Here is a 112,540-nt window from a genome sequence, read left to right as displayed (position 1 = left end):
GGCGAGCGGGCCACCATGCAGGGCATGGAGATGCTGCTGTACGGCACGGGGAACGGGACGTCCGACCCGTTGTACGACAGCGGCAGCAAGAAGTGGATCACGGGCGGCCAGGGGTTCACGGACTCACTGAAGTTCATCGAGAGCGTCTACAAGGAGAAGCTCGGGCCCGACGTCTCCGACGCCCTCGACCCGAACTACGCCACCACCGTCGCGGGCGAACTGCTCCCCGAGGGCAAGCTGGGCATCGACCTCGACGGCTCCTGGCTGCCGCAGAACTGGCTGCCGGGCAGCGGCCGTGACTGGCCGGACTGGTCCCGGCAGCTCGGCCTCGCGTACATGCCGACGCAAGCCGGGCAGGCACCGGGCAAGGTGAGCATGTCCGGCGGCTGGACGTGGGCCGTCCCGGCCAAGGCGGCCCACCCCGACCTCGCCTTCGACTTCGTCAAGACGATGCAGACGGAGGCCAACGCCAGGAAGTGGTACATCGCCAACTCCGGTATCGCGCTGCGCAAGGACGTCGCCGCCGACCCCGCGTACGCCACCGCCCAGCCCGGCATCAAGTTCTTCACCGACCTCGTGTCCAGCACGCACTACCGGCCCGCGTATCCGGCGTATCCGAAGGTGTCCACGGCGATCCAGGAGGCGATGGAGAGCGTGACCACCGGTGACGCGTCGGCCGAGAAGGCGGTGAGCACGTACGACTCGACGCTGAAGGACGTCACCGGCGGGCAAGTGGTCCACAAGTGAGGCGCCGTCCCGGCCGGGCCCGTCCCGGCCAGGCCCGCCGCCGGTTCACGCGGGCGCTCCCGCTCACCCCCGCCGTCGTCCTCATCCTGCTCTTCCTCGCCGGGCCGATCGCCTACTGCGTCTACATCGCCTTCACCGACCTGCAGTTGACGGGGCAGGCGCACGCGTCGTTCGTCGGGTTCGACAACTTCCGCCGGGCCTTCCAGGACAGCGAGTTCCTGAACGCCGTATGGCTGACGCTGGTGTTCACCGTGCTGTCCTCGCTCGTCGGGCAGAACACCCTGGGGCTCGCGCTGGCCGCGCTGATGAAGCGGGCGAGCAAGCCGGTCCGGACCCTCACCGGCGGGGTGGTGGTCACGGCCTGGGTGCTGCCGGAGGTCGTCGCCGGGTTCCTGCTGTACGCCTTCTTCCGGCGGGAGGGGACGCTCGACGCCATCCTGGAGTGGCTTCATCTGCCGCGTCAGAACTGGCTGTTCACCCTGCCCGTCCTCGCCGTGTCCTTCGCCAACGTCTGGCGCGGGACGGCGTTCTCGATGCTCGTCTACTCGGCCGCGCTGGACGAGATCCCCGCCGAGATCACGGAGGCCGCGGAGGTCGACGGGGCCGGCGGCTGGCGCCGGATGTGGCACATCACGCTGCCGATGATTCGCCGGTCCATGGCCACCAACCTCATGCTCAACACCCTCCAGACGCTCTCCGTCTTCGGGCTGATCTGGGTGATGACCCGGGGCGGCCCCGGCAACAAGAGCCAGACCCTGCCGCTGTTCATGTACGAACAGGCCTTCCAGAACAGCATGATCGGGTACGGCACCGCGGTCGCCCTGCTCCTGCTGCTCGTCGGTTCCCTGTTCTCCGTCGTGTACCTGCGTCTGCTGCGAACGGAGGTGTGACCGGCCGTGCCCCGCAAGCGCGCCTCCCGCCGGCTCACCGCGGACGCCGCCCTGCTGCTGGTGGCGGCCGCCTTCGCGCTGCCCCTCGCCTGGGTGGTGCTGTCCGCCGTGGACCCGCACGCCGACCTGAGGGTCCGCGTCCCGGGCGGCTTCACGCTCGCCAACTTCCGGGCCGTCCTCACCCCCGACATCACCTACACCCCGCTGCTCAACAGCCTGATCCTGTGCGGCTGCGCGACCGCGCTGACGGTCGTCTGCGCCGCCCTCGCCGCGTACCCGCTCTCCCGCTTCCGCTCCCGTCTGAACCGGCCGTTCCTGCTGACGGTCCTGTTCGCGACGAGCCTGCCGATCACCGCGATCATGGTGCCGGTGTACGCGCTGTTCGTCCGCGTGAACCTGATCGACACCATGCAGGGCACGATCCTGTTCTTCGCCGCCTCCCAACTCCCCTTCGCCATCTGGCTGATGAAGAACTTCATGGACGGCGTGCCGAGGGAGCTGGAGGAGGCGGCCTGGACGGACGGCGCCTCCGGGCTCCAGTCGCTGCTGCGCATCGTGCTGCCGCTGATGGGCCCCGGCGTCGCCGTCGTCACGGTGTTCTCGTTCGTGACGATGTGGGGCAACTTCTTCGTCCCGTTCATGCTGCTGCTCACCCCGGACCAGATGCCGGCCTCGGTCAGCATCAACGACTTCTTCGGCAACCGCGGCATGGTGGCGTACGGCCAGCTCGCCGCGTTCTCCGTGCTCTACTCGACGCCGGTGATCCTGCTGTACGTCCTGGTGGCGCGCAGACTGGGCGGCGGGTTCGCGCTGGGCGGGGCGGTCAAGGGGTAGCCGGGAGAGGTGTTCCGTCCGTTACATTCCTTGCATACCGAACAGTCGGAACTGTACGTTCACACAATCCGTGTTCCTGGCCGAACAGACCGTAGCCATCCCCGCACCGACCCCCTTAGTTTGTGCGAGGTGCGCCAACCGTCAGCTCCTCCGTTCAACGCCCAGGCCGCCCGCAGACTGCGCGCGGCGCTCGGCATGGGCCCCGAGCATGTCGCCTACGGCATGCGGGTCTCGTACGGCATGCCCTATGTCACGCCCGATCTCGTCATCGCCTGGGAGCGGGGTACGGCGGTGCCGTCGAGCCCCGAAGTCACCGCTCTCGCCGGGGTGTTGTGGTGCTCCCCCGGCGAGCTGATCGGACGGCCCCGCACCCTGCGGGAGCACCGCGTCGCGCGCGGCCTCGCCGGTGAGGACGTCGCCCGTGTCACCGGCCTGGAGCACCGCGCCTATCTGCGGATGGAGGAGAGCGACGACTGGCGCGGCAGCGAACCCCAGTCCGCCGCGCTCGCCGAGATCCTCCAGCTGTCCCTGCCGGACTTCGTCGCCGTGACGAAGCGGGAGGGGAAGCTCACCGAGCTGCTGCGCAGCGCGGTCACCACACGCTGGCAGGCCTACGTACGGCCGGTCGCCAGGCTGGTACCCCTGGACCGGAAGCTGCTGGAGAGCGCTCTCCAGCGGCTGCACACGGACTACCAGGGGCAGATGGTGGCCAGCCTCAACTGGGGCGGGAACAGCGCGGCCGACGCCGCCGGCGACGCGGGCCGCGAGTTCCTCGACGGGATAGTCGAACGCTTCTGGGCGCTCGCCGTTCCCTAGGGTCACTCGTGCCTAGAAGACCGACTCCGCCTCGTCCATCCGGTCCTTCGGCACCGTCTTCAGTTCGGTGACCGCCTCGGCGAGCGGCACCATCTGGATGTCGGTGCCGCGCAGCGCGGTCATCCTGCCGAACTCGCCGCGGTGGGCGGCCTCGACGGCGTGCCAGCCGAAGCGGGTGGCGAGGACGCGGTCGTAGGCGGTGGGGACGCCGCCGCGCTGGACGTGGCCGAGGATGACCGGCTTGGCCTCCTTGCCGAGGCGCCGCTCCAGCTCGTAAGCCAGGGCGGTGCCGATGCCCTGGAAGCGCTCGTGGCCGTACTGGTCGATCTCGCCCTTGCCGTAGTCCATGCTGCCCTCGGCGGGGTGGGCGCCCTCGGCGACGCAGATGACGGCGAACTTCTTGCCGCGGGCGAAGCGCTCCTCGACCATCTTGACCAGGTCGACCGGGTCGAAGGGCCGCTCGGGCAGGCAGATGCCGTGGGCGCCGGCGGCCATGCCGGACTCCAGGGCGATCCAGCCGGCGTGCCGGCCCATGACCTCGACGACCATCACGCGCTGGTGGGACTCGGCGGTGGTCTTGAGCCGGTCCATCGCCTCGGTCGCGACACCCACGGCCGTGTCGAAGCCGAAGGTGCGGTCGGTGGAGGAGATGTCGTTGTCGATGGTCTTCGGGACGCCCACGACGGGCAGGCCGGCGTCGGAGAGCATGCGGGCCGCGGTCAGCGTGCCCTCGCCGCCGATCGGGATCAGCGCGTCGATGCCGAACTCCTCGACCATGTCGGTCGCCTTGTCGCAGGCCTCGCGCAGCCGGTCGCGCTCCAGCCGGGAGGAGCCGAGGATCGTGCCGCCGCGGGCCAGGATGCCGCTGACGGCGTCCAGGTCGAGGGAGCGGTAGTGGCGGTCGAGCAGACCGCGGTAGCCGTCCTCGAAGCCGATGACCTCGTCGCCGTACTGCGTCACGGCCCGGTGCACGACCGACCGGATCACGGCGTTCAGGCCGGGGCAGTCGCCGCCTGCGGTGAGAACTCCGATGCGCATCGTGCTGTGTCTCCTGCTCGCTGTCGGTGCGGGTGAGCCAGTGCCGATTGTTCCACGTCCGCCGGAGCACTGACCTACTTGACGGGCGCTTTATCCGGAGCCGGAGGTATTGTCAAGAGGGTTCCGCTCACCTTGGTGGGCGATTTTTATGCCGGTGATGCGACATACGAGACTTTGCGACATACAAGACATGAGGAACGGAGTGGACGCGTGACGCGCAGCGTGTACGTGACCGGGATCGACCGCGGTGACGGCCGCCAGGTCGTGGAGCTGGGAGTCATGGAGCTCCTGACCCGCCAGGTCGACCGGGTGGGGGTCTTCCGTCCGCTCGTCCACGACCGGCCCGATCGGATGTTCGAACTGCTCCGGTCGCGCTACCGGCTCTCCCAGGACCCGGCGACCGTCTACGGCATGGACTACCACGAGGCCTCCGCGCTCCAGGCCGAGCGGGGCACCGACGAACTGGTCTCCACGCTGGTCGACCGCTTCCACCTGGTGGCCCGGGACTACGACGTCGTCCTCGTCCTCGGCACCGACTTCGCCGACACCCAGCTGCCCGACGAGCTGTCCCTGAACGCCCGCCTGGCCAACGAGTTCGGCGCCTCCGTGATCCCGGTGGTCGGCGGCCGCAAGCAGCCGGCCGAGTCCGTGCTCGCCGAGACCCGCAACGCCTTCCGCGCCTACGACGGCCTCGGCTGCGACGTGCTCGCCATGGTCACCAACCGGGTGGCCCGCGAGGACCGCGACGAGATCGCCGAGCGGCTGCGCGACCGGCTGCCCGTGCCCTGCTACGTCGTCCCCGACGAGCCCGCACTGTCCGCGCCGACCGTCTCCCAGATCGTCCACACCCTCGACGCGAAGGTCCTGCTCGGCGACGACTCGGGGCTGGCCCGGGACGCGCTGGACTTCGTCTTCGGCGGCGCGATGCTGCCGAACCTGCTCGGCGCCCTGACGCCGGGCTGCCTGGTCGTCACCCCGGGCGACCGCGCCGACCTGGTCATCGGCTCGCTGGCCGCGCACAGCGCCGGCACCCCGCCGATAGCCGGGGTGCTGCTGACCCTGAACGAGGTGCCGCGCGAGGAGATCCTCACCCTCGCCGCCCGCCTCGCCCCGGGCACCCCGGTGCTGTCCGTGACCGGCAACAGCTTCCCCACCGCCGAGCAGCTGTTCTCGCTGGAGGGCAAGCTGAACGCGGCGACCCCGCGCAAGGCGGAGACCGCGCTCGGCCTGTTCGAGCGCTACGCCGACACCGCCGAGCTGGCCGCGCGGGTGAGCGCGCCCAGCACCGACCGGGTCACCCCGATGATGTTCGAGCACAAGCTGCTGGAACAGGCCCGCTCCGACAAGCGCCGGGTCGTGCTCCCCGAGGGCACCGAGGCGCGCGTGCTGCACGCGGCCGGGGTGCTGCTGCGCCGGGGCGTGTGCGACCTGACCCTGCTGGGCCCCGAGGACCAGATCCGCAAGAAGGCCGCCGACCTCGGCATCGACCTCGGCGACACCCAGCTGATCGACCCGGCCACCAGCGAGCTGCGCGACGCCTTCGCCGAGCAGTACGCCCTGCTCCGGGCGCACAAGGGCGTCACCGTCGAGCTGGCCCACGACGTCGTGTCGGACGTCAACTACTTCGGCACCCTGATGGTCCAGGAGGGCCTGGCCGACGGCATGGTCTCGGGCTCCGTGCACTCCACGGCCGCCACCATCCGGCCCGCCTTCGAGATCATCAAGACCACGCCGGACTCCTCGATCGTCTCGTCCGTCTTCTTCATGTGCCTCGCCGACAAGGTGCTGGTCTACGGCGACTGCGCGGTCAACCCGGACCCGGACGCGCAGGCGCTCGCGGACATCGCCATCCAGTCGGCGGCGACGGCCGCGCGGTTCGGCGTGGAGCCGAGGATCGCGATGCTGTCGTACTCCACCGGCACGTCCGGCTCGGGCGCCGACGTCGACAAGGTGCGCGAGGCGACCGAGCTGGCGCGCTCGCGCCGCCCCGACCTGAAGATCGAGGGGCCGATCCAGTACGACGCGGCCGTCGAGCCCACGGTCGCCGCGACCAAGCTGCCGGACTCCGACGTCGCCGGGCAGGCGACGGTCCTGATCTTCCCGGACCTCAACACCGGCAACAACACGTACAAGGCCGTGCAGCGCTCGGCCGGCGCGATCGCCGTCGGCCCGGTCCTCCAGGGTCTGCGCAAACCGGTCAACGACCTGTCCCGGGGCGCGCTCGTCCAGGACATCGTCAACACCGTCGCCATCACGGCCATCCAGGCCCAGACGCCCGCCAACTGACCTCCCCGTACAGAGAGTTCTCGAACACCGTGGCTGCAACCCGCGTCCTCGTCCTCAACTCCGGCTCCTCGTCGCTGAAGTACCAGCTGCTCGACATGCGCGACGCCGCCCGGCTGGCCGCCGGTCTGGTGGAGCGCATCGGCGAGCAGACCTCCCGGCTCCGGCACACCTGCCTCACCAGCGCCGAGACCCGTGAGCACACCGGGCCCATCGCCGACCACGACGCCGCGCTCAAGGCGGTCGCCGCCGAGCTGGGCCGGGACGGCCTCGGCCTGGACTCGCCCGAACTGGCCGCGATCGGCCACCGCGTGGTGCACGGCGGGCTGTTCTTCACCGAGCCGACCGTCATCGACGACGCGGTGATCGCCGAGATCGAGCGGCTGGTACCGGTCGCCCCGCTGCACAACCCGGCCAACCTCACCGGCATCCGCACCGCCCGGGCGCTGCGCCCGGACCTGCCCCAGGTCGCCGTCTTCGACACCGCGTTCCACACGACGATGCCGGAGTCCGCGGCCCGCTACGCGATCGACCCGAAGATCGCCGACCGCCACCGCATCCGCCGCTACGGCTTCCACGGCACCTCGCACGCGTACGTCTCCCGCGAGACGGCGCGACTGCTGGGCAAGGACCCGTCCGAGGTCAACGTGATCGTGCTGCACCTGGGCAACGGCGCCTCGGCCTCGGCGGTCGAGAAGGGCCGGTGCGTGGACACCTCGATGGGGATGACCCCGCTGGAGGGGCTCGTGATGGGCACCCGCTCCGGTGATCTGGATCCGGCCGTCATCTTCCATTTGGCCCGGGTTGGCGGAATGTCCATGGACGAGATCGACACTCTTCTCAACAAGAGGAGCGGCCTGTTCGGCCTGTGCGGGGACAACGACATGCGGGAGATCCGCCGCCGGATCGACGAGGGCGACGAAGAAGCCGCACTCGCCTTCGACATTTACATTCACCGGCTCAAGAAGTACATCGGCGCTTATTTCGCCGTACTGGGCACGGTGGACGCGATCGCGTTCACGGCCGGGGTCGGCGAGAACGCCGTGCCGGTGCGCGAGGCCGCGCTCACGGGCCTCGACGGGCTGGGCCTCGCGGTCGACCCGGAGCTGAACGCGATGCGGGCGGACGAGGCCAGACTGATCTCTCCGAAGGACGCGCGTGTCGCGGTCGCCGTGGTGCCGACGGATGAGGAACTGGAGATCGCGACCCAGACCTACGCACTGGTCGGAAAGAACAACTGAATAGCACCTGAGCGGTGCGGCACTCATTTGTATCTTCCGCCAGACGGAATATTCCGTAGCGAAACAAACCGATAGGATCGCCCCATGCGCCGTTCCAAAATCGTCTGTACGCTCGGCCCCGCGGTCGACTCCCACGAGATGCTCGTCGCCATGATCGAGGCGGGCATGAATGTGGCCCGTTTCAACTTCAGCCACGGCACCCACGCCGAGCACCAGACGCGGTACGACCGCGTCCGGGCCGCGGCCAAGGAGACCGGCCGGGCCATCGGTGTCCTCGCCGACCTCCAGGGGCCGAAGATCCGCCTGGAGACCTTCGCCGAGGGTCCGGTCGAGCTCGAACGCGGTGACGAGTTCGTCATCACGACCGAGGACGTCCCGGGCGACAAGTCCATCTGCGGTACGACGTACAAGGGGCTGCCGGGCGACGTCTCGCGCGGCGACCAGGTCCTGATCAACGACGGCAACGTCGAGCTGAAGGTCCTGGACGTCGAGGGCCCCCGGGTCAGGACGATCGTCATCGAGGGCGGTGTCGTCTCCGACCACAAGGGCATCAACCTGCCCGGCGCGGCGGTCAACGTGCCCGCGCTGAGCGAGAAGGACATCGAGGACCTGCGTTTCGCCCTCCGCATGGGCTGCGACATGGTCGCGCTGTCCTTCGTCCGGGACGCCAAGGACGTCCAGGACGTCCACCGCGTCATGGACGAGGAGGGCCGCCGGGTCCCCGTCATCGCCAAGGTCGAGAAGCCGCAGGCGGTGCAGAACATGGAGGACGTCGTCGCGGCGTTCGACGCCGTGATGGTCGCCCGCGGTGACCTCGCCGTCGAGTACCCGCTCGAAAAGGTCCCCATGGTGCAGAAGCGCCTGATCGAGCTGTGCCGGCGCAACGCCAAGCCGGTGATCGTGGCGACCCAGATGATGGAGTCGATGATCACCAACTCCCGCCCGACCCGCGCCGAGGCCTCCGACGTGGCCAACGCGATCCTGGACGGCGCGGACGCGGTCATGCTGTCCGCCGAGTCCAGCGTGGGCGCCTACCCGGTCGAGACGGTCAAGACGATGTCGAAGATCGTCCAGGCGGCCGAGGAGGAGCTGCTGAGCAAGGGCCTCCAGCCGCTCGTGCCCGGCAAGAAGCCGCGCACGCAGGGCGGTTCGGTCGCGCGTGCCGCGTGCGAGATCGCGGACTTCCTCGGCAGCAAGGGCCTGATCGCCTTCACCCAGTCCGGTGACACCGCGCGCCGGCTGTCCCGCTACCGCGCGGTCCAGCCGATCGTCGCCTTCACCACGGACGAGGGCACCCGCAACCAGCTCACCCTCAGCTGGGGCGTGGAGTCGCACATCGTGCCGTTCGTCAACACCACCGACGAGATGGTCGACCTGGTGGACCAGGAGGTCGCCAAGCTGGGCCGCTTCGACGCGGGCGACATCGTGATCATCACGGCCGGCTCGCCCCCCGGCGTCCCCGGCACCACCAACATGCTCCGCGTCCACCACCTGGGCACGCAGGGCGGCTGAGCGACCGGCCGTACGGGGCCCGTGCGGGCCCTGTACGGCGCCGAGGGCGCCTCCTGGGGATCCAGGGGGCGCCCTCGGCTTTTGTGCGGCTCCCGAACGGGCTTGTGCGACCGGTCAGTTGTCGGTCGTGTAGACGTGCATCCCGGGCACGTGGAGGTTGCCGCCGAACTGGGCGGCCTGGACGGCCTTCACGTTGGTGAAGTAGATCAGCGGGATGTTGAGCGGCGGCGGGCTGTCCGGGCTGAAGGTGATCGGGATCAGACCGAACAGATTGCCCGAGATGCTCTCCGTGTACATCGTCGTGGAGCCGCCGGTGATGGTGGACGTCGACCCCTTGGACGCCTGCACGTGGTAGACCTTGCCGGACAGCTTGTCGTTCACCGTCTGGTGCAGGTCACCGATGTCCGTGCCGCCGGAGATGACGTACTTCAGCACCTTCTTGGTGGTGCCGGACGCCGTCTTCACCTCGACGATGCCCTGGTAGTCGGCGCTCTTGAGCAGCAGCGAGCTGGCGTTGAGGTACCAGGGGTCGTCCGCTACCGGCACCTGGTTGTCGACGCCGCTCTGGTCGGTCGTGGCCGCCGGGCAGTCTCCCGCCGGGGTGCCGGCGCTCGCCGACGGACTCGGGGTGGCCGACGCGGCCGCGTCCTTCGCCGCCTTGGTCGTGTCGGCGACCGTCTTGGACACCGTGCCGGTGGCGTTCTTCACCGTGTCCGTGACGGTCGTGCCCGCCTTGGAGGCGGTGTCCTTGACCGTGTCGGCGAGCTTGGAGCCGGTGGACCCCGAGGAACTCGCCGACGCGCCCGAGGCCTTCGGGGACGCGCTGGCCGACGGGGTCGCCGACGGCGAGGAGCTCGCGGACGAGCCGGAGTCCGTGCCGCCGCCGAGCAGGCCGCCGAGCGTGTCGCCGATGGTGCCCAGCAGACCGCCGCCGCTCTTGGACGCGGACGGCGACGGCGAAGCCGAGTCGCTGCCCGAACCCGAGCCGCCGGAGCCGGAGGTCGCGCTCGGCGTCGGGGTGGCCTTGCCGCCGGAACCCGAACCCGATGAAGACGACGAACCCGATGGAGACGACGAAGGCGACGACGAGGACGTGTCCGAGCCCTTGGTGCCGGCGCTCGCCGAGGGGGACGGCGTGGCCGAGTCGGACGCGCTGGCGGAGGCGGACGGCGTCGGCGAGGCCGAGCTGTCCTTGCCGGCCAGTTGCTTGACGCAGTTCTTGTACTCGTCCGCCGTCAGGCTCTTCGAGGTCGTCGACGGGGACGGGCTGCCGCCGCTGTCGGCGAGCGCCAGCGTGGACGTGAAGCCCATGCCCATCAGCACCGCGGTCGGCATCGCCACCGAGGCTATCGCCTTGCCGGCGGGCATGTGGAACCTGGTGAACAGCGGCTTTCTGGGTGCCGCGTGGCGGGGCCCGGTTCTCTCACGGGACCCGTCCACCTCGGTCTCGCGGGTCGCCTCGTCAGCCGGCACTGTGCCTCCCGTTCGCCCCGTTGGCCGGGCTCGTTCCTGACAGGTCGTTCTCGCCCACGCCGTCCGTGGCCATGCCCTTGTCGAAGCCGTAGGGGGCCTCGCCCGGCGTCTCACCCCCGGCCGGGGGGACATCCTGCCCCGGCTGCGGCTGCGGAGGAACGCCCGGCGCCCAGGACACGGCCATCGCTCCGCCGATCAGGGCGAGCAGGAAGCCCATGACGAAGCCGCCGAAGTTGGACACGGGAAGGGACACCAGCGCCAGCAGGATCGCGGCGACTCCCGCGAAGGTCCGTACGTGCTTCTGGAACCAGAGGCTGATGCCCAGGACGACGAGCAGCACACCGATGATCAGGGATCCGGCACCGGCGGTGGTCGCCATCGCCAGCGTGAGATGGCCGATCTGGAGATGCGCGTACGGGAAGTACATGATCGGAAAGCCGCCGAGCAGGACGAACAGACCGGCCCAGAACGGACGCGCACCACGCCAGGCGCGGAACTGCTGCCTCCGGTAGGTGAACTGGCCGGGGTGGGCGGCAGGGGTCTCGGCGCTCATGGAAAACAGCTCCCTGTTGCGGTGTTGCTGTGGCGGTGATGTGCCCCGGGCGCGAAGGACGCCCGAGGAGTGGACGGGCGGGGGCGCCACCTGCCCCCCGCCCGTCATCGAGTGCTCAGTAGCACTCGTGCGTTCCCGTGGACACCGACATGTGCAGACCGCTGAGCTTGAAGGTTCCGGCGGTGGTCGCCCACGCCGTCTGCTTCACGTTCGTCAGCGTGGCCGAGTCGGCCTGCTGGGCGAACCCGTAGGGGTTGGACTGCTCGCTGCCGCCCTTCATGCCCGGACCCTTGCCGGCGTCCTTGGCGGCCACACCGATGTCGATGTTGTTGAACGTCGCGTCGGCGCTCAGGTCATCGAGGTCGATGTAGAGGTTCGACGCCTCGACCGGAGTGGACGCGCCGGCCTTCAGCGTGAGGCTGACCGAGCCGAACACCGGGATGTTCGGCGTCACGACGGACTGGCACATGTTCGTGATCTTCGCGGACTTGAACGCCGAGACGGCGACGGGGTGAGCCGTCTTCTGGCCGTCGAGCGTGTAGCCCGAGTCGATCGCTCCGTACTGTTCGAAGCCCGTGCCGTCGAGCCGGTCCGCCGTCACCTTGAACGACTGGCCGGAGACACTGAACGACGCGGCGAGAGCGCCCTGCGCGAGGGCGACACCTATGCACGCCGTGGCGGCGACGCTGGGCACCATGACCACAGCGAACCGCTTCCATCTGGTCCCGCCACGCACCTGGGACTCCATATTTCCTCCTTCTCGGACGTACATCTCCTGGTCCGGAAACCGCGGTGGACGGCTCGGCCGGACAGGGATGGGAGAAGTGCTACGTCCTCGGAAGGGGAGCGCCTGCGCCCGGTGGCGCGAAATGCGCCACGATCACCGGCGATCACCCCCGAGCGACAACCACTGGTCGCGCCTGACACGCATCACGCACAACCTTGCTGGACAGGCTTCGCCGGCCGGCGAAGACCCCCCTGCCCAAGAGCCGGCGCCACTGCCGCCGGCTCTGCTCGGTGGGGACCCAGAGTCCCCGTGACCCGACCGGTTGCCGGGGTACGGGAATGGACCGAGCGTCGCCGATCGTGGTGCATTCTCGCCCGTGACACAAGGGGCTTCGTTACTCGGTAGTAACGGCGGGATAACCGTAGGACGACCCGCCGATCTCGGAGTGCGACACACGGTTGCAACTCTGGGCAGAGCAAAGCCGTTGATCCCTGGATAAAACCAGACAGACCAACGGCTTCGATTTACTCCGAGTAACAGCGGCCGCAATTACCAAGATTTGGTAAAGCGGGGCCGCCCTGACGTCTCGTCGGCAAATCTTTCACCCCGGCATCACAAGCCGTGGCGTTTAGTGACTGGTCAGAACAACGCCCGGGCCAGCGCCCTGCGCGCCCCGACCACCCGCGGGTCCTCCTGGCCCACGACGTCGAACAGCTCCAGCAGCCGCAGCCGCACCTTGTCGCGGTCGTCGCCCGCGGTGCGGCTCACGGTGTCGATCAGGCGCCCGAAGGCGTCCTCGACATGCCCGCCCACCAGATCCAGGTCGGCCGCGGCGATCTGCGCGTCGGCGTCCTTCGGCCGCTCGGCCGCCTCCTGGCGCACCTTCTGCGGGTCGAAGCCCTGCACCCGCTGGAGCAGTTCGGCCTGCGCCAGGCCGAGCTTGGCCTCCGGGTGCCCCGGGTCGTCGGCCAGCACGTTCTGGTACGCCCGGACGGCACCGGCCAGGTCGCCCGCGTCCAGGGCGTCGGCCGCCGCGTTCAGCGCCGCGTCGTACGGCCCCGCCTGCTCCTGCGCGGGCGCCTCGCCCGGCTCGGCGTCCGGGTCGACGGTCAGGCCGGTCAGCCCGAAGCGCTGCTCGGCGACCTGCACCAGCTGGTCCAGCGTCTCCCGGATCTGCTGCTCGCCGGCCGCACCCTGGAAGAGCGGCAGTGCCTGGCCCGCGACGACGGCGAACACCGCCGGGATGCCCTGCACCCCGAACTGCTGCATCAGCATCTGGTTGGCGTCGACGTCGATCTTGGCGAGGAGGAAGCGCCCGTTGTACTCGACGGCGAGCCGCTCCAGGACCGGGCTCAGCTGCTTGCAGGGCTGACACCACTCGGCCCAGAAGTCGATGACGACCGGGACCTCGGCGGAGCGCTGGAGGACATCGCGCTCGAAGCCCGCCTCATCGACGTCGATGACGAGATCGGCCGGGGCGACGGCCCCCGTGCCGCCCTGCCGGGCGGCCTCGGCGCGCGTCTGCTCGGCCTTGGCCTTGGCCTCCTGGGCCGCCTTCACCGCGGCGAGGTCGACGACGCCGCTCATGGACATGTTCCGTGGCTGCATGCGTCTATCCTCCCCCGTCACCGCGCCGGAATGAAAAAGTCGTGCGCCCGGGGCGCCGGGTCCCCACCCCACGCCTCATGATCGCGCCCGCGTACGTCCGTCACGGGCTGCTCTCACGCGCTTTCGCTACGACTCGTAGCGTAATGCCATGGGGACCCCGCGCGACACCACCCCCCGGTGATCTCCCTCACGACACCACAGGACCCGCCCGTTATGGTCAAGGGATGCAGAGCCGCACCCCCGCCAGCCGTACCGGGCGCCCGCGCGACCCCGCCGCGGACGCCGCGATCCTGGCCGCGACCAGGGCGGCGCTGGTGGAGCTGGGCTGGTCCAAGCTGACCCTGGGAGACGTGGCGACGCGGGCCGGGGTTGCGAAGACGACCCTCTACCGCCGCTGGGCCGGCAAGAACGAACTGGTGGTCGACGCGGTCGCCGAACTCTTCGACGAACTGGAGCTGCCCGACCGCGGCAGCCTGGCCGACGACATCGAGGGCGTCGTGCTCCAGTTCGCGGCGATCCTCGCCCGCCCGGAGGCCAAGAGCGGCCTGATGGCGGTGGTCGCCGAGGCCACCCGCGACGACGCCCTGCGCGAGCGCATCCGCTCCTCCATCGTGGAGCGCCAGATGCGCCTCGTCCTCCAGGGCCGCGCGCGGGCACAGAAACGGGGCGAACTCCCGCCGGAACCCGATCCGCGGGAGGCCGCCCGCACGGTGGACCTCATCTTCGACGTGGTGGCGGGTGCGGTGGTGCACCGCACCCTGGTCAGCGGCAAGGCGGCGGACGAGGAGTGGGTGCGCAGCTTCACGCGCGTCCTGATCGGCGGACTGGCCTCGTCCGCCTGACCCCTCCGCCCACCGGCCGCTCGCCCGCCGCTCGCCCTCAGAAGCCCGCCGGCTCCGTGTACACCCCCCACTCGTCCCGCAGCACCCCGCAGATCTCGCCCAGCGTCGCCTCGGCGCGTACGGCGTCCAGCATCGGCTCGATCATGTTCGAGCCGTCGCGGGCCGCGGCCAGCATGGCGTCCAGGGCGGTCCGCACGGCGCTCTCGTCCCGGGCGGCCTTGCGCGCGGCGAGCACCCGCACCTGCTCGCGCTCCACCTCGTGGCTCACCCGCAGGATCTCCAGGTCCCCGGTGACGGACCCGGTGTGGACGTTCACGCCCACGACCCGCTTGTCGCCCTTCTCCAGCGACTGCTGGTAGCGGAAGGCGGACTCGGCGATCTCGCCGGTGAACCAGCCGTCCTCGATCCCGCGCAGGATCCCGGAGGTGATCGGCCCGATCGGGTGCTGCCCGTCGGGGTGCGCCCGCAGGCCCCGCTCCTTGATCTGCTCGAAGATCTTCTCCGCGTCCGCCTCGATCCGGTCCGTCAGTTGCTCGACGAACCACGAACCGCCCAGCGGATCGGCCACGTTGGCGACCCCGGTCTCCTCCATCAGCACCTGCTGGGTGCGCAGCGCGATCTCGGCCGCCTGCTCGCTCGGCAGCGCGAGGGTCTCGTCCAGGGCGTTGGTGTGCAGCGAGTTGGTCCCGCCGAGCACCGCCGCCAGCGCCTCCACGGCCGTACGCACCACGTTGTTGTACGGCTGCTGCGCGGTCAGCGAGACGCCGGCGGTCTGCGTGTGGAAGCGCAGCCACTGCGCCTTGTCGCTCTGCGCGCCGTACACGTCGCGCATCCAGCGGGCCCAGATGCGGCGTGCGGCGCGGAACTTGGCGATCTCCTCGAAGAAGTCCAGGTGCGCATCGAAGAAGAAGGAGAGGCCGGGCGCGAAGACGTCGACGTCCAGGCCGCGGCTGAGGCCGAGTTCGACGTACCCGAAGCCGTCCGCGAGCGTGTACGCCAGCTCCTGAGCGGCCGTCGAGCCGGCCTCGCGGATGTGGTAGCCGGAGACGGACAGCGGCTTGTAGGCGGGGATGCCGGCCGCGCAGTGCTCCATCAGGTCGCCGATCAGGCGCAGATGCGGCTCGGGCTGGAAGAGCCACTCCTTCTGCGCGATGTACTCCTTGAAGATGTCGGTCTGGAGCGTGCCGTTGAGGACCGACGGGTCCACGCCCTGGCGCTCGGCGGCGACCAGGTACATGCAGAAGACGGGCACGGCGGGCCCGCTGATGGTCATGGAAGTGGTGACGTCGCCGAGCGGGATGTCCTTGAACAGGACCTCCATGTCGGCGGCCGAGTCGATGGCGACGCCGCAGTGCCCGACCTCGCCGAGCGAGCGCGGGTCGTCGGAGTCGCGGCCCATCAGCGTCGGCATGTCGAAGGCCACGGACAGACCGCCGCCGCCCGCGGCCAGGATCATCTTGTAGCGCTCGTTGGTCTGCTCGGCGTTGCCGAACCCGGCGAACTGCCGGATCGTCCAGGTGCGGCCGCGGTATCCGGTCGGATGGAGCCCGCGCGTGAAGGGGTACTCCCCGGGCCAGCCGATCCGCTCGAATCCCTCGTACGTGTCTCCCGGCCGGGGACCGTACACCGGCTCCACGGGATCACCGGAGAGCGTGGTGAAGTCAGCGTCGCGCTTGCGCGCGGCGTCATAGCGGGCCTGCCAGCGCCGGCGGCCTTCCTCGATGGCGTGAGCGTCCATACCCTCGAATTTACTTGGACGTCCTAGTAAATGTCGATGGCTGACCGCCGCACGGCACGCGAGGGGCGCTCGTACGGCGGTGGAGTCGCGCGGTGTCTCAGGCCTTCGCGGCGACCGGGGCCCGGTCGGTGACCTTGGCCTCCAGCTCGCGGGTGAGCCGCCGCTCGACGAAGAAGGCGGCGGTGGGAATCGTGCCCGCGAGCAGCACCCACAGCTGGCGGCCGACCGGCATCTTGGCCTTGGAGCCCAGGTCGAAGGCGACGACGAGGTAGACGACGTACAGCCAGCCGTGGGCGATGGCGACGACGCGCGTGACGTCGGCGGCACCGCTGATGTCCAGCCCGTACTTCGCGATCATGCTCAGGCACAGGAGTACCAGCAGGACACCCGTGGTGTAGGCCATGACGCGGTAGCGGGTCAGCACACTTTTTTTCATGGAGTCGAGCGTAACCACCCGTTCCGGCAGATCTTGGCCGGGGTCGGCCGTCGCCTCGGTCCTCGTCTCAGTCCTCGTCGAAGTCGTGCGCCGCGACCCGCAGCGGACGGAACATCGCGAAGATCTCCGCGCACTCCTCCGCGTCGTACACGCCGAGCCCGAAGTCCATCGCCATCAGGTCGCGGGTGGCCGCGTCGACCACCTCACGGCCCTTGTCGGTGATCACGGCGAGGGTGCCGCGGCCGTCGTTGGGGTTGGGCCGCCGGGCCACCAGACCGGACTTCACCAGCCGGTCCACGGTGTTCGTCACCGAGGTGGGATGCACCATGAGCCGCTCACCGATCTTGGACATCGGCAGCTCGCCGGCCTTGGAGAAGGTGAGCAGCACCAGGGCCTCGTAGCGCGCGAAGGTCAGCCCGTACGGCTTGACCACCGCGTCCACCTCGGCGAGCAGGATCTGCTGGGCCCGCATGATCGAGGTGATCGCGGCCATGGACGGCACGTTTCCCCAGCGCTGCTTCCAGAGCTCGTCGGCACGGGCGATGGGGTCGAAGGGGAGGCTGAGAGGCTTGGGCACGTCATCAGACCCTACCGGCCGGTCATATCCCGGGCAGCCCCGTCTCGGTCCTCGGTCGCCCGGACCGCCAGGGCCAGCCCGCAGCAGCACAGCACACCGAGCGAGCCGGCCCCCGTCACCGCCGCCCGCACCCCCACCGCCTGCGCCGCCACCCCGGCCAGCGCCATGCCCACGCCCTGGACGGTCATCAGCCCGGCGCTGAGCACGGTCATGGCCCGCCCGCGCCGCTCGTCGGGCACGGCCCGCACGAACCACTGGTCGAGGCCCAGGGTGTACGCCGAGCCGGCCCCGGAGACCAGCAGGAGCAGCAGGGACACGACGAGCCCGGGGCGCAGGGCGAAGCCCAGGTAGGGCAGCAGGGTCAGGCACAGCAGGGGGAGCGCGACGCGTTCCCGGTGCGCGGGCGTGAGGCGCGCACCGGCGAACAGTTCGCCGGCCACCGTGCCGACGGGCAGCGCGCACATCAGCAGCCCGAGCCCGGCGGAGCCGCTGCCGAGCGCGTCGGCGTACGGCGCGGCCAGCGCCTCGGGGACGACGGAGAACGCCGCCGGGAGCCAGAAGACGAGCAGCAGCACCCGGATCCGGCGGTCCGTCGCGAGGCCGCGCAGACCTGCCGGCGCATCCGCACGGTCCCGGGTGCGGGCGGGCCGGCGCCGGGTGCCGCAGCGCAGCAGGGTGGCGGAGCCGAGGAAGCCGGCGACGGTGATCAGCAGGGCGTGGCGGGGCGTGAGGACCGTGAGGAGGAGCCCGCCGAGGCCGTAGCCGACGAGCAGCGCGCTCTGGGCGACGATCCGCAGCAGGGAGCGGCCGAGCACGAACAGGTCGCCGCCGCCGAGGACGTCGGCGAGGGTGGCCATGCGGGTGCCGGCGAACACCGGGGAGACGACGGCGAGCGCGCAGCGCAGCGCGAGCAGGACACCGGTCCCGGTGCCCGGCACCGTCATCAGGGCCACGCAGCCCGCGCACACCAGGTCGCAGACGACCAGCACCCGGCGGGCCGGAAAGCGGTCGGCGACGGGCGCGAGCAGGGTGCCGCCGACGGCGTACGGCAGGAAGCCCAGGGCGAAGGTGAGCGCGCTCAGCAGGGGCGAGCGGGTGAGGTCGTAGACGAGGACGGAGAGCGCGATCTCGCTGACGATGACGCCGAGCATGGACAGCACGTGCGCGGCGAAGACGGCCCGGAACTCGGGCACGGCGAGGACACGGCCGTATCCGGCGGGCGCCGGGGCCGTCTGCGGTGGTGCGGACATGCGGGGAGCGTGGCGGAGGGCGGACCGGAGGCCCTAGATTTTCGGCTCCAGCCGAATCTTCGCCCGCGTCTTCGCGCTCTTCCGGAAGGTGGCCCGTGCCCTCGCATCTGCATTTCGGCGACGCCGACTTCCTGCGCTGCCGGTTCGCGATCTCGCCGATGTGGGAGACGCAGGAGGCCGTGCGCACCCTGAAGCGCCCGGACCGGCACGGCTATCACGCACCCTGGCTGCGCCGGATCCGCGCGGCCGCGGCCGGGCTCGACCTCGCCCCGCTGTGGCTGCTGATGCCCCGCCGGGGCCACTCCCCCGACTGGCTGGGGCCGCCGCCGATCGGCCCGGCGGCGACCTTCGAGGAGGAGATCGCGGCCGTACGGGCCTGCGACCCGGAGGCGGCACGGGAGGACACCGCCCTCTCCCTGGCCTGCACCCCGGGGGCGCTGCGGTCGCCGCGGGGCCGGGCCTGGCTGGCGGATCCGGCCCGCATGATCGCGGAGCTGGCGGACGCCGTGGAGGAGGCCTGGCATGTGCTGATCGAACCGGACTGGCTCCGGCTGCGGGCCCTGCTGGAGGCGGACGTCGCCTTCCACTCGCGCAGACTGGCCGAGGTGGGCCTCGGCACACTGCTGCCGGAACTGGACCGGCGGCTGTCCTGGGACGGCCGCACGCTCACGCTGGCCCTGCGCGGGGAGTACGCCCGCGACCTCGCCGGCCAGGGCCTGGTGCTGATGCCGAGCGTGTTCTCCTGGCCCGACGTGGTCACCGGCTTCGAGCCCCCGTGGCAGCCGACGGTGGTGTATCCGGCCCGGGGGCTGGCGGGGCTGTGGGCGGATCCGGGCGAGCGGACCCCCGCGGCGCTGGTACGGCTGCTGGGCGCGAACCGGGCGGCCGTGCTGACCGCGCTGGACGAACCGGCGGCCACGACCGCGCTGGCCCACCGCCTGGGCCTCGCCCCGTCGTCGGTGTCGTCCCACCTGACCGTGCTGCGGGACGCGGGTCTGCTGACGTCACGGCGGTACGGCCATCAAGTGCTGTACGAGAGAACGCCGTTGGGGATGGCGCTGGCCGCCGGCAGCTGACCCCGGGTCTCAGCCGTACTGCTCCAGCATGCGCAGCACCCGAGGCGCGCGGACCTCCCCGGCGCTCTCCCTCACACACCTGCGCGCGGCCGGCGTGCACCCGAGCGGCGCTTTGAACAGCGCCAGCGAGCTGGCCACGACCAGCAGCAGCGGACACAGATACGCCACGGTGTCCGCGAACCGCCCGAAGAGCCGGAGCAGCGACTCCAGCCCGAGCCCGGTCAGGCACACCGTGAGGACCAGCGCGCGGACCGTCAGCTCGGCGAGCCAGTTGGCCAGGGCCCGCTCGGGGGTGATGCCCCGCTCCAGCCAGAGCCGCAGCCGGTCCAGGGACCAGGCCGTGGCCCAGCCGGTCAGCGGCCGCAGCAGCACCCGGTCGGCGACCGCGCCGAAGGCGCCCCAGCGGGGCCGGTAGTCGAAGCCGGTGACCAGGCGGACGCCGTGGGCGTCGGGCACGTAGCGCCAGTAGGCGCTCGCCTCGGCGATCAGGGACAGCGGGTGCGGGGAGGAGAAGCGCACGGCGGAGGTGCGGGTGCCGTCGGGGCGGTCCGTCTCGTCCGCCGCGTGACCGGTGCCGGACACGGTGAGGAACGGCAGCACGCGCGCGGTGCAGGAGAACCGCCGGGGCTCACCCGCCGCGCCCGGCAGCTCCTCGATCGCGGTGAACCGGAGGTCCCAGCGCCGGCGTGCGTCGGGATCCTGGGTGCGCGCCCACAGCGTGTCCAGGTCGGCGCGTATGTGTGTCCCTATACCGACACTCATGGTGTTCCCCCAGGTCAGAACGTGCTCTGAAGTGATCGCTCAGAGCATCGACAGGGGAAAGTACAACGCGGTGGGCGTGCCGCTCAAAACGAGGGGTCCGGCTGACCGGCCAGGTGCCGTTCGACGGTCTCGACCTTGGAGGTCAGGCCGTCCGTCACGCCGGGCCGGATGTCGGCCTTGAGGACGAGCGACACGCGCGGGGCGCGCTCCTCCACGGTGGCGACGGCGCGCCGGACGACGTCCATGACCTCGTCCCACTCGCCCTCGATCGAGGTGAACATGGCGTCGGTGCGGTTCGGCAGCCCCGACTCGCGCACCACGCGGACGGCGTCGGCGACGTACTCCCCCACGTCCTCGCCGACACCCAGGGGCGTCACGGAGAAGGCGACGATCATGCGTTCACGACCCCTTCCTTACGGGCACGCGCGGCGATGACCTCGTCCTCAGCGGCGCGCTTCAGCTTGCGCTCCGCGAAGAAGCCGCCGGTGGGCAGCACGGACAGCACGAAGTAGAAGAGGCCGGTCTTCAGGGGCCACTTGGTGCGGTTCCAGGCATCGGCCCAGAAGATCACGTAGAGGATGAAGAGGACGCCGTGGATCCCGCCCATGACGGGGACCGCGTTGAAGTCCGTGGTCCGCTTCAGCACCGAGCACACGAGCAGGATCAGGAAGGACACGGCCTCCGGGGCCGAGACCAGGCGGAGGCGGCGGAGGGCGGTGGCGGTCTTGATGTCCACAGGTCACCTTCGGTGGGGAGTCGTCGACGCTTTGTGAATGCGTGCACAAACGTTGCCCCATTGTGGCAAACGCCGGCCCTAGGGGTCCGCTCAGGGTCGGTATCCACCCGGGGACCCTGTTCCGTCCACCCGCGCCGCCGCTAGTTTCGCTGCGTGGCGATGTTCCGACTTCAAGGCAGCAAGGTGCTCGCCGTCGACATGACCGGGGACGCCGTGAAGGCGAAGAACGGCTCGATGGTCGCGTACGACGGAAGCATGTCCTTCAAGAAACTGACGGGCGGGGGTGAGGGGCTGCGCGGGATGGTGACCCGCCGGCTCACCGGTGAGCAGATGACGGTGATGGAGGTGAAGGGGCAGGGGACGTGCTGGTTCGCGGACCGCGCCTCGGAGATCAACCTCGTGAGCCTGACGGGAGACAAGCTCTACGTCGAGTCGAGCAACCTGCTCGTGACGGACGCCGCTCTGCGCACCGGGACGACGTTCACGGGACTGCGCGGCGCCTCGCAGGGCAACGGCCTGTTCACGACGACGGTCGAGGGGCACGGGCAGGCGGCACTGCTGTCGGACGGTCCGGCGGTGGCGCTCCGGGTCAGCCCCCAGTACCCGCTGACCGTGGACCCGGGTGCGTACATCGCCCATCAGGGCAACGTCCGGCAGTCCTTCCAGTCCGGCGTGACGTTCCGCACGTTCCTCGGGGAGGGCGGCGGCGAGGCCTTCCAGATCCGGTTCGAGGGCGACGGACTGGTGTACGTGCAGCCGAGCGAGCGGAACACGATCGCGGGGGATCTGTAGAGATGGCGTTCCGGGAGATCAACTCCAAGATGGTCGAGGCGACGGTGCTGCCCGGGCAGCGGCTGTTCAGTCAGCGCGGGGCGATGCTCGCGTACCGGGGGGACGTGTCCTTCACGCCGAACATCCAGGGCGGTCAGGGCGGGCTGATGTCCATGCTCGGGCGCCGGGTGGCGGGCGAGGCGACCCCGCTGATGTCGGTCGAGGGCAGCGGGACCGTCTTCTTCGGGCACGGCGGCCACCACGTCCACGTCATCCACCTCACGGGCGACACCCTGTACGTCGAGGCGGACCGGCTGCTCGCCTTCGAGGGCACGCTGCGGCAGGGGACGATGTTCATGGGCTCGCAGGGCGGGGTGATGGGCCTGGTCCGGGGCCAGGTGACCGGTCAGGGTCTGTTCACGACGACGCTCCAGGGGCAGGGCTCGGTCGCCGTGATGGCGCACGGCGGTGTCTTCGAGCTCCCGATCACCCCGCAGCGCCCGGTCCACGTCGACCCGCAGGCCTACGTCGCCCACCACGGCGAGGTGCGCAACAGGCTGTCGGCCGCGCTCGGCTGGCGCGAGATGGTGGGCCGGGGCTCGGGCGAGGCGTTCCAGCTGGAGCTGAGCGGCAGCGGCACGGTGTTCGTCCAGGCGTCGGAGGAGAAGCTGTGAGCACGTACGGAACGCCGGGCGCGGGACCGGGCGGACCGGTCGGACCGGTCGTGCACGACCCGATGACCCTGCCCGTCGACGACAACGTGAACGCGTACACGTTCTGTGTCGAGCTGAAGAGCGGGCAGTGGTTCCTGCAGAAGGGGAAGATGATCGCCTACTACGGGGCGATCGAGTTCAACGGGATCGGGCACGGGCGACTCGACCGACTTGTCCGTACCTCGTTCCATTCGCCACTGCACGCAAGCGACTGGGTCGTGGCCGAGGGCTCGGGCAAGATGCTGCTCGCCGACCGGGCCTTCGACGTCAATTCCTATGACCTCGACGACGGGAACCTGACCATTCGCGCGGGCAACCTGCTCGCTTTTCAGCCAAGTCTCGCGCTGAAGCAATCGATCGTGCCGGGTTTTCTGACCCTTATCGGAACCGGAAAGTTTGTGGCCGCATCTAACGGTCCGGTGGTGTTCATGGAACCTCCGATCCGGGTCGACCCGCAGGCGCTCGTCGGGTGGGCCGACTGCCCGTCCCCGTGCCATCACTACGACCACGGGTACCTGACGGGCGTCCTGGGCGGTCTACGTGCGATGACGGGCTTCGGCGGGGTGTCCGGCGAGGAGCACCAGTTCGAGTTCGTGGGCGCCGGGACGGTCCTGCTGCAGTCGTCGGAGAGCCTGATGGACGAGACGGCGACGGGGGTCGTGCCGGCGGAGCCGGGCGTGCCGGGAGGTGGCGCTCCGGGGCCGGGCGGACACGGTCAGCAACCGCCGGGCGCACCGCGCCTTCCCGGACAGCTGGGGGACCTCCAGCGTCGCTTCGGGCTGTGAGCGGTAGTCTGCGGAGTGTGACATCGAACGCGTGCGCACTGTCACATCATCCAAAGTAGTTCGGCATTCAACTTCTTAGGTAGACTTCATTCATGGAGACCGAGACGGCCACGCGCTGGCTGACCGATGCGGAGCAGTGCGCCTGGCGCACCCACCTGGAGGTCAACAGGCTGTTGACGTACCAGTTGGAGAAGGATCTTCAGCCGTTCGGCCTGACGATGAACGACTACGAGATCCTCGTGAACCTGTCCGAGTCCGACGACGTACGGATGCGGATGAGCGACCTCGCCACTGCCACGCTGCAGTCCAAGAGCCGGCTCTCGCACCAGATCACGCGGATGGAGAGCGCGAACCTGGTGCGCCGTGAGAACTGCGAGTCCGACCGGCGCGGGCTGTACGCGGTACTGACCGAGCACGGCATGGAGACGATGCAGAAGGTGGCGCCACATCATGTCGCCTCCGTGCGACGGCACTTCATCGATCTGCTGTCGCCGGAGGCGCTGACGGAGCTGGACAAGGCCCTGAAGCCGATCGCCGAGCACCTCAGAGGGCAGCGGGGGCGTCCCTGAGTCCGCGGCCCGAGCGGCCGAGGGTGCCGACGGCGCTGATCAGCGCCGTGGCGCCCGCCAGGGCGAAGCACACCCCCAGCGGGAGGCGGCCGAGCAACAGACCCGTCGCCGCCGCCCCGCCCGAACTCCCCGCGTTCACGGCCGTGTTGACCCAGGCGCCCGCCCGTGTCCGGGCGCCCTCGGCCGCCGACTCGTCGGCCAGCAGGTATGCCGTGGTCAGCGTGGGAGCGATGAACGCACCGGCGCAGGCCATCGCCGCCGTCAGGCTCCACAGCCCCGGAGCGAGGCCCGCCGCGGCGATCACCAGGCCGAGCCCCACCGCGAACCGGCACAGCCGTACCCGGGCCGGTGCCCGCCACCGCACCGCCCCGTTGACCAGCCCGCCCACCGCGCTGCCCGCGGAGAGCGCGCCCAGGACCCAGGGCACCGGGCCCGTGTCGTGGGAACGCGCCGTGGCGAAGGCCATCACCAGCAGCTCCACGCCGCTCAGGGCGAGTCCGGCGCCGGCGGCCACGCCGACCGGGACCAGCAGGCCGGAGAGGGAGCCGGGCGTTCGCCCGAGCGCGGCGGGGCGGGGGCCCGGCAGCCCCGGTGACGTGACGAAGACACAGGTGCCGCACACGATCAGCAGTGCGCTCAGCAGGATCCCGGACGCCGGCGGGGCGACGCCCGTCAGCGCGCCGACCAGCGCCGGGCCGGAGACGTACAGCAGTTCCTCGGCGACCCCGTCCAGGCTGTAGGCGCGGGCCAGCATGCCCGGCTCCGGGGCCAGTTCGGCCCACACGGCCCGCATCGTCGGGCCCAGCGGCGGCGCGCACGCGCCCGCGAGCGCGACGGCCACGGCGATGAGCGCCGCCGGTGCGCCCGGGCGCCAGGTCAGGGCGGCCAGGACGCACAGGACGGCGCCGTGGACGGTCGCCATGGGGAGCAGCGCGCGGCGCGGGCCATGGCGGTCGATCAGGGACGCCTTGACCGGCATCAGGAAGATCGTGGCGCCGAACAGGGACATCACGGCGCCGGAGACGGCGTAGGAGCCGGTGGCGCGGGTGACGGACAGCAGCATCGCGACGGACACCGTGCCGTAGGACAGGCGGGCCGTCAGGGCGGAGGCGAAGGCGCGGCGGGCGTGGGGCAGGCGCAGGACGGCGGCGTACGAGGGCCGCGCGGGGGCATGCGGATGTTCCTCTGGTCGAGGCGGAAGAGGGGACACCGAGGGACGCGAGGGCCGGTCGTTCGTACGGCCTCGCGGTCCGGTGCGCGCTCTACGCCAAGGAGAGGGACATGCCGGTCAAGATAGCTGCCGGGCGCGGGAGTCGGCCAGCGCTCAGCCCCGCGTGAGGCCCGCCACCAGCTCGTCCGCCGCGCGGTACGGGTCCAGCTCGCCCGCGACGATCCGCTCGGCCAGCGCGCTGAGACGGCGGTCGCCGTGCAGGTCGCCGATGCGTTCGCGCAGGGCCGTGACCGCGATGGTCTCCACCTCGCGGGCCGCGCGGGCCCGGCGGCGTTCGGCGAGGACGCCGTGCTCCTCCATCCACGCGCGGTGCTTCTCCAGGGCCTCCACGACCTCGTCGACGCCCTCCGCGCGCGCCGCCACCGTCTTCACGATCGGCGGGCGCCAGTCGCCTGGGGCGCGGGCCTCGCCGAGGCCCAGCATGTGGTTCAGCTCGCGGGCCGTCGCGTCGGCGCCGTCCCGGTCCGCCTTGTTGACGACGTAGACGTCGCCGATCTCCAGGATGCCGGCCTTCGCCGCCTGGATGCCGTCGCCCATCCCCGGGGCCAGCAGGACGACCGACGTGTCCGCCTGGGAGGCGATCTCGACCTCCGACTGGCCGACGCCGACCGTCTCGACGAGGATCACGTCGCAGCCCGCCGCGTCGAGGACCCGGATGGCCTGGGGGGCCGCCCAGGCCAGGCCGCCCAGGTGGCCGCGGGTGGCCATCGAGCGGATGTAGACGCCGGGGTCGGAGGCGTGGTCGGACATCCGGACGCGGTCGCCGAGCAGTGCGCCGCCGGAGAACGGGGAGGACGGGTCGACGGCCAGGACGCCGACCCGCCTGCCCTGTTTGCGGTACGCCGTGACGAGTGCGGAGGTCGAGGTGGACTTGCCGACGCCGGGCGAGCCGGTCAGGCCGACCACATAGGCGTTGCCGGTCAGCGGGGCCAGTGCCGCCATGACCTCCCTGAGCTGCGGGGACGCCCCCTCCACCAGGGAGATCAGCCGGGCCACGGCACGCGGCCGGCCGTCCCTGGCCTGGGCCACCAGAGAGGAGACGTCCTGCATCAAACAGCTCCGTTCACTCGCGAGAAAGTACTGCTCAGGCCTTCGGTACCCGCACGATCAGGGCGTCACCCTGGCCGCCGCCACCGCACAGCGCGGCCGCGCCGGTACCGCCGCCGCGGCGCTTGAGCTCCAGCGCCAGGGACAGGACGAGACGGGCACCGGACATGCCGATCGGGTGGCCCAGGGCGATGGCGCCGCCGTTGACGTTCACCCTTTCCGTGGACACACCGAGGTCCTTCATTGACTGCACGGCGACCGCGGCGAAGGCCTCGTTGATCTCGATCAGGTCGAGGTCGGAGACCTCCAGGCCGTCCTTCTTCAGGGCGTGCAGGATGGCGTTGGAGGGCTGCGACTGGAGGCTGTTGTCCGGTCCGGCCACGTTGCCGTGCGCGCCGATCTCGGCGAGCCACTCCAGGCCCAGCTCCTCGGCCTTGGCCTTGCTCATCACGACCACGGCCGCCGCACCGTCCGAGATCTGCGAGGAGGTACCGGCCGTGATCGTGCCGTCCTTGGCGAAGGCCGGGCGCAGCTTGCCCAGGGACTCCACCGTGGTGTCGGCGCGGATGCCCTCGTCCTTGCTGAAGACGACCGGCTCGCCCTTGCGCTGCGGGATCTCGACCGGGGTGATCTCGGCCTCGAACACGCCGTTCTTCTGCGCGGCGGCGGCCCGCTGGTGGGACAGCGCGGCGATCTCGTCCTGCTCGGGGCGCCGGATACCGAGACGCGTGTTGTGCTTCTCGGTCGACTCGCCCATGGCGATGCCCTCGAAGGAGTCGGTCAGGCCGTCGTGGGCCATCGCGTCGAGCATCTCGACGGCGCCGTACTTGAAGCCCTCGCGGGACTTCGGCAGCAGGTGGGGGGCGTTGGTCATGGACTCCTGGCCGCCCGCGACCACGATGTCGAACTCACCGGCGCGGATGAGCTGGTCGGCGAGCGCGATGGCGTCGAGGCCGGACAGACACACCTTGTTGATGGTCAGCGCCGGGACGCTCATCGGGATGCCGGCCTTGACCGCCGCCTGGCGGGCCGGGATCTGGCCCGCGCCGGCCTGCAGCACCTGGCCCATGATGACGTACTGCACCTGGTCGCCACCGATCCCCGCACGGTCGAGGGCGGCCTTGATCGCGACGCCGCCGAGGTCGGCGCCCGAGAAGGACTTGAGGGAGCCCAGAAGTCGTCCCATGGGCGTGCGCGCGCCCGCGACGATCACAGAGCTGGTCGTTCCAGAAGGCATGAGCTGCGATCCCCTTACCGGCCTGCGCGGCCGAGGAGTGAACGAGGGTTTACTTCGAATGTACTGATGGCACTCCGTGCCGTCACCGGCCCGTCGGTGTGATCGCGCGCACGTTGCGTAACCACCCGCAGGGCGCTGCACTGAATCCATGCTGACGCGAATCGACCACATCGGGATCGCCTGCCACGACCTCGACGCCACCGTCGAGTTCTACCGGGCCACGTACGGCTTCGAGGTGTTCCACACCGAGGTCAACGAGGAGCAGGGCGTGCGCGAGGCCATGCTCAAGATCAACGAGACGTCGGACGGCGGCGCCTCCTACCTCCAGCTGCTGGAACCGACCCGCGAGGACTCCGCCGTGGGCAAGTGGCTGGCGAAGAACGGCGAGGGCGTCCACCACATCGCCTTCGGCACGGCGGACGTGGACGCCGACTCCGAGGAGATCCGCGGCAAGGGCGTCCGGGTCCTCTACCAGGAGCCCCGGATCGGCTCCATGGGGTCGCGGATCACCTTCCTGCATCCAAAGGATTGCCACGGTGTCCTGACAGAACTGGTCACTTCGGCCCCTGTTGAGTCCACTGAGCACTGACTCCCGTACATAAGGGCCGGTAGGGTTGGGGGCGGTCGTCTCTGAACGCGGGGGACGGCCGCATGCCGGGGTCCGGGTTTTCGGGGGACGAGCGTCGGGGCAGCAGCCCGTGCTCCGCCGTTGATCTGACACCATTCCCCGGGGGCCCCGTTCGGCGGTTGGACGGAGCTCGTTGCAGAAGCTGACCAGGGGACGGATGGGACCGCGCAGTGCGGGGCTACGAGAGCCAGGAGCGAGAGCCGGCGGCTGACGTCGACCACCTCTCTCGGTTCGAGGCCGAGATGAAGCGGCTGAGGACCGAGCGGGAAAAGGCGATCCAGCACGCCGAGGACCTCGGCTACCAGGTCGAGGTGCTGCGCGCCAAGCTGCACGAGGCGCGCCGCACCCTCATGACCCGGCCCGCCTTCGACGGCGGCGACATCGGCTACCAGGCCGAGCAGTTGCTCCGCAATGCCCAGATGCAGGCCGACCAGCTGCGCCAGGAGGCGGAGCGGATGGCCGCGGAGGCCCGCGCGCAGACCCAGCGCATCCTCCAGGAGCACGCCGAGCAGGCCGCCCGTCTCCAGGCCGAGCTGCACCAGGAGGCGGTGACCCGGCGCCAGCAGCTCGACCAGGAGCTGGCCGAGCGCCGCTCGACGGTCGAGTCGCACGTCAACGAGAACGTGGCCTGGGCGGAGCAGCTGCGCGCCCGCACCGAGCAGCAGGCCCGCCGGCTGCTGGACGAGTCCCGCGCGGAGGCCGACCAGGCGCTGGCCGCCGCCCGCGCGGAGGCCGAGCGGCTGACCGACGAGGCCCGCCAGCGGCTCACGAACGACGCCGAGGCGGCCCGCGCGGAGGCCGAGCAGATCCTGCGCCGGGCCCGCACGGACGCCGAGCGGCTGCTGAACGCCGCGTCCACGCAGGCCCAGGAGGCCACCGACCACGCCGAGCAGCTGCGCTCCTCCACGGTCACCGAGTCGGACGCCGCCCGCCGGCAGTCCGCCGAGCTGAGCCGGGCCGCCGAGGAGCGGATGGCGGCGGCCGAGGAGGCGCTGCGCAAGGCGCAGGCCGAGGCCGAGAAGCTGGTCACCGAGGCCGAGCAGACGGCCGCGAAGACCCTGTCGAGCGCCGAGGCCGCGAACGAGACGCGCACGCGCACGGCGAAGGAGCAGGTCGCCCGGCTGGTCGAGGAGGCCACCAAGGAGGCCGAGACCACCCGCTCGGATGCCGAGCAGCTGGTCGCGGACGCCCGCGCCGAGGCCGAGAAGATCGTCGCCGAGGCCGCCGAGAAGGCCCGTACGATCACCGCCGAGGAGAGCGCGACCCAGCTGTCGAAGGCGGCCAAGACCGCCGAGGACGTGCTCGACAAGGCCGCCGAGGAGGCCAAGCGGACCACCCGGGCCGCCGCCGAGGAGGCCGAGCGGATCCGTACCGAGGCCGAGGCCGAGGCGGACCGGCTGCGCGCCGAGGCGCACGACATCGCCGAGCAGCTCAAGGGCGCGGCGAAGGACGACACCAAGGAGTACCGCGCCAAGACGGTCGAGCTGCAGGAGGAGGCCCGCCGGCTGCGCGGCGAGGCCGAGCAGCTGCGCGCCGACGCGGTCGCCGAGGGCGAGTCGATCCGTGCCGAGGCCCGCCGGGAGGCGGTCACGCAGATCGAGGAGGGCGCCAAGTCCGCCGAGGAGCTGCTGGCCAAGGCCAGGGTCGACGCCGACGAGCTGCGCAAGAGCGCGGCCGCGGACAGCGAGAAGGTCCGCACCGAGGCCATCGAGCGGGCCACCGGTCTGCGCCGGCAGGCCGACGAGACCCTGGAGCGCAGCCGTGCGGAGGCCGAGCGGCTGCGGGCCGAGGCCGAGGCGCAGGTCGAGACGGTCCGCACGGACGCCGAGAGCGCGGCGCGCGAGCTGCGCGAGGAGACCGAGCGCGCGGTCGAGGCCCGCCGCGCCGAGGCCGCCGAGGAGCTGACCCGGCTCCAGAGCGAGGCACAGGAGCGCCTGGACTCCGCCGAGCAGGCGCTCGGCGAGGCCCGCGAGGAGGCCACCCGGATCCGCCGGGAGGCCGCCGAGGAGGCCGAGCGGCTGCGCACGGAGGCCGCCGAGCGGATCCGTACGCTCCAGCAGCAGGCCGAGGCCGAGGCCGAGCGGCTGCGCGACGAGGCCGCGGCCGACGCGTCCGCCTCCCGCGCCGAGGCCGAGTCCGTCGCCGTACGGCTGCGCTCCGAGGCCGGCGCCGATGCCGAGCGGCTGAAGACGGAGGCGCAGGAGAGCGCCGACCGGGTGCGCACGGAGGCGCAGGCCGCCGCCGAGCGGCTCGCCACCGAGGCATCCGAGACGCTGGCCGCCGCGCAGGAGGAGGCCGCCCGGCGCCGCCGCGAGGCCGAGGAGACGCTCGGCTCGGCGCGCGAGGAGGCCGGCCAGGAGCGGCTGCGCGCCCGCGAGCAGAGCGAGGAGCTGCTGGCCTCCGCCCGCAAGCGGGTCGAGGAGGCGCAGGCTGAGGCGGTCCGGCTGGTGGAGGAGGCCGACCGGCGCGCCACCGAGATGGTCTCGGCCGCCGAGCAGCACGCCCAGCAGGTGCGGGACTCCGTCGCCGGGCTGCACGAGCAGGCGCAGGAGGAGATCACCGGGCTGCGCTCGGCCGCCGAGCACGCGGCGGACCGGACGAAGCGGGAGGCCGAACAGGAGGCGGACCGGGTCCGCGCCGACGCCTACGCCGAGCGGGAGCGGGCGAGCGAGGACGCCGCCCGGATCCGCCGCGAGGTCGGCGAGGAGACGGAGGCCGCGAAGGCGCTGGCGGAGCGTACGGTCGCGGAGGCGATCGCGGAGGCCGAGCGGCTGCGCGCGGACGCGGGCGAGTACAGCCAGCGTGTGCGCACCGAGGCCTCCGACGCGCTCGCCGAGGCCGACCAGAGCGCGGCCCGCACCCGGGCGGACGCCCGCGAGGACGCCAACCGCATCCGCTCGGACGCGGCGACGCAGGCGGACACCCTGATCACCGAGGCCCGCAGCGAGGCCGAGCGACTGACGACCGAGACGGCCGCGGAGGCCGACCGGGTGCGCACCGAGGCGCTGGCCGAGGCCGAGCGGCTCCAGTCGGAGACCGTGGCCGAGGCGGACCGGGTCCGCGCGGAGGCGCTGGCGGGCGCCGAGCAGCTGATCGGTGAGGCCACCGACGACGCCGAGCGGCTGCGCGCCGAGGCGGCGGAGACGGTCGGCTCGGCCCAGCAGCACGCCGAGCGGCTGCGGGCGGACGCCGAGCGGCTGCGGTCGGAGGCGGAGGCGGAGGCGGAGCGGCTCGTCAACTCCGCGCGCGAGGAGGCCGACCGGACCCTGGACGAGGCCCGCAAGGACGCCAACAAGCGGCGCTCGGAGGCGGCCGAGCAGGTCGACACGCTCATCACGGAGACCACGGCCGAGGCCGACAAGCTGCTCACCGAGGCGCAGCAGCAGGCGCTGAAGACGACCGCGGACGCCGAGTCGCAGGCCGACACGATGGTGGGCGCGGCCCGCAGCGAGGCCGAGCGGATCGTCGCCGAGTCGACCGTCGAGGGCAACTCCCTGGTGGAGAAGGCCCGTACGGACGCGGACGAGCTGCTGGTCGGTGCCCGCCGGGACGCGACCGCGATAAGGGAGCGGGCCGAGGAGCTGCGCGACCGCATCACGACCGAGATCGAGGAGCTGCACGAGCGGGCCCGCCGCGAGGCCGCCGAGACGATGAAGTCCACCGGTGACCGCTGCGACGCGCTCATCAAGGCCGCCGAGGAGCAGCTGGCCAAGGCGGAGGCGAAGGCCAAGGAGATGGTGTCCGATGCCAACTCCGAGGCGGGCAAGGTGCGTATCGCCGCCGTCAAGAAGGCGGAGGGGCTGCTCAAGGAGGCCGAGCAGAAGAAGGCCAGGCTGGTCAAGGAGGCCGAGGAGCTGAAGGCCGAGGCGATCCGGGAGGCCCGGCGCACGGTCGAGGAGGGCAAGCGCGAGCTGGAGATCCTGGTGCGCCGGCGCGAGGACATCAACGCCGAGATCTCACGGGTCCAGGACGTCCTGGAGGCGCTGGAGTCCTTCGAGGCGCCGACGGCCGGCAAGGACGGCGGGGTCAAGGCGGGCGCCTCGGTCGGTGCCCCACGATCGGGTGGCAAATCGTCAGACGGGTAGCGCGTCGGGGACGTTCCGGTGTCTTCTGGGGGCTTTGCCCGGGTCGTTGGCAAGCTTTCCGGCCGTCAGCCACCCAAAAGGGGTCTCATTCTCCAGATCAAACACGTATCCGCGTGATGACACACCGCTTCGGCCCCTAGGATTCCACCTATCACCTCACCGGTCTCATTCGACAGGAACCCCATGAGCGACACTTCCCCCTACGGCTTCGAGCTTGTGCGGCGTGGGTACGACCGCGCTCAGGTGGACGAACGTATCTCCAAGCTCGTCTCCGACCGTGACAGCGCTCTCACCCGGATCACCGCCCTGGAGAAGCGCATCGAGGAGCTCCACCTCGAAACGCAGAACGCCCAGGCCCAGGTCACCGACGCCGAGCCGTCGTACGCGGGTCTCGGCGCGCGGGTCGAGAAGATCCTGCGCCTGGCCGAGGAAGAGGCCAAGGAGCTGCGTGAGGAGGCCCGGCGGGCGGCCGAACAGCACCGCGACCTCGCCGAGTCGGCGGCCCAGCAGGTCCGCAACGACGCCGAGTCCTACGCCGCCGAGCGCAAGGCCAAGGCCGAGGACGAGGGCGTCCGGATCGTCGAGAAGGCCAAGGGCGACGCGGCCCAGCTGCGCACCGAGGCGCAGAAGGACGCGCAGTCCAAGCGCGAGGAGGCGGACGCCCTCTTCGAGGAGACCCGCGCCAAGGCCGCGCAGGCCGCCGCCGACTTCGAGACGAACCTCGCCAAGCGCCGCGAGCAGTCGGAGCGCGACCTGGCCTCGCGCCAGCAGAAGGCCGAGAAGCGGCTGGCGGAGATCGAGCACCGCGCGGAGCAGCTGCGCCTGGAGGCGGAGAAGCTGCGCACGGACGCCGAGCGCCGCGCCCGCCAGACGGTGGAGACGGCCCAGCGCCAGGCCGAGGACATCGTGGCCGACGCCAACGCCAAGGCGGACCGGATCCGGTCGGAATCCGAGCGCGAGCTCGCTGCGCTGACCAACCGCCGCGACAGCATCAACGCCCAGCTGACCAACGTCCGCGAGATGCTGGCCACGCTGACCGGCGCCGCGGTGGCTGCCGCCGGTGCGCCGGGTGAGGACGAGCCCATCTCCCGTGGGGTGCCGGCGCAGCAGACGCGGTAACGCTCGCGCGCACGGTAGCCGAACCGGGCGAAGCCCCCTTCCACTCCGGTGGCAGGGGGCTTTCGCTCGTCTTAGCGTGGCCGCATGATCGAGCTGGCGGGGCTGACCAAGCGGTACGGCGAGAAGGTGGCGGTCGACCATCTCACCTTCCAGGTCAGACCCGGCATCGTGACCGGCTTCCTCGGGCCCAACGGGGCCGGGAAGTCCACCACCATGCGGATGATCCTCGGGCTCGACCACCCCACCGCCGGGGACGTCCGGATCGACGGCAGGCACTACGACCAGCTGGCGGACCCGCTGACGTACATCGGGGCGCTGCTGGACGCCAAGGCCGTGCACGGCGGGCGCAGCGCGTACAACCATCTGCTCTGCCTCGCGCAGAGCAACGGCATTCCGAGGAGCCGGGTCGGCAAGGTGCTGGAGGCCGTCGGACTGACCGCCGTGGCGCGCAAGAAGGCCAAGGGGTTCTCGTACGGCATGGGGCAGCGGCTCGGGATCGCCGGGGCGCTGCTCGGCGATCCGCGGATCCTGATGTTCGACGAGCCGGTCAACGGGCTCGACCCGGAGGGCATCCACTGGATCCGGAACCTGATGAAGTCGCTGGCCGCGCAGGGGCGGACGGTGTTCGTCTCCAGTCATCTGATGAGCGAGATGGCGCTGACCGCCGATCATCTGGTGGTCATCGGGCAGGGGCGGCTGCTCGCGGACACGTCCATGGCCGCCTTCATCCGGGACAACGCGCGCGCGTACGTCCGGATCCGCTCGCCCCAGCGGGAGCGGCTGCTCGACGTGCTGCACGAGGACGGGGTCACCGTCGTCGAGGCGGGCGGGGAGGCGCTGGAGGTGGACGGGGGCAAGGCCGAGCGGATCGGCGAGCTGGCGGCGCGGCACGGGATCGTGCTGCACGAGCTGAGCACCCAGCAGGCGTCGCTGGAGGAGGCGTTCATGCGGCTGACGGCGGAGTCGGTGGAGTACCACGCGCAGGCCGGCCCGGAACCGGAACCCGCCCCGCAGGACTGGGGCGCCGGCTGGAAGGGGGCGTGAGCGCCATGGCGGCCGGTCAGGTCATCCGGTCCGAGTGGACGAAGATCCGGTCGGTGGCGTCGACGGTGTGGACGCTGTCGGTGGCTCTGGTCGTCACGATCGCGCTCGGCATGCTCATCTCGGCGCTGTCCCGCGGCCAGTTCGCCTCGATGCCGGTCACGGACCGGCTGTCGTTCGACCCGACCTTCGTGTCCTTCGCGGGCATGAGCCTCGGCCAGCTCGCCATGATCGTGTTCGGTGTGCTGGTCGTGTCGAACGAGTACAGCACAGGCATGATCCTCGTCTCGCTGGCCGCCGTGCCGCGCCGCGCCACCTTCCTGTTCAGCAAGGTCGCCGTGGCCGCCGCGCTCGCGCTGGTCGTCGCGATGGCGACGAGCTTCGCCGCGTTCTTCCTCGGGCAGGCGGTGCTCGGCCCGTACCGGGCGCACCTCGGGGATCCCGGGGTGCTGCGCGCGGTGGTCGGCGGCGGGCTGTACATGACGCTGATCGCGGTGTTCTCGATGGGGGTCGCGGCGATGCTGCGCTCGCCGATGCTCTCGCTCGGCATCCTGATGCCGTTCTTCTTCCTGATCTCCACCGTCCTCGGCAACGTCGACGCGACCAAGAAGATCGGCCGGTTCCTGCCGGACCAGGCGGGCAGCCGGATCATGCAGGTGGTGCCGAGACTCGGCGACGAGCGGCCGTACGGGCCCTGGGGCGGGCTCGGGATCATGGTGCTGTGGGTGCTCGCGGCGCTCGCGGGCGGATACGTGCTGCTGAAGCGGCGGGACGCGCAGTAGGCCGATTGTTCACGCTTCGTGATGCTCAGGCTTTACTTTCTTTTGAGCGGAACCGTCAGCCGCTCGATATCCTCCTAACCCTTACGGGGGCGTGCGCCCCGCTGTCCAGATCCTTTCGATGGGTGCGGAGCATGATCGAGGCTGTCGGCCTGACCAAGCGCTACGGCGACAAGACCGCCGTGTACAACCTTTCCTTCCAGGTGCGACCGGGAACCGTGACCGGCTTCCTCGGGCCGAACGGCTCGGGCAAGTCGACGACGATGCGGATGATCCTCGGGCTGGACAACCCCACGTCCGGCACCGTGACCATCGGCGGCTACCCGTACCGCAAGCTGCCCAACGCGCCCCGCCAGGTCGGCGCGCTGCTCGACGCCAAGGCCGTGCACGGCGGGCGCAGCGCGCGCAACCACCTGCTGAGCCTCGCCCAGCTGTCGGGCATCCCGGCCCGGCGCGTGGACGAGGTGCTCGGGGTCGTCGGCCTCCAGGACGTGGCCAAAAAGCGCTCCAAGGGGTTCTCGCTCGGCATGGGGCAGCGCCTGGGCATCGCCGCCGCGCTCCTCGGCGACCCGCAGGTGCTGCTGTTCGACGAGCCGGTCAACGGCCTCGACCCCGAGGGCATCCTCTGGGTCCGCAACCTGATGAAGGCGCTCGCGGCGGAGGGCCGTACGGTCTTCGTCTCCTCGCACCTGATGAGCGAGATGGCGCTGACCGCCGACCACCTCATCGTCATCGGCCGCGGCCAGCTGCTCTCCGACATGAGCGTGACGGACTTCATCTCGGCCAACTCCGCCGACTTCGCGCGCGTGCGCACCCCCGACACCGAGCCCCAGCTGCGCGAGAAGCTGACCTCCGCGCTCACCGAGGCCGGCGGCCACGTGCTGCCGGAGCAGGACGGCGCGCTGCGGGTGACCGGGCTGCCGCTGCCCCGGATCAGCGACCTCGCGCACGCGGCGGACGTGCGGCTGTGGGAGCTGTCGCCGCACCAGGCCTCGCTGGAGGAGGCGTACATGCGGATGACGCAGGGCGCCGTGGACTACCGCTCGACCATCGACCAGAAGGCGGGCCTGCAGCAGCCGCTGCCGCCCGGCGCGCAGCCGCCCATGCCGGTGCCCGGCCAGGGCCAGCCCGGCTGGTACGCCCCGCCGCCGCCCCAGCAGGGCGGGCAGCCCGTCCCGGGCCAGGCCCCGGCCGGCGGCCCCTACGGCGCACAGCCGGGCCCGTACGGCGCCCCGCAGGCCCCGCAGGGCCACCCCGCCCCGGGCGCCCCGAACCCGTACGCGCAGGGCCCGGCGCCCACCGCTCCCCCGGCACCGGCCGCCGCGCCCGCCCCCGCACCCGCCGACCTGACCCGGACCCAGCCCAAGGACGACGCCCGATGAGCACCCACCAGCCCCCGATGCCGCAGGCACCCGCAGCTGCCGCTCCCGACTGGCAGGCGGCACCCGGCGGGCAGTACCCCGGTTACACCTCGCCGATCCCGGTCGTGCGCGCCCACCTCGGGCACGCGCTGGCCTCCGAGTGGACGAAGATCAAGTCGGTGCGGTCGACGATCTGGACGCTCGGCGTCTTCGTGCTGCTCGTCGTCGGCATCGGCCTGCTGGCCGGCGCGGTGGTCAGCCGCTCCTCCTCGCAGATGAACGACCAGAGCCCGCTCCAGCTCGGCTTCTTCGGGCTGCTGCTCGGCAGCATGTGCATCATGACCCTCGGCGTGCTGACCACGGCGTCCGAGTACGGCACGGGCATGATCCGGACGACGATGACGGCGTGCCCGAGCCGCAGCCGGGTGCTGGCCGCGAAGGCGATCGTGTTCTTCGTCCTGGCCTTCGTGATCACGCTGGCCTGCGCCGCGTTCGTGGCGATGGTGCAGAACGCCATGGTGCAGGGCAACGGCGCGCGGACGCCGACCGGCAGCGAGTGGTTCAAGGCCACCGTCGGCGTGAGCCTCTACATCGCGCTGCTCGGCTTGCTCTCGCTGCTCATCGGCTCGATCATCCGGCACTCGGCGGGCGCCATCACGATCATGATCGGCCTGCTGCTCGCGCCGCTGGTGATCGCGCTGTTCATGTTCTCCGAGTCGCTGCACAAGCTCCGCGAGTGGCTGCTGGAGTACTCGATCCCGAACCAGATGAGCGTGTTCTACTCCAACTCGCTGAGCACGTCCGGCCCGTCGGGCTGGGACCCGCTGTGGATCATGCTGGGCGTGACGGTCGCGGCGTACGCCGGTGCCTTCGCGCTGCTGCGCAGCCGGGACGTGTGACGCCGAGGCCCGGCCCTCAGAACTTCGGCGCGTTACGGGACCGCTGCACCCGCGTGGTGCGGCGGTCCTTCGCGTTCCAGCACGCCTTGTGCCAGTGCCGGCGGTCGTCCACGCCCGCGTGCTCGGGCCAGGCCACCACGTGCGGGACTCCGGAGGGGATCAGCTGGTCGCAGCCCGGGCAGCGGTAGGTCTTGCCCTGCGCGCTCGCCCCGGCGACATGGCGCACGCTCCACTCCTCGCCCTGCCAGTCCTCGGTCGACTGCCAGCCGCCGTACCGGCCGGTGCGGTCGTCCTCGGCACTGTGGCCCGGCGATCCGGCTGCCTTCGGTCGGTTGCGGCGCGGGGACACGGGACACCTCTCGGGGCTGCACGGGGAAGCACGGGCTCCGTCCAGCGTACGCGCCGCCGAGCGGGGTACGCGAAGAGCTCCAACCCCTACAAGTCGCCCTCCAGGGCCCGTCATTCTGAAGACAATCGGCAAATCCCTCCGCCAAGCCGTGTCCTGGGCACGTGTCGGACGGTTATGCCGGGTGGGGGAGCTCCGGGTCGGGGCCAAGGAAGCAGGAAACGCGATGTACGTAGGAAGCTTTGTGCTGGGCGCCCAGTTCCCGGGCCAGGGTCCGGGAGAGGCCCTGCACCGGGCGGTCCGCTCGGCGGAGGTCGCCGAGGAGGCCGGGCTGGACGCGGTCTGGCTGGCCGAGCACCACTTCGTGCCGTACGGCACATGCCCGTCCGCGGTCACCCTGGCCGCGTATCTGCTCGGCCGCACCCACCGCATCCGGGTCGGTACGGCGGTCAGCGTACTGCCCACCGCGCACCCGGTGGCCCTCGGCGAGCAGGCCGCGCTGCTGCATCTGACGAGCGGCGGCCGGTTCACGCTGGGCGTGGGCCGCGGCGGCCCCTGGGTGGACCTGGAGGTTTTCGGCATGGGCCTCGGCGCGTACGAACACGGATTCCCGGAGTCACTCGATCTGCTGCTGCGCTGGCTGCGCGAGCCGCGGGTGGCGGGCGAGGGCGAGCGGTTCGCCTTCCGTGAGGTGGCCGTCGTACCCCGGCCCTCGGACGGGCTGACGGAGACGCCCGGCCCCGAGGTCGTCGTCGCCTGCACCTCCCCGGCGAGCGTGCGGCTGGCCGCCGAGCGCGGGCTGCCCATGCTCCTCGGCATGCACGTCGGGGACGAGGAGAAGGCCGAGATGGTCGCCCTGTGGCGGCGCTGCGCCCGGGCGGCGGGCCGGCCCGCCGAGGAGATCGCGGGGGCGGCGCACGTCTCGGCCGGGGTGTGCCAGCTCGCGGACCGGCGCACGGACGCGGTGGAGACCCTGCTGAAGGCGATGCCGGGCTGGCTGAAGCAGGGGCTGGAGGCGCATGTGACGGTCGACGGGCGGACGCGTCAGATGCGCGATCCGTACGCCTACACCGAACTGCTCTGCGGCCTGCACCCGGTGGGCACCCCGCGGCTCGCCGCCGACCGGCTCGCGGCCACCTCGGAGCGCACGGGCATCTCCCGCTTCGCCCTCCTCGTCGAGGGCTCGGGCGACCTCGCCGCGACCGAGGAGAACCTGCGGCGGCTGGGCACCGAGGTCCTGCCTCAACTGCGTTGATCCAACGGGCCTTTCGCGCAAGCCACCTGGGGGGCTTGCCGCCCCAGTGGTGAAAGCACCTCCCGCGAGTGGAGCGGCAAGCAAGCGGCTCACTGCCGGTGTCGTGGCGGGGCAGCCCGTCAGCAGTCCCGAAGCTCCGGCGACTGGTTGAGCAACTGGTTGCGCACCGACGTGAAGCGAGCCAAGGTCTCGTCCGCCGAGGCGTCCAGCGGGAACACCGCCACCCGGTGGCAGTTCTGGAAGGCCAGACGCACACCGAAGTGCCGCTGCAGCGCGCCGCGGATGGCATCACTCGCGAGCGCGCGCAACAGCTGACCGCGTGCCTGCTCGTCCGGCGGGGGCGTCAGGTTGTCGGCGAACGGACCGCCGTCGACCTTCAGCCGCGCCACCAGGGAGCTGATCATCTCCCATGCGTAAGGCAGGGAGGTCCGGACGCAGTCGACGAATTCTGCTTCGTCGACCTCGCCTCGCTCGGCCTGTTCGAGTAGGGCCGGTGAGACGTCGAGCGACATGGGTTCTCCTCTCGCACCCCCGCAGGGAGCAGGGGTTGCCGGACAGGTAAGGGAGTTCGCGATGTCGAACACGCTCCGTACATACGCCGCGACCTCACGTTCCCTACGGTAGGCAACCGTAGGTGACCACACCAGCAGAATGCGTATATGGAACGGTCCCGTTACGCGCACAATCGGCCAGGGATGAACAAGAGTTTCCAGGGACAATTGGGGCGATCGTTCGGGAGCAGGGCGGGCGAATCGCGCGCACCTCGGGGTGTCGAGTAGCGTTGCCGACCATGCGTCTCGTCATTGCCCGCTGCTCGGTCGACTACGCCGGCCGGCTCACCGCCCACCTGCCCTCGGCGCCCCGACTGATCCTGGTCAAGGCGGACGGCAGCGTCTCCATCCACGCGGACGACCGGGCCTACAAGCCCCTGAACTGGATGTCGCCGCCCTGCACGCTGAAGGAAGGAAGCGGCGAGGAAGACGGCGTCTGGACGGTCGTCAACAAGGCGGGCGAGAAACTGATCATCACGATGGAGGAGATCCTCCACGACTCCTCGCACGAACTCGGCGTGGACCCCGGCCTGATCAAGGACGGCGTGGAAGCGCACCTCCAGGAACTCCTCGCCGACCGCATCGAGACCCTGGGCGAGGGCTACACCCTGATCCGCCGCGAGTACATGACGGCCATCGGCCCGGTGGACATCCTGTGCCGGGACGCGGACGGCGCGACGGTGGCGGTCGAGATCAAGCGCCGGGGCGAGATCGACGGCGTGGAGCAACTGACGCGCTACCTGGACCTGTTGAACCGCGACCCGCACCTGGCCCCGGTCCGCGGTGTCTTCGCCGCCCAGGAGATCAAGCCCCAGGCCCGCGTCCTCGCCACCGACCGCGGCATCAACTGCCAGATCCTGGACTACGACGCCCTGCGCGGCATCGAGGACGACAAGCTGCGGCTGTTCTAGCGGGCCCTGTTCCGCGCCGCCCGCCCCTTTCGAGAGGGGCGGGCGGCGCGGGACGGTCAGGCCACCGTGCCGGAAGGCTGCGGTGCGCTCTGGGGCGCCGACGCGCTGCTCGTCGTGGTGCCGGTCGTGCCGGTGGTGGATCCGCTGGTCGTGCTGCCCGAGCCACCACCAGTGGTCGTGCTGCCCGAGCCACCACCGGTCGTCGTACTGCCCGAGCCACCGCCAGTCGTCGTGCCGCCGGTGCCACCGCCGGCCGTCGTGCCCCCTGTGCCCGAGCCACCGCCCGTCGACGTGCCGCCCGTGCCCGAGCCACCGCCGGTAGTCGTGCCGCCCGACGGGCTCCCGCTGGAGCTGCCCGTGGACCCTCCCGTGCCGCTGCCGGACGTCCCGCCCGTCGGCGAGGTGGAGGACCCCGACGGCTTGGGCGACTTGGACGGCGGGGTCGAGGTCCTGCCGGACCCGGACGGGCTGATGCTCTCCGACGGCCGTGCCGGGTCCGTCGACGGCCCCGAGCCGCCCGTCGTGGCGGACGTGCCGCCCGAGCCGGCGGTCGTAGGCCGCCCGGTCGCCCCGCCCGTCGTACCGCCGCCGCGGCTCTGCCCGGGGTCCGCGCCGAGGGAGCCGCCGTCCGTGCCCTCGCTGATGGAGGGGTTGACGTCGACCTTGCCGGCCGGGTTCTTGCCGGCGTTCTCGTGGGACGTCATGCCGAGCGTGACGACCGTGCCGAGGACCGCGGCGAGCAGCGCGCCGGAGCCGGCCGCCACCAGGTTGCGGCGGGCCAGCCGGCGGATGCCACCGATCCCGCCGCGCGCCGGGCCCGCGGGCAGCTGCTGGGTGACCAGGGGCTCGCCGAGCGGAGCGTACGGCGGCGGCGCCGACTCCTCGTGCCGTATCTCCGGCAGCTCCTCCCCCGCCATGGCCGTGATCCCGGGCAGCTCGCCCGAGCGGTCGGCGACCAGCGCGAGGGCCCGGCGCCCGGCGACGGTGCCCCGCTTGTCGGCGAGGGCGCCGCGCAGCCCGATGGACGCCTCCAACTCTGCGCGGGCCCGGTCCAGCTGGCCGCAGCAGAGCGCCAGGACACCCAACTCATGGTGAAAATAGGCCTGTTCATGTATGTCACCGGCCGGGCGGGCGGCCTCCGCACCGGAACGCAGCGCGCGCTCCCACGCGCCCCACTGGAGCCCGGCGGCGAAGGAGGGCGCGGCCGTACGGGCGAGCCGTACCGCGCAGCTCTCCTCGCCGTCGACGGGCGCGGCGGTCTGCGGGACGACGGCGGCGAGCGCGGCCAGCACCGCGTCGGCCTCCGCGCTCACCCGCTCGGGAGTGACCGAGGGGTGGCCGGTCCACCAGGTGTAGTGCTCGGCGGCGGCGAGCGCCCGGTCCGGGGCGTCGTCGGCGTATCCGGCGGCCTCCAGCTGGGTCTGCACCCCGGCCGCGAGCCGGTAGCGGGCGCCCACCGGGGAGACCAGTCCGCAGGCGGCCAGCTCGCTGAGGGCGGCGTCGGCGTGGGTGTCGCCGACCAGCGCCGGCAGATGCGCCTGGTGCGGCACCTCGCCGCCGAGGGCGACGGCAAAGCGCAGGGTGGCGCGGGCGGAGGCGCTGAGCCGGGAGGCGAGCAGCGGGGCGGGCGCGGCGGCCTCGCCGAGGGCGGGCAGCGGGACGGCGTCCGCCGGCTCCGCGGTCAGGTCCACGGGCAGCCGCACGTCCGGTCGTGCGTCATCGAAGACGCCGTACGCGCCGTACTCGTCGTGCTGGTCCGCCGGCTCCGGGCCGGCCCGGAGCTCGTCGCGCTGCCGGAGCAGGGCGCCGGCCTGGACGAACCGCAGGGGCAGGCCCTCGGACTCGAACCACAGGTCGCCTGCCCAGTTGGCCTCCTCCTCGGTGAGGACGCGGCCGACGGTGCGCTCCAGGACCTGCACACCGGCGGCGCGGTCGAGGCCGCCGAGGAAGACCTCCTCGACCGCGGAGGCGGCGGAGGGCGCGGGCACGTCGGGGGTGGCGCCGATCAGGAAGGCGCACTCGCGGGCGGTGTCGAGGAGCTCGTCCAGACCGGCGCCGCCGAACTCGATGTCGTCCAGGACGACGACCGCGCCGATCTCGGCGACGAGCGCGCGCAGGTCGTCCGGGGCGGGGCGGTGGCCGGGGGCGTCGTACGCGGCGTGGAAGAGGTCGTGGAGGACGTCGCCGGCGGTTCGGCGGAAGCCGCTGAGCCGGACCACGCCGTCGGGGGCGAGGTCCTGGCAGTCCTCGGCGACGAGGTCGAGCAGGGCGGTGCGGCCGGAGCCGCCGGGGCCGGTGAGGCGCACGGAGCGGCCGCGGGCCAGCAGCCGGACCAGGCGCTCGCGCTCGTCCTGGCGTTCCAGCAGGGCGAGCGGCGGCTGGGCGGGACCGGCCGGGGCGGGCGGCCTGGCGGCCCGCTCGGTCTCGGCGCGCTCGGCGGCGGTGCGCTTGCGGGGTGCGGCGGGGCGCTGGGCCGGCGGGCAGGGCTCTATCTCGCTGCCGTCGACGGGGTTGACGGTCAGCAGCAGATCACCGGCGACGAGCTGCGCCGTGCGGGCGGGCGGGGGCGTGCTCGTGCCGAAGTCGGAGGTGAGGGATTCCCGGGGCGCGCGGCGGCCCGGCGCCTGTCCGTGTCCCTCGGGTCCCAGGTGGCCCGGACGTCCCGGGTCGATCGGGTCGATGGGTTCCATCGGTTCCATGGGTTTCCTGCCCCCCAAAAGCGTCGTGTGCCCGTGATCCGGCCCCTCCCGGCCTTGTCGCACACCGCGTTGTCGCTCCTGGTCCGGGCCCGCTCGGTCGAGGGTTGCGAGGCAGCGGGCGACCGAACCCTAAACCTTGGCTCAGTATCTCCGACAGGGCGGGGTGCCGTACGGTCCGGGACGTCACGGTCCGGTGAGGATTGCCCACGCAGTGCGCACCCGTCCCGGCCGCCCGGCGCTTCACATGCCGGGACCGGCCGTGCGGCGCGTCACACGCGGGGCAGCGACTCCACGCCGATGCCACCCTCGATGGCGAGGATGCGGTGCAGCCGGGTGGCCACCAGCAGGCGCTGCATCTGCGGCGGGACGCCGCGCAGCACCAGACGGCGACCGCAGCGGCCGGCCCGCCGGTGGGCGCCCATGATCACCCCGAGCCCGGTGGCGTCCCAGGAGTCCAGTTCCGACAGGTCGAGCACCAGGTCGCCGATGCCGTGATCGACGGCGCGGTGCAGGGCCGTACGGGCGTCCGCCGCGCTGCGGACGTCGAGGCGGCCCCCGACGACCAGCTCGGCATGGTCGCCCCTGATGTGCATAAGCGCTCCCCGTTGAGTGCGGTTGGCGTTCTCCGTGACGCTGCCTCGTCCTGATCGGTACCCGTGACGTTGCAACGTCTGACTGTGCGAGTGGTGGTGCGGTTGCTGTTTGTAAGCGAACCGATACCGAATTCACCCCGGGGAGTGATACTCCCGGGGGTGAGATCCGGCGGATGCCCGTACAGATGGTGCTCAGTACTTGTAGAAGCCCTGCCCGCTCTTGCGGCCGATGTCACCGGCGTCCACCATCCGGCGCATCAGCTCCGGCGCGGCGAACTTCTCGTCCTGGGACTCGGTGTAGATGTTGCTCGTGGCGTGCAGCAGGATGTCGACGCCGGTGAGGTCGGCGGTCGCGAGCGGGCCCATGGCGTGGCCGAAGCCCAGCTTGCAGGCGAGGTCGATGTCCTCGGCGGTGGCGACCCCGGACTCGTAGAGCTTGGTGGCCTCCACGACGAGCGCGGAGATGAGCCGGGTGGTCACGAAGCCGGCCACGTCGCGGTTGACGACGATGCAGGTCTTGCCGACGGACTCGGCGAACTCCCGTGCGGTGGCGAGGGTTTCGTCGCTCGTCTTGTACCCGCGGACCAGCTCGACGAGCTGCATCATCGGCACCGGCGAGAAGAAGTGGACGCCGACGACCCGCTCGGGGTGCTCGGTGGCCGCCGCGATCTTGGTGATCGGGATGGCGGAGGTGTTGGAGGCGAGCACGGTGTCCGGGCGCACGATCTTGTCGAGCGCGCGGAAGATCTCGTGCTTGACCTCCAGCTTCTCGAAGACGGCCTCCACGACGACGTCGGCGTCGGCGGCGGCGCCCAGGTCCGTGGTGGCGGTGATGCGGGCGAGGGCGGCCTCGGCGTCCGCCGCCGCCAGCTTCCCCTTGCTGACGAACTTGTCGTACGAGGCCTTGATGCCGTCGGTGCCACGCTTCAGTGCCTCGTCGGTGACATCGCGCAGGACGACGTCCCAGCCCGCCTGTGCGGCGACCTGAGCGATGCCGGACCCCATGAGACCGGCTCCGATGACGGCGAGCTTCCGTGCCACTGACGACTCCCTTGAATCGCGCTCCAAGTCTGCTTCTCCGGCGGACCCTAGCGCTCCGGAGGCGCTGTGTGAGCGGTTAGTAACGCGTGTCACGGTCTCAGGTGGTGAGACGCCGGTCACTCCACGATCCCGAATTCCTCGCGCCTTCACGCCGGTTGACGTTTCGCGTGATGCGGCACGGTTGTCCCATTCGGCTCGATACGCTACGTGCCCGACCTGTCACACACCGACCATGTGAGGGGGCACCATGCCCGTGCGGAGGGTGGTCACCGGACGCAGCCAGGAGCCCCGGCGGCGCTACGCGGAAGAACTCCGCCGCCTGCGCACGACCAGGGGCCTGAGCCTGCGGGCACTGGCGGACGCGGTGGGCTGGGACCCGTCGCACTTCAGGAAACTGGAGAGCGGGGAGACTCCGGGCGGCCCGGAGGTGGCGGAGGCGCTGGACCAGTTCTACGGGACGCCGGGGTTGTTGCTGGCGATGTGGGAGATGGCCCTGGCAGATCCGACGCAGTTCAAGCAGCAGTACCGGCGGTACATGATGCGAGAGGCGGAGGCGGTGAGCCTGTGGCACTTCGGGGTGAGCATCCTGCCGGGTTTGCTGCAGACAGATGCCTACGCCCGCGAGGTGCTTGCCCTTGGCGGCTACAAGGGCAAGGAGTTGGACCAGCAGGTGGCGGCCCGCACCGGGCGGCGGATGTTGCTGGAGGGCGATGACGCCCCGCCGTTCCGCGCCCTCATCGCCGAGACGGTGCTGCGCACGCCGCTGCGCGACGCGGGCGCATGGCGGGAGCAGCTGGAGTATCTGCTGGAGATGTCGGAGCGTCCGAACATCAGCCTTCAGGCGTTGCCGGACCGTTCCGGCCTGCACGGTCTGGTGAGTACCGCCGTCATGTTCCTGCGACTGACAAACGGGACTACGGTGGCCTACACGGAGAACGCGCACCGTGGTGAACTGATCGAAGAACACGCGGCAGTTGAGAAGTTGCAACGTGCGTACGATGCCATGCGCGACCGAGCGCTGAACCCAGCCGAGTCGCGGAAGTTCATCCTGCGGATGTTGGAGGAAGTGCCGTGCGAGCCATCGACCTGAGCGGCGTGACCTGGCGCAAGAGCAGCCACAGCAACCCCGACGGCGGCGAATGCCTCGAAGTCTGCGACAGCCTCCCCTCCGCCGTCCCCGTCCGCGACAGCAAGGCCCCTGACGGTCCGGTGCTCCTCTTCGCGGCCCGGCCCTGGGCGTCGTTCGTCGCGGCCGTCGGGCACGGGGCGTTCCGCTAGGCCCTCCCCCGTACCGCGTACCCGAGGACCCGTTCGCTCAGCAGGTCCTCGATCTCGTCGATGAGGGCGAGCACCTCGCGGGACACTTCGCCCGGTTCGCGGCCGGCCATCATCTCGCGGCCGATGGTGACGAAGACCGTCTGGTGGATCCAGCAGATCTGACCCGCCATCAGATCCGGCAGCGGGTCGCCGTCGGCGGCGCCGGTCTCCTCGCGCAGGGCGGCGGTCACGTTGTCGTGCACCTCCTGCTGAAGCGTCCACAGCCGGGAGCGCAGCGGCGGTGCCTCGTGGATGACCCGCATGAAGCGGTCGTAGCCCGCCATCAGGCCGACCCGGGGCGAGACGGCCTGGACCTCGCCGCGCAGCTCGCGCAGGACGGCGCCCGCGGCGGACTCGCCCGCGTCCCGGCTGCGGATCCAGCGTGCGAGCCGGTCGACCACACCTGCCGAGCGGTCGAAGAAGAGGTCTTCCTTGGCCGGGAAGTAGTTGTAGACCGTGTTGACGGAGACGTTGGCGGCCTCCGCGATCTCGGCGACGGTCACGGCCTCGAAGCCACGCTCCAGGAACAGACCCGTGGCGACATCCGAGATGTACTGCCTGGTCTGCCGCTTCTTCCGCTCCCTGAGCCCCTCTGCCATGTCCGCATCCTAGCTTCGCTGGACCAACTTAAAAGTTGGAGAGGTAGAAATTTTGGGGGCGTTGCAAAATTCCAGGGACTCTGTTTTTCTGGTCGGCATGGCAGCAGTCATCAGCGCGGCGGGCCTCGCCCGCACCTTCCAGAGCAAGGCCGGCCCCGTCGAGGCCGTCCGGGGCATCGACCTCACCGTCCACGAGGGCGAGATCCTCGGCTTCCTCGGACCCAACGGCGCCGGCAAGACGACCACCCTGCGGATGCTCACCACCCTGCTGAAACCGACGGGCGGCGCGGCCACCGTCGCCGGGCACGACCTCGCGAGCGACCCGGCCGGGGTGCGCCGGGTGTCCGGGTACGTCGCCCAGTCCGGCGGGGTCGATCCGCAGATCACCGTGCGGGAGGAACTAGTCACCCAGGGCCGGATGTACCGGCTGTCCAAGGCCGAGGCGACCGGGCGGGCCGGGGAACTCGCCCGCGACCTGGACCTCGGCGACCTCCTCGACCGGAAGACGGCCGCCCTCTCCGGCGGGCAGCGCCGCCGCCTCGACATCGCGATGGCGCTCACGCACCACCCGAAGGTGCTCTTCCTGGACGAGCCGACGACCGGGCTCGACCCCGCCAGCCGCGCCGACCTGTGGGACCTGGTCCGCCGGCTGCGCGACCGGCACGGCACGACCGTGTTCCTGACCACCCACTACCTGGACGAGGCCGACGCCCTCGCCGACCGCCTGGTGATCGTCGACCGGGGCACGGTCGCCGCCGAGGGCACGCCGGGCGCGCTCAAGCTCCGGCACGGCGGCTCGCTCGACGCCACCCTCCAGGACACCTTCCTCGCCATCACCGGCCGCGGCCCCGCCCCGGCCGACACCGCCCCCGTATCCGTCTAGCGATCCGGCGCAGAGGAAGAAGAAAAAGGAAGAAGATGCTGCTCCACGACACGGCCCTCGTCTACGGCCGCTATCTGCGCCAGTCCCTGCGCTCCCGCTTCGCGCTGCTCTTCGGCGTGCTCACCCCACTGCTCTATCTGCTCTTCTTCGGACCGCTGCTCACCCGGCTCCCACTGGGCGGCGGCGGCAGCTCCTGGCAGGTGCTGGTGCCCGGCCTGCTGCTCCAACTCGGCCTGTTCGGCGCCCTGTTCGCGGGGTTCACGGTCATCATCGAGAAGGGGCAGGGGGTGCTGGAGCGGATGCGTGTGACCCCCGTCAGCCGGCTCGCCCTGCTCCTCGGCCGGGTGCTGCGCGACGCCACGGTGTTCGTCTTCCAGGCGGTGCTGCTGGTGCTGGCCGCGCTGGCGATGGGCCTGCGGGCGCCGCTCACCGGCATCCTGATCGGCTTCGCGTTCGTCGCCCTGCTCACCCTCTCGCTGGCCTCGCTGTCGTACGCGCTCGGCATGGTGGTGCGCACCCCACAGGAGTTCGGCCCGCTGATCAACGCGGTGTCGATGCCGTCGATGCTGCTGTCCGGCCTGATGCTCCCGATGACCCTCGCGCCCACCTGGCTGAACGTGCTCTCGCACTTCGTGCCGTTCCGCTATCTCGTGGACGCGGTGCGCGACGCGTACATCGGCCGGTACGCCACCGCGCACATGCTCTACGGCAGCCTCGTCGCCGTCGGCTTCGCGGTGCTCGCGGTGACGGTGGGCACACGAGTGTTCCGAACGGCCGGAGCGTAACTAGGCTGGCCTTATGGTCAATCTGACGCGCATCTACACCCGGACCGGCGACAAGGGCACCACCGCCCTCGGTGACATGAGCCGGGTGCCCAAGACCGACCTCAGGATCTCCGCCTACGCCGACGCCAACGAGGCCAACGCCGTCATCGGCACCGCGCTCGCGCTGGGCGGCCTGGAGGCGGAGGTCGTGCAGGTCCTCACCCGCGTCCAGAACGACCTGTTCGACGTGGGTGCGGACCTGTCGACGCCCGTCGTGGAGAACCCGGAGTTCCCGCCGCTGCGGGTCGAGCAGTTCTACATCGACCGGCTGGAGGCGGACTGCGACCGCTTCAACGAACGCCTGGAGAAGCTGCGGTCCTTCATCCTGCCCGGCGGCACCGCGGGCGCGGCCCTGCTCCACCAGGCCTGCACGGTCGTCCGCCGCGCCGAGCGCTCCACCTGGGCGGCCCTGGAGGTGCACGGCGAGACGATGAACCCGCTCACCGCCACCTACCTCAACCGCCTGTCCGACCTGTTGTTCATCCTGGCCAGGTGCGCCAACGGGGAGACGGGCGACGTGCTGTGGGTACCGGGCGGGGAGCGCTGAGCAACACCCCCGCTCCCCGCCGGGTCACCGGTCCGCCGCGCTCGTCGCGTCCTGGTCGGCCGCGGCCGCGGCGGACTCGGCCGCGTTCACCTTCTGCTGCATCTGCGCGTATCCCGAGGGCGTGCCGGAGGAGGCCGGAGCCTTCGGGGACGCGCCGTCGTGGTGCGCGCAGCCCGCGGTGAGCGCCACGAGCAGCGCCACCGCCGGCAGCACGGCAGAGCGGGCCCGCATCAGCCCGCCGCCTTGCCCTCGCCGTTGTCCTTGCACCAGGTGGAGACGGCGGCCAGGTCCTTCTGCCGCTGCTCCAGGGTCGTCACCAGCGACTTGCGGAAGTTCAGCCTGTCCTGGAGATAGGTGGCGATCGCGGTGTGGCCCGCCTTCTTCGCGTTGTCCACCCGCTTCTCCAGCCGGGCCACCGAGCCGCGCGTGCCCGCCCCGGCGTCGAGCCGCTTCAGGGCCCGTGCGATCCGCCGGTCGATCTTCGGCAGCCGCTTGCACAGCGACTTCGCCCCGTCGCCGGTGGGACCGGGTGCGGGGGTGCTGCCGGCGGCGGCCGCCGTGCCCGCCGTGCCGCCCGCCAGGACGGCCGTCACGGCGAGCCCCGCGAGCAGCGTGCGCGTGTGGCGTCGTACGTACATCTGCCTCTCCGTTCACTTCCCGGGCGGCCTCGGTCGGCCGTCCGTCGCGACGGACGCTAGGCAGGGTCCTTGGGGAAACTCTGTGACCGGTTTGCGCCGGCTGTGCCGATCAGCCAGTCCCGCCGGTCGGACATGCCCGGCGGTTCGCCGCCGTCCACGGGCAGCCGTACCGCGAAGCGGGCACCCACGCCGTCCGGGCCGTCCGTCACGGCCACGCTCCCCCGGTGCAGCGCCGCCTGCTGCGCGACGAGCGTGAGGCCGAGTCCGGAGCCGGTGCTGTCCCGGCCGCGCTGGAACCGCTCGAAGACCCGGGACCGGGCCTCGGCCGGCACGCCCGGACCCTGATCGTCCACGGTGATCAGCACCTCGCCGGCACCGCCCCGGTCCACGGCCACCCGCACCCGGGCCCGGCCCGCCCGGTCCCGGCCGTGGGCCAGGGCGTTGGCCAGCAGGTTGTCCAGGAGCAGCCGCAGCCCCGGCTCCCAGCCGTGCATCGTGAGCCCGGGCGGCGCGTCCAGGGTGATCGCGGCGTCGGGCGCGCGGCGGCGGGCCTCGGCCACGGCCGCGTCGGCCACCTCGGACAGGTCGACGGAGCGGAACGCCTCCGCCTCCACCAGGTCGCCGCGCCCCAGCTCCCGGAGCATCACCAACAGGCCGAGCAGCCGGGCGTGTTCGCGGCGCAGATCGTCCATGACCTCGGTGCGGTCCGGCTCCGGCAGGTCGGGGTGGCCGGCGAGGATGTCGAGGTTGGTGCCCATGCTCATCAGCGGGGTGCGCAGTTCGTGCGCGGCGGCCGACGAGAAGGAGCGGGCGGTGTCCAGGGCCTCGGCGGTGCGCGCGGCCTGTTCGTCGTAGCGGGCCAGGACGGTGCGCACGGTGGCCGCCAGTTCGTCGACCTCGACCACGCCGGTCCGCCACTGGCCCAGCCGGGCACCGCTGGTGCGCGGGTCGAGGCCCGCGGTGCGGCGGGTGAGCCGGCGCAGCGGGGCGCTCGTACCGGTGGCCAGGCCCCAGGCGAGCAGCCCGGACAGCGGTGCGGCGAGGATCGCGGCGCCGACCACCCGGCGGCGGACGAGCGGGATCTGCACGCGTTGCGCGGTGTCGGGCGAGAAGAGCCACAGCGTGCCGGAGGCCGTCCCGGCGCGCAGCGGCCGGGCCAGGGCCCGCCAGGTGCGGCCGCCGGCGTGGACGACGGCGAAGCCGGACGTGCGGTCGGGCAGCGCCGCCGCGGGGTCGGGCTGGGGGCCGCCGCTGAAGGCCGAGTCCGGACCGACGACGCGTACGCCGACGTCGAGGGCCGCGTCGAACAGTTGCCGCTGCCGTGTGTCGGCGGCCTTGGGGCGGTCGTTCGCCGCGGCGCGCAGCAGGGATCGGGCGTCGGGGGCGAGGGCCGCCGCGCGCTTGCGCAGGTGCTGGTCCTCGGCCTTGCGCAGATCGCCGGAGACCAGGTGCAGCAGCAGCCAGCCGCCGGCCAGCACGAGCAGCGGGACGGTACAGCCGACGGCCAGGCCGATGCGGGTGGAGAGCCTCACGGTGCGCCCCCCGGCTGCCGCGGCTCCTGCGGTTTTCCGGGCTCCCTGGGCTCCCTGAGGACGAAGCCGACGCCGCGGACGGTGTGGATGAGCCGGGGGCGGCCCCGGGTCTCCAGTTTGCGCCGCAGATAGCTGACGAAGGTGTCGACGGTGTCGGTGCGTACGTCGAAGTCGTAGCCCCACACCCGTTCCAGGAGCTGGTCGCGGGTGAGGACCAGCCCGGCGTTGCGGGCGAGCACCTCCAGCAGCTCGAACTCGCGCCGGGTCAGCTCCAGCGGGATGCCGTCACGCTCGGCGGTGCGGGCGTCCGGGTCGATCACCAGGCCGGCCGTGCGCAGCGGCGCCGTGCGGCCGGTGGCGGCCGGCGGGCGGCGGCGCAGCAGGGCGCGCAGCCGCAGCACCAGCTCCTGCAGGGCGAAGGGTTTGACGAGGTAGTCGTCGCCGCCCGCCTGGAGCCCGGCGATCCGGTCGGCGGTCTCGTCCAGCGCGGAGAGCATGAGCACGGGCAGGTCCCGGCCCGCGTCGCGCAGCCGGGTGCACACCTCGATGCCGCTCATGCCGGGCATCGACACGTCGAGGACGAGCACGTCCGGCGGGGCGTCCTCGATCGCGGCCAGCGCCCCGGGGCCGTCGGCGGCGGTCCGCACCACGAAGCCGCCGAGTCTGAGTCCGCGCTCCAGCGAGCGCCGGATCGCCGCGTCGTCGTCGACGACCAGCACCGCGCCGGACCCCGCCCCGTCAGCCATACGCCCTCCTCATCGTCCGGTCAGCGTACGGTCCTCCGCCTCACGCGCGGCAGTGCCGGCCGGTGCCTTCTTCGGCCACAGCAGATAGGTCAGGGCGATCACCCCGTGGATCCCGAGGACCCGCAGCGCGGCCCACTGCCAGGAGCGCAGCGGGCCGGTGGCGGTGCCGTCGCCGACGTACCAGATCGCGCACTGGAGCAGGGCGAGGGAGACGGCCGCCGCGAGCAGCGTGCGCAGCCAGAGCCGGCCTTCGTACCGGGCGCGGGCGAGGCCGTACCTGGGCGGCTTCGGGGGCCGGGGGGCGCCCGCGAGACGGTGGGCGGCGTGGCCGTCCAGCCAGGTGATCGTGGAGTGGCCGTAGGCGACGGTGAAGCCGATGTAGAGCGCGGCCAGGCCGTGCTCCCAGCTCGGCCGGGCGCCGCCGCGCAGGTCGACGGCCGTCGCGAGGAACAGCACGACCTCCAGCAGCGGTTCGCACAGCAGCAGCGCCACGCTGGTTCGGCGCCATTTCAGCAGGTAGCGGACGGCCAGTCCGGCCGCCAGCAGTACCCAGAACGCCACCTCGCAGGCGATGACCAATCCGACGACCACGGCTCGCTCCTTCCCGTCACCCTCCCAGCCTCGCCGCCGTTCTGTCCGCTTTCGTCGTCTGCGGGGGCGACCTCGCCGTAAACGAAAGTTGCAGTTCGGGACCCTTCTCAAGGACCAGGCGGGGACCGGGCCGAGCGTGTTGGATGGACCCATGGCACGAGCGCTCGCCCGCCCCCACTCCGACGACCTGCGCATCGCGCTGGGCGGACTGCTCGGCGGGGTGGTGCTGTGGGCGCTCGGGATCCATCCGCGCACCGCCTCGGACCCGCTGGTGCTGTGGCACGCGGCCTGGGCCCCGCTGGTGCCGCTGGCGGTGACGGCCGCGTGCGAGCCGCTGCGCCGCTCCCGGCCCCGGCTCGGCGTGTTCGTCGGCACGCTCGCGCTGACCCTGGACACGGTGACGCTGGGCAACGTCGTCACCGTCGTCATGTACACCGACCTGATCTACGCGTCGGTCCTGTACGGCGACCCCGCCTCGGCCCGCCGCGTCCCCTGGATCACCGGGATGCTGACGGTGCTCGGTGGTGTCGTGCCCGCGGCGATCTGGCGCGATCCGCAGGCGCTGCTGATCGGTGTGGGGATCGGTGTGGTCGCGTTCGCGCCGGCGGCGACCGGCTGGGTGGTGCGCAACCACCGCGACGCCGCCGAGGCGGCCCGGCTGCGCGCCGAACAGACCGCGCTGCTCGCCGAGATGGACCGCACCCAGGCGGTCACGGCCGAACGGTCGCGGATGGCACGGGAGTTGCACGACATGGTCGCCAACCACCTGTCCGCGATCGCCATCCACTCCACGGCCGCGCTGTCGCTCGACGACGCGCGGACCTCCCGGGACGCCCTCACGGTGATCCGGGAGAACAGCGTGGAGGGGCTGGCCGAGATGCGCCGGCTGATCGGTATCCTGCGGGACAGCAGCGGCGACCTGGAGCCCGCGGCCACCCCGACGCTCGACGGCCTGGCCACGCTGGTCAAGGGCGCCCGCGCCAACGGGCTGGACGTCCGTCTCGCGGACGGCCACGGCCGGGTTCCGGCGCCGGTGGAGCTGGCCGCGTACCGGATCGTGCAGGAGTCGCTGACCAACGCGCTGAAGCACGCGGCCGAGGGGCCCGTCGAGGTCTCGCTGCGGCAGGAGGAGAGCACGTTGCACGTCCGCGTGACCAGCGCCTACCGGTGTGGTGACACCCCGCGCGCGCCCGGCTCGGGCTCCGGGCTCACCGGGATGCGGGAGCGGGCCGCACTGCTCGGCGGCACCTTCGAGGCAGGGCCCGGAACAGGCCCCGGCATCGACCGCTGGACCGTACGCGCCACCCTCCCCCTCGACCGGGAAAACCCCGCATGACCCACACCCCGCACACCCGCGCCGCCGGCCACCGGCCCCCTCCCCGCCCGGGACGTGCGCGCCGCGCTGCCGTGCGCCGAAGGAGACCCGCATGACCGCCCCCGCCATCCGGGTCCTCGTCGCCGAGGACCAGTCCGCCGTGCGCGCCGGGCTCGCGCTGATCCTGCGCAGCGCGCCCGACATCGAGGTGGCCGGCGAGGCAGCGGACGGCGAGCAGGCGGTGGAGCTGGCCCGGGAACTGCGGCCGGACCTGGTCCTGATGGATGTGCAGATGCCGCGCCTGGACGGGGTGTCGGCGACCCGGGCCATCGTCGCGGAGGGCCTCGCGGACGTGCTCGTGCTGACCACGTTCGACCTGGACGAGTACGTCTTCGGGGCGCTCAGGGCGGGAGCGTCCGGGTTCCTGCTGAAGCACACCGAGGCACGGGACCTGCTGGAGGCGGTGCGGACGGTGGCGCGCGGCGAGGGGATCGTGGCCCCGGCGGTCACCCGTCGGCTGATCGCCGAGTTCGCCGCCGTACCGGCGCACGCGACGACGTCCGACCCGGCCGTGCTGGAGGCGCTGACCCGGCGCGAGCGCGAGGTGCTGTCGTGCATCGGCGAGGGCCTGTCCAACGCCCAGATCGCCGAGCGGCTGGGGATGGCCGAGGGCACGGTGAAGACCCACGTCAGCCGGCTGCTGGGCAAGCTGGGGCTGCGCAGCCGGGTCCAAGCAGCCGTACTGGCGCAGGAGTTGGGGATCTAGCCGGGCTGTCGGAGCCGGGTCCTGCGAATTGGTCCAGACCTATTGACCCGTGGTCCAGACCTTTCTACTCTCGCAGCACCATGGGCGTGAAGGCTCAGTCATGCCCACGACACCCCCATACATTCCCCGATACGGAGGAGGCGCACCATGCGCTTCAGACACAGAGCCGCGGCAGGCTTCGCGACCCTGTTGCTCCCCCTGGCCGGCCTCGTCGGACTCGCCGACCCGGCCCATGCCGCGACGGCCGAGGCCACGGCGAGCTTCACCAAGACCACCGACTGGGGAACCGGCTTCGGCGGCCAGTGGACCATCAAGAACACCGGCTCCAGCAGCATCAGTTCGTGGACCGTCGCGTGGGACTTCCCCTCCGGCACGTCCGTCACCTCGGCCTGGGACGCGGACGTCACCAACTCCGGCAACCACTGGACCGCCAAGAACAAGTCCTACAACGGCACCCTCGCCCCCGGCGCCTCCGTCTCCTTCGGCTTCAACGGCTCGGGCCCGGGATCACCGAGCAACTGCACGCTCAACGGCGGCAGTTGCGACGGCGGTACGACCGTCCCCGGCGACAACCCGCCCTCCGCGCCCGGCACCCCGACCGCCTCCGGCGTCACCGACACCTCGGTGAGGCTCAGCTGGGGCGCAGCCACCGACGACAAGGGCGTCAAGAACTACGACGTCCTGCGGGACGGCAAGGTCGTCTCCACCGTGACGACGACCTCGTACACGGACACCGGTCTGACCGCCGGCACCGACTACTCCTACACCGTGCAGGCCCGCGACACCGCCGACCAGACCGGCCCGGTCAGCGGCGCCGTCGCCGTCCACACCACCGGCGGTGGCTCCACTCCCCCGACCACCGGCGACAAGGTCAAGCTGGGCTACTTCACCGAGTGGGGCATCTACGGCCGCAACTACAACGTCAAGAACCTGGTGACGTCCGGCTCGGCCGCGAAGATCACGCACATCAACTACGCCTTCGGCAACGTGACGAACGGCCAGTGCGCGATCGGTGACGCCTACGCCGACTACCAGAAGACGTTCACCGCCGACCAGTCGGTCAGCGGCGCGGCGGACACCTGGGACCAGCCGCTGGCCGGCAACTTCAACCAGCTGCGCGAGCTGAAGGCCAAGTACCCGAACCTCAAGATCCTGTGGTCCTTCGGCGGCTGGACCTGGTCCGGCGGCTTCGCGCAGGCGGCGGCCAACCCCACCGCGTTCGCGGACTCCTGCTACAACCTGGTCAACGACCCGCGCTGGGCCGACGTCTTCGACGGCATCGACATCGACTGGGAGTACCCGAACGCCTGCGGCCTGTCCTGCGACACGAGCGGGGCCGCGGCTTTCAAGAACGTGCTGTCCGCGCTGCGCGCCAAGTTCGGCAGCAGCAAGCTCGTCACGGCCGCGGTCACCGCCGACGGCTCGGCCGGCGGCAAGATCGAGGCCGCCGACTACGCCGGGGCCGCGCAGTACGTCAACTGGTACAACGTGATGACGTACGACTTCTTCGGCGCCTGGGACGCCCAGGGCCCGACCGCCCCGCACTCCCCGCTCACCTCGTACTCCGGCATCCCGAAGGCGGGCTTCACCACCGCCGACGCGATCGCCAAGTACAAGTCCGTCGGGGTGCCGTCGAGCAAGCTGCTCATCGGCATCGGGCTGTACGGCCGCGGCTGGACCGGCGTCACCCAGGACGCCCCGGGCGGCACGGCCACGGGCCCGGCGGCCGGCACCTACGAGCAGGGCATCGAGGACTACAAGGTGCTCAAGACGTCCTGCCCGGTCACCGGCACCATCGCGGGCACGGCGTACGCGCACTGCGGCAGCAACTGGTGGTCGTACGACACCCCGTCCACCATCGCCGGGAAGATGAGCTGGGCCAAGTCTCAGGGGCTCGGCGGCGCCTTCTTCTGGGAGTTCAGCGGCGACACCAGCGACGGCGAGCTGGTGAACGCGATCAGCAGCAATATGTAAGGCGCTACCTGCAAGAAGGCTCTAAGCGACGTTGACGCTCCCCCAGACTTCGTCCGGGGGGACCCCCACCCAGCGAGTGAATGTGGCTACGCCACATTCACTCGCTGTCCGGGCGGGGCTGCCTCCAGCCACGCGAGAAATCCGGTCAGCGCGTCTTCGCTCATGGCGAGTTCGAGGCGGGTGCCCCGATGCGTACAGGCGAGGACCACCGCGTCGGAGAGCAGCGCCAGCTCCTCCTCGCCCTCGGGCAGCCGGCGCCCGGCCACCTCGATGGCGGCGCGCTCCAGGGTGCGGCGCGGGCGGAAGCCGTAGGAGAAGACGCGGTACCACTCGATGCGGTCGCCGTTGTAGCGGGCGACGCCGTAGCTCCAGCCCTTGCCGCTGGCGTCCGGGGGCTCGGCCACGTCCCAGCGCAGGGAACAGTCGAAGGTGCCGCCGGAGCGCTGGATCAGTCTGCGGCGCAGTCCGAACAGGAACAGTCCCGCCACCACGAGCGCGACCACGACCCCGCACACAGTCAGAGCGAGGATCATCGGCACCGACCTCCTCGTCTCCCAGGTAGCGGAACTGCTTCTGTTACTGAGTAATGAAACTTAAAAAACACCCACATCTGCCTCAGCCGCGACCGGCACCGGATTGCTCCGGGCCGGCCGCGGCTGAGTGACGTCATACGGCAGCCGTGCTGTGGACTCAGCTCGCCGCCGCCGCACGAAGGCGGACATCCGCGCGGCGCTCGGCGGCGGCGTCGCCCTCCGCCTTCGCACGCTCCAGCTCCCGCTCCGTGCGCTGGACATCGATCTCGTCCGACAGCTCGGCGATCTCGGCCAGCAACGACAGCTTGTTGTCCGCGAACGAGACGAAACCGCCGTGCACCGCGGCGACGACCGTTCCACCATCACTCGTACGGATGGTCACCGGGCCCGACTCCAGCACACCGAGCAGCGGCTGGTGACCGGGCATGACGCCGATGTCGCCGGACGTGGTGCGCGCGACGACCAGGGTGGCCTCGCCGGACCAGACCTCTCGGTCGGCCGCGACCAGCGCGACGTGCAGCTCAGCAGCCAAGGTGGCTCCTCGGGTCACCACCCGGCGGTTGTGCCGGGTGTTGGTTACAAGTCTAGTGGGCGTGGATGAGGGGGCGGGACGCGCCCGCCCCCTCACACGAACTCAAGGAGTTCACACGAACTCAGGGAGTTCAGGAGACGCCCAGCTCCTTGGCGTTGGCCTTGAGGTCCTCCAGGCCACCGCACATGAAGAACGCCTGCTCCGGGAAGTGGTCGTACTCGCCGTCGCAGATCGCGTTGAACGCCGCGATCGTCTCGTCCAGCGGGACGTCCGAACCGTCCACGCCGGTGAACTGCTTGGCGACGTGGGTGTTCTGGGACAGGAAGCGCTCCACGCGACGGGCACGGTGGACGACGAGCTTGTCCTCCTCGCCGAGCTCGTCGATACCGAGGATCGCGATGATGTCCTGCAGGTCCTTGTACTTCTGCAGGATGTTCTTCACACGCATGGCCGCGTTGTAGTGGTCCGCCGCGATGTAGCGCGGGTCCAGGATCCGGGACGTCGAGTCCAGCGGGTCCACGGCCGGGTAGATGCCCTTCTCGGAGATCGGACGGGAGAGCACCGTCGTCGCGTCGAGGTGGGCGAAGGTGGTCGCCGGGGCCGGGTCGGTCAGGTCGTCCGCGGGGACGTAGATCGCCTGCATCGAGGTGATCGAGTGACCGCGGGTCGAGGTGATGCGCTCCTGGAGGAGACCCATCTCGTCGGCCAGGTTCGGCTGGTAGCCCACCGCGGAGGGCATACGGCCGAGCAGGGTCGAGACCTCGGAACCGGCCTGCGTGAAGCGGAAGATGTTGTCGATGAAGAACAGCACGTCCTGCTTCTGGACGTCACGGAAGTACTCGGCCATGGTGAGGCCGGCCAGCGCGACGCGCAGACGGGTGCCCGGGGGCTCGTCCATCTGACCGAAGACCAGGGCGGTCTTGTCGATGACGCCCGAGTCGGACATCTCCTCGATCAGGTCGTTGCCCTCACGGGTGCGCTCGCCGACACCGGCGAACACGGAGACACCGTCGTGGTTGTTGGCGACACGGTAGATCATCTCCTGGATGAGCACCGTCTTGCCGACGCCGGCGCCGCCGAACAGGCCGATCTTGCCGCCCTTGACGTACGGGGTGAGCAGGTCGATGACCTTGACGCCCGTCTCGAACATCTCGGTCTTCGACTCAAGCTCGTCGAAGTTCGGGGCCTTGCGGTGGATGCCCCAGCGCTCGCCGTCGTACGTCTCGTCGACGTTCAGCACCTCACCGAGGGTGTTGAACACCTTGCCCTTGGTGAAGTCGCCGACGGGCACCGTGATGGAGTTGCCGGTGTCCGTCACCGGGGCCTGGCGGACCAGACCGTCGGTGGGCTGCATGGAGATGGTGCGGACCAGGCCGTCACCCAGGTGCTGGGCGACCTCCAGGGTCAGCGTCTTCTTCTCGCCTGCGTTCGCCGGGTCGGCGACCTCGACGTGCAGGGCGTTGTAGATCTCCGGCATCGCGTCGACGGGGAACTCCACGTCGACGACCGGGCCGATGACCCGGGCGACGCGGCCCGTAGCCGTCGCGGTCTCAACAGTGGTGGTCATTTATCGGTCACTCCCCGCGGTCGCGTCGGCCAGGGCGCTCGCGCCACCGACGATCTCGCTGATTTCCTGGGTGATTTCGGCCTGGCGGGCCGCGTTGGCAAGACGGGAGAGCGTGTTGATCAGCTCGCCCGCGTTGTCGGTGGCCGACTTCATCGCGCGCCGCGTGGCGGCGTGCTTCGAAGCGGCCGACTGGAGCAGCGCGTTGTAGATGCGGCTCTCCACATAGCGCGGCAGCAGGGCGTCGAGGACGTCCTCCGCCGAGGGCTCGAAGTCGTACAGCGGCAGGATCTCGCCCTTCGGCGCCTCCTGCGCGACCTCTTCGAGACGCAGCGGAAGGAGCCGGGCGTCCAGCGCCGTCTGCGTCATCATCGAGACGAACTCGGTGAAGACGATGTGGAGTTCGTCCACGCCGCCCTCGGCCGTCTCCTTCTCGATGGCCTCGATCAGGGGCGCCGCGACCTTCTTGGCGTCCGCGTACGACGGCTCGTCCGTGAAGCCCGTGAACGACTCCGCGATGGTGCGCTCACGGAAGTTGTAGTGGGCGACACCGCGCCTGCCGACGATGTACGTGTCGACCTGCTTGCCGTCGCGCTCCAGGCGCTCGGTGAGCTGCTCCGCCGTCTTGATGGCGTTGGAGTTGAAGGCGCCGGCCAGACCGCGGTCGCTCGTGAGGAGCAGGACCGCGGCACGGGTCGGGTTCTCCGTCTCCGTGGTGAGCGGGTGCTTGGTGTTCGAACCCGTGCCGACCGCCGTGACCGCGCGGGTCAGTTCCTGCGCGTACGGCGTGGAGGCCGCCACCTTGCGCTGCGCCTTGACGACGCGCGAGGCGGCGATCATCTCCATCGCCTTGGTGATCTTCTTGGTCGCGGTGACGGATCGGATGCGACGCTTGTAGACCCGGAGCTGGGCTCCCATGAGTCAGGTCCCTTCCTTACGTCACTTGGCGGCAGCGGCCGGAGAGTCCTCGCCGAGCAGCTTGCCGTCCGAGGTCTCGAACTGCTTCTTGAACTCCGCCACGGCGTCGTCCACCGCCTGGATCGTGTCGTTCGACATCTTGGCGCCCTCCTTGATGGAGGTCATCAGGCCCTGGTGCTTCCGGTGCAGGAAGTCGATCAGTTCCTTCTCGAAGCGGCGGATGTCGGCGACCGGGACGTCGTCCATACGGCCGTTGGTGCCGGCCCAGACGGAGACGACCTGGTCCTCGGTGGCCATCGGCTGGTACTGGTCCTGCTTCAGCAGCTCGACCATGCGCGAACCGCGCTCCAGCTGCGCCTTGGAGGCCGCGTCCAGGTCCGAACCGAAGGCGGCGAACGCCTCCAGCTCACGGAACTGGGCGAGGTCCACACGCAGACGGCCGGAGACCTGGCGCATCGCCTTGTGCTGCGCGGAACCACCGACTCGGGAGACGGAGATACCGACATTCAGCGCGGGGCGCTGACCGGCGTTGAACAGGTCCGACTCCAGGAAGCACTGGCCGTCGGTGATGGAGATGACGTTGGTCGGGATGAACGCCGAGACGTCGTTGGCCTTGGTCTCGACGATCGGCAGACCGGTCATCGAACCGGCGCCCATGTCGTCGGAGAGCTTGGCGCAGCGCTCCAGCAGGCGGGAGTGCAGGTAGAAGACGTCACCCGGGTAGGCCTCACGGCCCGGCGGGCGGCGCAGCAGCAGGGACACGGCGCGGTAGGCGTCGGCCTGCTTCGAGAGGTCGTCGAAGATGATGAGGACGTGCTTACCCTCGTACATCCACTGCTGACCGATGGCCGAACCGGTGTACGGCGCCAGGTACTTGAAGCCGGCCGGGTCGGACGCCGGGGCGGCGACGATGGTCGTGTACTCCAGGGCGCCGTTCTCCTCCAGCGCGCGGCGCACGCCGGCGATGGTGGAGCCCTTCTGGCCGATGGCGACGTAGATGCAGCGGACCTGCTTCTTCGGGTCGCCGGTGCGCCAGTTGTCACGCTGGTTGATGATCGTGTCGACGGCCAGGGCGGTCTTGCCGGTCTGGCGGTCACCGATGATCAGCTGACGCTGACCGCGGCCGATCGGGGTCATCGCGTCGACGGCCTTGTAGCCCGTCTCCATCGGCTCGTGCACCGACTTGCGCTGCATGACCGTGGGGGCCTGCAGCTCAAGGGCGCGGCGGCCGGACGTCTCGATCTCGCCGAGGCCGTCGATCGGGTTGCCGAGCGGGTCGACTACACGGCCGAGGTAGCCCTCGCCCACCGCGACGGAGAGGACCTCACCGGTGCGCGTGACCGGCTGACCCTCCTCGATGCCGCTGAACTCACCGAGGACGATGGCACCGATCTCGCGCTCCTCAAGGTTGAGGGCGAGGCCGAGGGTGCCGTCCTCGAACTTCAGCAGTTCGTTGGCCATGGCCGAGGGAAGACCCTCGATCTTCGCGATGCCGTCGCCGGCAAGGGTGACCGTACCGACCTCCTCGCGCGAGGCCGCGTCCGGCTTGTACGACTGGACAAAGTTCTCCAGCGCGTCCCGGATCTCCTCCGGCCGGATCGTGAGCTCCGCCATCTGGGTTCCCTGCTCTCCTTGTTGGGCCCGAAGTTTCACTTTGGGGGTCTGGGGGCGACCCCCAGGATTCTTCTGCACGGCCCAACCAGGGCCGTTCTGAGTACTACTGCTGTTCTCGAATACCGAGCGTCAGCTCGCCATGCGGCGGGCGGCGTCCTCCAGCCGGTCCGCGAGGGAGCCGTTGATGACCTCGTCACCGACCTGTACGCGGATACCGCCGACGACCTCGGGGTCCACGTCCAGGTTGAGGTGCATCCGCCGGCCGTAGAGCTTGGCGAGGGCGGCGCCGAGGCGCTGCTTCTGGCCGTCACTCAGCGGCACCGCCGAGGTGACGACGGCGACCATGCGGTCCCGGCGGTCGGCGGCCAGCTTGGACAGGGACTCCAGTCCCGCTTCCAGGCTACGTCCACGCGGCGCGGTCACGAGGCGCGCGACCAGACGCTCGGTGGCGGGCTTGGCCCGTCCGCCCAGCAGCCGGTGCAGCAGCTCGGTCTTGGCCTCGGCGCCGGCGGCGCGGTCGGTCAGCGCGGCGCGCAGCTCGGTGCTGGAGGAGACGATCCGGCCGAACCGGAACAGCTCGTCCTCGACCTCGTCCAGGTTGCCCCGCTTGTCGGCGGCGGTGAGGTCGGCGATGTTCGCCAGCTCCTCCAGCGCGTCGACCAGGTCGCGGGACTGCGACCAGCGGGCGCGGGCCATCCCGGACACCAGGTCAGCGGTGGGACCGCTGACCTGGCCGCCGATCAGGCGCTGGACCAGCTCCGCCTTGGCCTCCGCCTGCTGCGCCGGGTCGGTGAGGGCCCGGCGCAGGCCGGCCTCGCGGTCGAGCAGCGCGGTGACGGCCGCCAGCTCGTCGGCGAGCTGAGCAGCGTCCACCGACGTGGAGTCCGTCAGCGCGTCGAGACGCTCACGGGCGGCAGCCAGGGCCTCGCGGCTCGCTCCGTGCATGGCCGTCATCGAGTCGCCTCGGCCTTCTCCTCAAGCTCGTCGAGGAAACGGTCGATCACACGGCTCTGGCGGGCGTGGTCCTCAAGGGACTCGCCGACGAGCTTGCCGGCCAGTTCGGTGGCGAGCTTGCCGACGTCCTGACGCAGGGTCTGGGCGGCGGCCTTGCGGTCGGCCTCGATCTGGGTGTGGCCCGCGGTGACGATCTCCTCGCGCTGCCGCTGGCCCTCGGCCCGCATCTCGGCGATGAGCGCGGCACCCTGCTCCTGCGCCTCCTGGCGCAGGCGCGCGGCCTCGTGCCGGGCCTCGGCGAGCTGAGCCTTGTACTGCTCAAGCACGCTCTGGGCCTCGACCTTCATGGCGTCGGCCTCTTCGATACCGCCTTCGATCGCCGCTCGGCGCTCCTCCAGAACCTTGTTGATGTTCGGAAGCAGCTTCTTCCAGAAGAAGAAGAACACGATGGCGAAGGCGATGGTGCCGACGAGCAGCTCGGGACCGGCGGGGACGAGCGGGTTCTGCTTCGTCTCCTCGGCCGCCAGCTGTGCCAGGTTGGCGATCACATCAGTGCCTTTCGTCGTTACGTGTCGGTAGGGGGTCTTACTTCACACCGAACACGAACGGCATGACGATGCCGATGAGGGCGAGCGCCTCACAGAAGGCGAAGCCCAGGATCTGGTTGGCGCGGATCAGACCAGCGGCCTCGGGCTGACGGGCGAGGGCCTGGGTGCCGTTACCGAAGATGATGCCGACGCCGATGCCGGGGCCGATGGCGGAGAGGCCGTAACCGACGGAACCGATGGAACCGGAGACAGCGGCGAGGGTCTCAGTGGCAGCCATGCTGAATCTTCCTTCTCTTTACGGACCGGTGGGGGTTGGCCACCGGACGACAGGGGGGTGGGGTGGTGCTCAGTGGTGCTCGGCGAGAGCGCCCTGAACGTACGAGCAGGCCAGCAGTACGAAGACGTACGCCTGAACCGCCTGGACGAAAAGCTCGAAGCAGATCATGGCCATGGTCATCACGAAGGAGACACCGGCGGCCGGGACCATCCAGCTGTTCAGCAGGTACCAGGAGGCGACGGTGAACATCACCAGCATCAGGTGACCGGCGAACATGTTGGCGAAGAGTCGCACCGCGTGCGTGAACGGGCGGACCAGCAGGTTCGAGAAGAACTCGATGACCATGACCAGCGGGAGCACCGCACCGAGCGACTTGTCGTAGCCCGTGACGTTCTTGAAGAAGCCGACGAAGCCGTGGCGCTTGAAGGTCAGCCCGACCCAGAGGATCCAGACGATCGCGGCCAGCACCATCGGGAAGGCGATGACCGAGGAGACGGGGAACTGCGCCAGCGGGATCACGGACCAGATGTTCATGATCCAGACGAAGAAGAAGAGGGAGACCATGAACGGCACCCACTTCTCGCCCTCGCGCTTGCCGAGGGTCTCGTACACGATGCCGCGGCGCACGAAGTCGTAGCCGGCCTCGCCGATCATCTGCAGTTTGCCGGGAACGACCTTGGCCTTGCCGAACGCCGTCCAGAAGAACGCGACGACGAGCACGGAGGTGATGAGCGCGAGCAGCATCACCTTGTTGAACTCGAAGCCTCCGACCGTGGCGAGCGGCTTGAACAGAAAGGAGTGCAGGCCCGGAGCCGGGAAGCCACACCCGTTGTCGGACATGATCCGACAACTCCAGTCAAAGGCGAGCTGGGTCTGGTCAGCACTCACCACGGGCTCCTTCGGCGTGACGCATGGGTACGGCAACCTCGTTGTGTCGGCGCGGCGCGTGGCCGCGGATCGGCACCGGACTGGTGTTACGGATGTGGGGGCGGCTGGGGGGCGTCGAGCCTCGCCATTGAGCAGGCGTCAGCTCGGCTGCCCGCGCCCGCGATGCCGCAGTTGGCACCGGACGATAGCAGGAGATCTCACAAGCCTTTATCCCGCCCCTACCTCTCACGACGACGGCCCTGTCTTCGAGGGCTTCTCGCTCTTCTCGGAGTCCGGGTCGACGTAGAAGATCTTGGCCTTCATGTGTGCACGGGCCTGCGCGGCCATCCACACGACTGTCGCGACCACGATCCCCGCGGCGAACGCCCTCGGGTTGAAGAGAGAAGTGCCCTTGAAGACGGCGACGAAGATGAAGAGGAGCAGCAACTGGGCCATGTAGAGCATGAGGCCCATGGCCTGGAACAGCTGCGGGAGCGTTTTTGCCGTCCATTGGAGGACGTAGAGGCCGACTCCCATGAAAACAATGGCCAGCAGCGTGCCGACACCCGCGCCGAGCGCACCCTTGCCCCCCGCGACCGCTGCGCTCACGGCGACAGTGATCACGCCTGCGACCGCTGTGGGCACAGCGATCTGCAGAAGGTTCCGGGCGTCTTTGGACGGCATGGCGGCAACTCCGCTTTCACAAGGGGGCAGGGTGTCGTCATGGACGAGCGTAGTCCCGGGCTGAGTGATCGAGACCTCACACCAATGGACCGTCGCACTACGGTCCTTCGGCTCTATCCGGGGTTCTCGTGAACCGTATCACAAACTATTTGATGAGGTCTTTACCCGCTTGGTGTGCTTGCTGTCACACATGAGAGTGACAGTGCGCGTCTGTGCAAAAATGACGCCCACTTGTCTGGTATTAGGGGGCTTTGGTCCCCCACGAGTTGGCAATGCTCTCGTCAGATTCTTACCTTGTGCGTCTCAGTGACGATCAACAAAACGCGAACGAGGGCCAATGGCGGTCGCCCCGTTGACGCCCGCGACCCCGGCCGTGACCGGCGCCCGTTCGGTGGTCTCCTCCGCCTCCCGGGCCGCCCCCGCCACGGCGGCCTCGGCCGCCTCGGCGGCCCGGCGCCGCCTGCGGTAGCGGGGCGGCACGAAGGCCTGCGCCCACACCGGCACACGCGGGGTGAAGCGCGGGAGCAGCAGCAGGACCAGTCCGATCGCGCTGAGGAAGACGACGCCGAGCACGATCCACATGGACGCCGAGTTCACCGAGTAGGCGAGGGCGCCGAAGGCGATCAGGGCCGACCAGAAGTACATGATCAGCACGGCCCGGCTGTGCGAGTGGCCGATCTCCAGCAGCCGGTGGTGCAGGTGCCCGCGGTCGGCGGCGAACGGCGACTGGCCGCGCCAGGTGCGGCGGACGATCGCGAGGACCAGGTCGGCGGCCGGCACGGCGATGATCGTCAGCGGGAGGAGGAGCGGGATGTAGACCGGCACGGTCGCGTGCACCGCGGCCCTCTCGGAACCCACGTACAGGCCCAGCGCGTCCGGGTCCAGCTGACCCGTGATCGAGATCGCGCCCGCGGCCAGCACCAGGCCGATCAGCATCGAGCCCGAGTCGCCCATGAAGATCCGCGCGGGATGCATGTTGTGCGGCAGGAAGCCCAGGCACATGCCCATCAGGATCGCCGAGAACAGGGTGGCCGGGGCGGCCGCCTCGATGCCGTACGAGTACCAGATCCGGTAGGCGTACAGGAAGAACGCGCCGGCCGCGATGCAGACCATGCCGGCGGCGAGGCCGTCCAGGCCGTCCACGAAGTTCACCGCGTTGATCGTGATGACGACGAGGGCGACGGTGAGCAGGGTGCCCTGCCACTGGGTCAGCGCCACGTTGCCGACGCCGGGGACGGGCAGCCACAGGATCGTCAGACCCTGCATGACCATGACGCCCGCGGCGATCATCTGGCCGCCCAGCTTGATCAGCGCGTCGATCTCGAACTTGTCGTCCAGGACGCCGATCAGCCAGATCAGGGCCGCGCCGGAGAGCAGGGCCCGCGGCTCGTTGGACTTCTCGAAGACCTCGTTGAGGCCGGTCAGGTGGTCCGCGACGAGCAGGCCCGCGCACAGGCCGAGGAACATGGCGATACCGCCGAGCCGCGGAGTCGGTTCCCGGTGCACGTCACGGGCCCTGATCTCCGGCATCGCCCCGGCCACGATCGCGAACTTCCGCACCGGCCCTGTCAGCAGGTACGTCACCGCGGCCGTGATGCAGAGCGTCAGCAGGTATTCACGCACGGGCTTCCCCACAGGTCTCGCTGGCCATCACAGCCCCACACCCTAGCGATGGACGTATATGGATGGGGACTTCCGGGTAGCGACGATGGTTGCACGTGTGGCTGTGGTGTACGGCGCACATGGGGGTGTACGACCCGACGCCTGCCCCGGTTCAGGCCGGATACGGCGGAAAATCACCGGTCAGTTCCCGCACCTCCTCCCGCGCCCGGGCCGGCTCGACGGTGCCCCGCAGCACCCCGGCCATCAGTGCCGCGATCCGGGCCATCTCCGGCTCGCCCATGCCCTGGGTGGTCACCGCGGCCGTGCCCAGGCGCAGCCCGCGGCCGTCGTCGTGCGGCAGCACACAGCAGTCCAGGACGATCCCGGCGGCGGCGAGGCGGCCGCGGGCGGTGCGGCCGTCCACACCGAGCGGGGCGGGGTCGACGGTGATCAGATGGGTGTCGGTGCCGCCGGTGGTGACCGTGAAGCCCTCGGCCTCCAGCAGCGCGGCCAGCGTCCTGGCGTTGGCGACCACCCGGTGGACGTACGCGGCGAACGCCGGGGTGGCCGCCTCGCCGAACGCGACGGCCTTGGCGGCGATGGTGTGCATCTGGGCGCCGCCCTGGGTGAAGGGGAACACGGCCCGGTCGATCCGCTCGGCCAGCTCGGGTGTCCCGCACAGGATCATGCCGCCGCGCGGCCCGCGCAGCACCTTGTGCGTCGTCGCGCACACGACATCGGCGTACGGCACCGGGTTCGGCGCCGCTCCCCCGGCGACCAGCCCGATCGGATGCGCGGCGTCGGCGATCAGATAGGCCCCGACCTCGTCGGCCACCTCGCGGAAGAAGGCGTAGTCGAAGTGGCGGGGGTAGGCGATGGACCCGCACACGATCGCCTTGGGCCGGTGGTTGCGCGCCAGATGGCGCACCTGGTCGTGGTCGATGAGCCCGGTCTCGGCGTCGACGCCGTAGCCGACGAAGTCGAACCAGCGGCCCGAGAAGTTCGCGGGCGAGCCGTGCGTGAGGTGACCGCCGGAGTGCAGGCCGAGGGCGAGGACGGTGTCCCCGGGGCGCAGCAGGGCGGCGTAGGCGGCCAGGACGGCCGAGGAGCCCGAGTGGGCCTGGACGTTGGCGTGCGCGGCCGCGAACAGCGCCCTGGCCCGCTCCACGGCGAGCCGCTCGGCGATGTCGACCAGTTCGCAGCCGCCGTGATGGCGGGCGCCGGGATAACCCTCGGCGTACTTGTTGGCGAGCGGCGAGCCGAGCGCGGCCAGCACGGCGGGCGAGGTGAAGTTCTCGGCGGCGATCAGCTGGAGCGACGTCGACTGCCGGCGCAGCTCGCCCAGCAGGATCTCGGCCAGCTCGGGGTCCTGTTGCCGCAGGACATCGGTCGGGAGGGCAGAGGTGACCGACATGACGGGCTCCCGGGCGGTCGACGGTGACGTAAACCCAATGTAGGCCCGCCCCGCGCCCCCCGCGCGACCGTTACACCCGCGTGTATCCCTTATGTCCGAGTGGCCACGCCGGTCAGCGCCGTCACCACCGGGTCCAGCGCCTGGTGTATCTCGCCCCCGACGGACCGGAAGAACGGCAGCGGGGCGCCGTACGGGTCGTGCACCTCGTCCGCCTCCGCCGTGGGCGCGAGCAGCCACCCCCGCAGCGCCGCGGCCGCCCGCACCAGCGCACGGGCGCGCATCACCACACCGTCCTCCAGCGGCGGCAGCGTGGCGGGGTCTATCGCGCGGACCAGCCGGGTGAACTCCTTCAGCGTGAACGTCCGCAGCCCCGCCGAATGCCCCATCGAGATCACCTGCGCCCGGTGGTCCCGCGTGGCCGTGAGCACCAGGTCGGCCCTGATGACGTGCTCGTCCAGCAGTTCCCGGCCGCAGAAGCCGGAGGCGTCCGCGCCGAACTCGGCCAGCACCGCCTCCGCGTTGGCCTCCATCGGGGCGCCCTCGTGGCCCCAGGTGCCCGCGCTCTCCACGATCAGCCCGCCGCCGAGCACGCCGAGCCGCTCCGCGACGAAATGGCGGGTCAGCCGCTCGGTGATGGGCGAGCGGCACACGTTGCCGGTGCTGACATGGAGGATGCGGAAGGTGTCGCGCGGAAAGCCGAACGTCGTGGTCGTCTCCGCCGCACTGGCCCCGATGCCTATGCCACGCCCCGCTTCAGGGGCCGTCAATTCGCCACCTCAAGGTCAGGTACGACCTTCCGCAGCTCCTCCGCCGAGATCGCGCCCTCGCGCAGCAGCACGGGCACGGAACGGCTGACGTCCACGATGGACGACGGCACGATGCCGGGGGTCGGGCCGCCGTCGAGGTAGACGGAGACGGAGTCGCCGAGCATCTCCTGGGCGGCGTCGCAGTCCTCCGGCGCGGGGTGCCCGGTGAGGTTCGCCGACGACACCGCCATCGGGCCGACCTCGGTGAGCAGCTCGATCGCGACGGGGTGCAGCGGCATGCGGACGGCCACCGTGCCCCGGGTGTCGCCGAGGTCCCACTGGAGCGAGGGCTGGTGCTTGGCGACGAGCGTGAGGGCGCCCGGCCAGAACGCGTCGACCAGCTCCCAGGCCAGCTCGGAGAAGTCCGTGACGAGGCCGTGCAGGGTGTTCGGGGAGCCGATGAGCACAGGAGTGGGCATGTTGCGGCCCCGGCCCTTGGCGGCGAGCAGGTCGGCGACGCCCTCCGAGGAGAACGCGTCGGCGCCGATGCCGTAGACCGTGTCGGTCGGCAGCACCACCAGCTCGCCCCGGCGGACGGCGGACGCGGCCTCGCGCAGACCCGTCGCGCGGTCGGTCGCGTCGTTGGTGTCGTATCGCCGTGCCATGTCTAGCGGGCCTCCTCGTACACGTACAGCCGGATGAAAATCGTCGGGGTGCTCACGGCAGCGCCTTGCGGGCGGTCGCGAACCGGGGGCGGTTGTTGAGGTCGGGGTGGTCGGCCGCGTCGGCCCAGCCCCGCTCCTCGGTGAAGATCCACGGCACCTGGCCGCCCTGGGTGTCGGCGTGCTCGATCACGACGACCCCGCCGGGGCGCAGCAGCCGGTGGGCGGTGCGCTCGATGCCGCGGATCAGGTCGAGGCCGTCCTCACCGGAGAAGAGAGCCAGCTCCGGGTCGTAGTCGCGGGCCTCGATGGCGACGTACTCCCACTCGGTGAGCGGGATGTACGGCGGGTTGGAGATGACCAGGTCGACCTGGCCGTCGAGGTCGGGGAAGGCGGTCAGGGCGTCGCCCTGGCGCAGGTCGACCCTGGAGCCCGCCACGTTCTTGCGGGTCCACACCAGGGCGTCCTCGGACAGCTCCACGGCGTGCACCCGCGAGCGCGGGACCTCCTGGGCGAGGGCCAGCGCGATGGCGCCGGAGCCGGTGCACAGGTCCACGATGCACGGCTCGACGACGTCCATGGCGCGCACGGCGTCTATGGCCCAGCCGACCACGGACTCGGTCTCCGGCCGGGGCACGAACACGCCCGGCCCGACCTGGAGTTCCAGGTAGCGGAAGTAGGCCCGCCCGGTGATGTGCTGGAGCGGCTCGCGCTGCTCGCGCCGGGCGATGACCTCCCAGTACCGGGCGTCGAAGTCGGCGTCCTTCACGGAGTGCAGTGCGCCGCGCTTCACCCCGTGCACGAACGCGGCCAGCTCCTCCGCGTCGTTGCGCGGCGAGGGCACGCCGGCGTCGGCCAGCCGCTGGGTGGCCTGGGCCACCTCCGCGAGCAGCAGGTTCACGCGAGTCCTCCGTGTCGTACTGGGTCGAGCGTTGATGCCTTTATGCAGCTGCCAGCTTCGCCGCCGAGTCGGCGTCGACGCAGGCCTGGATCACCGCGGCGAGGTCGCCGTCCAGGACCTGGTCCAGGTTGTACGCCTTGAAGCCGACGCGGTGGTCCGAGATGCGGTTCTCCGGGAAGTTGTAGGTGCGGATCTTCTCGGAGCGGTCGACGGTGCGGACCTGGCTGCGGCGGGCGTCCGCGGCCTCCCGCTCGGCCTCCTCCTGCGCCGCGGCGAGCAGCCTGGAACGCAGGATACGCAGGGCCTGCTCCTTGTTCTGGAGCTGGCTCTTCTCGTTCTGGCAGGAGGCGACGACGCCGGTCGGCAGGTGCGTGATGCGCACCGCGGAGTCGGTGGTGTTGACGGACTGTCCGCCGGGACCGGAGGACCGGTAGACGTCGATACGGAGGTCGTTCGGGTTGATCTCCACGTCCACCTCCTCGGCCTCGGGGGTCACGAGGACACCGGCGGCGGAGGTGTGGATACGGCCCTGCGACTCGGTCGCCGGCACGCGCTGCACCCGGTGCACACCGCCCTCGTACTTCAGCCGCGCCCACACGCCCTGGCCGGGCTCGGTGGCGCCCTGGCCGCCCTTGGTCTTCACCGCGACCTGGACGTCCTTGTAGCCGCCCAGCTCGGACTCGGTGGCGTCGATGATCTCGGTCTTCCAGCCGACGCGCTCGGCGTAGCGCAGGTACATGCGCAGCAGGTCGCCGGCGAACAGCGCCGACTCGTCGCCGCCCGCGCCCGCCTTGATCTCCAGGATGACGTCCTTGTCGTCACTCGGGTCGCGCGGGACGAGCAGCAGACGCAGCTTCTCGGTCAGCTCCTCGCGCTGCTTCTCCAGGTCCTTGACCTCGGCGGCGAAGTCGGGGTCGTCGGCGGCCAGCTCGCGCGCGGTCTCGATGTCGTCGCCCGACTGCTTCCAGGAGCGGTACGTGGCGACGATCGGGGTCAGCTCGGCGTAGCGCTTGTTCAGCTTGCGCGCGTTCGCCTGGTCGGCGTGGACCGACGGGTCGGCGAGCTGCTTCTCCAGATCGCCGTGCTCGGTGACGAGTTCCTCGACGGCCTCGAACATCTTGGGCTCCTGTACTGCGGTGAAGGGAAGGGCGGGCGACCAAAAACGCCGGTCCCGGGCACACCCCGGGGAGGGTGTGGCCGTGGACCGGCGAATGGGGGCTCGCTACTTCTTGGAGCCGGCGGCAGCCTTGCCGAAGCGGGCCTCGAAGCGGGCCACACGGCCACCGGTGTCGAGGATCTTCTGCTTGCCCGTGTAGAACGGGTGGCACTCGGAGCAGACCTCGGCCCGGATGGTGCCGGACTCGATGGTGCTGCGGGTGGTGAACGACGCGCCACAGGTGCAGCTGACCTGCGTCTCGACGTACTCGGGGTGGATGTCGCGCTTCAAGGTGTCTCCTAGGTTTCGGGAGGGCGCCGGGTCGCCGCCGCGGGATGCGGGAGCGTGAACCGGAGCCGACGTACCAGTCTGCCAGGACTGGCGCCATCCCCCAAAACCGGGGGTGCTCGTCATCTATTCCCCGGGGGCGGCGCCGGGGACGGGAGAGGGGGAATCACCCCTCAGGAGCTCACCACGCCCTTGGCCTCGCCCGCGGCCGTACCCTCCGTCGCCGACTTCGGGATCGGCCGGTCGTTCTTCAGGGCGGACCAGACCTGCTGGGCCTTGGCGGTCTCCAGGACCACCCGGTTGGGGTCGGCCGGGTCGTACTGGACCGGCATCGTGACCATGTCCATGTGCTTCGCGCTGACACCCTTGAGGCCGTTGGCGAAGTCGATGAGGGAGTTGACCGAGCCCAGGTCCGAATCGGTGGTCACGGCCTTGGTGGCGGTGTCGGCGAGGTCGTACAGCTTCTTGGGGTTGCTGAACACGCCGACGTTCTTGACCTGGTCGAGCAGCGCCTTGACGAACGCCTGCTGGAGCTGGATGCGGCCCAGGTCGGAGCCGTCGCCGACGCCGTGCCGGGTACGGACGAGGCCGAGGGCCTGTTGGCCGTTCAGGGTGTGGGCGCCGGCCCGGAGGGTCAGGTGGCTCCGCGGGTCGTCGATGTTCTTCGTGGTCGTGACCGGGACGCCGCCGAGGTCGTCGATGAGCCGCTGGAAGCCCTCGAAGTCGACCTCCAGGTAGTGGTCCATGCGGATGCCGGAGAGCGACTCGACGGTCTTCACGGCACAGGCCGCGCCGCCGGTGGAGTACGCCTCGTTGAACATCACGCCGGTCGCGGCCGGGTGCGCGGTGCCGGCGGTGTCGGTGCATGAGGGGCGGTCGACGAGGGTGTCCCGGGGGATGGAGACGACGCTGGCCTTCTTGTGGCCCTCGTAGACGTGGACGATCATTGCCGTGTCGGAGCGGGCGCTGCCGTCGTCGGTGCCGCCGCCGAGCTTCTTGTTGGAGCCGGAGCGGCTGTCCGAGCCGAGCACCAGGATGTTCTCGGAGCCGTTGTCGACCTTCGTGGGCCGGTCGGCACCGAGCGCCTGGTTGATGTCGACGCTCTTGAGGTTGCCGTTGAGCTTGAAGTAGACGTACCCGGCGCCGGTGCCGCCGAGGACGACCACGCCCGCGGCCGTCCAGGCCGCGACCCGCAGCGCCCTGCGGCCCTTGCTCGGGGCCTTGCGGCGGCGTCCCCTGCCGGTGCGGGGGCCCGCCCCGTCCGGCTCGGCTATGACGGGCTCCGGCGTGCTCTGGGCGGACACATCGCTCCTAGGTCTCGTCGGTCGGTGGTACCCCCTGCTTTCAGGGTCGGGCGGGCGTCACCGCTCCATCGTCGCTCCGTACGGTCAGACGGAGAAACTCGGGACAGAGTTGCACAACGCAGAGTGCCCACCGCGTACAGCGGTGGGCACTCTGCGTAGTCACTCCTGGTGGGCGACGCCCGTGAACCCTGTGGCAGGGATCTCGGTTGTGACCTTTCCGACGCTCTTGTCCTAGTCGCCGTTACCGGGCATCGGCGTCGTCTTCTGGATCTGCAACAGGAACTCGGCGTTCGACTTCGTCTGCTTCATCTTGTCCAGAAGCAGCTCGATCGCCTGCTGCGAGTCGAGCGCGTGCAGCACCCGGCGCAGCTTCCAGGTGATGGCCAGCTCCTCGGCGCCGAGGAGGATCTCTTCCTTACGGGTGCCGGACGCGTCCACGTCCACCGCCGGGAAGATGCGCTTGTCGGCGAGCTTCCGGTCGAGCTTGAGCTCCGCGTTGCCGGTGCCCTTGAACTCCTCGAAGATCACCTCGTCCATGCGGGACCCGGTGTCCACCAGGGCGGTGGCGAGGATGGTCAGCGAGCCGCCGTCCTCGATGTTGCGGGCCGCACCGAAGAAGCGCTTCGGCGGGTACAGGGCGGTCGAGTCGACACCACCGGACAGGATGCGGCCGGAGGCCGGCGCCGCCAGGTTGTAGGCGCGGCCCAGACGCGTGATGGAGTCGAGCAGGACGACGACGTCGTGACCCAGCTCCACGAGGCGCTTGGCGCGCTCGATGGCCAGCTCGGCGACCGTGGTGTGGTCCTCGGCCGGGCGGTCGAAGGTCGAGGAGATGACCTCGCCCTTGACCGACCGCTGCATGTCGGTGACCTCTTCCGGACGCTCGTCGACGAGGACGACCATCAGGTGGCACTCGGGGTTGTTGTGCGTGATCGCGTTGGCGATCGCCTGCATGATCATGGTCTTGCCGGTCTTCGGCGGGGCCACGATCAGACCGCGCTGGCCCTTGCCGATGGGCGACACGAGGTCGATGATGCGGGTGGTCAGCACGCCCGGGTCGGTCTCCAGGCGGAGCCGGTCCTGCGGGTAGAGCGGGGTCAGCTTGTTGAACTCCGGTCGGCCGCGGCCGTGTTCGGGCGCCATGCCGTTGACGGAGTCGAGGCGGACCAGCGCGTTGAACTTCTCGCGGCGCTCGCCCTCCTTCGGCTGGCGGACCGCACCGGTGACGTGGTCACCCTTGCGCAGGCCGTTCTTGCGGACCTGGGCGAGGGAGACGTACACGTCGTTCGGACCCGGCAGGTAGCCGGAGGTCCGGATGAAGGCGTAGTTGTCGAGGATGTCCAGGATGCCCGCGACGGGGATCAGGACGTCGTCCTCGGCGAGCTGCGGCTCGTTCGCGAACTCGTCGCGGCCACGGCGGCCACGGCGGTCGCGGTAGCGCCCGCGACGGCCCCGGCGGCCGCCCTCGAAGTCGTCGTCGTCCTGCGGGCCGTTGTCGCGCTGGCGGTCCTGACGGTCCTGGCGGTCCTGCCGGCTGCCGCCCTGCTGCTGGCCGCCCTGCTGCTGACGGTCCTGACGGCCGCCCTGGCCCTGCTGGTCGTCGCCCTTGCCGCGACGGTCGCGGTCCCGGCCGCGCTCACGGCGGTCGCGGCGGCCGCGGCCCTCGCCCTCGGCGGCGTCGCCCTTGGCGCCCTCGCCCTGCTGCTGGGCTTCGGTCCTGGGCTCGGCCTTCGCCTCGGCGACGACCGTCTCGGCGCCGCTCGCGGTGGGGCTGCCGGCCTCGGCGGTGGCGCGGCGGCGACGGCGCTCGGTGGGCGCGTCGTCGGAGGCCGGCTGGCCGGGGATCTCGATCTGCTGCTGGGCCACGGCCTTCTCGGCCGGAGCCTCGGCCTTCTTGTCGCCGTCGGCGGCCTCACCCGTGCGGGCCTTGGAGGTGGCGCGGCGCTTGGGCTTGGTCTCGGTGGCGGTCTCGGCCTTGGCGGCGGCTCCCCCGGAGGGGGTACCCCCACCGGCGGCCTGCGCCTCCTTGATGACCTCGATCAGCTGGCTCTTGCGCATCCGCGCGGTGCCCCTGATGCCGAGGCCCGAGGCGACCTGTTGCAGCTCGGCCAGCACCATGCCCTCAAGGCCGGTACCGCGGCGCCGCCGGGAGCCGGCACCGGTGGCAGGCGCGGAGGCGTCCGTGGCGGGCGCGGCAGCGGTCTCCTCGACACGTGCGCCCATCAGATCGGTGGTGTCGCTCACGAAGGGTCCTTCCCTGGAGCGGACGTCGGCCTGTCTGGCTCGGCGACCGGTTGTGCTGTCCGGCTACGGTCCTGCTTCTGTGAACCGCGCCGGGGCGGTGGTCCGCCAAAGCGGCGGAAGAGAAATGTGCGGTGATCGGCGCTTCCGCGAGTCGTGGCACCCAGTGTCACGTGGCGTGGTAGCACCGGTTCCGGAGCGTGCCCGGCGGCCCGCTCAGTGCTCGCATACGTCGTACTGCCCAGGTGCGGCGCAAGGAACACGGAGTGGCGTGGGAGGCTCCCGGAAGAATGTCTGTCCCGGACGGGGACACGAGGCACCTCGCCATGGTGGGGTCGGGTGCAGACTTGAGATTAACACTACCGGATCCAACAAACATTCCCCCTCTCCAAATCCGGCAACCGGACGCAGTTAATCAACACCGGAGGTCGCGAGCGGCAGCACGCTCGCGCCCTGTACGTCCAGGTCCAGCCGGTTGGCGGCCCAGCCCTCACCCGCGAGGTGAGAGACCTTGTCGGCGCTGTCGGCGTCGGCCAGCGCCATGACGGTGGGGCCGGCGCCCGAGATGACGGCCGGGATGCCGTCGGCGCGCAGCCGCTCCACGAGCGCGGCGCTCTCCGGCATGGCCGGGGCGCGGTACTCCTGGTGAAGGCGGTCCTCGGTGGCGGGCAGCAGCAGCTCGGGGCGCCGGGTGAGGGCCTCGACGAGCAGGGCGGCACGGCCCGCGTTGGCGGCGGCGTCGACGTGCGGCACGGAGCGCGGGAGCAGACCGCGCGCGGTCTCCGTCAGGACCGGCTTTCCGGGTACGAAAACCACCGGAACGATGGAATCGCTGGGCTCCATCCTGATCGCCCGGGCGGCGCCGGCCTCCATCCAGGACAGGGTGAATCCGCCGAGCAGACAGGCGGCGACGTTGTCGGGGTGGCCCTCGATCTCCGTGGCCAGTTCGAGGAGGGCGGCGTCGTCGAGCCTGGCCTCCCCGCCTATGGTCACCGCGCGGGCGGCGACGATGCCGGCGCAGATGGCGGCGGAGGAGGAGCCCAGGCCGCGGCCGTGCGGAATGCGGTTGGCGCAGACGATTTCCAGGCCGCGGGGCTGTCCGCCCAGCAGATCGAAGGCGGTACGCATCGAGCGGACGAGGAGGTGGCTCTCGTCGCGCGGGAGGGTCTCGTTGCCCTCGCCCGCGATGTCGATGTGCAGCCCGGCGTCGGCCACCCGGACGACCACGTCGTCGTACAGCCCCAGCGCGAGGCCGAAGGCGTCGAAGCCCGGGCCGAGATTGGCGCTGGTGGCGGGGACGCGCACCCGGACGGCGGCGGCGCGGAACGCTGGACCGGCCATCGCTCGTTGACTCTCCTTGAGCTGCGTGACTGTCGAAGACATTCGATGACGTTCGATACGTGCTGGAGACCCGCGGACCGCGCAGACGGCGCGGCGTCACCCATATGCGCGGGCATATGCAATGGGCGGGTTCCCTACAGCCTATCGAAGGAAGGTTCTGTGGCGACATAGGGCGCACAGGAGGCGCACGATGCGTGTCGTAAGCCCCCTGTGCACCCTGTCAGGGTTTTACCAGGGCTCAGGCCAGGCCGAGGCGCTCGGCGGCGGTGGCCGCGTCGACCGGCACGGTGACCGGCTGCGGGGCGCCGGCGACGGCCCAGTCGGGGTCCTTCAGACCGTTGCCGGTGACGGTGCACACGATCCGCTGGCCCGGGTCGACCTTGCCCTGCTCGGCAGCCTTGAGCAGACCGGCCACGGAGGCGGCGGAGGCGGGCTCCACGAAGACGCCCTCCTGCGCGGCCAACATCCGGTAGGCGCGCAGGATTTCACGGTCCGTCACCTCGTCGATGGCACCGCCGGACTCGTCGCGGGCCGCGAGCGCGAACTCCCAGGAGGCGGGGTTGCCGATGCGGATGGCGGTGGCGATGGTCGAGGGGTCCTTGACGACCTCGCCGCGCACGATCGGCGCGCTGCCGGAGGCCTGGAAGCCCCACATCCGGGGGGTCTTCGCGGAGATGCCGTCGGCGGCGTACTCCTTGTAGCCCTTCCAGTAGGCGGTGATGTTGCCCGCGTTGCCGACCGGCAGGACGTGGATGTCGGGCGCGTCGCCGAGCATGTCCACGATCTCGAAGGCGGCCGTCTTCTGGCCCTCGATCCGCACCGGGTTGACCGAATTGACCAGCGCCACCGGGTAGTTCTCGCTCAGCTCGCGGGCGAGGGTGAGGCAGTCGTCGAAGTTGCCGTCGACCTGGAGGATCTTCGCGCCGTGCACGAGGGCCTGGCCCATCTTGCCGAGCGCGATCTTGCCCTGCGGCACGAGGACGGCCGAGACCATGCCGGCCCGCACGGCGTACGCGGCGGCGGAGGCCGACGTGTTGCCGGTGGAGGCGCAGATGACGGCCTTGGCCCCGTCCTCCTTGGCCTTGGAGATGGCCATGGTCATGCCGCGGTCCTTGAAGGAGCCGGTGGGGTTGGCGCCCTCGACCTTCAGGTGGACCTCACAGCCCGTGCGCTCGGAGAGCACCTGCGCGGGCACGAGCGGCGTGCCGCCCTCGCGGAGCGTCACGACCGGCGTGGTGTCGGATACCGGCAGCCTGTCCCGGTACTCCTCGATGATTCCGCGCCACTGGTGGGTCATTGCTGGTTACTCTCCTTCAACCCGCATGATGCTGGCGACACCCCGCACGGTGTCGAGCTTGCGCAGCGCCTCGACGGTCCCGGTGAGGGAGGCGTCGGACGCCCGGTGGGTGACGACGACGAGGGAGGCCTCGCCGTCCTTGCCCTGCTGGCGAACGGTGTCGATCGACACCCCGTGCTCGGCGAAGACGGTGGCGACCTGGGCGAGCACGCCCGGCTTGTCCGCGACGTCGAGGCTGATGTGGTAGCGCGTGACGACCTCGCCCATGGGCGAGACGGGCAGGGCCGCGTACGCCGACTCACCGGGCCCCGTTGCGCCGTTGAGCCGGTTACGGCAGACGGCGACGAGGTCGCCGAGCACGGCGGAGGCGGTCGGGGAACCGCCGGCGCCGGGGCCGTAGAACATGAGCTGGCCGGCCGCGTCGGACTCCACGAAGACGGCGTTGTACGCGCCGCGCACGGAGGCGAGCGGGTGGCTCAGCGGAATCATGGCGGGGTGCACGCGCGCGGTGACGGACGCCCCGTCCTGCGCCCGCTCGCAGATGGCGAGCAGCTTGATGGTGCAGCCCATCTCCTTCGCCGAGCGGAAGTCGGCGGCGGTGACCTCGGCCATGCCCTCGCGGTAGACGTCGTCGAGACGCACGCGCGTGTGGAAGGCGATACCGGCGAGGATGGCGGCCTTGGCGGCGGCGTCGAAGCCCTCGACGTCGGCGGTCGGGTCGGCCTCGGCGTACCCGAGCGCGGTGGCCTCGTCGAGCGCCTCCTGATAGCCGGCGCCCGTGGAGTCCATCTTGTCGAGGATGAAGTTGGTGGTGCCGTTGACGATGCCGAGCACCCGGTTGACCTTGTCGCCGGCGAGGGACTCGCGCAGCGGGCGGATCAGCGGGATGGCACCGGCGACGGCGGCCTCGTAGTACAGGTCCCGGTCGTGCTCCTCGGCGACGGCGTGCAGGGCGGCGCCGTCCTGGGCGAGCAGGGCCTTGTTCGCGGAGACGACGGACGCGCCGTGCTCGAAGGCGGTGGTGATCAGGGACCGCGCGGGCTCGATGCCGCCGATCACCTCGACCACGACGTCGATGTCCCCCCGTTTGACGAGGGCGGTGGCGTCGGTGGTCACGAGTTCCGCCGGGATGCCCTCGCGCACCTTGGAGGGCCGCCGTACGGCGACGCCCGCCAGTTCCACCGGGGCGCCGATCCTCTGGGCGAGGTCGTCGGCGTGCGTCGTCATGATGCGCGCCACCTCTGAGCCGACAACCCCACAGCCCAGCAGCGCCACCTTCAGCGGACGCGTACGCATCATCCGACCTCGTTTCCTCATACCGTCTACGGTTGGACCAGTCTCACTCACCGGACGGGAGTTTCTACCCTTGGTCCGGATCGTGAGACATGAATTTCATTTGTACGGGGCCGGGCGACAGGAGATCTTCCAGCCCCTCTGTTCGTGACTAGCCGACGTCGAGGCGCAGCAGGTCCTCCTCCGTCTCACGCCGGACGATCACCCGGGCCTCCCCGTCCCGCACGGCGACGACGGGCGGCCGGAGCACATGGTTGTAGTTGCTGGCCATGGACCGGCAGTACGCGCCCGTGGCCGGTACGGCGATGAGGTCCCCCGGCGCCAGGTCGGCCGGCAGGAACGCGTCCTTGACCACGATGTCCCCGCTCTCGCAGTGCTTGCCGACCACGCGGGCGAGCATGGGCTCGGCGGTGGAGGTGCGCGAGACGAGGGCGACGCTGTACTCGGCGTCGTACAGCGCCGTGCGGATGTTGTCGGACATGCCGCCGTCGACGGACACGTACGTCCGCAGCCCGTCGAGCGGCTTGACGGTGCCGACCTCGTAGAGGGTGAAGGCGGTGGGCCCGACGATGGCGCGGCCGGGCTCGACGGAGATCCGGGGAGTGCGCAGCCGGGCGGCCTCGCACTCCCGGGTGACGATCTCGGTGAGGGCCTTGGCGATCTCGTGCGGCTCGCGCGGATCGTCGTCGCTGGTGTAGGCGATGCCGAGCCCGCCCCCGAGGTCGATCTCGGGCAGCTCGACGCCGTGCTCGTCCCGGACGTCCTTGAGCAGCCCCACCACGCGGTGCGCGGCGACCTCGAAGCCGGACATGTCGAAGATCTGCGACCCGATGTGGGAGTGGATGCCGATCAGTTCGAGCCCGTCGAGCTGGAGGGCCCGCCGCACGGCCTCGGCGGCCTGCCCGCCGGCGAGCGGGATCCCGAACTTCTGGTCCTCGTGGGCGGTGGCGATGAACTCGTGCGTGTGCGCCTCCACGCCGACCGTGATCCGGATCTGGGCCTTCTGCCGCTTGCCGAGGGACTGCGCGATGTGGGCGACGCGCACGATCTCCTGGAACGAGTCGAGCACGATCCGCCCGACCCCGGCCTCGACGGCGCGACGGATCTCGTCCGTGGACTTGTTGTTGCCGTGGAAGGCGATGCGCTCGGCGGGCATGCCGGCGGACAGGGCGGTGGCCAGCTCCCCGCCGGAACACACGTCGAGATTGAGCCCCTCCTCGTCGAGCCAGCGCACGACGGCACGCGAGAGGAAGGCCTTGCCGGCGTAGAACACGTCGGCGTCGGGCCCGAAGGCGGTGCGCCAGGCACGCGCCCGGGCCCGGAAGTCGGCCTCGTCGAGGACGTACGCGGGGGTCCCGAACTCCTCGGCGAGCCGGTTCACATCGACCCCACCGACGGTGACGACCCCGTCGGCGTCCCGCCCGACGGTCTGGGCCCACACCTTGTGGTCGAGGGTGTTGAGATCGGCGGGCGGCGCGGAGTAGTGGCCCTCGGGCAGGACATCGGCGTGACGGGGCCCGGCGGGATGGGCGGAACGGCTCATGACGGTGGCTCTCAGACTCTCTGTCTCTCTCCGGGGCGCGTCTGCACTGGGGCCTCAGAGATGTTCGGGTGCGTCGATACCGAGCAGGGACAGGCCGCCGGCCAGCACCGTCCCGGCGGCTTCGGCGAGCGCGAGCCGGGCGCGGTGGGCGGCCGAGGGTTTCTCCTCGCCGCAGGGAAGCACGGAGGCGAGGAAGGGCAGCGCGGCATCGGCGACGGTGACGAGATGCCGGGCGAGCCGGTCCGGGGCACGGTGGGTGGCGGCCGCGGCGAGGATACGGGGGTGTTCGGCGAGGGCGGCGAGCAGCTCGTGGGGAGCGGTACCGCTGTCGAAGCCGGTGTCGGTGTCGCTGTCGAGGCCGAGGGGGCCGGGTTCGGCGCTGAAGCCCAGGCGGCCGGCGTTTCTGCTGAGGGACCGGACACGCGCATGGGCGTACCGCACCCGGAACAGCGGATTGCTCTCCCGCTGGACGAGATGGTCGGCGGTGATCCGGGGCCGGTCGTGCGGTGCGGGATGCAGCAGCGCCCACTGGGCGGCGTCGGCCCCGAGCGGGGCGGGGTCCTCCGGCGCGGGCACCGGCCGCAGGCTGACGGGCTCGCCGTGCTCGACGGTGGCCCGCCCGCCCTGCGCGGCGACCAGCCGTACGACGGCGTCGGCGACGACCTCGGCCCGGACCTCGTACGGCACGCGCAGCGCGACGATCTGCCCGGCGAGGGCGTCGCCGTGGCCGTACGCGGCACCGCGGGCGCCGACTTCCCGGACGACGGCGGTGACGAGGTCGGCCTGCGCCCGCTCGGCGAGGCTGATGTTGAGGAACCCGGGGCCGGTGACGACGACGTCGCGGATGCCGTCGGCGTCGGTGAGCCGGGGCACCAGGATCTCGGCGACCCGTCGCGAAGGCTGCCCGGCCGACCGGGCGAGCTGGAGGGCGATGGTCGTGGCGTAGTCCCCGCACCCCCCGGGCCCCGGCACGGTCACCACGGCCCGCTCGGGCACCGTCACACTCAGCTCCCCGTCATCGACAGCACGGCGCACCGCATGCAGCACGGTGCGGGACAACTCGACGGGGGTCACGGGACAAGCGTAGGGGAGGGAGGGGGTGGGTATGCGACGTGGTTTCTCACTGTGGGACGGGCGGGGGATTTACGGGGTTCCGGGAGGGGCGAGCGGCCGGCATCCCAGCTCACGGCCCACCGACCGCACGGGCTGCGGCCTAGCCGCCGTAGAAGATCCGGTGGCTCGGTACGCCGTCGGCGGCACTGTCCTGCCCGCCCCCGCCGCCCGGTTCCCCGTCGCCGTCGCCCTCGCCGTCGTCTCCCCCGTCATCGCCGCCGCGGCGCCCGCCGTCTCCCCCGTGCCCGCCTCCCCCGCGGCCGTCCCCGCGCTGGATGAGCTGCTTGACGAGCCGGACCAGGTCGGCCGGTTCGAAGGGCTTGGCGAGGAAGGCGTCGACGCCGACGTCGAGGCCGCTCTCGACCTCGTGCTGCGTGCACGCGCTGATGATGGCGAGCGGCAGATGGTGCGTACGGGGATCGGCGCGCAGCCGGGCCGCGGTGCGCAGGCCGTCCAGCCGGGGCATCACGACGTCGAGGGTCACGACATCGGGCCGCACCTGGTGCACCACGTCCAGACACTCGGCACCATCGGCCGCGGTCACGACCTCAAGCCCTTCCAGCTCGAGATTGACCCTGATCAGCTGCCGGATGACCTTGTTGTCGTCCACAACAAGCACCCGACCCGAGGCGCCTGGCACACGTCGAGAGTAGGTCCGGACCGGCCACCGCGTCCGGGTTTTCCCCACTTCCGCCCCGTACAGGGGACCCGTTCCGCCGACCACCGCACACCGGCCCCGCCGCACCCCGCTCCCCACCCCCGGAAACGGGTTCCTGATCACCCCGCCGGACCTGCTAGTGTTCTACCCGTCGCCGCGAGCGAAGCGCTCAACAGCCGACACGCCCCCGTAGCTCAGGGGATAGAGCAACGGCCTCCGGAGCCGTGTGCGCAGGTTCGAATCCTGCCGGGGGCACTCCGGATCAAGGCGCTGAGCTGCAGAAATGCAGATCAGCGCCTTTCTTGTGCATGCCAAAACTGCAACGGTCAACCTGGCCGTGATCGCCCGACGCCCTGGGACGCTGACCTGGGGCTTCACAGCACCGAACCGGCGATTTCCCATTTGTCCGATCCCATGGAATCGCTCCATGCGGGACATGCGTGGGACGAACGTGAACAAACGAGGCTCCTGTAAGAGAAGCCCCTCTCCTCACCTGTCTGTTTGCAGCCAAGACGGCGAGAAGCGCACCCGGCGCAGCAGGCCGTTTCACTTTCCTGGGTCGGAGTTCGCATCGGTCGCGTCAGGGGGTCATTACTGCAGCCCGCCTGGACCGGCCAATGTTCCTGCTGGAGCTGATCGCGCAGGTTAACCCCTGGATCAGCCGGGGCAGTTCATGGCAGAGGATGCCTTCGGCAAGTACCTACTGACGTCGCCGACCCGGTGAGAGATACTGCGGAAGGTTCCGACTGACGATCATGCACTGAGCTGGGGGAAACAGTGGCGGGCGGGAACGATCCTTACGCACGGGAGCTCGCGCGGCAGGCCAGAGAACGGGAGCGAGCTCGGAAGGCCGCTGAGGCCGAGGCCAAGCGGAAGGCCCGTGAGGAGAAGCTCGCCCATGAAGCGGCCCGCGCCCAGGAAGCCGTCGACCGGTCCAGCGTTGCCGAGAACGATGCCGAGCAACTCTCCAAGCTGTTACAGACAGCCGTACTGGAGGGACAACCGCTGACGTTCGATCGGCTGAAGCAGGAGTTTGTTCCCTCCTTGTTCGTGCCACCCAAGGGACGTACGAAAGCCGCACCCGTGCCGCGCTGGGAGGAGTACGAGCCGGAGGCACCGCGGGGGCTGCTCAGCGCTCTCGGTTTCGGACGGCGCGGCCACGACGCCGAGGTCGAAGCCGCCCGCAAGCGGTTCGACAGAGCACTGCGAGACCATGCGCGCGACGAAAAGAAGCGCGTCGAGAAGCTGGAAAAGGCTCGCGCCCAACACGAGGAGCGCAACCAGGAAGAGGCCGCCCGGGTCGAGGCATGGAATACCGACCTCGAACAGCGACGAAGCGCGTACCGGGACAGAGACGTGGAGGCCGTCGGGTGGTTCGCCGACCAGGTCTTGGCCGCCTCCGGCTACCCGCACGGCTTCCCCAAGGCCCACCAGGTCTCGTACCAGGCGGATACGGGTGACCTTCTGGTTGAGATCGACCTGCCACTGGAGGACGTGGTCCCAGCGGCGCGCTCATACCGGTACGTGAAGACGCGTGACGAGATCACGCCTGTTCCGCGTCCGGAGAAAGAGCGCAAGGAGTTGTACGCGTCAGTCCTGGCTCAAACAGCTCTGCGCACCGTGCACGAACTCTTTGCCGCCGACACCGACGGCGTGATCCAGTCCATCGCCTTGAACGGGCATGTGGCCACCATCGACCGCGCCACCGGGCGGGACGTCCACCCGTGCTTGATCACGCTCCAGACCGACCGGGACGAGTTCAGTCAGCTGGTCCTGACCCAAGTGGATCCACGGGCCTGCTTGAAACGACTGCGGTCACTGATCTCGCCGAACCCATACGAGTTGGAGCCGGTGCGGCCGCTCGTCACGTTCGACCTGTCCAAGTTCCGCATCATGGACAGCCTGGACGTCGTGGCGGGCCTGGACAGCCGCCCCGTACTGATCGACCTGACACCCACCGAGTTCGAGCACCTCATTAGGCAACTGTTCGAAGCCATCGGCCTGGACAGCGTGAACACCCAGCCCTCGAAGGACGAGGGTGTGGATGCGGTCGCCATGAACACTGACCCCGTGATGAAGGGCCTGTGCATCATCCAGGCCAAACGCACCAAGAACGTGGTCCCGTTCGAGACCGTCTCCGCACTCGCCGGCGTCGTGGAACACAAGCGGGCTGCCAAAGGCATCCTGGTGTCAACCTCCTGGTTCGGCCGAGCCAGCGAGGCATTCGCCAACGAACACGGACGCCTCGAACTCCTCGACGGAGCCAACCTGGTGCACCTGTTCAAGGAGCACATGAATCTCGATGTCATCCCGGGGCCGGTGCCTCCGAAACGACGCCCCAAGTAGGGGCCGAGCCCCAGCCACGGTGTGGGACATCTCTACACCTCGCTACTGACGTACGCCCCGTACCCGGAAAAGTTGCTCCGGCTCCGGGGCAAACCGCCCGCACCGGGCCCCTTTCCGCGCTCCTCCGTACCTGGTGAGCGTCACCGGATCGGAAGCTCGGACTGTTGACCGCGACGAGTCAGCGAACGCACACGTTCATCGGGCTCTATCGGTACTCCTTGAGCAGCGCCTCGATGCGCTGGTTAGCGACCGCTTGTCGTCCATACAGGCACTTGGCGTATCGGGTCATGAGGACCTCAACGCTGTTGCCAGCGCGTTCGGCGACCTCGGTGGGCTCTACTACCGGCATTCAGCCAGGTAGACAGGGCCGAGTGGCGGAGGTCGTACGGGCGGGCCGCGAGCGGTGAGTCCGCCACATCCGGCGGGAGGGCAAGGTCACGGGCTTCATGCCAGACGCCGTAATAGGTGCTGGAGCCTACGATGCCGCCGTGCTCGTTGAAGAACAGCCGTCCGTCCTCCGCAGTGCCGAAGGTCTGGATGCTCTCCCGCCACAGCATCACCAGCTCGGGCGGCAGCGGCACCGGTCGGGTGTCGCCCGGCGGGCGGCTCTTCAGACCACGCTCGTCATGGAGGCGTCCGGTGTCGGTCCACTTCTTGCCCGCCTGGGGTCGAGTGACGTGCAGGATCGCCCTGCCCCAACCCTCCGTGGGCAGAACGCAGTCCGGCAGGGACACTGCAACCGCCTCCGCAGGCCGCAGGCCGGCGTAGTACATGCCAGCGAACAAGCCGACCAACCGCCGTCCGCGGGCACGCCGGTAGCCACCGACGTACGAGAGAGCGCACAGCAGGGAGCGCACCTGGGCAGGGTTGGCGACTACCCGTGGGTCGACCTGCTTTACCGTCTTGGTGATCCGCCTGTTGATGGGGGCCATCGGGTCGGTGCGGAGTCCGCCTTGCTCGATCGCGTACCGCACTGCGTTCACGAGGGTCATGCGCTTGTGTCCCTGGGTCTCGGCGGCTGCGATCATGCCGTCCTGCTTCACCTGCAGGGCTTGCATCACCGCCCGCATGACGACCGGGTCCATCAAGTCGACCAAGGGGCGTGACGCCCTCTCCACCCAGCGCAGAGCAAGCCGCACGTCGGCGGGCGCCATTCGCGGGTCCGGCCGGGGCACGACGAACGCCCAGTCCCGCAGCGCCTGCCGCAGCAACTCGTCGTTGGGGCGGCCTCGTACGTTCCGGAGCATCGCCTGGGTGACCGAGCACAGTGCATCGTTGGTCTCGTTGCGGGTTTTCGCCCCGACCTGCGGCCAGCGCATCTCCAGATAGCCGAGCGCGAAGTCATACCAGCTGGTGGAGACCGAGCCGTGGCTCGTCCCCGCAGAGACCGACTCATCAGCGGCGCCCACTCGGACCGCTCGGACCAGCGCGGCGCCGAGCTCGTCCGCTAGCGCCCTGACTTCCGTCGCACTTCCCGCGGAAGTGTTTCTGCCGGCCCGCGCCGCAATCACGGTCTTGCCACCACTTCTCCGTCTGGGAACGCGGTGTGTCTGCGATCCCGAACTCCTCATGACGTCCACCACCTCTCTGACCAGGGGAGCGCTTCCGGCCCAGGTTGCAGCGGGGCCCTCGGCGTCGTCGCTGTGCATGCCAGGTAACGCACAAGTCACCAAGGCGAGTCATAGGGGGTTCTCTCTGCAAGGCGGGACTTCGACACCCACGGAGAGGATGAGGGGTAGGATGAGTAGCATGAGTGAGCCTACCGGCAAGTATTCCATCACTATGCCGCGCGACATCGCCGAAGCCGCCAAGGCCCGCAGCGGCCCCTCCGGGCTGTCCGCCTACGTGGCCGCCGCCGTGGCCCGTCAGATCGAACGCGACAATCTGAACGAGCTCATCCAGGTCGCCGAGGCCGAACACGGGCCCGTCACGGACGAGGAGATTCAGACTCTCCGCGACCAGCTTCACCAGGCCCGATTGGAGCAGACACGGGACGGGGCGAACGCCGCGTGACCCGATCTCCTGCCGTCCCTGGTGGCACCCTCGTCCTGGACAGCGAAGGACTAGCCAAGGCCGTGCTGCGCGATCGCACAGTCACCGGCTGGCTCGCCCTCGCACGCGCCGACGACCTGCGAGTGATCACCTCTGCGGCAACCCTCGTCGAGGTGGTCCACCCCCGGATCAACCGGCCGGCCCTGGAGTGGACACTGTCCCGACTCGTCGTGGAACCGGTGACCGAGCCCATCGCCCGCCACGCCGCCGTGCTCCTCGCTGACGCCGGGCTGCACGGCCACAAGTACGCCATCGACGCCATGCTCAGCGCAACCGCCCTCGCCGCCCCCGACCCAGTCACGATCCTGACCTCCGACCCGGAGGACCTCACCGCCCTCTGCAGCGGACACGCCACCGTCATCAAGATTTGACCAGCACCCAAAAGTAGGTTGCGAACAAAGATTCGATGATCCAGGGCGCGCGTTGAACGGCTGCGCAGACCACAAGAAGAAACGGGTACCAATCCGCAAAACAGATGACTCCTCGGTCTCGCATGTACCAGAATCCTTCTCAACTACGGCCGCGAGCTGAAGAGTTCGCGGCACCCGGTTGAGAGTGGGGGTCTGCTGCACGATCGGGTGACATCTGAACTTGCCTGCCCCTAGGCCGACCGTTTGCGGGACGCGGTCTTCTTCGTCGTCGGCTTGGCGGTCTTCTTCGCCGCGGACTTGGCCGCAGGCTTCTTCGCCGTCGCCGTCTTCTTGGCGGCCGGAGTCTTCTTCTCGGTGGCGGCGGTCTTGCGTGGCAGGCGTCTGACCTCCGCCTCGACGTCCGAGGGGGGTTCGCCCCGGGACTCGCGGGCCGCTCGCACGCTGCTCTCCAGCGCCGCCATCAGGTCGAGGACCTTGCCGCCGGCCGCGGGGGCCGGGGTCTCGGGCGGGGCCTCGCCGGAGGCCTTCGCGGCGATGACCTCCTCCAGGGCCTCCCGGTACTCGTCGTGCAGGTCCGCCAGGTCGACCTCGCCCAGGGTGTCCATCAGGGCGTCGGCGAGGTCGAGTTCCTTGTCGCGGACGGTGACGTCGGTGTCCGGGGCGACACCCTCGGGGGCGCGTACCTCGTCCGGCCAGAGCAGGCCGTGCATGGCGATGGCGTCGCCGACCACCCGCAGCATGCCGAGGCGTTCGCGGCCGCGCAGGGCGTACTTCGCGATGGCCACCTTGTTGCTGCGCTTCAGGGCCTCCCGGAGGAGGACGTACGGCTTGGCGGCCGGGACCCCGCTCGCGGCCAGGTAGTACGCCGCGTCCATCTGGAGCGGGTCGATCCGGTCGGCCGGTACGAAGGCCACGATCTCGATCGTGCGGGCGGTGGGGATGGGGAGGTGGGAGAGGTCGTCGTCGGTGATCGGGATGATCGTGCCGTCCGCGTCCTCGTAGCCCTTGCCGATCTCCGCGGTGCTTACCTCGCGGTCCTCCAGTTCGCAGACCTTGCGGTAGCGGATGCGGCCGCCGTCCTCGGTGTGGATCTGGCGGAAGGAGACCGAGTGGCTCTCCGTGGCGTTCACCAGCTTGATCGGGATGCTGACGAGACCGAAGGAGATCGCGCCGTTCCATATCGACCGCACGTGCCGCACCCGCCCTTCCGTCGGTTCCACCGGTTTCGCTGGTTTTGCCTGTTTATCTGGGATTGTCATCTTATGACGCCTATCACAGAGGTGGCGGGCCGGCGGGTCGCGCTCAGCAACCTGGAGAAGGTGCTGTATCCGCGGACCGGTTTCACCAAGGCGGAGCTGGTGCACTACTACGCGACCAGCGCCGACGCGCTGCTGCCGCATCTGCGCGACCGGGCCGTGTCCTTCCTGCGCTATCCGGACGGGCCCGACGGGCAGGTGTTCTTCACCAAGAACGTGCCGCCGGGTACGCCCGAGTGGGTCACCACCGCCGAGGTGCCCCGCTCGGAGGGGCCGGCCCGGATGGTCGTCGTACAGGATCTGGCCAGCCTCGTCTGGGCCGCGAACCTCGTCACCGAGTTCCATACGCACCAGTGGCTCGTGCAGCGCCCCGACGAGGCCGACCGGCTGGTGTTCGACCTCGATCCGGGGCCGCCCGCCCATCTCGTCCACTGCTGCGAGGTGGCCCTGTGGCTGCGCGAGCGGCTCGCGGCGGACGGGATCGCGGCGTACCCGAAGACGGCGGGGTCGAAGGGGCTGCATCTGCTGGCCGCCGTGCGGGGCTCGTCCGCCGAGCGGGCCAGCGAGTACGCCAAGGCGCTCGCCGTCGAGGCCGAGCGGGCCATGCCCCGGCTGGTGGTGCACCGGATGACCAGGAGCCTGCGGCCGGGCAAGGTGTTCGTCGACTGGAGCCAGAACGCCGCGCGCAAGACCACGGCCACGCCCTACACCCTGCGCGCCCGCCCCACACCGCTCGTCTCCGCCCCGGTCACCTGGGACGAGGTCGCGGACTGCCGCAACCCGTCCCAGCTGGAGTTCCAGGCTCGGGACATCGCCCCGCGGCTGCGGGACCTCGGGGAGCTGATGGCACCCTTGCTGGACCCGGAGACGGCGGCTCCGCTGCCCGGGTGACTCCTACACCCTCCCCCACGTGTTCCGGTCCCGCGCCATTCCGTGCAGCGCCTCCACGTCCGCCGGCTTCAGCACCCCGCCCAGCCGGGCCAGGTCCGCCAGGTCCGTGTCCTGGAGGATCCGCAGGGCGCGCGGCCGGGCGGTGACCGTCACCTCGGCGGGGCCCGCGAGGGCCAGGACCGGGCGGACCTCGGCCGTCAGGGCGTAGGAGGCGCGGTCGGCGTCCGCGCGCAGGCGGCGCAGGAGGGGCTCGGGCTCGCGGCGGCCGACGGTGACCAGGGGGTCGGCGACCAGGATCCGGGCCTTACGGGCGTACAGGGAGTGGACGGCGAAGACGCCGCCGGGGCCGAGCAGCAGATGGTGGATGCGGTCGCCGCCGGGCAGCACGAGGGAGTGCAGGGTGTGCCAGCCGGCGCCCTCCAGGGCGTCCAGGGCCTGGCCGACGGTCTGCTCGGCGGTCAGGGCGCGGCGGCGCGGGTCGGGGCGCAGCCGGTGGGCGGGGCCGGGATCGCGGTCGAGGGCGACGAGCAGGGCCTCGCCGGGGCGGTTGGGCGCCAGGTCGTCGTCGGGGTGCAGGGTCAGCCGGGCCAGTTCGGCCGGGGTCGGGACCGGGGGCGGGCCCACGGTCACCGGGCCGGTCAGAAAGGGTTTCAGGGCGTGGAGTACGTCGTCCCTGCTGTCCTCGCCGAGCAGGTTCACCCGGCCCGCCTCCCGGTCGTACCAGGCGACGTTGCTGCCGTCCGGGCGGCAGACGTACAGCCGTTCCCGGCCGTGCCGATAGGCCGGCACCACGCGCAGTGCGTTCATGCGCCATCACCCCTCGACCATGGGAACAGGCGGGGTGCTCCGGGGGCAAGACCGGTTACCTTGAAGAAAGGCCCTGGAGGACGGCCCTGTGCAGGGGAGTTGGGGAGGCGCCGTTGCGGATCCGCGGGAGGCAGCCCGCCGTACCGGCTCCGGAGCGTCCGTGGAGCGAGATCGTGCCCGGCCTGTGGATGGGCGGGCACGAGGTCCGGGGCTGTTCCGGGCGGGCGGAGCCCGTCGTGGTGCGGGACGAGTTCGACGTGGTGCAGACGCTGCTGCGGCTGCCGGGGCACGGCCCCGATCCGGGCGTCGAGCACCATGTGTGGCCGATTCCCGACGGACCGCTGGACGGGACGCAGCTCGCCGGGGTGATGCGGCTGGCAGGCGCGGCGAACGAGGCGCTGGACTCCGGGCGCCGGGTGCTCGTGCGCTGCTACCACGGGTACAACCGCTCGGGCCTGGTCGTCGCCCACGCCCTGGTCCAGCGCGGACACTCCTCGCCGGACGAGGTGATCCAGCTGATCCGGGCCCGCCGCTCGGCCTGGGCGCTGCACAACGAGCTGTTCGTGGAGTACCTGCGCGCGGGACTGCCGACCGTCCGGCTGCTCGAAGATCTGGCCGAGTAACCTCTGCGCAGCACCACCCCCAGGGAATAAAAAGGACTTCCCTACAAAATTACGAGCAATACGAGACTACGCATAAGGTTGTACGGGGTCCCGTCCGGCCCCTCGCCCCGACCAGTCCGCCCGTCCGACCAGTCCGCCCGCCCGCCCGTCCGTCCGTCAGCCCCAGGAGCACCGTGCCAGCCCGCCGTCCCGCGCGTATCGCCCTCGCCGCGGTCGCCGTCGCCCTGCTGTCGGTGACGGCATCGGGCTGCGGGGACCGCGGCGCGCTGCGGGCCGCCGGGCCGACCCCGACGGCGGTCAGCCCCGCCAAGCTCTGGCCCGACCTCCGGCCGGCGTCCAGCCCGGCCTACCCCTACGACGTGGCGACCCGGTCGCTCGTCAAGGGGATCAAGGTCCCCGGCGACGACATCCGCAAGGTGAACCCGGTCGACGTGGTCGCGGCGGAGATCAGGTCGGAGCCGGACGACTACGGGTCGAAGGGGGCGTACCACGGGACCGTGGACCGGCTGAAGGACTGCCGGCCCGGCGGCGACGAGGCGCGCTGCCCGCTGCTGAAGCCGTACTACCGGGACCTCACCGGCGACGGCAAGGACGATCTGACGCTCGGCTTCCGGCTCTACCCGACCAACCAGACGGCGGTACGGGTCTACACGGTCGAGAAGCACCGGCTGGTGCAGGTGCTGGCCGACAACGACGCGATCCTCGGGGTGGAGCTGGCCGGGCGGGCGCTGATCGAGCGCTCGCCGGCGGACATCTCCGGCTACGAGTACCGCACGACCTGGGTGTGGGACCCGGGACAGCGCGCGATGGTGTTCTCGCGGGACGAGTACCTGCACACCGGTGACGGACGGAAGGCCACGAAGCCGTCCCGGTCCGCCGCGCCGTCCGCCTCACCCTCCGCCAGGTCCTCCACCCCGGCCTCCGCCCCGGCCTCCTCACCCCCGTCGGCCACCCCCTCGGCGGGCACCTCGTGAAGCCCGGTCTGCCGCGGTGGGCCGGTCCGCTCGCCGTGAAGGCGGCCGTGTTCATCACGGTCATGTGCTGTGCGCTGGCCGCGCTGCTCGGCGTCCTGGTGCACGTCTCGGTGACCGACCGGACCGTCAACCAGGCCCGCGACCAGGCGCTGTCCCGGCTCGACGACGCCACGCAGGCGTACGAGGCCGGGGACACGCTGCTGCCGGGCGCCGGTGTGGACCCCGAGGGGCTGCCCTCGTCGCTGCGGTCGCTGGCGGCGTCGGGGCAGCGCGGCACGGTGGTCTCCACGCACCGGGGGCGCCCGACCATGTGGGCGGCGGGCCCGGCGGCCGGGCACCGGGCGCTGGCCGTGGAGCTGGACTACTCGCAGCAGGTCCGCACGATCACCGGGCTCGACACCTCGATCCTGTGGTCGTCGGGGCTCGCGATCGGGATCACCGTGCTGGTCGGGGTGTTCGCGGTGACCCGGGTGACCCGGCGGCTGCACGCCACCGCGCGCGTGGCGCGGCGGATCAGCACCGGCGACCTGGACGCGCGCGTGGACGACCCGCTGTCCAAGGATCCGTTCCGGCCGCAGGACGAGGTGGCCGCGGTCGCGGCGGCCCTGGACAGGATGGCCTCCACGCTGCAGAGCAAGCTGCTGAGCGAGCAGCGGTTCACGGCGGACGTGGCGCACGAGCTGCGCACCCCGCTGACCGGGCTGCACGCGGCCGCGGAGCTGCTGCCGCCGGGCCGGCCGACGGAGCTGGTGCGGGACCGGGTGGCGGCGCTGCGCACCCTCACCGAGGACCTGCTGGAGATCTCCCGGCTCGACACCGGGCGGGAGAAGCCGGCGGTGGGCACCGAGGAGCTGGGGGCGCTGGCCCGGCGGGTGGTGCGGGCGTCGGGCACCGACACGGAGGTGCGGATCGTCCGTAACGCGCGCGTGGAGACCGACCGGCGGCGGCTGGAGCGGGTGCTGGGGAACCTGGTGGCCAACGCGCACAAGCACGGAGGGCTTCCCGTGGTGCTGACGGTGGACGGGCCGGTGGTGACCGTGCGGGACCACGGGGGCGGGTATCCGAAGTACCTGGTGGCCCATGGGCCGCAGAGGTTCCGCACGGAGGGCGGGGCCACGGGACACGGGCTGGGGCTCACCATCGCCAAGGGCCAGGCGGAGGTCCTGGGCGCGCGGCTGGCGTTCGCCAACGCGGTGGACGGGGGCGCGGTGGCCACGCTGATCCTCCCGGTGGACGAATCCCCGGGCCTCTGAGAGAGCGTCGTGCCGGGCTGGGCCACCTGACGCCTCGTAATGTGGCGAACAGTAAGGTTTCGCCCCTTTTCTGGAGGCCCACATGTCTTTGCCCCGTTCCCTCACCCGATCACTCGCCGTAGCGGCCGCCGCCGGCGCCCTCCTCGCCACCGCCTCCATCGCCCCCGCCGCCGCCGGCGGCGGCAAGGGGGGCGAGGAGGGGCTCGGGCACTACAAGGGGGTCGTCACCGCCAAGGGCGGGATCTGGCTGCGGGAGCGGCCGGACCGCAGCAACCGGCAGGTGCGGTTCGTCAAGCAGGGCGAGCAGGTCTCCATCTACTGCAAGACCTCCGGGGACGCCGTGCGCGGCAACCCGGTCTGGTACCTGCTGACGAACGGCACCTGGGCCTGGGGGTCGGCGCGCTACATCGCCAACGTCGGCCCGGCGCCGCGCTCGTGTTAGTGGGCACAGCCCACAAGACGCCCCATATGGGTAGGTTCCGGGCATGACCAAGGCCGGAACCACCCTGGCGGCGGCGCGGAGACCCGCACCCGCCGTACGCCTCCCCCGGCGCCGTGGCTTCGAACTCGCCCTGATCGTGCTGGCCGTCCTGCTGTGCGTGTACGGCTACTGCGCGGTGGGGCTCGCCCGGACCGGCACCGTCCCGCCCGGCGCCCTCGGCTACGGCGCCGGGCTCGGGATGCTCGCCCTGGTCGCGCATCTCGTCGTACGCCTGCGGGCGCCGTACGCCGATCCGCTGCCGCTGCCGATCGGGGTGCTGCTCAACGGGCTCGGCCTGGTCCTGATCTACCGGCTGGACCTGGAGACCCCGCACGACCGCGCGGCACCCGCCCAGCTGGTGTGGTCCACGCTCGGGATCGGGCTGTTCACCGTCGTCGTCCTGCTGCTGCGCGACCACCGGATGCTCCAGCGGTACGCGTACGTGTTCGTGGCCGCGGCCCTCGTGCTCCTCGCGCTGCCGATCCTCTTCCCGCCCGTCAACGGGGCCCGCATCTGGCTGCGGATCGCCGGATTCTCCATCCAGCCCGGCGAGTTCGCGAAGGTGCTGCTCGCGGTGTTCTTCGCCGCGTACCTGGCCGCCAACCGCAACGCGCTCGCCTACACGGGGCGCCGGCTGTGGCGGCTCCAGTTCCCGACCGGGCGGGTGCTCGGCCCGATCGTGACGATCTGGCTGCTGAGCGTCGGCGTGCTGGTCCTGGAGCGGGACCTCGGCACCTCGCTGCTGTTCTTCGGGCTGTTCGTGGTGCTGCTGTACGTCGCGACCGGCCGGACGGGGTGGATCGCGGTCGGGCTGCTGCTGGCGGTGCTGGGCGCCGATGCCGTCGGACGGTTCGAGCCGCATGTGGGCGGGCGGATCGAGGACTGGCTGTATCCGTTCCACACGATCGACGCGGGGATCGGGCCCAACCAGCTGTCCCAGTCGCTGTTCGCGTTCGCGGCCGGCGGGGTGACCGGCACCGGGCTCGGGCTCGGGCACTCCGTGCTGATCGGCTTCGCCGTCAAGTCGGACTTCATCCTGGCGACGGCGGGCGAGGAACTGGGCCTCGCCGGACTCGCGGCGATCTTCCTGCTGTACGCCCTGCTCGTGGAGCGCGGCTTCCGGGCCGGGCTCGCCCTGCGCGAGCCGTTCGGCAGGCTCCTCGCCGTCGGACTCGCCTCGCTGCTCGCGCTCCAGGTGTTCGTGATCGCGGGCGGGGTGACCGGGCTGATCCCGCTGACCGGCATGGCGATGCCGTTCCTCGCCCAGGGCGGCTCCTCGGTGGTCACCAACTGGGCGATCGTGGCCCTGCTGATCCGGGTCAGCGACTCGGCACGCAGCCAGTACGACGGGCGGGAGGCCCCGTGAGCGATCCCGGCCGCCACCACGACCGCGCCGGCCTTCCCGACGGCGGCCGGCCCATGGCCCGGTACATCCGCCGCGCCTGGGGGTTCTGCGCGCTGCTGCTCGCGGCCCTGCTGGTCAACGCCGCCCGGGTGCAGGTGGTGCAGTCGCGCCTCTTCGACGCCAATCCGGCCAACCGCCGTGCCACGATCGCCCGTTACGGCCAGCCGCGCGGCGACATCCTGGTCGGCGGCGAGCCGGTCACCGGGTCCACCGACACCGGCGAGCAGCTGCGCTACGAACGCGCCTACCGCAACGGCCCGTTGTACGCCCCGGTGACCGGCTTCGCCTCGCAGCTGTACGGCACCACGTTCCTGGAGCACGCCGCGGACGGGGTGCTCTCCGGCACCGATCCGCTGCTGTCGCCGCTGCCGCTGTGGCAGGACATGACGCACAGGCCCGGTCCGGCCGGGAACGTCGTGACGACGCTGAACCGGGCCGCGCAGGAGGCCGCGTACCGGGGGCTCGCCGGGCGCAAGGGCGCGGTCGCCGCGATCGACCCGGCCACGGGCCGCGTCCTGGCGCTGGTGTCGAGCCCGTCGTACGACCCCGGGCAGCTGTCCGGCAACGGCGAGGCGGTGACCTCGGCGTGGGAGCGGCTGAGCCACGACCCGGAGAAGCCGATGCTGAACCGGGCGGTACGGCAGACCTATCCGCCGGGCTCGACGTTCAAGGTGGTCACGGCCGCGGCGGCGCTGGAGGCGGGCGTGGTCACCGACCTGGACGCGGACACCGACTCCCCCGACCCCTACCGGCTGCCGGGCACCACGACCCGGCTGACCAACGAGGCCGACGGCTGCGACGACGCCTCGCTGCGGGCGGCCTTCGAGTGGTCCTGCAACACGGTGTTCGCCAAGCTCGGCGTGGACGTCGGGGCGCACGACATGGTGGCCACGGCGCAGGCGTTCGGCTTCAACGACACGGGCGTGCGCGTCCCCTTCGGCGTCGCGCCCAGCACCTTCGACCCGCACGTGGACCGGGCGCAGCTGGCGCTGTCGTCGATCGGCCAGTACAACACGCGGGCCACGCCCCTGCAGATGGCGATGGTCGCGGCGGCCGTCGCCGACGGCGGTCTGCTGCACTCCCCTTACCTGATCGAGCGGACCACCGCGCACAGCGGTGAGATCCTCTCCGGGAGCGGGGCGCATCCGGTGCGGCAGGTGATGAGCCCGCCGACGGCCACCCGGCTCAAGGAGCTGATGACGGACGTGGTCCAGGAGGGCACCGGCACCCGGGCCGCCATCCCCGGCGCGCTGGTCGGCGGCAAGACCGGAACGGCGCAGCACGGGGTCGGCAACTCCGGTGTGCCGTATGCCTGGTTCGTCTCCTGGGCGCAGGCCGACCAGTCCCTGGAACCGCAGGTGGCGGTCGCGGTGGTGGTGGAGGACGCCTCGGCGGACCGGGGCGAGATCAGCGGCGGCGGGAACGCGGCGCCGATCGCGCGGGACGTGATGCGGGCGGTGCTCGGGAGGTGAGACGGGGTTCCGGGGGCGACCGCGGCCGCCGTGCCGTGGTGGGTGCCGGCCGGCCACCGCCCGACGGTCGTCAGCCGATCGGCTCGATCATCTCCGAGCGGACCTGGAGGGTGAGCTTCGCGTAGAACGCGAGGTCCACCTGGGCCGGGTCCTGCGCGGCCGACTTGGGGGTGACCGAGGCGACCATGGCCCCCGTGTTGCCGTCGTTCCAGGCACACGCGGGGTAGGTCACGGTCGCGCCGACCCTCTTCTGCGTCAGCACCTCACAACTGACCGTGGGCGAGCCGCTGTCCGTGAAGTCCTTCCGCGCCACCGCCACCGTCATGCCGTCCGCCCCGGAGGCGCCCTTCAGCATGTCGGCGCGGGCGCCGTCGGCGTTCTTGAACCGGCCGTACATGCCCGACACCGCCATGGTGCCCTGGCTCGCGTCGCCGTTCAGGGTGTACGAGGCGATCACGGCGTGGACGTCCTTGGCGTCCCAGGCGCCGTCGGCCTCGTCCTCGATCTTCTTGCCCTCGGAGTCGGAGAGGTCCTGGGCCAGCTGGAACCTCCCTCCGACCAGTGTCCTCGGCAGCGTGAGCCTGTTCTTCGCCGCGGGGAAGCCGCTGCTGAGCGCCGCCCCGAGCAGGACGAACCCCACGACGACGAGCGTGACGACACCGCCCACGATCCCCAGGACCAGCCCGACCCGGCGCTTCCTCGGCGGCGCCGCCATGGGCGGCACGCCCCAGGCCGGGTAGGGCTGCTGGGGGTAGGCCTGCGGCGGGTACGGCTGCTGCGGGTACGGCTGCTGCGGCGGGTACGGGGAGCCGTACGGGCCGGGGGCAGGCTGCGGCGGGCCGTACGGGGGCTGCTGGCCATAGGGAGGCTGCGGCCCGTACGACGGCTGCGGCTGCTGCGGTGGCGGAGGCATGGACACGCCAGCACGCTACTCCACCTGGGTGAACCTCCCCGCCACCGCGATCCGCCGCCGTGACCTGCGGGCTCAGTCCTGCGCCGCCCCCGCGTCGACGGCCTCGCGGACCTCCGCCACCCGCTCCCGCTCCTCGGCGGCGAAGCGCTCCGCGTCCAACTGCTCGGCCAGTTCCTCGTCCTGGGCCATGAGCAGGTCGAGGCTGGCGTCGCCCAGCTCGAACACCCCCATGTCCACATAGGCCTGCTGGAGCCGCTTGCCCCACAGGCCGATGTCCTTGACGCAGGGCACGATGCGGCTGAACAGCAGCTTGCGGAAGAGCTGGAGGAACTCGGAGCGCTCGCTCAGCTCCGCCGCCTCGGCCTTCGGGATGCCGAAGTTCTCCAGCACCTCCTCGCCGCGCAGCCGGTCGCGCATCAGGTAGCAGCCCTCGATGACGAACTCCTCGCGCTCGCGCAGTTCGGCGTCGGTGAGCTGCTTGTAGTAGTCCCGCAGGGCCATCCGGCCGAAAGCCACGTGCCGGGCCTCGTCCTGCATGACGTAGGCCAGGATCTGCTTGGGCAGCGGCTTGGTGGTGGTGTCCCGGATCATCCCGAAGGCGGCCAGCGCGAGGCCCTCGATGAGCACCTGCATGCCCAGGTACGGCATGTCCCAGCGGCTGTCGCGGAGCGTGTCCCCGAGCAGGGCCTGCAGATTGTCGTTGATCGGGTAGACGAGCCCGATCTTCTCGTGCAGGAACCGGCCGTAGATCTCGGCGTGCCGGGCCTCGTCCATGGTCTGGGTGGCGGAGTAGAACTTGGCGTCCAGATCGGGCACCGACTCCACGATGCGCGCGGCGCAGATCATCGCGCCCTGCTCGCCGTGCAGGAACTGGCTGAACTGCCAGGCGGCGAAGTGCCGCCGCAGCTCGCCCCTGTCCTGGTCGGTCATCCTGTCCCAGTACGGCGTGCCGTACAGGGCCATGGACTCCTCGGGCGTACCGAGCGGGTCGTACGGATCGACCTCCAGATCCCAGTCGATGCGCTTCTGCCCGTCCCACTGCTTGTCCTTGCCCTTCTGGTACAGGGCGAGCAGGCGGTCGCGGCCGGCGTCGTACTCCCAGCTGAACCGGGCCGCGCCGCTCGCGGGCACCTGCCAGGGGGAATCTCCGGGGTCGTTGGCGTACAGGTCATGGGTCGGCATACCAGGCAGGCTCACACGTAGACGCGGAGTCAACAAGTCATGCGCAAGGGATTGACGCCCTTGCTGACAGGCAGTCTCATAAGAGGCAGGACGACGTACCCCGGGTAACGAGGTGAGGGAGCCATGACGACGCTGACGGAAGCGGACGCGCTGGACGGACTGCGCGACGCGCTCGGCCTGCTCAAGGACCGGGAACAGGTGGCCGAACGGCTGCTCGCCTCCTCCGCCAAGCACTCCTTCGACCCGGACAAGGAGCTGGACTGGGACGCGCCCTTCGAGCCGGGCAAGTGGTTCTGGCCGCCGGAGCTCGTGTCGCTGTACGACACGCCGATGTGGAAGCGGATGAGCGAGGAACAGCGGATCCTGCTCTCCCAGCACGAGTCGGCGGCACTGGCCTCGCTCGGCATCTGGTTCGAGCTCATCCTGATGCAGCTGCTCGTCCGGCACATCTACGACAAGGCGGCGACGAGCGCGCACGTCCGCTACGCCCTCACCGAGATCGAGGACGAGTGCCGGCACTCGAAGATGTTCGCCCGCCTGATCTCGCACGGCGGCACGCCCTGGTACCCGGTGAGCCGCACCCACCTGAACCTCGGCCGCGTCTTCAAGACCATCTCCACCACCCCCGGCTCCTTCACGGCGACCCTGCTGGGCGAGGAGGTCCTGGACTGGATGCAGCGCCTGACCTTCCCGGACGAGCGCGTCCAGCCCCTGATCCGGGGCGTCACGCGCATCCACGTGGTCGAGGAGGCGCGCCATGTCCGCTACGCCCGTGAGGAGCTGCGGCGCCAGATGCTGACCGCCCCGAAGTGGTCCCAGGAGTTCACCCGGGTCACCTCCGGCGAGTTCGCCCGCGTCTTCTCGGTCGCCTTCGTCAACCCCGAGGTCTACACGAACGTAGGCCTCGACAAACGGGAGGCGACGGCCCAGGTGAAGGCGAGCGGACACCGCCGCGAGGTCATGCAGACGGGCGCGAAGCGGCTGACGGACTTCCTGGACGACATCGGCGTGCTGCGGGGTGCGGGGCGGCGGCTGTGGAGGTCGTCCGGCCTGTTGGCGTAGCGGGGGCGGCTCCGCAGCGTGGGCGCGACCAGCCACGACGAGCCGCAGACGAAAGACGGCTCCCCGAGCGGAGCGATTAGGCTGCGGTTCATGAGCCCGTCCGCCACCCCCGCCTACCGTCGGCTCAGCGTCGAGGAGCGACGAAGCCAGCTCCTCGACGCCGCCCTCACCCTCTTCGCGCACCGCGCACCCGAGGACGTGTCGCTGGACGACGTGGCGGAGGAGGCCGGAGTCTCGCGCCCGCTGGTGTACCGGTACTTCCCGGGCGGCAAGCAGCAGCTGTACGAGGCCGCGCTGCGGTCGGCCGCCGAAGAGCTCCAGCAGTGCTTCGACGAGCCGCTGGAGGGCCCGCTGCTGCGCCGGCTCTCCCACGCCGTCGACCGCTATCTGGCCTTCGTCGACGAGCACGACACCGGCTTCAGCGCGCTGCTCCAGGGCGGCAGCGTGGTGGAGACCTCCCGCACCACCGCCACCGTGGACGGAGTACGCCGGGCCGCCGCCGAGCACATCTACCGCCACCTCGGCGTCCCCGACCCCGGCCCCCGGCTGCGGATGACCGTGCGCACATGGATCACGGCGGTCGAGGCGGCCTCCCTCATCTGGCTCGACGAGGACAAGCAGCCCCCGGTCGAGGAGCTGCGCGACTGGCTGGTGGAGCAGTTCACGGCCGTCCTCACCGTCACCGCGGGCCGGGACCCGCAGACGGCCGCCCTCGTCGGCAGGCTCGCCGGGGATGGCCGAGACTGAGCCTGTGAAGAGCGAGGACATCCCCTTCGAGGGCGGACCGATGGACGGGCGGGTGCTGTCGGTCGCCCTCGGCCCGACCGGGCACCCCCCGAAGACGTACCGCATCCCCGTGCCCGACCCGGACGGCGGTCCGCCCACGGTGCTCGTCTACCGCCGGGTGCCGCGCGGGCACAGCAGGCGACTGGGCCTGATCCAGGGGTGGAAGTACCTCCACGACCCGGACGACACCTCCGGCGGCGGGCTCCGGTGGCCGTGGTCGAGGCCGGCCGGCGCACCGACCGCCGCGCGAACGGACAGGCCGGACGACGCCCGGCCGGACGACGCGAACGAGTGACAGGCGTGGGCCGAACCGCCCACGCCCGGCGCGCGCCCCACACGGATACATCTGATTATCGCGGTGCGATAGGAGGGACCAGCCCGCCCGCCGGGCCCCCTCCCCGCATCGAGGTGATGACATGTCAGGAACGTTTCGGCGCCTGGCCTGTACGGTGACGGTGGCGACCCAGGCCGTCCTCGTGCCCGCGCCCGCCGCGGCCCAGCCGGCCGCACCGACCCCGCCCCGCTCCGTGTCCCGGCTGCTGACGGACCTTCAACAGCTGTACCGGCAGACCGAACAGGCCACCGAGACCTACAACGCCACCGCGGAGCAGCTGACGAAGCAGCGCGCCGTGGTGTCCCGGCTGGACGGCGAGCTGGCCCGCGCCCGGCTGGACCTCCAGGACAGCCGGACCGACGCCGGCCGGCTGGCCCGCCAGCAGTACCAGAGCACCGGCGGCCTCGGGTCCTTCGCCCGGCTCCTGCTCGCGCCGGATCCGGAGCAGGCGCTGGACGAGGGTCATGTCCTCGGCCGGCTGGCGCGCGAACGGGCCCGCAAGGTGTCCCGGCTGACCGGCGCCGAGAAGCGGCACGACGCCCTGGCCCGGGCCGCCCGCACGGCCCTGGACACCCAGCTCACGCTCGCGGACCGACAGCGCGCACAGCGCGACGCCGTCCGGGCGAAACTGGCCGACGTGGAGCGCCTGCTGGCCGGTCTCACCCCGCAGCAGCTGGCCGCGGTCACCACGCTGGAACAGCGGGACGTCGCCCGGGCCCAGCAGAAGCTCACCACCGCGGGCGCGCTGCCCACGGCCCGCGCCGCCTCTCCGGCCGGGCGGCGCGCGGTCGGCTACGCCATGGCGCAGCTGGGCAAGCCGTACGCGTGGGGGACGCAGGGCCCCGCCTCCTACGACTGCTCGGGCCTCACCTCCCAGGCCTGGGGGCACGCGGGCACCGCGATCCCGCGCACCAGCCAGGAGCAGTGGAAGCGGCTGACGCACGTCCCGCTGACCGGGCTGCGCCCCGGCGACCTGGTGGTCTACTTCCCCGAGGCGACCCATGTGGCCCTGTACGTCGGGGACGGCAAGGTCGTCCAGGCGCCGAGACCGGGCGCGCGCGTCACGGTGTCACCCCTGGCGTCGTACCCGGTCCTCGGGGCCGTACGGCCGGATCAGGCCCCGGCGACCGACCCCAGATAGGCCGCCGTCTTGTCGGGCTCGTAGAAGAAGTTCTCGAAGTCCGCCGGGTCGTCGAAGGCGTTGGCGAAACGGTCCGCCACCGGCTGGAGCTGCCCGGCCGCGCCGATCAGGTTCAGGATGTGCTCCGGCGGCGGGGCGAGCATCGCGTTCGTCCACTTGGTGACGTGCTGCGCGGTGTTCCAGTAGCGGTCGAACGTCGCCTGCATCCAGGCCTCGTCGAACTCCTGGTCCCCGTGTTCGAGGATCGAGGCGAGGTAGGCGGCGGCGCACTTGGACGCCGAGTTGGAGCCCTGGCCGGTGATCGGGTCGTTCGCCACGACCACGTCCGCGACGCCGAGGACCAGACCGCCGCCGGGGAGACGGCCGACGGGGTTGCGCACGGTGGGCGCGTACCGGCCGGCCAACGTGCCGCCGGCGTCGGTCAGTTCGACCTTGGTCGCGCGCGCGTACTCCCAGGGCGTGAACCTCTCCATGAGTTCCAGGGTCAGGGAGAGGTGCTCCGCCGGGTCCTTGACGCCGTTGAACACGTCGAGCGGGCCGCCCGGGATGCCCTCCCAGAACAGGATGTCCGCGCGGCCGGAGGTGGTGAGCGTCGGCATGACGAACAGCTCGCCGACGCCGGGCACCAGGTTGCAGCGCACGGCGTCGAAGTCGGGGTGCTCGGGGCGCGGGCCCAGGCCGTGGACGTACGCCACGGCCAGCGCACGCTGCGGCTCGCCGTACGGGGAGCGGGAGGCGTCGCGGCCGAACATCTGGACCAGCTCGCCCTTGCCCGCCGAGACGAGGACGAGGTCGTAGGCGCGGGAGAAGTAGTCGAGGTCGCCGACCGCCGCGCCGTGGATGACCAGCTGGCCGCCGCGCTGCGCGAAGGTCTCCATCCAGCCGGCCATCTTCACCCGCTGGTCGACCGACTGCGCGAACCCGTCGAGCCTGCCCACCCAGTCGATGGCCCGCTGCGTGGGGCCCGGGTCGTGCGAGCCGGGGGCCGAGACCGAGACGCCGAGCCCCTCGATCCTCGGGGCCTGCGACTCCCAGAAGTTCAGCTGGAGATCGCGCTCGTGCTGCAGTGCCGTGTGGAACATGCACTGCGTCGACATGACCCGGCCGGTGCGGATCTCGTCCGCGGTCCGGTTGGACATCAGGGTGACCTCGTAGCCGTGCGACTGGAGGCCGAGGGCGAGCTGGAGACCGGACTGGCCGGCTCCGACGACGAGTATCTTCCGCATACGGGGGAGGACTCCTAACCGGGACTACTCGGAACTGATCGGACTACTCGGGGGTTTCGTCCAGCGCGTGGCCGACCAGGGCCAGGAGTATCTCGATGACCGAAATTCGACGCCGCGCATCCATGATCATGACAGGGATGTGCGCGGGGATCGTCAGCGCCTCCCGTACGTCCTCCGGCTCGAACCGCTCGCTGCCGTCGAAGTGGTTGACGGCGACGACGTACGGCAGCCCGCAGCTCTCGAAGTAGTCCAGCGCGGGCCAGGAGTCCTTCAGCCGGCGGGTGTCGGCCATGACGACCGCACCGATCGCGCCACGCACCAGGTCGTCCCACATGAACCAGAACCGCTGCTGGCCCGGCGTGCCGAACAGGTAGAGCACCAGGTCGTCGTCGAGCGTGAGGCGGCCGAAGTCCATGGCCACGGTGGTCGTGACCTTGTCCGGCGTGGCGGTGAGGTCGTCGGTGTCCTCGCTCGCCTCGGTCATCAGCGCCTCGGTCTGCAGCGGCGTGATCTCCGAGACGGCGGTGACGAGTGTGGTCTTGCCGACGCCGAAGCCTCCGGCCACCACGATCTTGGTGGCGATGGGGGCCCGCGTGCGGTCCGTCTGCCAGGACTTCAGGTCCTCGTCGGGCTCGGCGAAACCGGCGACGAGGGGGATGCCTCCGACCGCGGAGGCGCCGGCCGCGGAGGCGGCGGTGTCAGAGACGACGGAGTCCACCGAGCACCCTTTCCAGCAGAGCGCGGTCCGGGCGGCCGGTGCCGTGACCGGTGCCGGTGCCGTACACACGGATCTTTCCCTGGTCCGCGAGATCGCTCAGGAGGACGCGGACCACGCCGAGCGGCATCTTCAGCAGCGCGGCTATCTCGGCCACCGTGCGCATACGGCGGCACAGTTCGACGATGGCCCGCATCTCCGGCATGACCCGGGTGTTGAGGGAGCCGTTCGTCAGTTCCCTGCGCTCCTCGGGGGCTTCGAGCGCCGCTGTGCTGGCTACGAACGTCTCCACGAGGAGGACGTGGCCGAAGCGGGTACGGCCGCCGGTGAGCGAGTAGGGGCGGACGCGGGCGGGTTTGCGGTCGCCGCCGCGTACGGGGAGTTTGTTCGGTGTGCCGCTCATCGCGCGCTCCCGGTCGACTGGGACTCCAGTGACTGCCGTAGCTCCGAGCGGAGTTCCGGCGTGAGGACGTGGCCGGCGCGGCCGACGAACAGGGCCATGTGGTACGCCACCACGCTCATGTCGCACTCGGCGGAACCGTGCACCCCGAGCAGCGAGCCGTCGCTGATGGACATCACGAAGAGGCTGCCCTCCTCCATGGCGACCATGGTGTGCCTGACCCCGCCGAAGTCCATCAGCTTGGCGGCGCCGATGGTGAGGCTGCCGATGCCGGAGACGATGGTGGCGAGGTCGGCGGAGGACCCGCGGGGGCCCTTCGCCGGGCGGCGCTGCCGGGACTGCTCCGCCTGGCCCGGATCGGACGAGAGCAGCAGCAGACCGTCCGAGGAGACCACGGCGACGGACTGGATGCCGGGCACTTCCTCGACCAGATTGGTCAGCAGCCAGTGCAGGTTGCGGGCTTCACTGCTCAGTCCGTAGGTACTGGGCGCGGTCAACTGCTTGCCTCCTCGGCTGTGCCCCCCGTGGTTTCTTCGGCGTGTGCGTAAGCGGTCGGCCGGCGGTGACCGGCGGTCTGCTCCTCGATCTCCGCCTCCACGGCGCGGTACCCGGCCTGGGCGCCGCTGCGGAAGCCGCCGAGCCTGCGGCGGAGCGCATCGGCGTCGACGCTGCCGGTCCGCTGGCGCGGGGCCTGGGCGGGGGCGGTGATCCTGGGGGTGCGCTTGGGGAGGCCCTTGCTGGTGACCTGCTCCTCCGCGTCGGCCGTTTCCTGCGGAGCCTCGGCCCGTACGGCGCCCGCCTCGGCTCCGCCGTCGGCGTCCGCCGGGTGCGTGGGCAACGGGCGCGTGGGCAACGGGGCCGTGGGCGCCGGAGCCGGGGCAGGTGCGGCCGTCGAGGGGTCCACGGACGCCGGGTCCGTAGGCGCCGGGCCCGGGGGCGCGGCGGCGGGCGCGGGCGTCGGCCGGCCGGTGGACGCCGGGGGCGTAGTCGCCGGGCCCGGGGGCACGGCGGCGGGCGCGGGCGTCGGCCGGCCGGTGGACGGCGGGGTCGTGGGCGTCGAGGTGGCGGTGAGCGCCGGGCTCGGGGGCACGGTGGTAGCCGGGGGCGTCGGCCGGCCGGTGGACGCCGGGGGCGTAGTCGCCGGGCCCGGGGGCGCGGCGGCGGGCGCGGGCGTCGGCCGGCCGGTGGACGCCGGGGGCGGGGCGGGGTCCGTCGGGGGCTGGGTCACGTCCGGGAGCAGCAGCTCCATCGTCGTCTCGGCGTACGTCTCCGCCGGGGCCTTCGGCCGGGTCTCCGTGTGCTGGGCCGTGCCCGGTTCGGCCTGCCCGTGTTCGGCGGGCTCGTCCGCCTCGGCGCCGGCCGTCTCCGCCCGGACCGCTTCCTCCGCGAGGGCGACCAGCAGGTCGGCGCCCTTCGCGCGGGCGTGCAGGACGTTGGAGTTCACCTCGGCGTCGGCGCCGGGGAGGGAGAAGGTGCCGGTGCCGCTCATCGACGTGGTCCGCGGCGGAAGCGCGGCCGACGGGGCCTGGGTGAGGAGGGTGGCGGGCAGGACGACGACCGCCGCGACACCGCCCTGCTTCTGCTCGCGCAGCTGCACCCGGACGCCGTGCCGGTGGGCGAGGCGCGCGACGACGTACAGGCCGAGGCCGAGACCGGCGTCGCCCTCGTTGTCGTAGTGGGACTCGGGGTCGAACTCGGCCAGGCGGGCGTTGAGGTGGTCGAGGCGGTCCGTCGCCATGCCGATGCCCTCGTCCTGGACGGAGAGCATCACCTCGCCGGACTCCAGGAGCCAGCCGGAGACCTCCACCGGAAGGTCCGGCGGGGAGAACGAGGTGGCGTTCTCCATCAGTTCGGCGAGCAGATGGGAGAGGTCGTCCGCGGCGAAGCCGGCCACGTGGGCGTGGGGCGGCAACGAGGCGATGCGGACGCGTTCGTAGCGCTCGATCTCGCTGACCGCCGCGCGGACGACGTCGACCAGCGGGACCGGGCCGTGGTGCTGCTGGACGTGCTCGGTGCCCGCGAGGACGAGGAGGTTCTCGCTGTGCCGGCGCATGACCGTGGCGAAGTGGTCGAGCTTGAAGAGCGTGGCCAGCCGGTCGGGGTCCTGCTCGCGCTCCTCCAGGCCCTCGATGACGGCCAGTTGGCGCTCGACCAGGCCGAGGGTGCGCAGGGCGAGATTCACGAACGTGCCGCCGATGCTGGTGCGCAGCCGTGTCAACTGGGCTGCGGAATCGGCGAGTTCGGCGCGCAGCTCCTCGCGGGCGTCGGCCATCTTCTGGCGCTGGCCGACCAGGTGCTTGCGGTCGGTCTCCAGCGTGGCGACGCGCTCGTGCAGGGCCGCCGCGTGCGCGTGCAGGGCGTTGACCGAGCGGACCACCTGGGCGAACTCGTCGTTGCGGCCGGTGAAGACGATCGGCTCCCGCGTCGCCGCGTCCCCGGGCTCCGCCAGGCGGGCCGAGCCGCGGCGCAGCACGGACAGGGGGCGGGTGAGGGTGCGGGCCATGGCCGTCGCGATGCCCACCGCCGCCAGCATCAGGGCGCCGAGGACGGCGATGCGGATCTCCAGCGCCGTGACGTCGTCGTCCCGGAGCTGCGCCAGGTCCTTGGTGCGGTGGTCGTAGAGGGCCGACTCCGCGCCGCGCATCAGGTCGACCCGCGCGGACAGGGCCGCGTCCACCTTCTTGGCGCTGGTGGCCGGCTCGCTGTCGGTGAGCGTGGGCTGGGCGGTGAGCGTGGTCAGGTACTTCTCCGCGGTGTCGACGTCCTGGCCGGTGACGGTCGAGTCGTAGGAGTCGACGGCGGACTGCGGGGCGGTCTCGCGGAAGTCGGCGAGGGCCACGTCGGCGCGCAGCCGGGCCTGCTGGGCGGCGGCGGTGAGGGCGTCGCGCTGCTTCCTGTCGGCCTCGGTCGCCGTGGAGGTCGTGACCGGCAGGCCGGTGACGGGACTGATCACCGTCCGGGTGGCGCCCGGCACGCTCAGCGCGGCCAGCAGCAGGCCGCGGGCGGCGGCGGACTGCTGGACGGCGGTGTCCAGTTCGGCGAGCGCGTGGGCGCCGGAGCCGGCCCGCGGGGTCGACTGGTCGGCCAGCTGCTCGGCGACCTTGTGCAGGGCGGCGATCGTCTGCGAGTAGGCCTGGTGGGCCTGGAGCGCCGTGGTCTGGCCGGTGAGCGCGGAGTGGCGGACGGCGGCGATGCCGTCGAGTTCGCCGCGCAGGCTCGCCGGGGTGTCGGAGGTGCCGCGCAGGTCCTCGACCTGGCGGTCGACGCGGGCGCTGCGGTCCTCGGAGGGTGCCTTGGACTTGACGCGCCCGGCCGCGATGTAGGTGGTGACCTCGTCCCGCTCGTCGGCGAGGGAGTTCGCCAGGGCGAGCGCGTCCTGGGTCCGGCCGGCCAGCGTCACCAGACTCTGCGCGTCGCTGACGTCCCCGGAGGCGGTGAGGAGGGACGGCGTCCCGGCGCCCGCGACGGCGGCGGCCACCACGGCGACGGCGACGATCAGCCGGCTGCGCACATGAGTGGGGCGGCCGGTGCCCACGGGGGTCTGCTGGGCGGTCCCCGCGGGGTCCGTCTGCCTGCCTGTGCGCCGAGGCCGCTTTTTCTGCACCGGTGCTCGCATTCCTGAACTCGACTACCAAGGGGTCCGGGTGGCGCCCCGTCATCTCGGTGCCAAGTGGTGCGTACACCCGGTTCGTACGGTTCCCGACCCTCCCAGCGCCGGTGGGCAGTGGTCGTGCATCACCTGACCCGCCACTCGAAGGAGTGAACATCGCTGGGGAGTTGGCGGGCAAGTTCCTGTGGCGCGTGCACGACTGCCGCGGGGCACGCCGGTTGGACGCGCGCGGGATGCTTTGGCAGTATTCGCCACCCACGTGTTCCCGGAAGGGTGGATTCCCCCCCAAAGCAGGCGGCTGACCTGCGGGGTCGTGGCAATTCGGCGGCGCATGCCAGCCTTTGACGGAGGCTGTGAAAGCCTCGTGCAGACTGGCTGGATGCGAACTGAACTCGTTTCGGAGCCCGGCGACGCGAACCGCCCCAACGAGGACTTCGCCGGTGTCGGACTACCCGCCTCCGGACAGGGCGGTTGTGTGATCGTCCTGGACGGGGTGACACCGCCGAGGGGTGGGACGGGGTGTCTGCATTCCGTCCCCTGGTTCACGGCGCGGCTCGGCGGCGCGCTGACCGAACTGACCGTTTCGGGGCGAGATCTGACGCTCCCGGAGATACTCTCGCGGGCCATCGCCCGCACGGCCGAGGCCCATGCGGACACCTGTGACCTTTCTCACCCGCGAACCCCGCAGGCAACCGTCGCCCTGGCGCGCTGGTCCGCCGAGACCGTCGAGTACCTGGTGCTGTCCGACTCCGCGCTGCTGCTGACGGCGCCCGACGGTACGGTCACGCCGGTGCTGGACGACCGGCTGGCCCGGCTCCCGCGCACCGCGCTCGCCACGGAAGCCCTGGTGGACGCGGACCTGCGCAACAAGGAGGGCGGCTTCTTCACGGCCGCCGCCGACCCCGCCGTATCCGCCCGCGCGGTCACCGGCACCGTGCCCCGCACCGGGGTCCGGGCCCTGGTCGCGCTGACGGACGGGGCGACCCGGTGGACGGAGACGTTCCACGAGGGCGACTGGACGGCCCTGTTCGACCTGGTGGCGAAGGACGGCGCCCGGTCGCTGGTGGAGCGGGTGCGGGAGCTGGAGACGGCGGACAGCGAGGAGCGGGCCTTTCTGCGGCGGAGCAAGACGCACGACGACGCGACGGTGGTGTACGCGGAGCTGTGAGCCGTGTGTCGTGCGCCGTCACGGCTCCGCGGCTACCGCGTACCCCCTTTACCCCTACTTCTCCATCACGCCGTTGAGCTGGTGCAGCAGCCGGGCCAGCTCGGCGACCTCGTGGCGGTCCCAGTGGGCGAGCTGGCTGACGTAGCGGGCACGGCGGGCCTCGCGCACCGTGCCGACCCGGCCGCGGCCCTCGTCGGTGAGGGTGACGAGCCAGGCGCGGCCGTCGGCGGGATCCGGCTCGCGGGCGATCAGGCCCAGCTCCTCCAGGGCGCGCAGCTGGCGGGACATGGTGGCCTTGCCGACGCCGATATAGCCGGCCAGTTCCGTGGCCCGCTGGCCGCCGCACTCGTCGAGCCGGATGAGCAGCCCGTACGCGGAGGACTCCAGGTCGGGATGGACCTCGCGGGCCATCTCGCCCTGGTTGGCCCGGGCGCGCCGCAGGAGCACGGTCAACTCCCGCTCCAGCGCCAGGAATTCCTGGTCTGCACCACTGGGCGTCATCTGCCCGGCGGCACGATGTGCGCCGTCGTTTCCGTGCTCGTGCACGTCAGCACCCCTGCTCGGTTTCGCGATCCTGAAAGTTTCTGTCAAACGCCGTCATTGCCGCAGCTCCGTAAGTATTTCGCAGGCGTAGACCAACGGCGGCGCCCGGACCCCCTTCCCACGCCGTCATCTACGTGCGTAGCTTCTTTACCAGGCAATGAATGGCATGCCCACGCTCAGTGGGACGACCCCCCACGTGTTCGTCGCTCCCCCCACCTCTCTCCCTCCGGAGGCACGCCATGCCCGTGCTCAGACCCGGCACCGTCCGCACCCCCCACGCTCTCCTCACGGCCCTGCTCGCGGCGCTCTCCCTCACTCTTCCCCTCACCCCGGCCCAGGCCGCCACCGCGACCGCGCCCAGCCGCGGCTCCGCCCACATGGGCATGGGCGTCTTCGCGCACGACGGCAGCAGCGGCTCGCCCACCAGCGGTGCCGTCACCCAGACCGAGGGCGTGGACGTCGCCGGCTACCAGGGCAACGTCGCCTGGTCGACCCTGTGGAGCAGCGGGGTCCGGTGGGCGTACACCAAGGCCACCGAGGGCACGTACTACACGAACCCGTACTTCGCCCAGCAGTACAACGGCTCGTACGACGTCGGCATGATCCGCGGCGCCTACCACTTCGCGACCCCGGACACCACCAGCGGCGCCACCCAGGCGAACTACTTCGTCGACCACGGCGGCGGCTGGTCCAAGGACGGCAGGACACTGCCCGGCGCGCTCGACATCGAGTGGAACCCGTACGGCGCCGAGTGCTACGGCAAGTCGGCGAGCGCGATGGTCGGCTGGATCGCCGACTTCCTGAACACCTACAAGGCGCGCACCGGCCGGGACGCCGTGATCTACACGGCGACCAGCTGGTGGGTCGACTGCACCGGGAACTACGGCGGCTTCGCGGCGAACAACCCGCTGTGGATCGCCCGCTACGCCTCGGACCCGGGCACGCTGCCGGCCGGCTGGGGGTACTACACGATGTGGCAGTACACCTCCTCGGGCCCGACGGTCGGCGACCACGACAAGTTCAACGGGGCGCTGGACCGGGTGCAGGCACTGGCCAACGGCTGACGCCTGACGCGGTGACCTCTTCGTGGCCCCCGCCGGCGCGCGGGGGCCACGTCGTGCGCGGGCCGCTGCGCTGGTGCTCCGCGCCGCACCGGCCGATCCTGGTCGGGGAGAGCCCGCCGGACAAGGCGAGATGTGCGGCGACGGAGCGACAGGAGCGGCAGGCGACGTACACCGCCACGGCCACCATCGACAAGCAGGGCATCCTCACGAGCTGGAACGAGGGCGCCCGGCGCCTGCTCGGCTACGACTCCCCCGCCGACGCCCGCCGCGCCCTGGCCGGCCGGCAGCGCTGGAACGGCACCGTCCCGCTGCGCCACCGCGACGGCCGGCTCGTGGAACTGGGCGTGCTCGCGCACCGCCCCGACGACGACGTCGCGCCGCTCGTCGCCCGCACCCGCGCCCTGCACGCGGACCGGGTCGCCGCCTGGGAGCCGGCGGACGATCGCGCCATGGTCGCCCGCGCCCGCCGACTCACCGAGGAGCAGCTGTCCGCGTGGGGCCTGACGGAGGCCGCGTTCACCACCGAGCTGGTGGTCAGCGAGCTGGTCACCGACGCCATCCGCTACGGCCGCCCGCCCATCCTGCTCCGGCTGATCCACCAGGACGCCACGCTGATCTGCGAGGTGTACGACGCCGGCGGCACAGCAGTCGCTCGTCCCGTGACGAGCGGACGAGCGCAGGGCGAAGGCCCGGGCCTCCCTCACGGGACCCGGGCCTTCGTCCGTCCGGCCGCGTCCGTCACGCCGCGACCGGAACCTCCGGGGCCGCGCCGTGCACGGCGGGCGCGAGCGCCAGTTCCAGGACCTGGCGGACGTCGGTCACGGTGTGGACGTCGAGCGTGGCCAGCACCTCGGCCGGGACGTCGTCCAGGTCGGGTTCGTTGCGCTTGGGGATGATCACGGTGGTCACCCCGGCGCGGTGGGCGGCGAGCAGCTTCTGCTTCGCACCGCCGATGGGCAGCACCCGGCCGGTCAGTGAGACCTCGCCGGTCATCGCCACGTCCGGACGGACCAGCCGGCCGGAGAGCAGGGACGCGAGGGCGGTGGTCATCGTGATGCCCGCGCTCGGCCCGTCCTTCGGGACCGCGCCCGCCGGGAAGTGGATGTGCACGCCCCGGTCCTTGAGGTCGGCCACCGGCAGCTCCAGTTCGGCACCGTGGCTGCGCAGGAAGCTGAGCGCGATCTGCGCCGACTCCTTCATCACGTCGCCCAGCTGACCGGTCAGGGTCAGCCCCGCCGCGCCCGTCTCCGGGTCGGCCAGCGACGCCTCCACGAAGAGGACGTCGCCGCCCGCTCCCGTGACCGCGAGGCCCGTCGCCACGCCCGGCACCGACGTACGGCGCTCGGCCGGGTCCTGGGCGGACTCGGGCACGTGGTGCGGACGCCCGAGCAGACCGCGCAGGTCCGCGTCCCGGACGGTGAACGGCAGCTCCCGCTCGCCGAGTTCGTGCTGCGCCGCGACCTTGCGGAGCAGGCGGGCGATCGAGCGCTCCAGGGTACGGACGCCCGCCTCGCGCGTGTACTCGCCGGCGAGCTTGCGCAGCGCGCCCTCGTCGATCGTGACCTCGTCCTCGCGCAGGCCGGCCCGCTCCAGCTGGCGCGGGAGCAGGTGGTCCCGGGCGATGACGACCTTCTCGTCCTCGGTGTAGCCGTCGAGCCGCACGATCTCCATCCGGTCGGCGAGCGCCTCCGGGATGGCCTCCAGGACGTTGGCGGTGGCCAGGAACACCACGTCGGACAGGTCGAGTTCGACCTCCAGGTAGTGGTCCCGGAAGGTGTGGTTCTGCGCCGGGTCCAGGACTTCGAGCAGGGCCGCGGCCGGGTCGCCGCGGAAGTCGAAGCCCACCTTGTCGATCTCGTCCAGCAGGACCACCGGGTTCATGG

109 protein-coding genes, 1 tRNA gene and 1 pseudogene (2 of these 111 cut by a window edge) are annotated in these 112,540 nt (G+C 71.2%); 48 read left to right on the top strand and 63 right to left on the bottom strand.

From position 1 onward, the window contains the following. From ACFC8N_RS19970 to ACFC8N_RS19955, 4 genes are all read left to right on the top strand, one after another. Positions 1–747 carry the 3' portion of an extracellular solute-binding protein gene (locus ACFC8N_RS19970; RefSeq protein WP_376288914.1) on the top strand. Its footprint begins 627 nt before the window's first position, so only the last 747 of its 1,374 coding nucleotides appear in the window; its start codon lies beyond the left edge, outside the window; the stop codon is at positions 745–747. Continuing rightward, a complete protein-coding gene (locus ACFC8N_RS19965; RefSeq protein ID WP_376288913.1) occupies positions 744–1,637 on the top strand; it encodes a carbohydrate ABC transporter permease in 894 nt (297 codons plus the stop codon). Before ACFC8N_RS19970 ends, ACFC8N_RS19965 begins: the two co-directional genes overlap by 4 nt. 6 nt (positions 1,638–1,643) lie before the next feature. Continuing rightward, the gene (locus ACFC8N_RS19960; RefSeq protein WP_356027853.1) at positions 1,644–2,471 is read left to right on the top strand and encodes a carbohydrate ABC transporter permease; all 828 of its coding nucleotides are present in this window, start codon (positions 1,644–1,646) and stop codon (positions 2,469–2,471) included. Positions 2,472–2,600: 129 nt separating this feature from the next. After that, positions 2,601–3,287: a helix-turn-helix domain-containing protein gene (locus tag ACFC8N_RS19955; protein WP_376288912.1), complete on the top strand. Its 687-nt coding sequence runs from the start codon at positions 2,601–2,603 to the stop codon at positions 3,285–3,287. Positions 3,288–3,299: 12 nt separating this feature from the next. Here the strand turns inward: ACFC8N_RS19955 and ACFC8N_RS19950 are convergent, their stop codons facing one another. Next, positions 3,300–4,325, bottom strand: a complete 1,026-nt coding sequence (locus tag ACFC8N_RS19950; RefSeq protein WP_356027850.1) for an ATP-dependent 6-phosphofructokinase — start codon at positions 4,323–4,325, stop codon at positions 3,300–3,302. A 210-nt stretch (positions 4,326–4,535) separates the two neighbouring features. Between ACFC8N_RS19950 and pta the strand changes: the two genes are divergently transcribed. From pta to pyk, 3 genes are all read left to right on the top strand, one after another. After that, positions 4,536–6,611, top strand: coding sequence for a phosphate acetyltransferase (gene pta / locus ACFC8N_RS19945; RefSeq protein ID WP_376288911.1), 2,076 nt, complete (start codon positions 4,536–4,538; stop codon positions 6,609–6,611). 29 nt (positions 6,612–6,640) lie between these two features. Then, the gene (locus ACFC8N_RS19940; protein WP_376288910.1) at positions 6,641–7,849 is read left to right on the top strand and encodes an acetate kinase; all 1,209 of its coding nucleotides are present in this window, start codon (positions 6,641–6,643) and stop codon (positions 7,847–7,849) included. A gap of 84 nt (positions 7,850–7,933) precedes the next feature. Next, entirely contained in the window at positions 7,934–9,361 is a 1,428-nt protein-coding gene (gene pyk / locus ACFC8N_RS19935) for a pyruvate kinase (protein ID WP_376288909.1), read from the top strand. Positions 9,362–9,475: 114 nt separating this feature from the next. On the opposite strand, the gene ACFC8N_RS19930 is transcribed toward pyk, so the two are convergent. From ACFC8N_RS19930 to ACFC8N_RS19915, 4 genes are all read right to left on the bottom strand, one after another. Further along, complete coding sequence (locus ACFC8N_RS19930; protein WP_376288908.1) at positions 9,476–10,834, bottom strand: hypothetical protein; 1,359 nt, start codon at positions 10,832–10,834, stop codon at positions 9,476–9,478. Then, positions 10,824–11,387, bottom strand: coding sequence for a DUF6114 domain-containing protein (locus ACFC8N_RS19925; protein ID WP_356027840.1), 564 nt, complete (start codon positions 11,385–11,387; stop codon positions 10,824–10,826). The genes ACFC8N_RS19930 and ACFC8N_RS19925 overlap by 11 nt, the downstream gene beginning before the upstream one ends. Before the next feature lie 115 nt (positions 11,388–11,502). Continuing rightward, positions 11,503–12,135 carry a DUF6230 family protein gene (locus ACFC8N_RS19920; protein WP_356027838.1) on the bottom strand — a complete coding sequence of 211 codons (633 nt, stop codon included), beginning with the start codon at positions 12,133–12,135 and terminating at the stop codon, positions 11,503–11,505. 618 nt (positions 12,136–12,753) lie between these two features. Continuing rightward, positions 12,754–13,722, bottom strand: a complete 969-nt coding sequence (locus tag ACFC8N_RS19915) for a tetratricopeptide repeat protein (RefSeq protein WP_356027836.1) — start codon at positions 13,720–13,722, stop codon at positions 12,754–12,756. 224 nt (positions 13,723–13,946) lie between these two features. On the opposite strand from ACFC8N_RS19915, the gene ACFC8N_RS19910 reads away from it, so the two are divergent. Next, positions 13,947–14,564, top strand: coding sequence for a TetR/AcrR family transcriptional regulator (locus tag ACFC8N_RS19910; protein ID WP_362818797.1), 618 nt, complete (start codon positions 13,947–13,949; stop codon positions 14,562–14,564). Between the two features lie 37 nt (positions 14,565–14,601). Here the strand turns inward: ACFC8N_RS19910 and ACFC8N_RS19905 are convergent, their stop codons facing one another. The 4 genes from ACFC8N_RS19905 to ACFC8N_RS19890 all read right to left on the bottom strand — a co-directional run bounded on the left by ACFC8N_RS19905 (position 14,602) and on the right by ACFC8N_RS19890 (position 18,565). Beyond that, positions 14,602–16,302 carry a methylmalonyl-CoA mutase family protein gene (locus tag ACFC8N_RS19905; protein WP_356027832.1) on the bottom strand — a complete coding sequence of 567 codons (1,701 nt, stop codon included), beginning with the start codon at positions 16,300–16,302 and terminating at the stop codon, positions 14,602–14,604. 97 nt (positions 16,303–16,399) lie between these two features. Next, entirely contained in the window at positions 16,400–16,738 is a 339-nt protein-coding gene (locus tag ACFC8N_RS19900; RefSeq protein ID WP_356027830.1) for a DUF3817 domain-containing protein, read from the bottom strand. Positions 16,739–16,805: 67 nt separating this feature from the next. Then, on the bottom strand, positions 16,806–17,315 hold the full coding sequence (locus ACFC8N_RS19895; protein ID WP_356027829.1) for a MarR family transcriptional regulator: 510 nt from the start codon (positions 17,313–17,315) through the stop codon (positions 16,806–16,808). 11 nt (positions 17,316–17,326) lie between these two features. Further along, positions 17,327–18,565, bottom strand: a complete 1,239-nt coding sequence (locus ACFC8N_RS19890; protein WP_376288907.1) for an MFS transporter — start codon at positions 18,563–18,565, stop codon at positions 17,327–17,329. A gap of 95 nt (positions 18,566–18,660) precedes the next feature. On the opposite strand from ACFC8N_RS19890, the gene ACFC8N_RS19885 reads away from it, so the two are divergent. Next, entirely contained in the window at positions 18,661–19,641 is a 981-nt protein-coding gene (locus ACFC8N_RS19885) for a DUF5937 family protein (protein WP_376288906.1), read from the top strand. A 9-nt stretch (positions 19,642–19,650) separates the two neighbouring features. Here the strand turns inward: ACFC8N_RS19885 and ACFC8N_RS19880 are convergent, their stop codons facing one another. The 3 genes from ACFC8N_RS19880 to ACFC8N_RS19870 form a co-directional block, all read right to left on the bottom strand. Beyond that, positions 19,651–20,403: an SRPBCC family protein gene (locus ACFC8N_RS19880; RefSeq protein WP_356027823.1), complete on the bottom strand. Its 753-nt coding sequence runs from the start codon at positions 20,401–20,403 to the stop codon at positions 19,651–19,653. Positions 20,404–20,486: 83 nt separating this feature from the next. Further along, positions 20,487–20,798 carry an MTH1187 family thiamine-binding protein gene (locus ACFC8N_RS19875; protein WP_376288905.1) on the bottom strand — a complete coding sequence of 104 codons (312 nt, stop codon included), beginning with the start codon at positions 20,796–20,798 and terminating at the stop codon, positions 20,487–20,489. After that, the gene (locus ACFC8N_RS19870; protein WP_356027820.1) at positions 20,795–21,139 is read right to left on the bottom strand and encodes a DUF3817 domain-containing protein; all 345 of its coding nucleotides are present in this window, start codon (positions 21,137–21,139) and stop codon (positions 20,795–20,797) included. Before ACFC8N_RS19870 ends, ACFC8N_RS19875 begins: the two co-directional genes overlap by 4 nt. A 159-nt stretch (positions 21,140–21,298) precedes the next feature. Here ACFC8N_RS19870 and ACFC8N_RS19865 point away from each other — a divergent pair, with 159 nt between their 5' ends. The 4 genes from ACFC8N_RS19865 (at position 21,299) to ACFC8N_RS19850 (ending at position 23,977) form a co-directional block, all read left to right on the top strand. Further along, positions 21,299–21,931 carry an AIM24 family protein gene (locus ACFC8N_RS19865; RefSeq protein WP_356027818.1) on the top strand — a complete coding sequence of 211 codons (633 nt, stop codon included), beginning with the start codon at positions 21,299–21,301 and terminating at the stop codon, positions 21,929–21,931. Between the two features lie 2 nt (positions 21,932–21,933). Beyond that, positions 21,934–22,584, top strand: a complete 651-nt coding sequence (locus ACFC8N_RS19860) for an AIM24 family protein (protein WP_362818789.1) — start codon at positions 21,934–21,936, stop codon at positions 22,582–22,584. Further along, positions 22,581–23,408 (top strand): AIM24 family protein, encoded by an 828-nt coding sequence (locus tag ACFC8N_RS19855; protein ID WP_376288904.1) that lies wholly within the window; start codon positions 22,581–22,583, stop codon positions 23,406–23,408. Before ACFC8N_RS19860 ends, ACFC8N_RS19855 begins: the two co-directional genes overlap by 4 nt. Before the next feature lie 92 nt (positions 23,409–23,500). Next, positions 23,501–23,977 (top strand): MarR family transcriptional regulator, encoded by a 477-nt coding sequence (locus ACFC8N_RS19850; protein ID WP_356027813.1) that lies wholly within the window; start codon positions 23,501–23,503, stop codon positions 23,975–23,977. On the opposite strand, the gene ACFC8N_RS19845 is transcribed toward ACFC8N_RS19850, so the two are convergent. The 3 genes from ACFC8N_RS19845 to ACFC8N_RS19835 form a co-directional block, all read right to left on the bottom strand. Beyond that, positions 23,952–25,187 carry an MFS transporter gene (locus tag ACFC8N_RS19845; RefSeq protein ID WP_376288903.1) on the bottom strand — a complete coding sequence of 412 codons (1,236 nt, stop codon included), beginning with the start codon at positions 25,185–25,187 and terminating at the stop codon, positions 23,952–23,954. The two genes, ACFC8N_RS19850 and ACFC8N_RS19845, sit on opposite strands and share 26 nt — an antisense overlap. A gap of 114 nt (positions 25,188–25,301) precedes the next feature. Next, positions 25,302–26,258: a methylmalonyl Co-A mutase-associated GTPase MeaB gene (gene meaB / locus ACFC8N_RS19840; RefSeq protein ID WP_356027809.1), complete on the bottom strand. Its 957-nt coding sequence runs from the start codon at positions 26,256–26,258 to the stop codon at positions 25,302–25,304. 34 nt (positions 26,259–26,292) lie between these two features. Beyond that, the gene (locus tag ACFC8N_RS19835; protein ID WP_356027807.1) at positions 26,293–27,492 is read right to left on the bottom strand and encodes an acetyl-CoA C-acetyltransferase; all 1,200 of its coding nucleotides are present in this window, start codon (positions 27,490–27,492) and stop codon (positions 26,293–26,295) included. A gap of 148 nt (positions 27,493–27,640) precedes the next feature. Between ACFC8N_RS19835 and mce the strand changes: the two genes are divergently transcribed. From mce to ACFC8N_RS19800, 7 genes are all read left to right on the top strand, one after another. After that, positions 27,641–28,081, top strand: a complete 441-nt coding sequence (gene mce, locus ACFC8N_RS19830) for a methylmalonyl-CoA epimerase (protein ID WP_356027805.1) — start codon at positions 27,641–27,643, stop codon at positions 28,079–28,081. 209 nt (positions 28,082–28,290) lie between these two features. Continuing rightward, on the top strand, positions 28,291–32,205 hold the full coding sequence (gene scy / locus ACFC8N_RS19825; protein WP_376288902.1) for a polarized growth protein Scy: 3,915 nt from the start codon (positions 28,291–28,293) through the stop codon (positions 32,203–32,205). Positions 32,206–32,388: 183 nt separating this feature from the next. Then, the gene (locus tag ACFC8N_RS19820; RefSeq protein ID WP_356027801.1) at positions 32,389–33,324 is read left to right on the top strand and encodes a cellulose-binding protein; all 936 of its coding nucleotides are present in this window, start codon (positions 32,389–32,391) and stop codon (positions 33,322–33,324) included. Positions 33,325–33,408: 84 nt separating this feature from the next. Beyond that, entirely contained in the window at positions 33,409–34,368 is a 960-nt protein-coding gene (locus tag ACFC8N_RS19815; RefSeq protein ID WP_376288901.1) for an ABC transporter ATP-binding protein, read from the top strand. A 5-nt stretch (positions 34,369–34,373) separates the two neighbouring features. Then, positions 34,374–35,147, top strand: a complete 774-nt coding sequence (locus ACFC8N_RS19810) for an ABC transporter permease (protein WP_356027895.1) — start codon at positions 34,374–34,376, stop codon at positions 35,145–35,147. Positions 35,148–35,278: 131 nt separating this feature from the next. Next, entirely contained in the window at positions 35,279–36,526 is a 1,248-nt protein-coding gene (locus ACFC8N_RS19805) for an ABC transporter ATP-binding protein (protein ID WP_356027797.1), read from the top strand. After that, complete coding sequence (locus ACFC8N_RS19800) at positions 36,523–37,404, top strand: ABC transporter permease (RefSeq protein WP_356027795.1); 882 nt, start codon at positions 36,523–36,525, stop codon at positions 37,402–37,404. Before ACFC8N_RS19805 ends, ACFC8N_RS19800 begins: the two co-directional genes overlap by 4 nt. 16 nt (positions 37,405–37,420) lie before the next feature. On the opposite strand, the gene ACFC8N_RS19795 is transcribed toward ACFC8N_RS19800, so the two are convergent. Beyond that, positions 37,421–37,753: an ATP/GTP-binding protein gene (locus ACFC8N_RS19795; RefSeq protein ID WP_376288900.1), complete on the bottom strand. Its 333-nt coding sequence runs from the start codon at positions 37,751–37,753 to the stop codon at positions 37,421–37,423. Between the two features lie 223 nt (positions 37,754–37,976). Between ACFC8N_RS19795 and ACFC8N_RS19790 the strand changes: the two genes are divergently transcribed. Beyond that, positions 37,977–39,005 (top strand): LLM class flavin-dependent oxidoreductase, encoded by a 1,029-nt coding sequence (locus ACFC8N_RS19790; RefSeq protein ID WP_356027791.1) that lies wholly within the window; start codon positions 37,977–37,979, stop codon positions 39,003–39,005. A 119-nt stretch (positions 39,006–39,124) separates the two neighbouring features. Here the strand turns inward: ACFC8N_RS19790 and ACFC8N_RS19785 are convergent, their stop codons facing one another. Further along, the gene (locus ACFC8N_RS19785) at positions 39,125–39,517 is read right to left on the bottom strand and encodes an SCO5389 family protein (protein WP_356027789.1); all 393 of its coding nucleotides are present in this window, start codon (positions 39,515–39,517) and stop codon (positions 39,125–39,127) included. Positions 39,518–39,795: 278 nt separating this feature from the next. Between ACFC8N_RS19785 and nucS the strand changes: the two genes are divergently transcribed. Continuing rightward, positions 39,796–40,467: an endonuclease NucS gene (nucS, locus tag ACFC8N_RS19780; RefSeq protein ID WP_071376419.1), complete on the top strand. Its 672-nt coding sequence runs from the start codon at positions 39,796–39,798 to the stop codon at positions 40,465–40,467. 56 nt (positions 40,468–40,523) lie between these two features. Here nucS and ACFC8N_RS19775 read toward each other — a convergent pair whose 3' ends face one another. The 3 genes from ACFC8N_RS19775 to ACFC8N_RS19765 all read right to left on the bottom strand — a co-directional run bounded on the left by ACFC8N_RS19775 (position 40,524) and on the right by ACFC8N_RS19765 (position 44,800). Beyond that, positions 40,524–43,166, bottom strand: a complete 2,643-nt coding sequence (locus tag ACFC8N_RS19775) for an ATP-binding protein (RefSeq protein ID WP_376288899.1) — start codon at positions 43,164–43,166, stop codon at positions 40,524–40,526. Positions 43,167–43,435: 269 nt separating this feature from the next. Then, positions 43,436–43,759 carry an STAS domain-containing protein gene (locus tag ACFC8N_RS19770; RefSeq protein WP_356027785.1) on the bottom strand — a complete coding sequence of 108 codons (324 nt, stop codon included), beginning with the start codon at positions 43,757–43,759 and terminating at the stop codon, positions 43,436–43,438. A gap of 192 nt (positions 43,760–43,951) precedes the next feature. Continuing rightward, entirely contained in the window at positions 43,952–44,800 is an 849-nt protein-coding gene (locus ACFC8N_RS19765; RefSeq protein ID WP_376288898.1) for a 3-hydroxyacyl-CoA dehydrogenase family protein, read from the bottom strand. Positions 44,801–45,047: 247 nt separating this feature from the next. Between ACFC8N_RS19765 and ACFC8N_RS19760 the strand changes: the two genes are divergently transcribed. Then, positions 45,048–45,890 (top strand): helix-turn-helix transcriptional regulator, encoded by an 843-nt coding sequence (locus ACFC8N_RS19760; protein ID WP_356027781.1) that lies wholly within the window; start codon positions 45,048–45,050, stop codon positions 45,888–45,890. Then, positions 45,872–46,078 (top strand): DUF397 domain-containing protein, encoded by a 207-nt coding sequence (locus ACFC8N_RS19755; protein WP_376288897.1) that lies wholly within the window; start codon positions 45,872–45,874, stop codon positions 46,076–46,078. The genes ACFC8N_RS19760 and ACFC8N_RS19755 overlap by 19 nt, the downstream gene beginning before the upstream one ends. On the opposite strand, the gene ACFC8N_RS19750 is transcribed toward ACFC8N_RS19755, so the two are convergent. Beyond that, positions 46,075–46,716, bottom strand: a complete 642-nt coding sequence (locus tag ACFC8N_RS19750) for a TetR/AcrR family transcriptional regulator (RefSeq protein ID WP_376288896.1) — start codon at positions 46,714–46,716, stop codon at positions 46,075–46,077. The genes ACFC8N_RS19755 and ACFC8N_RS19750 overlap by 4 nt on opposite strands. 97 nt (positions 46,717–46,813) lie before the next feature. On the opposite strand from ACFC8N_RS19750, the gene ACFC8N_RS19745 reads away from it, so the two are divergent. From ACFC8N_RS19745 to ACFC8N_RS19735, 3 genes are read left to right on the top strand one after another with little or no spacing between them, the layout of a single operon-like run. Further along, positions 46,814–47,599: an ATP-binding cassette domain-containing protein gene (locus ACFC8N_RS19745; protein ID WP_362818764.1), complete on the top strand. Its 786-nt coding sequence runs from the start codon at positions 46,814–46,816 to the stop codon at positions 47,597–47,599. Positions 47,600–47,634: 35 nt separating this feature from the next. After that, complete coding sequence (locus ACFC8N_RS19740) at positions 47,635–48,384, top strand: ABC transporter permease (RefSeq protein ID WP_356027773.1); 750 nt, start codon at positions 47,635–47,637, stop codon at positions 48,382–48,384. 13 nt (positions 48,385–48,397) lie between these two features. Beyond that, positions 48,398–48,970: a cob(I)yrinic acid a,c-diamide adenosyltransferase gene (locus ACFC8N_RS19735; RefSeq protein ID WP_362818760.1), complete on the top strand. Its 573-nt coding sequence runs from the start codon at positions 48,398–48,400 to the stop codon at positions 48,968–48,970. Between the two features lie 24 nt (positions 48,971–48,994). Here the strand turns inward: ACFC8N_RS19735 and ACFC8N_RS19730 are convergent, their stop codons facing one another. From ACFC8N_RS19730 to ACFC8N_RS19710, 5 genes are read right to left on the bottom strand one after another with little or no spacing between them, the layout of a single operon-like run. Continuing rightward, entirely contained in the window at positions 48,995–49,201 is a 207-nt protein-coding gene (locus ACFC8N_RS19730; protein WP_356027769.1) for a hypothetical protein, read from the bottom strand. After that, complete coding sequence (locus ACFC8N_RS19725) at positions 49,201–49,608, bottom strand: hypothetical protein (RefSeq protein ID WP_356027767.1); 408 nt, start codon at positions 49,606–49,608, stop codon at positions 49,201–49,203. The genes ACFC8N_RS19730 and ACFC8N_RS19725 overlap by 1 nt, the downstream gene beginning before the upstream one ends. 56 nt (positions 49,609–49,664) lie before the next feature. Continuing rightward, positions 49,665–51,140, bottom strand: a complete 1,476-nt coding sequence (locus tag ACFC8N_RS19720) for a sensor histidine kinase (protein WP_376288895.1) — start codon at positions 51,138–51,140, stop codon at positions 49,665–49,667. Next, entirely contained in the window at positions 51,137–51,886 is a 750-nt protein-coding gene (locus ACFC8N_RS19715; protein WP_376288894.1) for a response regulator transcription factor, read from the bottom strand. The genes ACFC8N_RS19720 and ACFC8N_RS19715 overlap by 4 nt, the downstream gene beginning before the upstream one ends. A gap of 9 nt (positions 51,887–51,895) precedes the next feature. Then, complete coding sequence (locus ACFC8N_RS19710) at positions 51,896–52,477, bottom strand: hypothetical protein (protein ID WP_356027760.1); 582 nt, start codon at positions 52,475–52,477, stop codon at positions 51,896–51,898. Between the two features lie 151 nt (positions 52,478–52,628). Here ACFC8N_RS19710 and ACFC8N_RS19705 point away from each other — a divergent pair, with 151 nt between their 5' ends. The 3 genes from ACFC8N_RS19705 (at position 52,629) to ACFC8N_RS19695 (ending at position 56,532) form a co-directional block, all read left to right on the top strand. Further along, positions 52,629–53,813 (top strand): sensor histidine kinase, encoded by a 1,185-nt coding sequence (locus ACFC8N_RS19705; protein ID WP_376288893.1) that lies wholly within the window; start codon positions 52,629–52,631, stop codon positions 53,811–53,813. 91 nt (positions 53,814–53,904) lie between these two features. Next, positions 53,905–54,558 (top strand): response regulator, encoded by a 654-nt coding sequence (locus tag ACFC8N_RS19700; RefSeq protein ID WP_376288892.1) that lies wholly within the window; start codon positions 53,905–53,907, stop codon positions 54,556–54,558. A gap of 147 nt (positions 54,559–54,705) precedes the next feature. Then, positions 54,706–56,532, top strand: coding sequence for a glycosyl hydrolase family 18 protein (locus ACFC8N_RS19695; RefSeq protein WP_376288891.1), 1,827 nt, complete (start codon positions 54,706–54,708; stop codon positions 56,530–56,532). Positions 56,533–56,618: 86 nt separating this feature from the next. Here the strand turns inward: ACFC8N_RS19695 and ACFC8N_RS19690 are convergent, their stop codons facing one another. The 25 genes from ACFC8N_RS19690 to ACFC8N_RS19570 form a co-directional block, all read right to left on the bottom strand. Beyond that, positions 56,619–57,065: a DUF2550 domain-containing protein gene (locus ACFC8N_RS19690; protein WP_071385887.1), complete on the bottom strand. Its 447-nt coding sequence runs from the start codon at positions 57,063–57,065 to the stop codon at positions 56,619–56,621. A gap of 157 nt (positions 57,066–57,222) precedes the next feature. Continuing rightward, complete coding sequence (locus ACFC8N_RS19685) at positions 57,223–57,597, bottom strand: F0F1 ATP synthase subunit epsilon (RefSeq protein ID WP_356027752.1); 375 nt, start codon at positions 57,595–57,597, stop codon at positions 57,223–57,225. Positions 57,598–57,727: 130 nt separating this feature from the next. Next, entirely contained in the window at positions 57,728–59,164 is a 1,437-nt protein-coding gene (gene atpD / locus ACFC8N_RS19680) for a F0F1 ATP synthase subunit beta (protein WP_376288890.1), read from the bottom strand. Continuing rightward, a complete protein-coding gene (locus tag ACFC8N_RS19675; protein ID WP_356027747.1) occupies positions 59,165–60,079 on the bottom strand; it encodes a F0F1 ATP synthase subunit gamma in 915 nt (304 codons plus the stop codon). A gap of 21 nt (positions 60,080–60,100) precedes the next feature. Further along, entirely contained in the window at positions 60,101–61,693 is a 1,593-nt protein-coding gene (gene atpA, locus ACFC8N_RS19670) for a F0F1 ATP synthase subunit alpha (protein WP_376288889.1), read from the bottom strand. A gap of 129 nt (positions 61,694–61,822) precedes the next feature. Continuing rightward, positions 61,823–62,638, bottom strand: coding sequence for a F0F1 ATP synthase subunit delta (locus tag ACFC8N_RS19665; protein ID WP_376288927.1), 816 nt, complete (start codon positions 62,636–62,638; stop codon positions 61,823–61,825). Between the two features lie 5 nt (positions 62,639–62,643). Beyond that, positions 62,644–63,195, bottom strand: coding sequence for a F0F1 ATP synthase subunit B (locus ACFC8N_RS19660; RefSeq protein WP_356027740.1), 552 nt, complete (start codon positions 63,193–63,195; stop codon positions 62,644–62,646). 37 nt (positions 63,196–63,232) lie between these two features. Further along, entirely contained in the window at positions 63,233–63,472 is a 240-nt protein-coding gene (locus ACFC8N_RS19655) for an ATP synthase subunit C (protein ID WP_003992984.1), read from the bottom strand. Positions 63,473–63,541: 69 nt separating this feature from the next. Beyond that, on the bottom strand, positions 63,542–64,312 hold the full coding sequence (atpB, locus tag ACFC8N_RS19650) for a F0F1 ATP synthase subunit A (RefSeq protein WP_356027893.1): 771 nt from the start codon (positions 64,310–64,312) through the stop codon (positions 63,542–63,544). A 273-nt stretch (positions 64,313–64,585) separates the two neighbouring features. After that, positions 64,586–65,023, bottom strand: a complete 438-nt coding sequence (locus ACFC8N_RS19645; protein ID WP_376288888.1) for a hypothetical protein — start codon at positions 65,021–65,023, stop codon at positions 64,586–64,588. A gap of 303 nt (positions 65,024–65,326) precedes the next feature. Continuing rightward, complete coding sequence (locus ACFC8N_RS19640) at positions 65,327–66,646, bottom strand: MraY family glycosyltransferase (protein WP_376288887.1); 1,320 nt, start codon at positions 66,644–66,646, stop codon at positions 65,327–65,329. 151 nt (positions 66,647–66,797) lie between these two features. Continuing rightward, entirely contained in the window at positions 66,798–68,039 is a 1,242-nt protein-coding gene (glyA, locus tag ACFC8N_RS19635; RefSeq protein ID WP_356027733.1) for a serine hydroxymethyltransferase, read from the bottom strand. 89 nt (positions 68,040–68,128) lie between these two features. Continuing rightward, positions 68,129–68,806 (bottom strand): protein-tyrosine-phosphatase, encoded by a 678-nt coding sequence (locus tag ACFC8N_RS19630; protein WP_356027730.1) that lies wholly within the window; start codon positions 68,804–68,806, stop codon positions 68,129–68,131. Continuing rightward, positions 68,803–69,450 carry an L-threonylcarbamoyladenylate synthase gene (locus tag ACFC8N_RS19625; RefSeq protein WP_071376449.1) on the bottom strand — a complete coding sequence of 216 codons (648 nt, stop codon included), beginning with the start codon at positions 69,448–69,450 and terminating at the stop codon, positions 68,803–68,805. The genes ACFC8N_RS19630 and ACFC8N_RS19625 overlap by 4 nt, the downstream gene beginning before the upstream one ends. A gap of 52 nt (positions 69,451–69,502) precedes the next feature. Next, on the bottom strand, positions 69,503–70,348 hold the full coding sequence (prmC, locus tag ACFC8N_RS19620) for a peptide chain release factor N(5)-glutamine methyltransferase (protein ID WP_071376450.1): 846 nt from the start codon (positions 70,346–70,348) through the stop codon (positions 69,503–69,505). A gap of 40 nt (positions 70,349–70,388) precedes the next feature. Further along, on the bottom strand, positions 70,389–71,465 hold the full coding sequence (gene prfA / locus ACFC8N_RS19615) for a peptide chain release factor 1 (protein WP_071376451.1): 1,077 nt from the start codon (positions 71,463–71,465) through the stop codon (positions 70,389–70,391). A 105-nt stretch (positions 71,466–71,570) separates the two neighbouring features. Continuing rightward, positions 71,571–71,795, bottom strand: a complete 225-nt coding sequence (gene rpmE, locus ACFC8N_RS19610; protein WP_019326867.1) for a 50S ribosomal protein L31 — start codon at positions 71,793–71,795, stop codon at positions 71,571–71,573. 170 nt (positions 71,796–71,965) lie between these two features. Continuing rightward, positions 71,966–73,096, bottom strand: a complete 1,131-nt coding sequence (locus ACFC8N_RS19605; protein ID WP_356027725.1) for an LCP family protein — start codon at positions 73,094–73,096, stop codon at positions 71,966–71,968. Between the two features lie 231 nt (positions 73,097–73,327). Beyond that, a complete protein-coding gene (gene rho / locus ACFC8N_RS19600) occupies positions 73,328–75,340 on the bottom strand; it encodes a transcription termination factor Rho (protein WP_362818742.1) in 2,013 nt (670 codons plus the stop codon). A 408-nt stretch (positions 75,341–75,748) separates the two neighbouring features. Next, complete coding sequence (gene thrB, locus ACFC8N_RS19595) at positions 75,749–76,678, bottom strand: homoserine kinase (protein WP_356027721.1); 930 nt, start codon at positions 76,676–76,678, stop codon at positions 75,749–75,751. A 238-nt stretch (positions 76,679–76,916) separates the two neighbouring features. Next, a complete protein-coding gene (thrC, locus tag ACFC8N_RS19590) occupies positions 76,917–77,975 on the bottom strand; it encodes a threonine synthase (protein ID WP_356027719.1) in 1,059 nt (352 codons plus the stop codon). A gap of 6 nt (positions 77,976–77,981) precedes the next feature. Further along, on the bottom strand, positions 77,982–79,274 hold the full coding sequence (locus ACFC8N_RS19585; protein WP_356027717.1) for a homoserine dehydrogenase: 1,293 nt from the start codon (positions 79,272–79,274) through the stop codon (positions 77,982–77,984). A 145-nt stretch (positions 79,275–79,419) separates the two neighbouring features. After that, a complete protein-coding gene (gene lysA / locus ACFC8N_RS19580; RefSeq protein ID WP_356027714.1) occupies positions 79,420–80,811 on the bottom strand; it encodes a diaminopimelate decarboxylase in 1,392 nt (463 codons plus the stop codon). 54 nt (positions 80,812–80,865) lie between these two features. Then, positions 80,866–81,885, bottom strand: a complete 1,020-nt coding sequence (nrtL, locus tag ACFC8N_RS19575) for an ArgS-related anticodon-binding protein NrtL (protein ID WP_376288886.1) — start codon at positions 81,883–81,885, stop codon at positions 80,866–80,868. A 139-nt stretch (positions 81,886–82,024) separates the two neighbouring features. After that, positions 82,025–82,543: a response regulator gene (locus ACFC8N_RS19570; RefSeq protein ID WP_376288885.1), complete on the bottom strand. Its 519-nt coding sequence runs from the start codon at positions 82,541–82,543 to the stop codon at positions 82,025–82,027. Between the two features lie 222 nt (positions 82,544–82,765). Here ACFC8N_RS19570 and ACFC8N_RS19565 point away from each other — a divergent pair. Further along, positions 82,766–82,837, top strand: a tRNA-Arg gene (locus ACFC8N_RS19565). Between the two features lie 522 nt (positions 82,838–83,359). Next, positions 83,360–84,928: a restriction endonuclease gene (locus tag ACFC8N_RS19560; protein ID WP_376288884.1), complete on the top strand. Its 1,569-nt coding sequence runs from the start codon at positions 83,360–83,362 to the stop codon at positions 84,926–84,928. 296 nt (positions 84,929–85,224) lie between these two features. On the opposite strand, the gene ACFC8N_RS19555 is transcribed toward ACFC8N_RS19560, so the two are convergent. Further along, positions 85,225–86,577, bottom strand: coding sequence for a tyrosine-type recombinase/integrase (locus ACFC8N_RS19555; protein ID WP_376288883.1), 1,353 nt, complete (start codon positions 86,575–86,577; stop codon positions 85,225–85,227). A gap of 100 nt (positions 86,578–86,677) precedes the next feature. Here ACFC8N_RS19555 and ACFC8N_RS19550 point away from each other — a divergent pair, with 100 nt between their 5' ends. After that, entirely contained in the window at positions 86,678–86,941 is a 264-nt protein-coding gene (locus ACFC8N_RS19550) for a CopG family transcriptional regulator (protein ID WP_376288882.1), read from the top strand. Beyond that, a complete protein-coding gene (locus ACFC8N_RS19545) occupies positions 86,938–87,351 on the top strand; it encodes a type II toxin-antitoxin system VapC family toxin (RefSeq protein WP_376288881.1) in 414 nt (137 codons plus the stop codon). The genes ACFC8N_RS19550 and ACFC8N_RS19545 overlap by 4 nt, the downstream gene beginning before the upstream one ends. A 230-nt stretch (positions 87,352–87,581) precedes the next feature. Here the strand turns inward: ACFC8N_RS19545 and ACFC8N_RS19540 are convergent, their stop codons facing one another. Further along, the gene (locus ACFC8N_RS19540; protein ID WP_376288880.1) at positions 87,582–88,541 is read right to left on the bottom strand and encodes a Ku protein; all 960 of its coding nucleotides are present in this window, start codon (positions 88,539–88,541) and stop codon (positions 87,582–87,584) included. A gap of 72 nt (positions 88,542–88,613) precedes the next feature. On the opposite strand from ACFC8N_RS19540, the gene ligD reads away from it, so the two are divergent. Then, positions 88,614–89,498 carry a non-homologous end-joining DNA ligase gene (gene ligD / locus ACFC8N_RS19535; RefSeq protein WP_356027695.1) on the top strand — a complete coding sequence of 295 codons (885 nt, stop codon included), beginning with the start codon at positions 88,614–88,616 and terminating at the stop codon, positions 89,496–89,498. A 3-nt stretch (positions 89,499–89,501) separates the two neighbouring features. On the opposite strand, the gene ACFC8N_RS19530 is transcribed toward ligD, so the two are convergent. Then, a complete protein-coding gene (locus tag ACFC8N_RS19530) occupies positions 89,502–90,305 on the bottom strand; it encodes a nuclease-related domain-containing protein (RefSeq protein WP_356027692.1) in 804 nt (267 codons plus the stop codon). A gap of 113 nt (positions 90,306–90,418) precedes the next feature. Here ACFC8N_RS19530 and ACFC8N_RS19525 point away from each other — a divergent pair, with 113 nt between their 5' ends. The 6 genes from ACFC8N_RS19525 (at position 90,419) to ACFC8N_RS19500 (ending at position 96,513) form a co-directional block, all read left to right on the top strand. Continuing rightward, positions 90,419–90,928, top strand: coding sequence for a protein phosphatase (locus tag ACFC8N_RS19525; protein WP_376288879.1), 510 nt, complete (start codon positions 90,419–90,421; stop codon positions 90,926–90,928). Positions 90,929–91,101: 173 nt separating this feature from the next. Next, positions 91,102–91,902 carry a hypothetical protein gene (locus ACFC8N_RS19520; protein ID WP_376288878.1) on the top strand — a complete coding sequence of 267 codons (801 nt, stop codon included), beginning with the start codon at positions 91,102–91,104 and terminating at the stop codon, positions 91,900–91,902. Continuing rightward, positions 91,899–93,155 (top strand): HAMP domain-containing sensor histidine kinase, encoded by a 1,257-nt coding sequence (locus tag ACFC8N_RS19515; protein ID WP_362818639.1) that lies wholly within the window; start codon positions 91,899–91,901, stop codon positions 93,153–93,155. The genes ACFC8N_RS19520 and ACFC8N_RS19515 overlap by 4 nt, the downstream gene beginning before the upstream one ends. An 82-nt stretch (positions 93,156–93,237) precedes the next feature. After that, positions 93,238–93,597, top strand: a complete 360-nt coding sequence (locus ACFC8N_RS19510; RefSeq protein ID WP_356027682.1) for an SH3 domain-containing protein — start codon at positions 93,238–93,240, stop codon at positions 93,595–93,597. Between the two features lie 43 nt (positions 93,598–93,640). Then, complete coding sequence (locus ACFC8N_RS19505; RefSeq protein WP_356027679.1) at positions 93,641–95,002, top strand: FtsW/RodA/SpoVE family cell cycle protein; 1,362 nt, start codon at positions 93,641–93,643, stop codon at positions 95,000–95,002. A gap of 53 nt (positions 95,003–95,055) precedes the next feature. Next, a complete protein-coding gene (locus ACFC8N_RS19500; protein WP_376288926.1) occupies positions 95,056–96,513 on the top strand; it encodes a penicillin-binding transpeptidase domain-containing protein in 1,458 nt (485 codons plus the stop codon). Between the two features lie 70 nt (positions 96,514–96,583). On the opposite strand, the gene ACFC8N_RS19495 is transcribed toward ACFC8N_RS19500, so the two are convergent. Both ACFC8N_RS19495 and ACFC8N_RS19490 read right to left on the bottom strand, forming a co-directional pair. After that, the gene (locus ACFC8N_RS19495; protein WP_356027889.1) at positions 96,584–97,426 is read right to left on the bottom strand and encodes a hypothetical protein; all 843 of its coding nucleotides are present in this window, start codon (positions 97,424–97,426) and stop codon (positions 96,584–96,586) included. Between the two features lie 72 nt (positions 97,427–97,498). Then, positions 97,499–98,608: a ferritin-like domain-containing protein gene (locus ACFC8N_RS19490; protein ID WP_356027676.1), complete on the bottom strand. Its 1,110-nt coding sequence runs from the start codon at positions 98,606–98,608 to the stop codon at positions 97,499–97,501. A gap of 123 nt (positions 98,609–98,731) precedes the next feature. Between ACFC8N_RS19490 and ACFC8N_RS19485 the strand changes: the two genes are divergently transcribed. The 4 genes from ACFC8N_RS19485 to ACFC8N_RS19470 all read left to right on the top strand — a co-directional run bounded on the left by ACFC8N_RS19485 (position 98,732) and on the right by ACFC8N_RS19470 (position 101,931). Then, positions 98,732–99,670: a diiron oxygenase gene (locus ACFC8N_RS19485; RefSeq protein ID WP_356027674.1), complete on the top strand. Its 939-nt coding sequence runs from the start codon at positions 98,732–98,734 to the stop codon at positions 99,668–99,670. A 90-nt stretch (positions 99,671–99,760) separates the two neighbouring features. Continuing rightward, positions 99,761–100,417 carry a TetR/AcrR family transcriptional regulator gene (locus ACFC8N_RS19480; RefSeq protein WP_356027672.1) on the top strand — a complete coding sequence of 219 codons (657 nt, stop codon included), beginning with the start codon at positions 99,761–99,763 and terminating at the stop codon, positions 100,415–100,417. 4 nt (positions 100,418–100,421) lie between these two features. Next, positions 100,422–100,751: a hypothetical protein gene (locus tag ACFC8N_RS19475; RefSeq protein ID WP_356027887.1), complete on the top strand. Its 330-nt coding sequence runs from the start codon at positions 100,422–100,424 to the stop codon at positions 100,749–100,751. Between the two features lie 121 nt (positions 100,752–100,872). After that, entirely contained in the window at positions 100,873–101,931 is a 1,059-nt protein-coding gene (locus ACFC8N_RS19470) for a C40 family peptidase (RefSeq protein ID WP_362818634.1), read from the top strand. Here the strand turns inward: ACFC8N_RS19470 and ACFC8N_RS19465 are convergent. Genes ACFC8N_RS19465 through ACFC8N_RS19445 form a run of 5 tightly spaced genes read right to left on the bottom strand, consistent with a single transcriptional unit; the run spans position 101,904 to position 107,888 of the window. Beyond that, positions 101,904–103,157, bottom strand: a complete 1,254-nt coding sequence (locus tag ACFC8N_RS19465) for a styrene monooxygenase/indole monooxygenase family protein (protein ID WP_376288877.1) — start codon at positions 103,155–103,157, stop codon at positions 101,904–101,906. The two genes, ACFC8N_RS19470 and ACFC8N_RS19465, sit on opposite strands and share 28 nt — an antisense overlap. 43 nt (positions 103,158–103,200) lie before the next feature. Next, complete coding sequence (locus ACFC8N_RS19460) at positions 103,201–103,875, bottom strand: ATP/GTP-binding protein (protein WP_376288876.1); 675 nt, start codon at positions 103,873–103,875, stop codon at positions 103,201–103,203. Then, positions 103,856–104,275, bottom strand: a complete 420-nt coding sequence (locus ACFC8N_RS19455; RefSeq protein WP_071385924.1) for a DUF742 domain-containing protein — start codon at positions 104,273–104,275, stop codon at positions 103,856–103,858. The genes ACFC8N_RS19460 and ACFC8N_RS19455 overlap by 20 nt, the downstream gene beginning before the upstream one ends. Beyond that, a complete protein-coding gene (locus ACFC8N_RS19450; RefSeq protein ID WP_356027664.1) occupies positions 104,272–104,769 on the bottom strand; it encodes a roadblock/LC7 domain-containing protein in 498 nt (165 codons plus the stop codon). The genes ACFC8N_RS19455 and ACFC8N_RS19450 overlap by 4 nt, the downstream gene beginning before the upstream one ends. Beyond that, positions 104,766–107,888, bottom strand: a complete 3,123-nt coding sequence (locus ACFC8N_RS19445; protein WP_376288875.1) for a nitrate- and nitrite sensing domain-containing protein — start codon at positions 107,886–107,888, stop codon at positions 104,766–104,768. Before ACFC8N_RS19445 ends, ACFC8N_RS19450 begins: the two co-directional genes overlap by 4 nt. A 373-nt stretch (positions 107,889–108,261) precedes the next feature. Between ACFC8N_RS19445 and ACFC8N_RS19440 the strand changes: the two genes are divergently transcribed. Then, positions 108,262–109,050 carry a protein phosphatase 2C domain-containing protein gene (locus ACFC8N_RS19440; RefSeq protein ID WP_376288874.1) on the top strand — a complete coding sequence of 263 codons (789 nt, stop codon included), beginning with the start codon at positions 108,262–108,264 and terminating at the stop codon, positions 109,048–109,050. Between the two features lie 54 nt (positions 109,051–109,104). Here ACFC8N_RS19440 and ACFC8N_RS19435 read toward each other — a convergent pair whose 3' ends face one another. Next, positions 109,105–109,596: a MarR family winged helix-turn-helix transcriptional regulator gene (locus ACFC8N_RS19435; protein WP_376288873.1), complete on the bottom strand. Its 492-nt coding sequence runs from the start codon at positions 109,594–109,596 to the stop codon at positions 109,105–109,107. Between the two features lie 236 nt (positions 109,597–109,832). Between ACFC8N_RS19435 and ACFC8N_RS19430 the strand changes: the two genes are divergently transcribed. Both ACFC8N_RS19430 and ACFC8N_RS19425 read left to right on the top strand, forming a co-directional pair. Continuing rightward, entirely contained in the window at positions 109,833–110,657 is an 825-nt protein-coding gene (locus ACFC8N_RS19430) for a lysozyme (RefSeq protein ID WP_362818626.1), read from the top strand. Between the two features lie 344 nt (positions 110,658–111,001). After that, a pseudogene (locus ACFC8N_RS19425) lies at positions 111,002–111,304 on the top strand (ATP-binding protein); the annotation flags it as partial. Between the two features lie 91 nt (positions 111,305–111,395). Here the strand turns inward: ACFC8N_RS19425 and lon are convergent. Continuing rightward, a protein-coding gene (lon, locus tag ACFC8N_RS19420) for an endopeptidase La (protein ID WP_376288872.1) crosses the window boundary here: on the bottom strand, positions 111,396–112,540 show its 3' portion. 1,291 nt of this gene lie beyond the right edge of the window; 1,145 of the gene's 2,436 nt are visible here — the last part of the coding sequence; the start codon falls outside the window, past its right edge; it ends in the stop codon at positions 111,396–111,398.

Source organism: Streptomyces sp. NPDC055966, assembly GCF_042269865.1.
Classification (GTDB): domain Bacteria; phylum Actinomycetota; class Actinomycetes; order Streptomycetales; family Streptomycetaceae; genus Streptomyces.
This window is presented reverse-complemented; position numbering and strand designations above follow the sequence as displayed.

Coding starts and splice junctions, on each gene's coding strand:
- ACFC8N_RS19550 (WP_376288882.1), top strand. CDS start 86,678: ATGAGTGAGCCTACCGGCAAGTATTCCATCACTATGCCGCGCGACATC.
- thrC (WP_356027719.1), bottom strand. CDS start 77,975: ATGACCCACCAGTGGCGCGGAATCATCGAGGAGTACCGGGACAGGCTG.
- ACFC8N_RS19770 (WP_356027785.1), bottom strand. CDS start 43,759: ATGCACATCAGGGGCGACCATGCCGAGCTGGTCGTCGGGGGCCGCCTC.
- ACFC8N_RS19470 (WP_362818634.1), top strand. CDS start 100,873: ATGTCAGGAACGTTTCGGCGCCTGGCCTGTACGGTGACGGTGGCGACC.
- pyk (WP_376288909.1), top strand. CDS start 7,934: ATGCGCCGTTCCAAAATCGTCTGTACGCTCGGCCCCGCGGTCGACTCC.
- ACFC8N_RS19775 (WP_376288899.1), bottom strand. CDS start 43,166: ATGGAACCGATGGAACCCATCGACCCGATCGACCCGGGACGTCCGGGC.
- ACFC8N_RS19815 (WP_376288901.1), top strand. CDS start 33,409: ATGATCGAGCTGGCGGGGCTGACCAAGCGGTACGGCGAGAAGGTGGCG.
- ACFC8N_RS19905 (WP_356027832.1), bottom strand. CDS start 16,302: ATGGACGCTCACGCCATCGAGGAAGGCCGCCGGCGCTGGCAGGCCCGC.
- ACFC8N_RS19555 (WP_376288883.1), bottom strand. CDS start 86,577: ATGCACAGCGACGACGCCGAGGGCCCCGCTGCAACCTGGGCCGGAAGC.
- ACFC8N_RS19810 (WP_356027895.1), top strand. CDS start 34,374: ATGGCGGCCGGTCAGGTCATCCGGTCCGAGTGGACGAAGATCCGGTCG.
- ACFC8N_RS19860 (WP_362818789.1), top strand. CDS start 21,934: ATGGCGTTCCGGGAGATCAACTCCAAGATGGTCGAGGCGACGGTGCTG.
- ACFC8N_RS19850 (WP_356027813.1), top strand. CDS start 23,501: ATGGAGACCGAGACGGCCACGCGCTGGCTGACCGATGCGGAGCAGTGC.
- ACFC8N_RS19655 (WP_003992984.1), bottom strand. CDS start 63,472: ATGGCTGCCACTGAGACCCTCGCCGCTGTCTCCGGTTCCATCGGTTCC.
- ACFC8N_RS19820 (WP_356027801.1), top strand. CDS start 32,389: ATGAGCGACACTTCCCCCTACGGCTTCGAGCTTGTGCGGCGTGGGTAC.
- ACFC8N_RS19510 (WP_356027682.1), top strand. CDS start 93,238: ATGTCTTTGCCCCGTTCCCTCACCCGATCACTCGCCGTAGCGGCCGCC.
- nucS (WP_071376419.1), top strand. CDS start 39,796: ATGCGTCTCGTCATTGCCCGCTGCTCGGTCGACTACGCCGGCCGGCTC.
- ACFC8N_RS19790 (WP_356027791.1), top strand. CDS start 37,977: ATGTACGTAGGAAGCTTTGTGCTGGGCGCCCAGTTCCCGGGCCAGGGT.
- ACFC8N_RS19835 (WP_356027807.1), bottom strand. CDS start 27,492: ATGCCTTCTGGAACGACCAGCTCTGTGATCGTCGCGGGCGCGCGCACG.
- atpA (WP_376288889.1), bottom strand. CDS start 61,693: ATGGCGGAGCTCACGATCCGGCCGGAGGAGATCCGGGACGCGCTGGAG.
- prfA (WP_071376451.1), bottom strand. CDS start 71,465: ATGTTCGAGGCCGTCGAGGAACTCGTCACCGAGCACGGCGATCTGGAG.
- ACFC8N_RS19675 (WP_356027747.1), bottom strand. CDS start 60,079: ATGGGAGCCCAGCTCCGGGTCTACAAGCGTCGCATCCGATCCGTCACC.
- ACFC8N_RS19585 (WP_356027717.1), bottom strand. CDS start 79,274: ATGATGCGTACGCGTCCGCTGAAGGTGGCGCTGCTGGGCTGTGGGGTT.
- ACFC8N_RS19465 (WP_376288877.1), bottom strand. CDS start 103,157: ATGCGGAAGATACTCGTCGTCGGAGCCGGCCAGTCCGGTCTCCAGCTC.
- ACFC8N_RS19495 (WP_356027889.1), bottom strand. CDS start 97,426: ATGCCTCCGCCACCGCAGCAGCCGCAGCCGTCGTACGGGCCGCAGCCT.
- ACFC8N_RS19485 (WP_356027674.1), top strand. CDS start 98,732: ATGACGACGCTGACGGAAGCGGACGCGCTGGACGGACTGCGCGACGCG.
- mce (WP_356027805.1), top strand. CDS start 27,641: ATGCTGACGCGAATCGACCACATCGGGATCGCCTGCCACGACCTCGAC.
- ACFC8N_RS19920 (WP_356027838.1), bottom strand. CDS start 12,135: ATGGAGTCCCAGGTGCGTGGCGGGACCAGATGGAAGCGGTTCGCTGTG.
- ACFC8N_RS19785 (WP_356027789.1), bottom strand. CDS start 39,517: ATGTCGCTCGACGTCTCACCGGCCCTACTCGAACAGGCCGAGCGAGGC.
- ACFC8N_RS19480 (WP_356027672.1), top strand. CDS start 99,761: ATGAGCCCGTCCGCCACCCCCGCCTACCGTCGGCTCAGCGTCGAGGAG.
- atpD (WP_376288890.1), bottom strand. CDS start 59,164: ATGACCACCACTGTTGAGACCGCGACGGCTACGGGCCGCGTCGCCCGG.
- ACFC8N_RS19880 (WP_356027823.1), bottom strand. CDS start 20,403: ATGAGTGTCGGTATAGGGACACACATACGCGCCGACCTGGACACGCTG.
- ACFC8N_RS19530 (WP_356027692.1), bottom strand. CDS start 90,305: ATGAACGCACTGCGCGTGGTGCCGGCCTATCGGCACGGCCGGGAACGG.
- ACFC8N_RS19625 (WP_071376449.1), bottom strand. CDS start 69,450: ATGGCACGGCGATACGACACCAACGACGCGACCGACCGCGCGACGGGT.
- glyA (WP_356027733.1), bottom strand. CDS start 68,039: ATGTCGGTCACCTCTGCCCTCCCGACCGATGTCCTGCGGCAACAGGAC.
- lysA (WP_356027714.1), bottom strand. CDS start 80,811: ATGAGCCGTTCCGCCCATCCCGCCGGGCCCCGTCACGCCGATGTCCTG.
- ACFC8N_RS19915 (WP_356027836.1), bottom strand. CDS start 13,722: ATGCAGCCACGGAACATGTCCATGAGCGGCGTCGTCGACCTCGCCGCG.
- ACFC8N_RS19745 (WP_362818764.1), top strand. CDS start 46,814: ATGGCAGCAGTCATCAGCGCGGCGGGCCTCGCCCGCACCTTCCAGAGC.
- ACFC8N_RS19950 (WP_356027850.1), bottom strand. CDS start 4,325: ATGCGCATCGGAGTTCTCACCGCAGGCGGCGACTGCCCCGGCCTGAAC.
- ACFC8N_RS19740 (WP_356027773.1), top strand. CDS start 47,635: ATGCTGCTCCACGACACGGCCCTCGTCTACGGCCGCTATCTGCGCCAG.
- ACFC8N_RS19750 (WP_376288896.1), bottom strand. CDS start 46,716: ATGGCAGAGGGGCTCAGGGAGCGGAAGAAGCGGCAGACCAGGCAGTAC.
- ACFC8N_RS19910 (WP_362818797.1), top strand. CDS start 13,947: ATGCAGAGCCGCACCCCCGCCAGCCGTACCGGGCGCCCGCGCGACCCC.
- ACFC8N_RS19695 (WP_376288891.1), top strand. CDS start 54,706: ATGCGCTTCAGACACAGAGCCGCGGCAGGCTTCGCGACCCTGTTGCTC.
- ACFC8N_RS19800 (WP_356027795.1), top strand. CDS start 36,523: ATGAGCACCCACCAGCCCCCGATGCCGCAGGCACCCGCAGCTGCCGCT.
- ACFC8N_RS19490 (WP_356027676.1), bottom strand. CDS start 98,608: ATGCCGACCCATGACCTGTACGCCAACGACCCCGGAGATTCCCCCTGG.
- ACFC8N_RS19890 (WP_376288907.1), bottom strand. CDS start 18,565: ATGTCCGCACCACCGCAGACGGCCCCGGCGCCCGCCGGATACGGCCGT.
- ACFC8N_RS19645 (WP_376288888.1), bottom strand. CDS start 65,023: ATGCCGTCCAAAGACGCCCGGAACCTTCTGCAGATCGCTGTGCCCACA.
- ACFC8N_RS19700 (WP_376288892.1), top strand. CDS start 53,905: ATGACCGCCCCCGCCATCCGGGTCCTCGTCGCCGAGGACCAGTCCGCC.
- ACFC8N_RS19875 (WP_376288905.1), bottom strand. CDS start 20,798: ATGATCGTCGCCTTCTCCGTGACGCCCCTGGGTGTCGGCGAGGACGTG.
- ACFC8N_RS19440 (WP_376288874.1), top strand. CDS start 108,262: ATGCGAACTGAACTCGTTTCGGAGCCCGGCGACGCGAACCGCCCCAAC.
- ACFC8N_RS19705 (WP_376288893.1), top strand. CDS start 52,629: ATGGCACGAGCGCTCGCCCGCCCCCACTCCGACGACCTGCGCATCGCG.
- ACFC8N_RS19445 (WP_376288875.1), bottom strand. CDS start 107,888: ATGCGAGCACCGGTGCAGAAAAAGCGGCCTCGGCGCACAGGCAGGCAG.
- ACFC8N_RS19735 (WP_362818760.1), top strand. CDS start 48,398: ATGGTCAATCTGACGCGCATCTACACCCGGACCGGCGACAAGGGCACC.
- ACFC8N_RS19690 (WP_071385887.1), bottom strand. CDS start 57,065: ATGATCCTCGCTCTGACTGTGTGCGGGGTCGTGGTCGCGCTCGTGGTG.
- ACFC8N_RS19925 (WP_356027840.1), bottom strand. CDS start 11,387: ATGAGCGCCGAGACCCCTGCCGCCCACCCCGGCCAGTTCACCTACCGG.
- atpB (WP_356027893.1), bottom strand. CDS start 64,312: ATGTCCGACAACGGGTGTGGCTTCCCGGCTCCGGGCCTGCACTCCTTT.
- ligD (WP_356027695.1), top strand. CDS start 88,614: ATGACGCCTATCACAGAGGTGGCGGGCCGGCGGGTCGCGCTCAGCAAC.
- ACFC8N_RS19760 (WP_356027781.1), top strand. CDS start 45,048: ATGCCCGTGCGGAGGGTGGTCACCGGACGCAGCCAGGAGCCCCGGCGG.
- ACFC8N_RS19455 (WP_071385924.1), bottom strand. CDS start 104,275: ATGAGCGGCACACCGAACAAACTCCCCGTACGCGGCGGCGACCGCAAA.
- ACFC8N_RS19500 (WP_376288926.1), top strand. CDS start 95,056: ATGGCCCGGTACATCCGCCGCGCCTGGGGGTTCTGCGCGCTGCTGCTC.
- thrB (WP_356027721.1), bottom strand. CDS start 76,678: ATGGCCGGTCCAGCGTTCCGCGCCGCCGCCGTCCGGGTGCGCGTCCCC.
- ACFC8N_RS19865 (WP_356027818.1), top strand. CDS start 21,299: ATGTTCCGACTTCAAGGCAGCAAGGTGCTCGCCGTCGACATGACCGGG.
- ACFC8N_RS19730 (WP_356027769.1), bottom strand. CDS start 49,201: ATGCGGGCCCGCTCTGCCGTGCTGCCGGCGGTGGCGCTGCTCGTGGCG.
- ACFC8N_RS19505 (WP_356027679.1), top strand. CDS start 93,641: ATGACCAAGGCCGGAACCACCCTGGCGGCGGCGCGGAGACCCGCACCC.
- ACFC8N_RS19725 (WP_356027767.1), bottom strand. CDS start 49,608: ATGTACGTACGACGCCACACGCGCACGCTGCTCGCGGGGCTCGCCGTG.
- ACFC8N_RS19805 (WP_356027797.1), top strand. CDS start 35,279: ATGATCGAGGCTGTCGGCCTGACCAAGCGCTACGGCGACAAGACCGCC.
- ACFC8N_RS19430 (WP_362818626.1), top strand. CDS start 109,833: ATGCCCGTGCTCAGACCCGGCACCGTCCGCACCCCCCACGCTCTCCTC.
- ACFC8N_RS19665 (WP_376288927.1), bottom strand. CDS start 62,638: ATGCACGGAGCGAGCCGCGAGGCCCTGGCTGCCGCCCGTGAGCGTCTC.
- meaB (WP_356027809.1), bottom strand. CDS start 26,258: ATGCAGGACGTCTCCTCTCTGGTGGCCCAGGCCAGGGACGGCCGGCCG.
- ACFC8N_RS19715 (WP_376288894.1), bottom strand. CDS start 51,886: ATGGCTGACGGGGCGGGGTCCGGCGCGGTGCTGGTCGTCGACGACGAC.
- ACFC8N_RS19900 (WP_356027830.1), bottom strand. CDS start 16,738: ATGAAAAAAAGTGTGCTGACCCGCTACCGCGTCATGGCCTACACCACG.